Origin of the sequence: Peribacillus sp. YIM B13482 (assembly GCF_042787975.1) — a bacterium.
Classification (GTDB): Bacteria; Bacillota; Bacilli; order Bacillales; family DSM-1321; genus Peribacillus; species Peribacillus simplex_A.
In genome coordinates, this window is the sequence record NZ_JBHZPF010000002.1 from 1 (window position 1) to 115,343 (window position 115,343).

107 protein-coding genes, 2 tRNA genes, 4 pseudogenes, 1 riboswitch and 4 other annotated features (1 of these 118 running past the window's edge) are annotated in these 115,343 nt (G+C 42.3%); of the genes and pseudogenes, 13 read left to right on the forward strand and 100 right to left on the reverse strand.

What is annotated here, in order from left to right; genetic code table 11:
- From safA to ACFX4L_RS01555, 6 genes are all read right to left on the reverse strand, one after another.
- Positions 1-1,919: SafA/ExsA family spore coat assembly protein (gene safA / locus ACFX4L_RS01530; RefSeq protein WP_377403691.1), on the reverse strand; the 1,919-nt coding region annotated here is incomplete at its 3' end.
- A gap of 374 nt (positions 1,920-2,293) precedes the next feature.
- On the reverse strand, positions 2,294-2,650 hold the full coding sequence (locus ACFX4L_RS01535) for a hypothetical protein (protein WP_377381126.1): 357 nt from the start codon (positions 2,648-2,650) through the stop codon (positions 2,294-2,296).
- Positions 2,651-2,789: 139 nt separating this feature from the next.
- A complete protein-coding gene (nadA, locus tag ACFX4L_RS01540) occupies positions 2,790-3,896 on the reverse strand; it encodes a quinolinate synthase NadA (protein ID WP_125160049.1) in 1,107 nt (368 codons plus the stop codon).
- Entirely contained in the window at positions 3,893-4,744 is an 852-nt protein-coding gene (gene nadC, locus ACFX4L_RS01545; protein WP_377403694.1) for a carboxylating nicotinate-nucleotide diphosphorylase, read from the reverse strand. Before nadC ends, nadA begins: the two co-directional genes overlap by 4 nt.
- Positions 4,725-5,243 carry an L-aspartate oxidase gene (locus ACFX4L_RS01550; RefSeq protein ID WP_377403858.1) on the reverse strand — a complete coding sequence of 173 codons (519 nt, stop codon included), beginning with the start codon at positions 5,241-5,243 and terminating at the stop codon, positions 4,725-4,727. Before ACFX4L_RS01550 ends, nadC begins: the two co-directional genes overlap by 20 nt.
- Positions 5,244-5,295: 52 nt before the next feature.
- Complete coding sequence (locus tag ACFX4L_RS01555; RefSeq protein WP_377403697.1) at positions 5,296-6,309, reverse strand: FAD-dependent oxidoreductase; 1,014 nt, start codon at positions 6,307-6,309, stop codon at positions 5,296-5,298.
- A gap of 103 nt (positions 6,310-6,412) precedes the next feature.
- Here ACFX4L_RS01555 and ACFX4L_RS01560 point away from each other — a divergent pair, with 103 nt between their 5' ends.
- Together ACFX4L_RS01560 and ACFX4L_RS01565 are read left to right on the forward strand one after the other, a co-directional pair.
- Positions 6,413-7,540: an IscS subfamily cysteine desulfurase gene (locus ACFX4L_RS01560; protein ID WP_377403700.1), complete on the forward strand. Its 1,128-nt coding sequence runs from the start codon at positions 6,413-6,415 to the stop codon at positions 7,538-7,540.
- A gap of 46 nt (positions 7,541-7,586) precedes the next feature.
- Entirely contained in the window at positions 7,587-8,120 is a 534-nt protein-coding gene (locus ACFX4L_RS01565; protein WP_061466154.1) for a transcription repressor NadR, read from the forward strand.
- A 191-nt stretch (positions 8,121-8,311) separates the two neighbouring features.
- Here ACFX4L_RS01565 and ACFX4L_RS01570 read toward each other — a convergent pair whose 3' ends face one another.
- From ACFX4L_RS01570 to ACFX4L_RS01620, 11 genes are all read right to left on the reverse strand, one after another.
- Positions 8,312-8,461 (reverse strand): DUF6944 family repetitive protein, encoded by a 150-nt coding sequence (locus ACFX4L_RS01570; protein WP_284470107.1) that lies wholly within the window; start codon positions 8,459-8,461, stop codon positions 8,312-8,314.
- A 392-nt stretch (positions 8,462-8,853) separates the two neighbouring features.
- Positions 8,854-9,729, reverse strand: coding sequence for a prephenate dehydratase (gene pheA, locus ACFX4L_RS01575; protein ID WP_089361654.1), 876 nt, complete (start codon positions 9,727-9,729; stop codon positions 8,854-8,856).
- A 132-nt stretch (positions 9,730-9,861) separates the two neighbouring features.
- On the reverse strand, positions 9,862-10,311 hold the full coding sequence (locus ACFX4L_RS01580; RefSeq protein ID WP_061464241.1) for an ACT domain-containing protein: 450 nt from the start codon (positions 10,309-10,311) through the stop codon (positions 9,862-9,864).
- A 40-nt stretch (positions 10,312-10,351) separates the two neighbouring features.
- Positions 10,352-11,641 carry a GTPase ObgE gene (obgE, locus tag ACFX4L_RS01585; protein ID WP_061464242.1) on the reverse strand — a complete coding sequence of 430 codons (1,290 nt, stop codon included), beginning with the start codon at positions 11,639-11,641 and terminating at the stop codon, positions 10,352-10,354.
- Positions 11,642-11,689: 48 nt separating this feature from the next.
- Positions 11,690-12,235 carry a Spo0B C-terminal domain-containing protein gene (locus tag ACFX4L_RS01590; protein ID WP_377403703.1) on the reverse strand — a complete coding sequence of 182 codons (546 nt, stop codon included), beginning with the start codon at positions 12,233-12,235 and terminating at the stop codon, positions 11,690-11,692.
- A 545-nt stretch (positions 12,236-12,780) separates the two neighbouring features.
- Positions 12,781-13,071 (reverse strand): 50S ribosomal protein L27, encoded by a 291-nt coding sequence (gene rpmA, locus ACFX4L_RS01595; protein WP_230154959.1) that lies wholly within the window; start codon positions 13,069-13,071, stop codon positions 12,781-12,783.
- A gap of 12 nt (positions 13,072-13,083) precedes the next feature.
- A complete protein-coding gene (locus tag ACFX4L_RS01600; RefSeq protein WP_061464244.1) occupies positions 13,084-13,416 on the reverse strand; it encodes a ribosomal-processing cysteine protease Prp in 333 nt (110 codons plus the stop codon).
- A gap of 13 nt (positions 13,417-13,429) precedes the next feature.
- Positions 13,430-13,738, reverse strand: coding sequence for a 50S ribosomal protein L21 (gene rplU, locus ACFX4L_RS01605; RefSeq protein WP_034308849.1), 309 nt, complete (start codon positions 13,736-13,738; stop codon positions 13,430-13,432).
- Positions 13,739-13,751: 13 nt separating this feature from the next.
- Positions 13,752-13,835: a sequence feature (ribosomal protein L21 leader region), on the reverse strand.
- A gap of 76 nt (positions 13,836-13,911) precedes the next feature.
- Positions 13,912-15,381 (reverse strand): Rne/Rng family ribonuclease, encoded by a 1,470-nt coding sequence (locus ACFX4L_RS01610; protein ID WP_377381139.1) that lies wholly within the window; start codon positions 15,379-15,381, stop codon positions 13,912-13,914.
- Between the two features lie 41 nt (positions 15,382-15,422).
- Positions 15,423-16,289 carry a M50 family metallopeptidase gene (locus ACFX4L_RS01615; RefSeq protein ID WP_061464246.1) on the reverse strand — a complete coding sequence of 289 codons (867 nt, stop codon included), beginning with the start codon at positions 16,287-16,289 and terminating at the stop codon, positions 15,423-15,425.
- Positions 16,282-17,031: a M23 family metallopeptidase gene (locus ACFX4L_RS01620; protein ID WP_089361657.1), complete on the reverse strand. Its 750-nt coding sequence runs from the start codon at positions 17,029-17,031 to the stop codon at positions 16,282-16,284. Before ACFX4L_RS01620 ends, ACFX4L_RS01615 begins: the two co-directional genes overlap by 8 nt.
- A gap of 284 nt (positions 17,032-17,315) precedes the next feature.
- On the opposite strand from ACFX4L_RS01620, the gene ACFX4L_RS01625 reads away from it, so the two are divergent.
- The gene (locus tag ACFX4L_RS01625; protein ID WP_053347157.1) at positions 17,316-17,759 is read left to right on the forward strand and encodes a S1 domain-containing RNA-binding protein; all 444 of its coding nucleotides are present in this window, start codon (positions 17,316-17,318) and stop codon (positions 17,757-17,759) included.
- A 144-nt stretch (positions 17,760-17,903) separates the two neighbouring features.
- Here the strand turns inward: ACFX4L_RS01625 and minD are convergent, their stop codons facing one another.
- The 9 genes from minD to ACFX4L_RS01670 form a co-directional block, all read right to left on the reverse strand.
- Complete coding sequence (gene minD, locus ACFX4L_RS01630) at positions 17,904-18,707, reverse strand: septum site-determining protein MinD (protein ID WP_317776867.1); 804 nt, start codon at positions 18,705-18,707, stop codon at positions 17,904-17,906.
- 2 nt (positions 18,708-18,709) lie between these two features.
- Positions 18,710-19,393, reverse strand: coding sequence for a septum site-determining protein MinC (gene minC, locus ACFX4L_RS01635; RefSeq protein ID WP_089361660.1), 684 nt, complete (start codon positions 19,391-19,393; stop codon positions 18,710-18,712).
- Between the two features lie 116 nt (positions 19,394-19,509).
- Positions 19,510-20,028 (reverse strand): rod shape-determining protein MreD, encoded by a 519-nt coding sequence (mreD, locus tag ACFX4L_RS01640; RefSeq protein ID WP_377403706.1) that lies wholly within the window; start codon positions 20,026-20,028, stop codon positions 19,510-19,512.
- Positions 20,025-20,897: a rod shape-determining protein MreC gene (gene mreC, locus ACFX4L_RS01645; RefSeq protein ID WP_284470101.1), complete on the reverse strand. Its 873-nt coding sequence runs from the start codon at positions 20,895-20,897 to the stop codon at positions 20,025-20,027. The genes mreD and mreC overlap by 4 nt, the downstream gene beginning before the upstream one ends.
- A gap of 182 nt (positions 20,898-21,079) precedes the next feature.
- Positions 21,080-22,099 carry a rod shape-determining protein gene (locus ACFX4L_RS01650; protein ID WP_061464254.1) on the reverse strand — a complete coding sequence of 340 codons (1,020 nt, stop codon included), beginning with the start codon at positions 22,097-22,099 and terminating at the stop codon, positions 21,080-21,082.
- A gap of 147 nt (positions 22,100-22,246) precedes the next feature.
- The gene (gene radC, locus ACFX4L_RS01655; RefSeq protein ID WP_377381146.1) at positions 22,247-22,921 is read right to left on the reverse strand and encodes a RadC family protein; all 675 of its coding nucleotides are present in this window, start codon (positions 22,919-22,921) and stop codon (positions 22,247-22,249) included.
- 48 nt (positions 22,922-22,969) lie between these two features.
- Positions 22,970-23,539, reverse strand: a complete 570-nt coding sequence (locus ACFX4L_RS01660; RefSeq protein ID WP_377381149.1) for a Maf family protein — start codon at positions 23,537-23,539, stop codon at positions 22,970-22,972.
- Positions 23,540-23,734: 195 nt separating this feature from the next.
- Positions 23,735-24,700, reverse strand: a complete 966-nt coding sequence (locus ACFX4L_RS01665; protein ID WP_377381152.1) for a hypothetical protein — start codon at positions 24,698-24,700, stop codon at positions 23,735-23,737.
- Between the two features lie 307 nt (positions 24,701-25,007).
- Positions 25,008-25,760 (reverse strand): prepilin peptidase, encoded by a 753-nt coding sequence (locus tag ACFX4L_RS01670; protein WP_318681323.1) that lies wholly within the window; start codon positions 25,758-25,760, stop codon positions 25,008-25,010.
- 517 nt (positions 25,761-26,277) lie between these two features.
- Between ACFX4L_RS01670 and ACFX4L_RS01675 the strand changes: the two are divergent.
- A pseudogene (locus ACFX4L_RS01675) lies at positions 26,278-26,590 on the forward strand (transposase); the annotation flags it as partial.
- Between the two features lie 27 nt (positions 26,591-26,617).
- Here the strand turns inward: ACFX4L_RS01675 and ACFX4L_RS01680 are convergent.
- Positions 26,618-27,907, reverse strand: a complete 1,290-nt coding sequence (locus ACFX4L_RS01680; protein WP_377403709.1) for a bifunctional folylpolyglutamate synthase/dihydrofolate synthase — start codon at positions 27,905-27,907, stop codon at positions 26,618-26,620.
- Positions 27,908-28,005: 98 nt separating this feature from the next.
- On the opposite strand from ACFX4L_RS01680, the gene ACFX4L_RS01685 reads away from it, so the two are divergent.
- Both ACFX4L_RS01685 and ACFX4L_RS01690 read left to right on the forward strand, forming a co-directional pair.
- On the forward strand, positions 28,006-28,947 hold the full coding sequence (locus ACFX4L_RS01685) for an ATP-grasp domain-containing protein (RefSeq protein ID WP_377381155.1): 942 nt from the start codon (positions 28,006-28,008) through the stop codon (positions 28,945-28,947).
- Positions 28,916-29,770: an ATP-grasp domain-containing protein gene (locus ACFX4L_RS01690; RefSeq protein ID WP_377381158.1), complete on the forward strand. Its 855-nt coding sequence runs from the start codon at positions 28,916-28,918 to the stop codon at positions 29,768-29,770. Before ACFX4L_RS01685 ends, ACFX4L_RS01690 begins: the two co-directional genes overlap by 32 nt.
- A gap of 71 nt (positions 29,771-29,841) precedes the next feature.
- Here ACFX4L_RS01690 and ACFX4L_RS01695 read toward each other — a convergent pair whose 3' ends face one another.
- Positions 29,842-32,493: a valine--tRNA ligase gene (locus ACFX4L_RS01695; protein WP_377381161.1), complete on the reverse strand. Its 2,652-nt coding sequence runs from the start codon at positions 32,491-32,493 to the stop codon at positions 29,842-29,844.
- A gap of 43 nt (positions 32,494-32,536) precedes the next feature.
- Positions 32,537-32,765: a binding site (T-box leader), on the reverse strand.
- Positions 32,766-33,002: 237 nt separating this feature from the next.
- On the opposite strand from ACFX4L_RS01695, the gene ACFX4L_RS01700 reads away from it, so the two are divergent.
- On the forward strand, positions 33,003-33,194 hold the full coding sequence (locus ACFX4L_RS01700) for a hypothetical protein (RefSeq protein WP_061464264.1): 192 nt from the start codon (positions 33,003-33,005) through the stop codon (positions 33,192-33,194).
- Positions 33,195-33,250: 56 nt separating this feature from the next.
- On the opposite strand, the gene ysxE is transcribed toward ACFX4L_RS01700, so the two are convergent.
- From ysxE to hemA, 8 genes are all read right to left on the reverse strand, one after another.
- Complete coding sequence (gene ysxE, locus ACFX4L_RS01705) at positions 33,251-34,321, reverse strand: spore coat protein YsxE (protein WP_284470094.1); 1,071 nt, start codon at positions 34,319-34,321, stop codon at positions 33,251-33,253.
- 132 nt (positions 34,322-34,453) lie between these two features.
- Positions 34,454-35,875 carry a LysM peptidoglycan-binding domain-containing protein gene (locus ACFX4L_RS01710; RefSeq protein WP_377381166.1) on the reverse strand — a complete coding sequence of 474 codons (1,422 nt, stop codon included), beginning with the start codon at positions 35,873-35,875 and terminating at the stop codon, positions 34,454-34,456.
- A gap of 405 nt (positions 35,876-36,280) precedes the next feature.
- Entirely contained in the window at positions 36,281-37,570 is a 1,290-nt protein-coding gene (gene hemL / locus ACFX4L_RS01715) for a glutamate-1-semialdehyde 2,1-aminomutase (RefSeq protein WP_089361673.1), read from the reverse strand.
- A gap of 39 nt (positions 37,571-37,609) precedes the next feature.
- Positions 37,610-38,605 (reverse strand): porphobilinogen synthase, encoded by a 996-nt coding sequence (hemB, locus tag ACFX4L_RS01720; protein WP_089361674.1) that lies wholly within the window; start codon positions 38,603-38,605, stop codon positions 37,610-37,612.
- 18 nt (positions 38,606-38,623) lie between these two features.
- Positions 38,624-39,400: a uroporphyrinogen-III synthase gene (locus tag ACFX4L_RS01725; protein ID WP_377403712.1), complete on the reverse strand. Its 777-nt coding sequence runs from the start codon at positions 39,398-39,400 to the stop codon at positions 38,624-38,626.
- Positions 39,400-40,332: a hydroxymethylbilane synthase gene (gene hemC, locus ACFX4L_RS01730; RefSeq protein WP_125160074.1), complete on the reverse strand. Its 933-nt coding sequence runs from the start codon at positions 40,330-40,332 to the stop codon at positions 39,400-39,402. The genes ACFX4L_RS01725 and hemC overlap by 1 nt, the downstream gene beginning before the upstream one ends.
- A 9-nt stretch (positions 40,333-40,341) precedes the next feature.
- Positions 40,342-41,172 carry a cytochrome C assembly family protein gene (locus ACFX4L_RS01735; RefSeq protein WP_284470090.1) on the reverse strand — a complete coding sequence of 277 codons (831 nt, stop codon included), beginning with the start codon at positions 41,170-41,172 and terminating at the stop codon, positions 40,342-40,344.
- Positions 41,173-41,182: 10 nt separating this feature from the next.
- Entirely contained in the window at positions 41,183-42,532 is a 1,350-nt protein-coding gene (gene hemA, locus ACFX4L_RS01740) for a glutamyl-tRNA reductase (protein ID WP_284470089.1), read from the reverse strand.
- A gap of 252 nt (positions 42,533-42,784) precedes the next feature.
- On the opposite strand from hemA, the gene ACFX4L_RS01745 reads away from it, so the two are divergent.
- Positions 42,785-43,267 (forward strand): LiaI-LiaF-like domain-containing protein, encoded by a 483-nt coding sequence (locus ACFX4L_RS01745; RefSeq protein ID WP_377403715.1) that lies wholly within the window; start codon positions 42,785-42,787, stop codon positions 43,265-43,267.
- A 75-nt stretch (positions 43,268-43,342) separates the two neighbouring features.
- Here ACFX4L_RS01745 and yihA read toward each other — a convergent pair whose 3' ends face one another.
- The 16 genes from yihA to ACFX4L_RS01825 form a co-directional block, all read right to left on the reverse strand.
- Complete coding sequence (gene yihA / locus ACFX4L_RS01750) at positions 43,343-43,924, reverse strand: ribosome biogenesis GTP-binding protein YihA/YsxC (RefSeq protein WP_061464273.1); 582 nt, start codon at positions 43,922-43,924, stop codon at positions 43,343-43,345.
- Entirely contained in the window at positions 43,921-46,242 is a 2,322-nt protein-coding gene (gene lon, locus ACFX4L_RS01755) for an endopeptidase La (RefSeq protein ID WP_377403718.1), read from the reverse strand. The genes yihA and lon overlap by 4 nt, the downstream gene beginning before the upstream one ends.
- 254 nt (positions 46,243-46,496) lie before the next feature.
- Complete coding sequence (gene lonB, locus ACFX4L_RS01760; RefSeq protein ID WP_089361681.1) at positions 46,497-48,167, reverse strand: ATP-dependent protease LonB; 1,671 nt, start codon at positions 48,165-48,167, stop codon at positions 46,497-46,499.
- Positions 48,168-48,363: 196 nt separating this feature from the next.
- Positions 48,364-49,632 carry an ATP-dependent protease ATP-binding subunit ClpX gene (gene clpX, locus ACFX4L_RS01765; RefSeq protein ID WP_061464276.1) on the reverse strand — a complete coding sequence of 423 codons (1,269 nt, stop codon included), beginning with the start codon at positions 49,630-49,632 and terminating at the stop codon, positions 48,364-48,366.
- A gap of 426 nt (positions 49,633-50,058) precedes the next feature.
- Complete coding sequence (gene tig, locus ACFX4L_RS01770) at positions 50,059-51,351, reverse strand: trigger factor (protein ID WP_377403721.1); 1,293 nt, start codon at positions 51,349-51,351, stop codon at positions 50,059-50,061.
- 184 nt (positions 51,352-51,535) lie between these two features.
- The gene (locus tag ACFX4L_RS01775; RefSeq protein ID WP_377381179.1) at positions 51,536-52,570 is read right to left on the reverse strand and encodes a tetratricopeptide repeat protein; all 1,035 of its coding nucleotides are present in this window, start codon (positions 52,568-52,570) and stop codon (positions 51,536-51,538) included.
- A 167-nt stretch (positions 52,571-52,737) separates the two neighbouring features.
- A complete protein-coding gene (leuD, locus tag ACFX4L_RS01780; RefSeq protein WP_377381182.1) occupies positions 52,738-53,337 on the reverse strand; it encodes a 3-isopropylmalate dehydratase small subunit in 600 nt (199 codons plus the stop codon).
- A gap of 28 nt (positions 53,338-53,365) precedes the next feature.
- On the reverse strand, positions 53,366-54,775 hold the full coding sequence (leuC, locus tag ACFX4L_RS01785) for a 3-isopropylmalate dehydratase large subunit (RefSeq protein WP_377381185.1): 1,410 nt from the start codon (positions 54,773-54,775) through the stop codon (positions 53,366-53,368).
- Positions 54,776-54,844: 69 nt separating this feature from the next.
- Positions 54,845-55,957: a 3-isopropylmalate dehydrogenase gene (leuB, locus tag ACFX4L_RS01790; protein ID WP_284470081.1), complete on the reverse strand. Its 1,113-nt coding sequence runs from the start codon at positions 55,955-55,957 to the stop codon at positions 54,845-54,847.
- A gap of 15 nt (positions 55,958-55,972) precedes the next feature.
- The gene (locus ACFX4L_RS01795; protein WP_284470080.1) at positions 55,973-57,508 is read right to left on the reverse strand and encodes a 2-isopropylmalate synthase; all 1,536 of its coding nucleotides are present in this window, start codon (positions 57,506-57,508) and stop codon (positions 55,973-55,975) included.
- Positions 57,495-58,523: a ketol-acid reductoisomerase gene (gene ilvC / locus ACFX4L_RS01800; protein ID WP_061464283.1), complete on the reverse strand. Its 1,029-nt coding sequence runs from the start codon at positions 58,521-58,523 to the stop codon at positions 57,495-57,497. Before ilvC ends, ACFX4L_RS01795 begins: the two co-directional genes overlap by 14 nt.
- Before the next feature lie 45 nt (positions 58,524-58,568).
- Complete coding sequence (ilvN, locus tag ACFX4L_RS01805) at positions 58,569-59,081, reverse strand: acetolactate synthase small subunit (RefSeq protein ID WP_125160085.1); 513 nt, start codon at positions 59,079-59,081, stop codon at positions 58,569-58,571.
- 3 nt (positions 59,082-59,084) lie between these two features.
- Positions 59,085-60,800 (reverse strand): acetolactate synthase large subunit, encoded by a 1,716-nt coding sequence (ilvB, locus tag ACFX4L_RS01810; protein ID WP_317776880.1) that lies wholly within the window; start codon positions 60,798-60,800, stop codon positions 59,085-59,087.
- Positions 60,801-60,915: 115 nt separating this feature from the next.
- Positions 60,916-61,174: a binding site (T-box leader), on the reverse strand.
- 469 nt (positions 61,175-61,643) lie between these two features.
- Complete coding sequence (locus tag ACFX4L_RS01815; protein ID WP_284470078.1) at positions 61,644-61,769, reverse strand: M15 family metallopeptidase domain-containing protein; 126 nt, start codon at positions 61,767-61,769, stop codon at positions 61,644-61,646.
- Between the two features lie 23 nt (positions 61,770-61,792).
- Positions 61,793-61,987 (reverse strand): M15 family metallopeptidase domain-containing protein, encoded by a 195-nt coding sequence (locus tag ACFX4L_RS01820; RefSeq protein WP_284470077.1) that lies wholly within the window; start codon positions 61,985-61,987, stop codon positions 61,793-61,795.
- Positions 61,988-62,147: 160 nt separating this feature from the next.
- Positions 62,148-62,423, reverse strand: coding sequence for a GNAT family N-acetyltransferase (locus tag ACFX4L_RS01825; protein WP_089361687.1), 276 nt, complete (start codon positions 62,421-62,423; stop codon positions 62,148-62,150).
- Between the two features lie 649 nt (positions 62,424-63,072).
- Here ACFX4L_RS01825 and ACFX4L_RS01830 point away from each other — a divergent pair.
- Positions 63,073-63,483, forward strand: a pseudogene (locus ACFX4L_RS01830) (transposase); the annotation flags it as partial.
- A gap of 136 nt (positions 63,484-63,619) precedes the next feature.
- Here ACFX4L_RS01830 and ACFX4L_RS01835 read toward each other — a convergent pair.
- The 24 genes and pseudogenes from ACFX4L_RS01835 to ACFX4L_RS01950 all read right to left on the reverse strand — a co-directional run bounded on the left by ACFX4L_RS01835 (position 63,620) and on the right by ACFX4L_RS01950 (position 83,091).
- On the reverse strand, positions 63,620-63,979 hold the full coding sequence (locus ACFX4L_RS01835; protein ID WP_377403724.1) for a YidH family protein: 360 nt from the start codon (positions 63,977-63,979) through the stop codon (positions 63,620-63,622).
- 109 nt (positions 63,980-64,088) lie between these two features.
- Positions 64,089-64,262 (reverse strand): hypothetical protein, encoded by a 174-nt coding sequence (locus tag ACFX4L_RS01840; RefSeq protein WP_167555994.1) that lies wholly within the window; start codon positions 64,260-64,262, stop codon positions 64,089-64,091.
- A gap of 181 nt (positions 64,263-64,443) precedes the next feature.
- Positions 64,444-64,690 (reverse strand): annotated as a pseudogene (locus ACFX4L_RS01845) (2TM domain-containing protein).
- 125 nt (positions 64,691-64,815) lie between these two features.
- Positions 64,816-65,172: a GIY-YIG nuclease family protein gene (locus tag ACFX4L_RS01850; protein WP_377403727.1), complete on the reverse strand. Its 357-nt coding sequence runs from the start codon at positions 65,170-65,172 to the stop codon at positions 64,816-64,818.
- A gap of 18 nt (positions 65,173-65,190) precedes the next feature.
- Positions 65,191-65,946 (reverse strand): DUF2087 domain-containing protein, encoded by a 756-nt coding sequence (locus ACFX4L_RS01855; RefSeq protein WP_377403730.1) that lies wholly within the window; start codon positions 65,944-65,946, stop codon positions 65,191-65,193.
- Positions 65,947-67,044: 1,098 nt separating this feature from the next.
- Positions 67,045-67,245 carry a hypothetical protein gene (locus ACFX4L_RS01860; protein WP_061464291.1) on the reverse strand — a complete coding sequence of 67 codons (201 nt, stop codon included), beginning with the start codon at positions 67,243-67,245 and terminating at the stop codon, positions 67,045-67,047.
- Positions 67,246-67,470: 225 nt separating this feature from the next.
- A tRNA-Arg gene (locus ACFX4L_RS01865) sits at positions 67,471-67,544 on the reverse strand.
- 584 nt (positions 67,545-68,128) lie between these two features.
- Positions 68,129-68,437, reverse strand: a complete 309-nt coding sequence (locus ACFX4L_RS01870; RefSeq protein WP_377403733.1) for a hypothetical protein — start codon at positions 68,435-68,437, stop codon at positions 68,129-68,131.
- Positions 68,438-68,502: 65 nt separating this feature from the next.
- On the reverse strand, positions 68,503-69,201 hold the full coding sequence (locus ACFX4L_RS01875; RefSeq protein ID WP_377403736.1) for an endonuclease NucS domain-containing protein: 699 nt from the start codon (positions 69,199-69,201) through the stop codon (positions 68,503-68,505).
- Positions 69,202-69,568: 367 nt separating this feature from the next.
- Positions 69,569-69,667, reverse strand: a pseudogene (locus tag ACFX4L_RS01880) (recombinase family protein); the annotation flags it as partial.
- A gap of 670 nt (positions 69,668-70,337) precedes the next feature.
- Positions 70,338-70,411 (reverse strand) — tRNA-Arg (locus ACFX4L_RS01885).
- Between the two features lie 174 nt (positions 70,412-70,585).
- Positions 70,586-71,098: a metallophosphoesterase family protein gene (locus ACFX4L_RS01890; protein WP_284470072.1), complete on the reverse strand. Its 513-nt coding sequence runs from the start codon at positions 71,096-71,098 to the stop codon at positions 70,586-70,588.
- A gap of 2 nt (positions 71,099-71,100) precedes the next feature.
- Positions 71,101-71,712 carry an XTP/dITP diphosphatase gene (locus ACFX4L_RS01895; RefSeq protein ID WP_061464296.1) on the reverse strand — a complete coding sequence of 204 codons (612 nt, stop codon included), beginning with the start codon at positions 71,710-71,712 and terminating at the stop codon, positions 71,101-71,103.
- Between the two features lie 215 nt (positions 71,713-71,927).
- Positions 71,928-73,049 (reverse strand): Ger(x)C family spore germination protein, encoded by a 1,122-nt coding sequence (locus ACFX4L_RS01900; RefSeq protein WP_377381196.1) that lies wholly within the window; start codon positions 73,047-73,049, stop codon positions 71,928-71,930.
- A complete protein-coding gene (locus ACFX4L_RS01905; RefSeq protein ID WP_377403739.1) occupies positions 73,046-74,521 on the reverse strand; it encodes a spore germination protein in 1,476 nt (491 codons plus the stop codon). Before ACFX4L_RS01905 ends, ACFX4L_RS01900 begins: the two co-directional genes overlap by 4 nt.
- Positions 74,518-75,600, reverse strand: a complete 1,083-nt coding sequence (locus ACFX4L_RS01910; RefSeq protein WP_377403742.1) for a GerAB/ArcD/ProY family transporter — start codon at positions 75,598-75,600, stop codon at positions 74,518-74,520. The genes ACFX4L_RS01905 and ACFX4L_RS01910 overlap by 4 nt, the downstream gene beginning before the upstream one ends.
- Before the next feature lie 199 nt (positions 75,601-75,799).
- Positions 75,800-76,879, reverse strand: a complete 1,080-nt coding sequence (locus ACFX4L_RS01915; protein WP_377381200.1) for a GerMN domain-containing protein — start codon at positions 76,877-76,879, stop codon at positions 75,800-75,802.
- Between the two features lie 345 nt (positions 76,880-77,224).
- The gene (gene racE / locus ACFX4L_RS01920) at positions 77,225-78,028 is read right to left on the reverse strand and encodes a glutamate racemase (protein ID WP_061464301.1); all 804 of its coding nucleotides are present in this window, start codon (positions 78,026-78,028) and stop codon (positions 77,225-77,227) included.
- Between the two features lie 10 nt (positions 78,029-78,038).
- Positions 78,039-78,503 carry a MarR family winged helix-turn-helix transcriptional regulator gene (locus ACFX4L_RS01925; RefSeq protein ID WP_284470067.1) on the reverse strand — a complete coding sequence of 155 codons (465 nt, stop codon included), beginning with the start codon at positions 78,501-78,503 and terminating at the stop codon, positions 78,039-78,041.
- Positions 78,504-78,702: 199 nt separating this feature from the next.
- Entirely contained in the window at positions 78,703-78,927 is a 225-nt protein-coding gene (locus tag ACFX4L_RS01930) for a helix-turn-helix domain-containing protein (protein ID WP_028392149.1), read from the reverse strand.
- Between the two features lie 122 nt (positions 78,928-79,049).
- On the reverse strand, positions 79,050-79,514 hold the full coding sequence (locus tag ACFX4L_RS01935; RefSeq protein ID WP_377381203.1) for an acyl-CoA thioesterase: 465 nt from the start codon (positions 79,512-79,514) through the stop codon (positions 79,050-79,052).
- Positions 79,515-79,869: 355 nt separating this feature from the next.
- Complete coding sequence (sdhB, locus tag ACFX4L_RS01940; RefSeq protein ID WP_061464304.1) at positions 79,870-80,643, reverse strand: succinate dehydrogenase iron-sulfur subunit; 774 nt, start codon at positions 80,641-80,643, stop codon at positions 79,870-79,872.
- A gap of 17 nt (positions 80,644-80,660) precedes the next feature.
- A complete protein-coding gene (gene sdhA / locus ACFX4L_RS01945; protein ID WP_089361698.1) occupies positions 80,661-82,412 on the reverse strand; it encodes a succinate dehydrogenase flavoprotein subunit in 1,752 nt (583 codons plus the stop codon).
- Positions 82,413-82,482: 70 nt separating this feature from the next.
- A complete protein-coding gene (locus ACFX4L_RS01950) occupies positions 82,483-83,091 on the reverse strand; it encodes a succinate dehydrogenase cytochrome b558 subunit (protein ID WP_089361699.1) in 609 nt (202 codons plus the stop codon).
- Between the two features lie 384 nt (positions 83,092-83,475).
- Here ACFX4L_RS01950 and ACFX4L_RS01955 point away from each other — a divergent pair, with 384 nt between their 5' ends.
- Complete coding sequence (locus tag ACFX4L_RS01955) at positions 83,476-83,946, forward strand: YslB family protein (protein WP_061464307.1); 471 nt, start codon at positions 83,476-83,478, stop codon at positions 83,944-83,946.
- A gap of 63 nt (positions 83,947-84,009) precedes the next feature.
- On the opposite strand, the gene ACFX4L_RS01960 is transcribed toward ACFX4L_RS01955, so the two are convergent.
- From ACFX4L_RS01960 to zapA, 14 genes are all read right to left on the reverse strand, one after another.
- Positions 84,010-85,242 carry an aspartate kinase gene (locus tag ACFX4L_RS01960; protein ID WP_061464308.1) on the reverse strand — a complete coding sequence of 411 codons (1,233 nt, stop codon included), beginning with the start codon at positions 85,240-85,242 and terminating at the stop codon, positions 84,010-84,012.
- A gap of 89 nt (positions 85,243-85,331) precedes the next feature.
- Positions 85,332-85,508, reverse strand: a riboswitch (Lysine riboswitch).
- Positions 85,509-85,569: 61 nt separating this feature from the next.
- On the reverse strand, positions 85,570-87,342 hold the full coding sequence (gene uvrC / locus ACFX4L_RS01965; protein WP_284470063.1) for an excinuclease ABC subunit UvrC: 1,773 nt from the start codon (positions 87,340-87,342) through the stop codon (positions 85,570-85,572).
- Between the two features lie 102 nt (positions 87,343-87,444).
- Positions 87,445-87,759 carry a thioredoxin gene (gene trxA, locus ACFX4L_RS01970; protein WP_061464310.1) on the reverse strand — a complete coding sequence of 105 codons (315 nt, stop codon included), beginning with the start codon at positions 87,757-87,759 and terminating at the stop codon, positions 87,445-87,447.
- Positions 87,760-87,965: 206 nt separating this feature from the next.
- Positions 87,966-88,943: an electron transfer flavoprotein subunit alpha/FixB family protein gene (locus ACFX4L_RS01975; RefSeq protein ID WP_377381209.1), complete on the reverse strand. Its 978-nt coding sequence runs from the start codon at positions 88,941-88,943 to the stop codon at positions 87,966-87,968.
- Between the two features lie 70 nt (positions 88,944-89,013).
- Entirely contained in the window at positions 89,014-89,787 is a 774-nt protein-coding gene (locus ACFX4L_RS01980; RefSeq protein ID WP_125160098.1) for an electron transfer flavoprotein subunit beta/FixA family protein, read from the reverse strand.
- A 128-nt stretch (positions 89,788-89,915) separates the two neighbouring features.
- Positions 89,916-90,689, reverse strand: a complete 774-nt coding sequence (locus ACFX4L_RS01985) for an enoyl-CoA hydratase (RefSeq protein ID WP_377381211.1) — start codon at positions 90,687-90,689, stop codon at positions 89,916-89,918.
- 124 nt (positions 90,690-90,813) lie between these two features.
- Positions 90,814-91,401, reverse strand: coding sequence for a fatty acid metabolism transcriptional regulator FadR (locus tag ACFX4L_RS01990; RefSeq protein ID WP_284470060.1), 588 nt, complete (start codon positions 91,399-91,401; stop codon positions 90,814-90,816).
- A 199-nt stretch (positions 91,402-91,600) separates the two neighbouring features.
- Positions 91,601-93,298, reverse strand: coding sequence for a long-chain-fatty-acid--CoA ligase (locus ACFX4L_RS01995; RefSeq protein ID WP_125160101.1), 1,698 nt, complete (start codon positions 93,296-93,298; stop codon positions 91,601-91,603).
- Between the two features lie 194 nt (positions 93,299-93,492).
- Positions 93,493-94,251 (reverse strand): GNAT family N-acetyltransferase, encoded by a 759-nt coding sequence (locus ACFX4L_RS02000; RefSeq protein ID WP_377403746.1) that lies wholly within the window; start codon positions 94,249-94,251, stop codon positions 93,493-93,495.
- A 211-nt stretch (positions 94,252-94,462) separates the two neighbouring features.
- Positions 94,463-94,870 (reverse strand): DUF350 domain-containing protein, encoded by a 408-nt coding sequence (locus ACFX4L_RS02005; RefSeq protein ID WP_061464317.1) that lies wholly within the window; start codon positions 94,868-94,870, stop codon positions 94,463-94,465.
- 64 nt (positions 94,871-94,934) lie between these two features.
- Positions 94,935-97,289 (reverse strand): endonuclease MutS2, encoded by a 2,355-nt coding sequence (locus tag ACFX4L_RS02010; protein WP_377403749.1) that lies wholly within the window; start codon positions 97,287-97,289, stop codon positions 94,935-94,937.
- 35 nt (positions 97,290-97,324) lie between these two features.
- A complete protein-coding gene (gene polX, locus ACFX4L_RS02015) occupies positions 97,325-99,043 on the reverse strand; it encodes a DNA polymerase/3'-5' exonuclease PolX (protein WP_377403752.1) in 1,719 nt (572 codons plus the stop codon).
- Positions 99,044-99,254: 211 nt separating this feature from the next.
- The gene (locus tag ACFX4L_RS02020; protein WP_377403755.1) at positions 99,255-99,800 is read right to left on the reverse strand and encodes a CvpA family protein; all 546 of its coding nucleotides are present in this window, start codon (positions 99,798-99,800) and stop codon (positions 99,255-99,257) included.
- 4 nt (positions 99,801-99,804) lie between these two features.
- Positions 99,805-100,065 (reverse strand): cell division protein ZapA, encoded by a 261-nt coding sequence (zapA, locus tag ACFX4L_RS02025; RefSeq protein WP_048678967.1) that lies wholly within the window; start codon positions 100,063-100,065, stop codon positions 99,805-99,807.
- A gap of 172 nt (positions 100,066-100,237) precedes the next feature.
- On the opposite strand from zapA, the gene rnhC reads away from it, so the two are divergent.
- Complete coding sequence (gene rnhC, locus ACFX4L_RS02030; RefSeq protein WP_284470057.1) at positions 100,238-101,197, forward strand: ribonuclease HIII; 960 nt, start codon at positions 100,238-100,240, stop codon at positions 101,195-101,197.
- 263 nt (positions 101,198-101,460) lie between these two features.
- Here rnhC and pheT read toward each other — a convergent pair whose 3' ends face one another.
- The 3 genes from pheT to ACFX4L_RS02045 form a co-directional block, all read right to left on the reverse strand.
- On the reverse strand, positions 101,461-103,875 hold the full coding sequence (pheT, locus tag ACFX4L_RS02035) for a phenylalanine--tRNA ligase subunit beta (protein ID WP_377403758.1): 2,415 nt from the start codon (positions 103,873-103,875) through the stop codon (positions 101,461-101,463).
- Positions 103,876-103,903: 28 nt separating this feature from the next.
- The gene (gene pheS, locus ACFX4L_RS02040; protein WP_061464323.1) at positions 103,904-104,944 is read right to left on the reverse strand and encodes a phenylalanine--tRNA ligase subunit alpha; all 1,041 of its coding nucleotides are present in this window, start codon (positions 104,942-104,944) and stop codon (positions 103,904-103,906) included.
- 58 nt (positions 104,945-105,002) lie between these two features.
- Positions 105,003-105,242 (reverse strand) — a binding site (T-box leader).
- 43 nt (positions 105,243-105,285) lie between these two features.
- Positions 105,286-106,044: a TrmH family RNA methyltransferase gene (locus ACFX4L_RS02045; RefSeq protein ID WP_377381229.1), complete on the reverse strand. Its 759-nt coding sequence runs from the start codon at positions 106,042-106,044 to the stop codon at positions 105,286-105,288.
- Between the two features lie 122 nt (positions 106,045-106,166).
- Between ACFX4L_RS02045 and sspI the strand changes: the two genes are divergently transcribed.
- Complete coding sequence (gene sspI, locus ACFX4L_RS02050; protein WP_061464325.1) at positions 106,167-106,376, forward strand: small acid-soluble spore protein SspI; 210 nt, start codon at positions 106,167-106,169, stop codon at positions 106,374-106,376.
- A 16-nt stretch (positions 106,377-106,392) separates the two neighbouring features.
- On the opposite strand, the gene ACFX4L_RS02055 is transcribed toward sspI, so the two are convergent.
- The 7 genes from ACFX4L_RS02055 to ACFX4L_RS02085 all read right to left on the reverse strand — a co-directional run bounded on the left by ACFX4L_RS02055 (position 106,393) and on the right by ACFX4L_RS02085 (position 114,962).
- A complete protein-coding gene (locus ACFX4L_RS02055; protein ID WP_089361711.1) occupies positions 106,393-106,776 on the reverse strand; it encodes a general stress protein in 384 nt (127 codons plus the stop codon).
- A 324-nt stretch (positions 106,777-107,100) separates the two neighbouring features.
- Positions 107,101-107,871: a general stress protein gene (locus tag ACFX4L_RS02060; RefSeq protein ID WP_377403761.1), complete on the reverse strand. Its 771-nt coding sequence runs from the start codon at positions 107,869-107,871 to the stop codon at positions 107,101-107,103.
- A gap of 182 nt (positions 107,872-108,053) precedes the next feature.
- The gene (locus tag ACFX4L_RS02065) at positions 108,054-108,983 is read right to left on the reverse strand and encodes a YsnF/AvaK domain-containing protein (protein WP_377403764.1); all 930 of its coding nucleotides are present in this window, start codon (positions 108,981-108,983) and stop codon (positions 108,054-108,056) included.
- 256 nt (positions 108,984-109,239) lie between these two features.
- A complete protein-coding gene (locus tag ACFX4L_RS02070) occupies positions 109,240-110,565 on the reverse strand; it encodes a (Fe-S)-binding protein (RefSeq protein WP_377403767.1) in 1,326 nt (441 codons plus the stop codon).
- On the reverse strand, positions 110,562-111,974 hold the full coding sequence (glcD, locus tag ACFX4L_RS02075; RefSeq protein WP_377403770.1) for a glycolate oxidase subunit GlcD: 1,413 nt from the start codon (positions 111,972-111,974) through the stop codon (positions 110,562-110,564). Before glcD ends, ACFX4L_RS02070 begins: the two co-directional genes overlap by 4 nt.
- A 116-nt stretch (positions 111,975-112,090) precedes the next feature.
- Positions 112,091-113,203 (reverse strand): PucR family transcriptional regulator, encoded by a 1,113-nt coding sequence (locus ACFX4L_RS02080; RefSeq protein ID WP_377403773.1) that lies wholly within the window; start codon positions 113,201-113,203, stop codon positions 112,091-112,093.
- A 67-nt stretch (positions 113,204-113,270) separates the two neighbouring features.
- Positions 113,271-114,962, reverse strand: coding sequence for an L-lactate permease (locus ACFX4L_RS02085; RefSeq protein WP_089361716.1), 1,692 nt, complete (start codon positions 114,960-114,962; stop codon positions 113,271-113,273).
- A 255-nt stretch (positions 114,963-115,217) separates the two neighbouring features.
- Here ACFX4L_RS02085 and ACFX4L_RS02090 point away from each other — a divergent pair, with 255 nt between their 5' ends.
- Positions 115,218-115,343 carry the 5' portion of a FadR/GntR family transcriptional regulator gene (locus ACFX4L_RS02090; RefSeq protein WP_377403776.1) on the forward strand. It continues 606 nt past the right edge of the window, so the window shows 126 of its 732 coding nt (coding positions 1-126); the start codon lies at positions 115,218-115,220; the stop codon falls past the right edge of the window.

Genomic DNA, 115,343 nt, shown 5'->3' on the forward strand with positions numbered 1-115,343 from the left:
CTTCCTTGATGGCCTCCCGTCATCCCTGAATGGCTTCCTTGATGACCTTCCATCATCCCTGGATGGCTTCCTTGATGGCCTCCCGTCATCCCTGAATGGCTTCCTTGATGACCTTCCATCATCCCTGGATGGCTTCCTTGATGACCTTCCATCATGCCTGAATGGCTTCCTTGATGACTTCCCATCATGCCTGAATGGCTTCCTTGATGACTTCCCATCATGCCTGAATGGCTTCCTTGATGACCTTCCATCATGCCTGAATGGCCTCCTTGATGACTTCCCATCATGCCTGAATGGCTTCCTTGATGACCTCCCGTCATGCCTGAGTGGCTTCCTTGATGACTTCCCATCATGCCTGAATGGCCTCCTTGATGACCTTCCATCATGCCTGAGTGGCCTCCTTGATGACCTTCCATCATCCCTGAATGGCTTCCTTGATGACCTTCCATCATCCCTGAATGGCCTCCTTGATGACCTCCCATCATGCCTGAGTGGCTTCCTTGATGACCTCCCATCATCCATGGTTGACCTCCACCTTGGCCACCTATCATCATGCCTGGATGGCTTCCACTTTGACCGCCCATCATCATGCTTGGATCACTTCCACTTTGACCGCCTATCACCATACTTGGATCGCCTCCACTTTGACCGCCCATCATCATACTTGGATCGCCTCCACTTTGACCGCCCATCATCATGCCTGGATCGCTACCACTTTGACCGCCATATTGTTGGACTTGAGCCGATTCTTCTGACTCTGCTTCATATTGATGCTGCATCTCTATTTTTTTGTTTCCTTGATACTGCCCTTTCACATCCGGCCCATAAGTTCCTAGTACCCCCTTATTACAGCCGCAATCTTCTTCACCGACTGTCTGGGTATACTGCTGAGGAAAGTTATGGTGATCATTTGAAGAAGACGATTCCACTGATGGCCCATACTCTTGTTGCATATATGAACCTGCTACTTGAGCTTGTTGATTCATCCCCCCATAAAAATGATGCGGAACCGGTGCTGAGGCTTGATAAGGATAATGTTGCTGGCCTGCTGGATTCATACTTGCCCCTTGAACGAATCCTTGCCCCATCGTTTGCATGTCAGGAGATTCTCCCCAAACATCAGAACTTTCTTCCAACATTTGATAACCTTGTGGGGCCGGCTGGTACCCTTGAGCACCTTGATATGGGGCTTGCATCCCTTGCATCTGCATATACGCCCATGGAGGCGGCTGAATACAATAACCGCTTCCAGGCATGATTGGCGTTACTGGAATACAATCATCCACCGGCTCACAATATTCCTGTTCTGGCTGGACAGCAGGCTTTTTCTTCTTCTTTTTAGTGACTGCCTGCACTTCTTTTTTCTTTGGTAAAGGTGGTGGTGCAGGAGGCTTCTGTACACTCATATTGGTCATGTTGACCATATAATAATTATTGATATCGATTTCCGGAATCACCGGCATCGGTACTGGTACTTCTTTTGGAACGATTATTTGCTTTTCTTTAATGATTGGCTTTGGCTGAACGATCTGCTGCTCCTTCTTAGCTGGCTGTTGAAAGATTTTCTGCTCTTTTACTGGTTTTTGAACGATTGGTTGTTCTTTAACCGGCTGTTGAAATTTCGGCTGTTCTTTTACTGGATGTTTTTGCATAATTTGCTGCTCTTTCATAGGTGCAGGCTGTGCTTGATACGGTTGAATTTGGGATTCTTTCATTCCCTGTTGAATATTCACGTTTGGTTTAACCGTTTCTTTTATTACAGCTCCGGATGTCCCTGGTATTTTAATTTTCATTCCGGGCATCATCATGTCCGGGTTGCTCAATTGCGTGTTAACTTTTTTAAGTTCTTCAAAACTGACGCCATATTTTTTGGCGAGTTTCCAAAGCGTATCGCCTTTTTGGACTATATGAATTTTCACGCTGTTAACCCCTCCTGTGCATATGTCCATATATTCTATGATGCAGTGGGTGAATTGCTATTATTTTTATCATGAAAACTTATGCGTGAAAAAGGACTTTTATGATTGGAACCAATGATTTAGGAATATGAAAGGTACTTTTTTGAAGAAGAAAAAATCGATATGGCATCTCGGAAAAAGGATATTCTTCTCTCTTAGGACCTGCCTTATTAACAGGATCGATAATTAGAAAGGAACCATTGCATTCATCCTAAAAAAAGGATTCGTCAGGAATCCATCATGAAAGAAACGCTTCCTTCAACCTGTCTAAACGAAAGGGAAATCCTGGTATAAGAAAGTAAATGACCTAAAGCTGTGGGTCCAGGTAACTTTTCTTACATTCTGGGAGGAATATTAGTGGAAGAAAGGACAGCTCGAACGTGGAGGACAAAAGGGGTAAAGGTATGGCCGGAATCGGTTTGGCAATCATCTTGTTCGTGATGCTCCTGGCGGTAATCCAAGCGAATTGCTAGGCAGCTTGAATTCCACAGATTTGGATATACTTCTATTTTAAAACCAAAAAGAATGCTGGCAAAAGGAGTTTTATCTAAATGGTAAAACAAATTTGACTGAGATGGAAGATGCGAGACTCCCGGGAAAAGTGCGTCCATGGAAGTCCCCACAGGCGCAAAGAGTGCCCAGGTCGGACCGTCCGCGGAAAGCGAGTGCCCTGCGTTCCAATCAACGTTCAAATTTTACAAACCCCAAAAAAAAAACTGTAGACACACTCAATTATTTATCGAGTTTGTCTACAGTCTGAGGGGGGGCTTCTGCCCTCCCTTTCTTATGTTATGAAAAGTCTTTTTCAATTTTATTATTGAAAGGATTAACTTAAACACGTTCAAGCATTCGGTTCAAAGCTAGTATGGCATTATCCGCAATGCCCTTCTCGACTTTTATCGGATTAATGATAATACCTTCTTCAATTGATTCAAGCGCCCAAAGCAAGTGAGGCAAATCAATCCGGTTCATCGTAAGGCATGGACACATATTCGGATTTAACGAGATGATGTTCTTGTCAGGGTTATTGGCGATAAGCCGTTTGACAAGGTTCATTTCCGTGCCGATTGCCCAAGAACTACCTGGTTCGGCCTTTTCTATCATATTAATGATGTACGATGTCGAACCCGCATAATCCGACAGGGCGACTACCTCACGGCGACATTCGGGATGAACGATGATATTCATTTCCGGCTGCTCCGCTCGAAGCGTTTCAATATTCGCCGTCGTGAAATTTTCATGGACCGAACAATGCCCTTTCCAAAGAAGTACCTTCAGATCTTCGAGTTCCCCTTCATAGATCAATTCGTCCTTATGAGGATCCCAGACAGCCATTTCGTTTAATGGAATGCCAAGGTCAAAGGCTGTATTCCTCCCAAGATGCTGATCGGGAAGAAACAGGATCCGTTCTTTTTGCGAGAGGGCCCACGATACCATCCCTTGTGCATTTGAAGAAGTCACCGTCGCCCCGCCATTTTTCCCTACAAAAGCTTTGATGGCCGCAGTCGAATTAACATAAGTGAGCGGAAGGATCGTATCGCCAAATAATTCCTGAAGCTTTGTCCAGGCCCGTTCGGTTTGTTCAATATCCGCCATATCTGCCATTGAACAGCCTGCACGCATGTCAGGAAGGATGACCGTCTGCCCTTCTTCAGTCAAAATATCGGCAGTTTCAGCCATGAAATGTACGCCACAAAACACGATATAATCCGCTTCGCGATTTTCGGCGGAAAGCTGTGCCAACTGAAGTGAATCTCCCGTTACATCCGAAAATTGAATGACTTCCTCCCGTTGATAATGATGACCTGGGATATAAAGCCGCTTTCCCATTCGGTTCTTAATGTCATGGACCCGATTTTCCATATCTTCCATTGTCATCGTCTTATATTTTTCAGGCAATACATTCCCTGCCGTACTAGCCATCTCCAATATGTTCATTTCAATATCCCCTCACGTTCTTTGACCTTAGCGCTAATATCAAGTGCCCTGACACTGTGAGTCAGACTGCCCAATGAAATATAGTCAACCCCTGTTTCCCGATATGAGGCTAGATTGTCTAAATGAATACCTCCGGAAGCTTCAGTTATGATGTGGGCAGGAACCAATTTGATCAGTTGCTTAATTTCTTCGGGGCTCCGGTTATCGAACATGATGATATCAGCACCGGCTTCCACTGCTTCAAGCACCTGTTCGATTGATTCCGTTTCCACTTCCACTTTAGTGGTATGTCCCAGTTTGGATTTTACCGTTTGAACCGCCTTCGTTATGGACCCAGCGAAAGAAATATGATTATCCTTTATCATGACGGCATCAAACAGGCCATATCGGTGATTGAATGCCCCGCCTGAACGGACCGCATATTTTTCAAGCATCCGCAGGCCAGGTGTAGTTTTCCTCGTATCACAAGCCCTCGTCTTCGTCCCCGCTAATATCTTGGTAGCTTTATGAGCCTGTGTCGCAATGGCGGACATACGCTGTACTAAATTCAAAACCACCCGTTCCCCTTTTAAAAGAGAAGCCATATCGCCGGTCATTCTTGCAAGTTGATGTCCTGGTTCAAAAACTTCGCCATCATGAACAAAAAGGATAACCTCGATTTGCTCATCCAACAATGCAAATCCTGTCTTGATGACGTCACTTCCACTAAAAACTCCGCCTTCTTTTGCAATGAATGTCAAAGTCCCTTGTTCACCTTGATCAAAAATCGTATCACTCGTTACGTCGCATTCACCTATATCTTCCATTAAAAATTGTTGCAGCATCTGCTTAAGCTTCAATATATTCATATAGTCGCCTCCCTTTTACCCGGTTTTTCACATCTGTGCAAGCAAGGATAACCGAATTTTCAAGCCATTGGGAGTCATCTTCGCTTGGATAGTCACTGCGGAAATGACCGCCCCTGCTTTCCGTTCTGGTCAATGCGGATTCGGCAATCAGCCATGCCACGATTGTGGCATTGATATTCGTTATCTCTTTTATCGATAATCCCGTTACTTCCATATGCAGCAATTTTTCGATATTGAATGTCTCAAGATAATCCTTCAGTCGAGTTAAACCTGCTTCATTTCGAACGATTCCTGCTTCGTTCATTAATTTTCCCTGCAATGTCGCGAGATCAGGTAAAATGGTAAAATGGCAGGAACCTTTGGACTGCTCTTTTTCTTCCGGTATCGACCTTGCTGGCATGTTAGCTAGCAATTGACCAAGCGCATTTCCAAAAACCAGCCCTTCGAGTAGGGAGTTGCTGGCCAATCGGTTCGCCCCATGTACACCAGTGCATGCCACTTCACCAACTGCATACAAAGAAGGGACAGAGGTTCTCCCCCATTCGTCGACTTCAATCCCCCCCCATCAGGAAATGGTTTCCAGGCGCTACAGGGATTTTCCCGAATTTAAGGTCCAGCCCGCTTTTTTCACATAATGAGCTCACTGTCGGAAAACGCTTCTTAAAATCCTTAATCATTGAAATATCCAAAAATACCTTTTCTCCGCGCTGTAAATAAGAAAAAATCGTCTGTGCCACAATATGCCTTGGAGCCAGATCTTTCATGGCATGGACATCCTCCATGATCGGTCTTCCCATTTCAGTCACTAACCTTGCACCATCCCCGCGGACCGCTTCTGAAACCAGCCCTTCCGCTTTACCATTTATAAAAAGCAGGGTCGGATGAAACTGTATGAATTCCATGTCACGAACTTTTGCACCGGCCTTGAATGCAAGTGCGATTCCATCTCCTGAAACCGTTTGTGAATTTGAAGTGAAATGGTATAGGGAACCACAGCCGCCAGTTGCCAACACTGTTCGTTCCGCGTGGTACGTTACAAGTTTCCCAGCCTTATCAAGAGTTTTGACGCCTATGCAAGAATCATCTTTTCCGATAATCAACTCCACTGCTGCCGCATTCTCGACCACAGTAATCAAAGAGTTTTTCAAACACCCTATTAGATGTTCCATGATGTACTTTCCTGTAGAATCCCCATGACTATGAAGGATTCTCCTTTCACTGTGGGCACCCTCCATGCCAAGCATGAGGGTACCATCATGATCATGGTCAAATTGCATGCCGGAACGAATAAGTTCAGCTATCACCGAAGGGGCCTCTTCGACGAGTATTTCCACTGCCTTTTCCTTGTTATAACGCTGACCAGCCTCCAGCGTATCTTTTTTATGATAGGATACTCTGTCACGATCAGATATTGCAGCTGCAATCCCGCCCTGTGCTAAATAGGAATTACTATGGCGGATCTTTGATTTTGTGATGAGTATCACATGCTTATGTTTACTTGCTTCCAATGCCGTTTTCAAGGCAGCAATCCCGCTACCTATAACGATGATTCCCGCTTTTACCATTATTTCATTCCTCCTGTTTATGACAGGTGTCTTGACAACTATATTTACATATTATTAAACTATTATCAAGAGTTTTTTAAGATTACAAGATAGAGGTGATTTCTTGATTTATTTGGATTATGCAGCCACAACGCCGATTGATGATGAGGCACTCGACGTATTCAGCCAAGCATCCCGGAAGTTTTTCGGGAATGCGAGCAGTTTGCATGATATTGGCTCTGAAGCGGCACGTTTATTGGATATGTCACGGCAGCAACTAGCAGAAATGCTGAACATAAAAAAGGAAGGAATCATCTTTACGAGCGGCGGGTCAGAAAGCAACATGCTTGCCATTGATACATTCATCGCATCAAAACCATCCTGGCAGAACCACTTGATTGTAAGCCGAACTGAACATGCATCAATTGCCAATTTTGTCGCAAAGCTTGAACATGAAGGCTTCGAGGTTACGTATTTACGGCATTTGGAAGATGGCCGAGTTGATATTGAACATCTACAGGAATGTTTGTCGGAGAAAACTTGCTTGGTCATCGTCCAACATGTGAATTCAGAAATCGGGGTCATTCAACCCATTGAGCAAATAAGTAAAATCGTTCGAAGACACCATGCTTTCTTGCATGTGGATTGTGTCCAATCATTTGCTAAATTGCCGCTTGGGAAGTTATCTGCCTTATGTGATGGATTATCAGTTTCCAGTCATAAAGTTTATGGTCCAAAAGGGACTGGAGCCGCCATTTTCCCGGCCATCCATCGGTTGAAGGCTTCAGTACCTAATATCACTCATGAATATGGTTTCCGGCCAGGGACAGTGGACGTCCCCGGTATAGCTTCCTTCGTAACGGCTGCAAAGAAATTAGGGGATATCATGGAAGATGAACGGAAACGGATTTCCATGCTTAGGGTGCAATTGATCGAGCGGCTTACGGAAAAGAAAGTCGATTTTCAAATCATCGATGCGAAGGACAAGCAATTGCCCCACATTCTGGCACTGACCTTTGCTGGATTCCAAGGACAATACATCATGCTGGAATTAAACCAGAAGGGATTTGCTGTATCGACGGGAAGCGCCTGTCAAATCGGTAAACAGGATCCTTCAAAAACAATGATGGCCATTGGGAAAAGCGAAGATGAAGCACATCAATTCGTCCGTTTTTCATTTGGTAAAAATACAACGGCCGACGACATTCACAAGTTGGCAGACTGTCTCGAAGGAATAGCTTCCATTCGATAAACCCCTCCATTCTATGGTAGAATGTTTGTTAATAAAGAGGTGAATGATTATGGAAAGAAAGAAATTACTCGGGGAAGAAAGACGGACGAAACTCTTACATTTATTGCAAACAAGCGATCAGCCAGTAACAGGCAGCGAGCTTTCGCAAATCACGAATGTAAGCCGGCAGGTTATCGTTGGTGACATAACGCTCCTGAAAGCACGGAATGAACCTATCATTGCCACGAGCCAGGGCTATATGTACTTACAAACGGGGAGCACCCAAAAGCCGGAAAGGATAATTGCTTGCCAGCATGATCCTTCACGGGCCCAAGAAGAGTTATTTTTACTCGTGGATATCGGCATCACGGTGAAAGATGTCAAAATCGAGCACCCCGTATACGGCGACCTGACCGCTTCCATCATGGTCAGCAGCCGTAAAGAAGTCCAGCAATTCCTCTCTAAGGTGACGGCAACGAACGCATCTTTTTTATCGGAACTAACGAGCGGCATCCATCTCCATACACTGAGTGCATCATCAGAAGAACTACTTGATGAAGCGGAAGGTGCATTGAGGGATGCCGGCATTTTGGTCGATTGAAAAAATGAAAATCCTCAAAAGCCACATCTTTTGAGGATTTTTTATTGGCTCCGCACTCTCCATCCTAGATTCTCAATTGCCCTAAAAGACTAATGATGGAGCCTACCGCCTGTACCCAGCCTCCTATCCCTTGTATTAATTCACCATTCGATGGCTTCTCTTCCAAATGGGATATTGATATTTCTGCATTTTCAGATGCGCTGAAGTTCATTACCAATCAAATCTAAGTTTTTTGCGAAATTCTTCGTCCAAGGTAATGAATGGTGGACCTTAACAGTAGAAATGACGGTTCCAATCGCTTGAGTCCAAGAACCGAACGTTTCTTCGAATTGCCTATCCATCTCTGCTTACCATCATCCTATCATGCATGTTTGGATATTTTTCCAGTATTAAAAATAGGTGCATCCACTGAGGATTAGTCACAAGTTATGTAATCATGTTCCATACAGGTAATCCTCAAATTCCTCTAAAGAATCATCTCCAAAGTGAAAAATAATGAATTCCTTCATCGCTCTCCATTATATATATATTCTATAAAATGACAGGCAGCCATTTTAAGAACTTATACACAAGAAAAAGCCCCGGAAATAATCCCGGGGCACCTTTCTTGTATAAAGCACAGCTGAGGGTTGTACCATTTATCACTTAGGAAATCGATGATGCAAACTTCCAGCCTTGTGTACCCAGGAAAAATCGTTTACCGTCGCTTTAAGCGTTCAATTTTCCTGGGAAATCATCGTTGCGGTACACCATTTTGGACTCTAAAGCATGAATAGCTTCCCATGATCGAAACCGTACATCCAAGGGCCTCGAGCTCAGAGATCGCTCCTGGAATGAGAACATCGTCAAGGGCCATTTCAATGTCGATGATGAAAAAGTAATTGCCTAATCCTGTTTTCATGGGTCTTGATTCAATCTTGGAAAGATTAAGCTTCCTCCAGGAAAAAGCGGATAGGACTTGGTGAAGCTGCCCTGAGTGGTCGGCAGGCAGCTGAATCATCAGGGTCGTTTTCTTGTTCCCTTCAACGGTCAAATGCCCTTCATAGTCGACTTCACTGTTGGATACAACAATAAACTTGGTGTGATTATGTTCGTAATCGTGAATGTTTTCTTCCACAATCGTCAAACCATACTCCGCTGCAGCCATATCATTTGCAATCGCAGCAATATTGATATCGGGATTCTCCATCACCATTTTTGCAGCGGCTGCAGTGGATGTGACATACTCATATGGAATGCCCCTTAGTTCTTTATGGAGGAATTTGCGGCATTGAGCGATGGCATGGGAATGCGAATAAACCATGTCCGGTTTGAAACCAGGATATGCATGATCCGGATGCACCATATAATGCTGTTGAATTGGGATCGTCACTTCCCCTTTCATCGGTAATGTGACTTCATGGACTAAGTAATCCATCGTAATATTTACCGATCCCTCCAAAGCATTCTCGATCGGTACGAGCGCGTGATTCACTTCCCCGTCCCGGACAGCATCAAGGCAGTCTGGAATCGTGTTCATCGGCATTTTTATATCATTAGGAAATAGTCGCGAAACAGCTAAATCCGTGAACGTTGCTTTTGGTCCAAGAAATGCAATTTTTGATGTCATATTATAAACTCCTTTTCACGGAAAATCTATTGTTTATGTTATGCCATTTTCTGATTTTTTACAATAGTTAATCGATAAATCATCCTCTTACAAATAAAAACAGCCTGTACATTTGAAATGTACAGGCTGTTTTCATGCGCCGTTCCCAATAATTTCGACTTTTTCGACGAACTCCATTTTACGCAATTTAGTAAGCAGTTCATCAATATCCATAGTCATCCCACCCGTGTTCAGAGATAGGGTAACATTGGCACGACCCTGCAAAGGAATCGTTTGGTGGATAGTCATGATGTTGCAACCGGATGAGGCGACGAGCCGTAAGAGCTCCGATAGAGTACCAGAACGATCCTCGAGGTAGAAGAACAGTGTAATCAGCTTTTCTTTAACAACAGTATGAAACGGAAATACCGTGTCACGGTATTTGTAAAAAGCACTCCTGCTTAGGTCCACTCGCTGTACCGCTTCCCAAACTGATTCTGCTTTTCCCCGTTCAATCATTTCTTTTGCATCCAGCGTTTTTTTCATCGCTTCGGGAAGGACATCCTCCCGAACGAGGAAAAATTTCTGATCGGCCTTATTCAAACTCCGCACGCCTCCTTTTGCCTGCCATCATGGTCTTCAATCAATCAACAAATTCAAATTCATATTCAAGGATACGGACGATATCGCCATTTGTTGCACCTTTTTGACGAAGGCCTTCGTCGACTCCGAATGAACGAAGCTGTCTAGCGAAACGACGTATGGACTCATCACGGGTAAAGTCAGTCATTTTGAATAGACGTTCGATCTTGAATCCTGATACGGCAAAGCTGCCATCGGATTCGCGTTCAATGTTAAATTCATCCGACTGTGAAGTATGTTTATAAAGAACCCGGTGGATTCCAGTATTCTCTTCTTCATGATCAAGAGGGAACTCAGGCGTTTCTTCGATTTTATCAGCAATTGCATAAAGAAGCTCACGGATTCCTTCACGCGTTACGGCAGAAATCGGGAAAACAGGATAGTCTTCTTCCAGCTTTTCTTTGAATGCTGCTAAATTATCTGCTGAGTCCGGCATATCCATTTTACTTGCTACAATGATTTGCGGACGTTCAGTCAAGCGCAGGTTATACTCTTCCAACTCTTTATTGATTGTTTGGTAGTCTTCATATGGATCCCTGCCTTCAAGACCCGACATATCGATTACATGAACGATTACTCTCGTTCTTTCAATATGGCGCAGGAATTGATGTCCAAGGCCCACTCCTTCTGAAGCGCCTTCGATCAAACCCGGTAAATCGGCCATGACGAAGCTGCGGTGATCTTCCGTTTCCACCATTCCGAGGTTAGGAACGATCGTTGTGAAATGATATTCGGCAATTTTAGGTCTTGCTGCGGATACGACAGAAAGCAAAGTGGATTTCCCTACACTTGGGAAACCAACCAAACCGACATCAGCCAACAGTTTCAATTCCATGATTATATCGCGCTCTTGGCCCGGTTCACCGTTCTCCGCGATTTCAGGTGCAGGATTGGCAGGTGTAGCAAAACGGGAATTTCCCCGGCCTCCACGGCCACCCTTTGCGATAATGGCGCGCTGCCCGTGCTCAACTAAATCAGCAATGACTTCCTTCGTTTTTTCATCAATGACAACCGTGCCTGGTGGAACTTTGATGACCATATCCTTTGCGGCCGCACCATGCATGTTTTTGGACATGCCATGTTCCCCGCGGGGTGCCTTAAAGTGACGTTGATAACGGAAATCCATTAACGTACGCAAGCCCTCTTCCACTTCAAAAACGACATTTGCCCCATTACCGCCATCTCCGCCGGCAGGTCCGCCTTTTGGTATGAATTTCTCACGACGATAAGCAACTATTCCGTTACCACCGTCTCCGCCTTTTATATAGACTTTCGTTTGATCGACAAACATGCTATCACTTCCTTGTTTTCTGCAAGTCATTTCTTGCTGTATACTTCTCTAAAAGTTAATATCCATCTTAAAAAATATTTCATCCTCATTACATTCGAGAATTTCAATTGATTGCTCGGCCGTTAATGAACTTTCCAAAAACTCCCTCACTGCGGATTGATCAATGAACCTGCCTTGCATTTGAAATGCACAGCGCATATCGCTCACTTCTTTTTCTTTTTTACTCATAGAAACAGCTAGTATATTTTCAAAAAACGGGTCCAGATTCTTATCCAGAATTTTAAAGAAATCGTTCGTCCAGCGATACATCAGCTCGTCCATTTCAGCAGAGCCTTCAAAAATATCAATGATTTCATATTCGCAATAAAATGATCCATTATTCCAATTCGACGTCAACAACATCTCGGTGAACTTAGGTAAATTCAAACTGGAGAGGCGTGCTTCATTCTGGGTTTCAACAATGATTTCATCAATGATGCCCTTGACACGATCAATTCTGTTCAGCTCCAGATCCCCTTTGATGATTTGAATTTTATTCAGCCAGTCATGCCTGGTTTGACGAAGAGTTTCAATAGTCGTCCAATTTTTTTCCATTATAAACACCTTCAATTATGATAAAGAAACTTTTTTCAGCTCTATCATGTTGAATACTTCCATTTGTACAGTATATCAAAAAAACGACAAACAGGAAATGAAGCTCGATTCACATGCCTTCACATGAAAGCCCCCGTCCAAAAAATACAGCCGCACACCCTGAGTTCTTTGGACGATGGTAGAGCCGTTTGAACTAAAAAAGAGAATGGGCCTTATTTATGCACCAATTGGAGATATTATAGTTGAATTGGACTGTCTATTCGGTTTAATCAAATGGGAAGGATGAGTGACCTTGGATTTTCCCCCCTGAAAGTTTAAGAAAGCCCGCCGATTGGCGAGCCTTTTGTAAGTCAGAGGTTGTTTTCCTTATACTAATGACTAAAGTCTCCTGCAAAATGCTGGTTATTAATCGTTCCTATAGTATAAATAAAGGGCCAGACCCCTTCTTCACTATATAGCATACCATTATTAAAAATGACGCGGTATATAGTGTCTCGTAGAAGGAATCAGACCCTTTTGAGTCAGCCTCTGTTCAAAGATGCCAATTATGCTTCTTGTGCAACTGGATATACGCTTACTTTTTTACGGTCACGTCCGAAACGTTCGAATTTAACAACACCGTCTACTTTAGCGAATAGAGTATCGTCTCCACCACGGCCTACGTTCTCACCAGGATAGATTTTTGTTCCGCGTTGACGGTAAAGGATAGAACCACCAGATACGAATTGACCATCTGCACGCTTAGCGCCAAGACGCTTAGATTGAGAGTCACGTCCGTTCTTTGTAGAACCTACTCCTTTTTTCGAAGCGAAGAACTGAAGATTTAATCTTAACATTTGTTCCACCTCCTATTGGTTGAGGATAATTTTCATGTATTTACCATAATCACGTTCGATGGTTTGCAGCGATATGAGCATACTGTTCAAAAGCAGCTGAACCTTCTCTTCCGATTCCGGCGAAAGATTCCCCGGAATGACGCAGCGAAGATAGCCGCCTTCCCTACCTTGCTCAATCTCAGGCTCTACGTCCGTTAAGGACATGATCGCATTGACTGCCCCAAAGGAAACAGCCGATACACCTGCACAAACGATATCAGAACCTTTTTTAGCAAAATTAGCATGTCCGCTTAAGGTGAACGAAGTAATCCGTTCCTGCGGAGCATCAAAGACAACTTTAATCATCTAGAATCAGCCCTTACGCGTTGATTGCTTCGATAACAACTTTTGTGTATGGTTGACGATGACCTTGTTTTTTACGATTGTTTTTCTTCGCTTTGTATTTGAAAACAGTGATTTTCTTTTGCTTACCTTGTTTTTCGACAGTACCTGTTACAGTAGCGCCTTCAACTAGTGGAGCACCGACTTTCACGTCTTCGCCACCTACGAATAAAACTTTGTCAAATGTAACAGTTTCGCCTGCTTCTGCGTTTAATTTTTCAATGTAAACCGCTTCGCCAGCTGCTACTTTAATTTGTTTACCGCCAGTTTCGATAATTGCGTACATACTTGCACCTCCTTAAATGTCTCAGACTCGCCAATCACAGGCGTTTTACCAGAAAGGCAAAAGCTTAGGACCTGTTGTTGAGCGGTTGTAGCACGGGTGCTACAAACATAACATTAAAATCCTAACATGAAACCGGAATGGCTGTCAATATATTTGTGAGATTTACCCTTTCTTCATTCGAAAGCCCGCCCGATTTCCTGTATACTCCCGAAGCGCTTGATGGAATAGGCATTCCTGGGACCTGGGATAAAAGATAGGAATAACTTTTTAGCGATCAATTCCTCCAGTGTCTGCCGGTATGATTCCTTTTCACCAAGCAGCACGTCCGCCACCGTTTTACTGACCTCCACCCAAACCGCTTCATCATCCGTCTTCCGATGTTCAAGCAATTCACGTTCCAAGCGGAAGGCCACCGTTTCCGGGCTCTCGATTTTACCGATACCACTGCACACGGGGCAAGGCACCGTCATCATTTCAGTTAAAGATGGGGATGTTCGCTTTCTCGTCATTTGTAAAATGCCCAGTTCCGTAAAGCCGATGACCTGGACCCGCTTCTCATCCCTCGCCGCTTCCTTTTTGACGATGTCGATGATTTCTTGCGCATGTCGTGATTGGTCCATATTGATGAAATCTATCAAAATGATTCCGCTGATATTCCTCAATCTCAGTTGACGGGCGACCTCTTTCGCCGCAGCCTGATTCACCGCAAACAATGTTGCTTCCTTCGCCACCTTACCGGTGAACTTACCTGAATTGACATCGATTACGGTGAAAGCTTCCGTTTCTTCAAAAATTAAATATCCGCCATTATCAAGCCAGACGATTTTCTTGGCCATTTTCTCGACTTGCGCTTCCACATTCCATTCAGAAAAAATATTCTTGCCAGATACATGGGATATTTCCCACTCCTTACGGTTTTCCTGTACCCATTTTTTCAATTCCTGATAGGCCTCGAAATCATCGATGGCAAGTTCTCCGGCAGCCGTTCCCGACATTTCAGAAATGATCATATCAAGGTATGTGTCCCTCTCATATAGAAGGGACGGGGCCTTGAGGGACGCAGCTTTAATTTCAAGTCCTTTATAGAGCTCCCGCAATATAGTTAACCTATCCAGGAAGACCGTTTCACTTTCGTTCTCCATCGAGGTGCGGACAATCAATCCCTCATCTGGCTTTTTATATTGTAAGGCCGTTTCCCGCCACTGCTTATGCAAATCATCATTTTTGAATTTCTTTGAAACGCCAGCATAATCTATTCCATGTATGTATACGAGGGAATCCGTTGAAAACTCGATCAGCCCTGTCAATTTAGCACCTTTCGTACCCGTTTCATCCCGGGCCACCTGAACTAGCAGCTTTTCTCCTTGACGGACATATTGACCGATTGATGCTTTCCCATCGCTTTTTTTTGTCAGCTGGTAAGAGGGAATCTCGTCACGGTGTAAAAAGCCATTCTTCTCTGCACCGTAATCAATGAAGACGGCATCCATACCCGGTAACACCTTCGTCACTTTCCCAAGATAAATATTACCGACCGTACTGCGCTTTTGAGGCGGCATGATTTCAAGTTTACGTAAAACACCATTCTCAAGTACGGCCACTCTTTTTTCGCGTGAAGCTAGGTTCGCGATCATCTTTTTCATCAAAAAAATCCTCTCCTCAATTTGAAGAAAGGATAACATATTTAATAAGAATATAATAGGTCGCCGATTTTCCCGTTTGTCATTTTCTCGGAAAAATAGGCATGAAGGATTTCCGTTTCATCCAACGAACCGCTTTCTTTCCCGTTTTTCATGATGATGACGGGGTGTTTACATCCGCGTTGGAACAGTTCCAGCACTTTATAAATCGGTTCTTGTGAATCCACCGAAATCGGCTTCAGTTTCGCCAAATCATTCGTATGCCCGTAATGGCGCTGCAAAAGAAAGCGGATAAACGCATAATACCGCTGCCGCCATTCCATGACGAGCGACAGACTTATGAAAAAGATGATGAGCCAGATGTTCAAATTGAGCGGATCAAGAATGAGCCAGGTCAAAAAAGCCAGGACAGCGAATGCTGCAGAAAAATGAAGTGTATGTTTCTGCGCTTCAAGAAAGGTACAGTATAGGGAAACACCGATGAAGAGCAGCCGTCCCCCGTCCAATGGCCAGATTGGCAGCAAATTAAAAACCAGCAGCATAAGATTCATATACAAAAAGGGCTGATACAGTTCATAGGAAATAATAGAAAAGAAATAGAGCAAAAAGGCTGCACCAATGAGCCAAACATGTTGAAGCGGACCGGCGAGCACCACCGCCAAATCCTCCTTCAAACTCTTATTTCCATACTCCTCAGTCTCGACAGCCCCACCAAAAGGAAGCAGCTGGATTGACTTTATCCGCCATTTGAAGTGCTGGGCACAGACGGCATGCCCCATCTCATGAATGAAGACAATGAGCAGCAGCATCATCACTTCAACGAAATGAGCAGTGAGGATGGCGATGCCAATGACAAACCACAATGTCGGATGCACCCTGATTTTAAACAGTAATTTCCCATATTCACTCAAATCGAATCACCTTTTTAGGATTGACGAAAGCGTCATTTTCTTTTATCGCTAAATAAAACCTGCCCTTGGATCCATCTTCACTTACTGTAACCTGTCCGACTTCATTGCCCTTTTTAACGAACTCGTACAACTTCACATCAATACCTTCCAGCTGCCCATACCAAGATTCACTTTTATTGGCATGCTGAATGACGACCGTCTTTCCAATCCCCTCCTTTTCACCGGCAAAAATGACTACCCCTTCATTAACGGCCTCAACCTTTGAGCCTTTGCTCGTTTCCAATATGATTCCCTCACCGTTCGTCTCGAAGGTTTGGGTAATCTTCGCAGAAGCTGGCATTGCATATTCTTCATTCGAATCAACAGTTTCCTTACCTGCTTCATTCGGTAAAAAAGCAATTGGTTTACCAAACGCACTTTCGTACCAATTGGAGATTGAAGCGAACTGAAATTCCTTGCTCATGTTCTCCGTGACAAAACTTCTGGCAGGGTCAAGCCGCACAGAAGGGTGTTTGAACATCACCGCGATAATCAGGAACAGGCATACACTGGCAAGGACTTTAAAGAAAAAATATTCTTTCTTGAAGAGCGGATGATCTTTCTCGGAATACCCGTTAAATGAATCAACCCCATATGGTTCCTCATTATTGATCTCCGTCCAACTACTGCTTCCTGCCGGTTTATCATTAAACTTACGTCTCTTGGCGATACGATTGCGGATATCTTTCCTCCGATCATCCATTCCAGATTCTCCCCCCTGTTCATGTCAAAGCGCTATATTACAACGTATGAGCAACTTGTCCTGACTATGACGGAGAAAAGTTTTTCTTTCCGGACATGCCCAGGATTTATAAAGCGAAAAAAAATTTTTGAAGGAAAAATCCACCGGAAACTAATGAATTCCTCAGGCAATTTGGGCATCGATTCAGATAATCGAATAATTGAGGAAAAAATCCAATTGATATTGTTCCCATTAATTTGTTATAATAAAGTGGTTTTAACATTATTGAGGGGGAACGTTTTTTTATGTCAATCGAAATAGGCAGCAAAGTACAAGGTAAAGTAACAGGTATCACTAATTTTGGAGCATTCGTAGAATTACCAGGAGGCTCAACAGGTCTTGTGCATATCAGTGAGGTAGCAGATAGCTATGTAAAAGACGTAAATGACCATCTTAAAGTAGGCGACCAAATTGAAGTAAAAGTGATTAGTGAGAAAGACGGAAAAACTGCCTTGTCCATCAAAAAGGCTATAGATAAACCCGAAGGGCAAACCTCTTCTTATACCAAACGCCCACCACGCCAAGGGGATAGCCGTTCTAAAGATTTTCGTTCAAAAGGTAATTTCCAACCAAAGGAAAATTTCGAAGATAAAATGGTTCGCTTTTTAAAGACTAGTGAAGAAAATTTATCGACTCTTAAACGCAGCACCGAATCAAAACGCGGCGGCAGAGGCGGAAGACGCGGATAACCCGCACATTCCAGCATATAGATAAGGCAAGCCAGGATATGGCTTGCCTTTTTTATTTATTATGATGGGAATACCCAATAGTTCCATGCAGCAAAAGAAGCGAATGCATAAAATGCTCCCGCTTCTTAATATGGAATATAGAATTTACCGCACGCTAAAGAATTTTTTCAATTTGGACATGAAGCCTTTCGGTTCTGCGCCAATTGGAGTCAAGGGTACAGATTCGCCAAGGATCCTTCTGGCAATGTTCCGATAGGCAAGTGAGACTCTATTGTCCGGGTTATAGGCAATGGGTTCCTTTTTATTCGCTGCCACAATGACTTGGTCATCATCAGGAATGACGCCGATCAAATCAATTTTAAGAAAATCGGCAACTCCATCGATATCCATTTCTTCATCCTCATGAAGTAAATGGCCGCGTATCCGGTTGATGATCAATTGAGGCGGTTCAATATGCTCTTCTTTTTCAAGCAGGCCAATAATACGGTCTGCATCCCTGACAGCCGGTCTCTCTGCAGTCGTAACGATGATCGCCTTGTCCGCCCCAGCGATGGCATTCCTGAAGCCCTGTTCAATGCCTGCAGGGCAATCAATGATGACATAATCATAATCAGGCTTCATATCGCTTATGAGTTTCCTCATCTGCTCTTCATTCACCGCTGATTTATCACTATTTTGTGGAGCTGGAAGCAAATACAGCAGATCCTCGAAATGTTTATCTTTAATAAGCGCTTGGTGTACCTTACAGCGCCCCTCTACAACATCGACCAAATCATAGATGATGCGATTTTCCAATCCCATGATCACATCCAGGTTCCGAAGACCAATATCCGTATCAATCAAGCAAACCTTTTTGCCTAGAAGAGCTAAAGATGTTCCTAAATTGGCGGAGGTGGTCGTTTTCCCGACACCACCCTTACCGGATGTTATAACTATTGCCTCTCCCACGATTAGAGACCCCCTTCTAATCTATTTAAATTAGGTCTATATTTCTTTAAAACTTGCAGTTTTTCTATAATGATATTTTCTTCTTCATCCATGAAGGCACATTCCAAGTCATGTCCCCATTTCGTATATTGGTCAGGAGATAAATTCACTTGTCCAGCAATGCGCAGCTGGGCAGGCTTCATGACAGAGGCAGCTATTATGGCCTCATTATTCCCTTTATATCCGGCATGGGCTATTCCCTTTAGCTGACCCATGATATATATGTTGCCGCCCGCACGAACCGTTCCGTCGGGGTTGACATCGCCAATTAGAAGTAAATCACCAGGGACTTCAAAAACCTGTCCCGACCTGATCACCTTGGTCACGGTCGTCACTTGGTTTTCATCTTTCCAGCGTCTCGCTTCTTCCTTCGTCAGGACATTCGAAATCATCTCATCAACGAAAAGCTTCTTCTTTTTATGGATGACCTCTTTAATCTTTTCTTCTTGTTTTTCATCAAGATAGCGGTTCCCTGTATGTACTTTTACGGAAATGGACGGGTCATTTTCTTGAAACTGATAGTTTGCCGAAAGCTTCACTTCTAACTCTTTCAATAACTCGGAAAATGAGCAAGAATCATCGAGATGAAGCATAAACCCGTCTTTTGTTCCCTTAATCATGACATTTTGCTGAATTCTTTTATTCATGACGTTAGTTTCACCTCAATGAAATATAATTCGACATAGGAAAACAAATTTCCTTTTTCTACGTACACGGAAAAGAGAAAATACATTCTCGACCTGCTTTGTAAGACACAGGAACGTTAATCCGTTTCTCCTTGCAAATCAAGCTTTTCAAACATTCTTTTTAAAGGATAGCAGCTGATAATAATGAATGCGAGGTTCAATAATAATGTCGGCAGCAATCTGCGTTCCGCAAATTCACCGAATCCCATATCTGCAAAAGAAAGGATGACATTCATCTGAAAGATGACAACCTCTAACACTGCCGTGAACAAAAGCGCCGTCAGGCAGGAAACCAATAAACTATTTTGCAGGATTTTCATGCATTTCGATATCAGATATGCAAGAAAAGGCAGCAGGAACATGTAAATCCCCAGGATTTCCGTATACACGACATCATAAGTCAACCCAAGAATCGCTCCATAAAGCATACCCATTTTCCTGGATCCGTACATGGTCAGGAAAAAGACGAAAATCATCATGAAATGGGGAACGAGGATTTTATCGGACCCGAATGCATCACCAGCGAATATCTGGGCGAAGATGCTTTCAAAAACGAAAAAAAACAAGGCTATAAAAGAAAGGATGAAATATCTCACTTAGCTTCATCCTCCCCATCACTTTCTTTCAGTACACCGCCCACTTCACGCTGAACGACCATTACATTATTAATATCATAAAAATCCGTCGAAGGTTCAATATATGCGGTTTGGTTCAATCCATATTGATCCACTTTGACATCGACAACCTTCCCGATCAGCAAACCTTTCGGAAAGATCCCTCCATAACCTGAAGTGATGACCAATGAATTTTTCTTGATTTTTTTATCATAAGGTATCCGTTTCATCAGTAAAAGGTTCTTCTTATCATCGAAGCCTTCAATCAAGCCATATGCTTTATCATCACCTTGAACGATGGCAGAGACACGGTTGGCTTTATCTATCGAACTTAAGAGTTGAACCGAAGCCGTGAAATCCGTCGCTGTTTTCACCTTACCGACTAACCCTTTGGAGGTGATGACAGCCATATTTTTTTCTACCCCATTACGCTTCCCTTTATTAATCGTCAGCATTTCATGCCAGCGGTCAGGATTACGTCCAATGACCGTCGCCTGAGTGGGTGAATACTTCCGCAGGTCATCTTCTTTTTTGAGGTTATCGCGAAGGTCTTCATTTTCTTGTTTTAAATCTTGGACTTGGGTTTTCAATAATACATATTCATCCAAGCGGGCTTTCAATTTTTTGTTTTCATCGTATGTATTTTGAAGGTCTTTTAAGCCCCCTACAAAACCTGTTATACCCGATACTGGCTTATTAAACACATTTCCGACCCAGCCTGTCGTATCTTTCAGGAATTGCTCCGGCCATGTCAACTCTTCTCTCTCTCTTAATGAAAAACCGATCAATGCCACGAGAACGATAATACTAACGAGCAAGAGAAGGAGCTTTTTATTAAAAAACTGTGGCATGATAATTGCACCTCTATATCTAAAATATATAAAATCTAAAATCATCTAAAATTTACACAATCGTCTTGTTCATACAGACCAAAAAAACAGCTATAAATGATTATAATTAAACAGATAAACATAAGAAAAACCGGCTCAAAATTGCACCTTTTGTTGAGCCGGCCCTATTTGAGAAGTAATGCTTATCGCGAATCTCTTGATTTAGTCTTGAACAAATGAATGTGGTCCAATGCTTTACCCGTTCCGATTGCAACACAATCCAGCGGATTTTCAGCGATGATCACCGGCATTTGCGTTTCTTCACTGATGACTTTATCCAAATTGCGCAGCAAAGCACCCCCGCCTGTCAGCACAATGCCTCTGTCCATGATGTCAGCTGCTAATTCAGGTGGTGTTTTCTCTAGAGTGTTTTTCACGGAATCCACAATTGCAGAAACTGTGTCGCTTAATGCCTTGGATATTTCCTCAGCTGTAATTTCGATCGTTTTCGGTAGTCCAGTCAATAGGTCACGGCCGCGAATTTCCATGTTATCTACGCCTTCCGTGTCTCCAGCAGAACCAATTTCCATTTTGATGGCCTCAGCAGTACGCTCACCGATCATCAAATTGTAGTTCTTACGGATGTAAACGATAATGGCATCATCCATTTCATCACCGGCAATACGGATGGATTGGCTTGTTACGATTCCGCCAAGGGAAATGATCGCCACCTCCGTTGTTCCACCGCCAATATCAACGACCATGCTGCCTGTAGGCTCCCAAACAGGAAGGTCAGCCCCGATCGCTGCTGCAAACGGTTCTTCGATAGGATATGCATCACGGGCTCCAGCTTGTCTAGCTGCATCGATGACTGCGCGCTGCTCAACTGCCGTAATTCCGGAAGGCACACAAATCATGACATATGGCTTATTACCGAATACGCCCTTCTTTTGAGCTTCCTTCATATAGTACTTCATCATGGTAGCCGTCGTTTCATAATCGGCAATCACTCCATCCTTCATAGGACGAAGGGCAACCACGTTACCAGGTGTACGGCCGATCATGTTTTTCGCATCGTTTCCGACTGCAACGATTTGCTTTGTATCTGTTTGCACAGCTACAACCGATGGTTCACGTACTGCGATTCCTCTTCCTTTCACATATACAAGCGTATTCGCCGTTCCTAAATCAATCCCTATATCTCTAGCGCCAATTCCAAACATTATGGTATCTCCCTTTCGTAAACAAAAATGCCTTTTATAAGTTCAAATAATAATTTGTCGTTTTTTGACAATAAGAGTTTTGAAAAAGTTTCCTCTTTTAAAAATCATAAACAATATTATATCGTATCGTCAAAAATTTTGATAGTGTCATAAATAACCTTTTTCCTTCAAACTAACATATTTATGTTCCCCGATAATGATATGGTCCAATACTTCAATCCCGATTATTTTACCACATTCGACTAATCTTTTCGTCACTTCAATATCTTCTCTGCTGGGAGAGGGGTCTCCGGAGGGGTGGTTATGAAGACAGATGATAGAGGCAGCGGACCTTCTGAAAGCTTCTTTAAAAACCTCACGCGGATGAACGATTGAGGCATTGAGGCTGCCGATGAAGACCGTAGTTTTTTGAAGCACTTGATTTTTCGTATTTAAATAGAGACAGACAAAATGTTCCTGTGACAAAAACCGCATTTCTTCCATGCAATAATTGGCTCCATCTTCAGGAGATCGAATCACATAACGGTCTTGATCATTCAATTTGTTAATCCTCCTGCCAAGTTCGACAGAGGCCAGTATTTGAATCGCTTTCGCTTCACCAATCCCTTTAATCACCGTCAGTTCTTCCACTGAGGCTTCTTTTAGCAGACGCAGGCCCTTGAAGGAATTGATGAGCCTGCCCGATAGTTGCAGAACGGATTCTTCCTTTGATCCCGTCCTCAATAACAGAGCAAGCAATTCTTGATTGGATAGACTTTGCGGTCCGTCCTGCAGAAACCTTTCGCGCGGCCTCTCTTCTTTCGGGTAATCCCGCATCAACATTTTTGATCCACCCTTTCTTGGAAAAGGGAGATGCCAGAGGGAAATCGTTTATGCTAAGTCTGCCTGCATCGCTTTAAGTTCACGGGCCAGTCTTGAGACCGGAAGCCCGACGACAGAGAAATAGTCCCCTTTGATTTGTTTGACGAGAAGAGATCCATATCCTTGAATCCCATAGCCGCCAGCTTTGTCAAAAGGTTCCCCGCTATCCAGATAACGTTCGATTTCAGCTTCTGGCAGCTCCCAAAATGTCACTTCCGTCTTTTCTGCGAATACTCTGCGATGCTTTCCGAATAGGATGGCGACACCTGTGTATACTTCGTGTGTCCGTCCTGATAACATCTCCAGCATTCTTTTTCCATCTGCCCGGCTTGCCGGCTTCCCCAATATCTCACCATCAAGGACAACAACGGTATCCGAGCCGATTACCCAGTTTTCCTGAAATTTCGCCGCGATGGCTTCCGCTTTACGGGAGGCCAGGTCTTTCACCGCAGCATCCGGACACATGTTTTCATCAATACTTTCATCGACATTGGAATTCATGCTTTCAAAGGGGATTTGAAGAAATTGTAGAAGTTCTTTACGACGTGGTGATGAAGAAGCTAAAATCAATGGCTGCATAATTAAAAAGTCACCTTTCTTTACTAGGGAGATACATATCTATCCTATCAAATAATGGTCCAATCCACAATTATTGTTTACTAGGAATCGACAAATGCCCGAAAGTATTTCCCGGAAAATAAAAAAAGGTGTCAGCAGATAGTTTCATATTGGGAGCCTGTCCCATTAGGTAGCTCCCCTTTTCTTTACTTAACTTTATATATTTTGGTAATTCAATAAAAAATCAAGAAGACTTTCTTGAGCCTGAAATAGCTTTTCTTCGTTTAGGGAAGTCTCATATTCGTTAATCGACTTTGCCGCAGCCGTCAGGTCATCGTTCATTTTTGAAAACTTCGGTGATAATTGCCCTCCCTTCAGTTCATCCAGGTTTTTTTTCAGGGTTTCTTCGTTTACCGTCCCCTCCTTTCCGCGAAGCTTTGTTGCAGATATTTCTGCCAATGATGTATATACTGCCTTCATCTTGTCAAGGGTTTTCTCTTCTTCCTGGCTTGTCCCAGCCGCTTCAAAATTGATTTCCTTCCAATATACGTCTACATCATAAGACTTTAAGAATAAGGCCAGCTCCTTACTTGCAGTGAGACTCTCTGCCGATCCCAGGAATAAATAATAGCTGTCTTCCAATTTGAAAATTTCAGCTGGAACCTGCTTTTCCATGATTTTCTTTTGGATTTGCCTTGCCGCATCCTCGCTGCTGAATACACCACCCTGTACAAGAAACGTCTTTAGCTGGGTTCCTGGTTCATTTGCTGCCACTTTTTTATCTTCAACAGTGGCTCCCTTTGGAATCGAGGTCCCGACCGAAGAAACTGCGGCTTTTTCCTTTGTAATCGTTTTAACGGCGATCAAGCCAAGAATCGATCCAAAAAACACTGCACACATGACAGCGATCATGAATGCCTTGATCGGTCTATTATCCGGGCTTTTCAGCGAACTAGTCCCAAAACCGATTAGCTTCGGCATTTTCTTCTTTGGCGGTGAGGGAATCAATACAATCTTGTTTTCATTTGAATCCTCAGGGAGTATCCATTCGAAACTCTCATCTGGCTGTTCCAGCTCCTCACTCGCCGCCTCTTGGCTTTCCATCTTATTTTTATCCGCAAATACTTTTTCTTCCCCATTTATTTTAATCGTGACGCCTTTGCTTTTTTCCGTCTTGCCCAATTTTTTTCCTCCCCTCCAGATCATTTTTTTCATCCTAACATAGAGGCAAAAAAAAATAACAAGACTTTTGTCGTCTTGTCATTAATAGGTTTCGTCAAATTTCCCTATTCATATCGAGTTAAACAAAAAGGAACTTCAAGGCACTGGTGCTTCTGGTCCATGAACCGTTTAATAACGCCATACACCAATTACATATATACCTCTTCCATGTCATCTTCACTTGAAGCCAAATGGGGATAGTTCCCTACTCCTCATTGTTCAGGTGTTTTTTGACAAATTACTCTTGAACTGGGATGGTCCTTTAAGCTCATCTTAGAAAAGTTACATACCAATGTAAAAGGGAATCGCCCCAAAAATAAGCAGTCAAAGTCCCCAAAACGATATATGGCCCGAAAGGAATCAGTGTTTTCTTTTTTAGAACCCCGGTTAGCAACCCGATGATTCCAAGGAATGCACCATAAAAGCACGCAAAAAGAAACGATAGCAGGACCATCTTCATTCCCAGTACAAAGCCAATCACTGCAAATAGTTTGATATCACCGCCCCCCATGCCCCCCTTACTCACCACAGCGATTAATAGCAGCAGGCTAAAGCCAATCGCTGCCCCGACAATTGAATCCCACCATGGTGACAGCGGAAATGAAACTCTTAGAACCGTAAAAATCGCCATAAAGAAAAGCAGTATTTTATCGGGAATGAGCATATAGGCTACATCAGACACGAAGATGATCATAAATAATGAAATCAATGTCCAGCCAACCCAGAGTTCGTCCGACCAGCCAAGAAATATGGGAGCTGAGGCAAACAAAACACCGGTCAGCATTTCCACTGACGGATAGAGGGGGGAAATCCTTGCTTTACAGCCCAGGCATTTTCCGTATTGCATCATATAAGAAATAACCGGTATCAACTCGAAGAATGTCAATGTACGCCCACAAGAAGGGCAAGCAGAGCGCCGATTCGCAAATGAATTACCCGCTGGAACACTTAAACCGACGACGTTAAAGAATGAGCCTAAAATTAAGCCCAAGACGAAGAGATAGATATGGATAGCCATCATTTATACAAAGTGCACGAGGATTCGATTGCTTTTCTTTGAAACCCTAATATAAAAGTCCCTTCCGCTATATAATAATCACTTGGTTTCTTCATGATTTTTCATTCCTCCCGTCATTTTAATAAGTATTCATCCTACTATTCATCAGTCATATAGATTCAATATATAAACATATTTTAACAAAAATACTTGGTGAATTGTTATCAATCACTCTATTAGAGTTTTTTCTTTTCAAGAGACTCTGTTAACAAGAGAAAAGGACCTTTGAAAAGATCCTTTTCCAGACTGTAGACAAACTCTCGATGAAAATAGAGCTTGTCTACCAGTTTTTTAGGGGTTTGTGCAATTGGAACGTAGGGCACTCCCTTTGCGCCTGCGGGGTCTCCCATGGACTCGCTTTTCTAAGCAGGAGTCTCGTACACCCGCTCCAATCAACTTTGTTTTAACTTATAGATAGAGCCCTTTTGCCTAAAGTCTTTAATGTTCTAAAATAGACTTAATAAAACTTGAGGTGATGAGGATGCTTTCTAAATATGATCCTATTAAGCGTGACCAACTTGAAATGATTACTTTAAATCAACTGGTGCCTGCGAACCATTTGGTTCGTAAAATTGAGGCTGCCATTGACTTCACTTTCATTTATGATTTGTTGAAAGTTTTGTATTCAGAGATAGGACGCCCAAGTATTGATCTAGACTTTCATTCAATATAACTTCGGTATTCGTTCAATGCGTAAAACAATTGAAGAAGTTGAAACAAATATGGCTTACCGTTGGTTCTTAGGCTTTGGTTTCCATGATAAAGTGCCTCATTTCTCAACATTCGGGAAAAATAATTAGTCCGGTAAAGGCACATCCCTTTTAGGCATCTTCTCTGATTAGGAATTCCCTCACAAGTGAAAGGAAATGAAGGGAACCTGTGATGACAAGGGCCTCTTTTCCCCCTGTTTTCCGTCTGCCTTCCCTTATCGCCGCCTGCCAATCCTTGTTTATACTTTTATTTTCATGACTGCATTTTTCATAAAGCGTGTGCGCACCCGCCGCCCGTTCGTGGAAGAATTCAGTAATGATGATTTCCATCGCTTCCGTTTCCAGTCCACGAAGCATCTGGGAATAATTTTTATCTTTAAATGAGCTGAATATGAACCGGTACTTATATTCAGGGTAATGCACTTTTAGCGTTTCCATCAATACGTCGATGCCGGCAGGATTATGTGCACCATCAATGATCACCAACGGCTCATCCGATATTTTTTCAAAACGTCCATCCCATTTCGCTTCCCCTATTCCTTTAAGGATGCTTTTTTCATCGATATTTTCCATTCCTAATAGGACAGCAGCAATGGCCAGCGCCGCATTTTCCATTTGATGACGGCCTAACATCTGCATTTCCACATTTTCGATGGACCTGTCTCCAAGCGAAAAGGAGAAACTTTGCCCACATTCACTTTGCTTTACATTGCCTACATGAAAGTCTTTACCTAATTGGTAATAAGGCACGCCTACTGAAGACGCTTTTTCTTCGATTACTTTTGCTGGTTCCCAAGCGGTGACTCCGCTGATGATCGGCGCCCCGCTTTTAATAATGCCCGCCTTCTCTGAAGCAATTTCCCCAAGTGTGTTACCCAGGATATTCGTATGTTCCAAAGAAATCGAGGTAATGATCGAAAGAAACGGCTGAATGACATTCGTTGTATCGAGCCTGCCTCCCAGTCCGGTTTCCATTAAAACCAAATCCACTTCCTTTTTGCTGAAATAAGAAAATGACATTGCAGTCAATATTTCAAACTGAGTAGGTCCATTCCCCTTACTGTCCATCTCTTGGATGAACGGCTGCAGCTCCCGGAATGTGGCGATAAAATCCTTATCACTGATTTCGTCCGCATTTATCTTCAGCTGTTCATTCAACCGTATTAAATAAGGTGAAGTGAAGGAAGCGACACGTACCCCTTCAGCTAGAAGGATTTCTTTCATATATTGCAAGGTAGATCCTTTCCCGTTTGATCCTGCAATGTGAATATACTTAAGCGCCTTATGTGGGTCACCTAAGTTAGTTAATAATGTTTCCATCCTTGATAAGCCAAAATTCATACCCAATTGAACTTGGCGCCGTTCAAAAAAATGATTGATTTCCTTCATGGTTGTTACCATTATCGTTGAGCCTCCTCTTTCTTTATACCGCTCTTATGCGTTAATATTATTTTATCAATATATGAACGATTAACCTAGATGAAAGGTAGTGTTTTAAAATGAAACCTTCAGATCTTCACTGTTGGATCGTCGTTAACGGCTATTTACAGCATGATAAGTTTTCCAATTTAGCTTTGTTCATTAAGGAGGCGGCTGAAAGGAAAGAAATCATGGCAACCCTTATCCGTAATTCAGATCTGATACCCATAATTGAAAAAGGAGTGCCTCTAATTAAAGGAGCCTTTGATAAGCTGCCTGATTTTGTTCTGTTCATGGATAAAGACATTCATTTGGCACGCCATTTGGAATTGCTCGGCATCCCAGTATATAACGGCAGTACAGCGATCGATATTTGTGACAGTAAAGCAAAAACACATCAAGCATTGGCCGGGCATGGCATACCGATGCCGAAAACCTTGTTTCCCCCCTTTACGTACGAAGGGATCGAAAGGGTCAATATGGATGCCTTTAAACTAATCGGCATTGAACTTGGGTATCCACTTATCGTTAAGGAAGCATACGGTTCTTTTGGGGAACAAGTATATTTGATCCAAACAGAGGATGAGTTATTTAAGACGATCCGTAATCTTGGCCACAAGCCATTTATCATTCAGGAATTCATTGAACACAGTAAAGGGCGGGATATTCGTGTTAATGTCGTCGGCAATCGAGTCATAGCAGCGATGCAACGCCATTCCGAGCAAGACTTCCGAGCTAATATGACTGCTGGGGGGCAGGCTGCCCCCTATACACCCACCACGGAAGAAGCACAACTTGCCATCCGATGTGCGGAGATTCTAGGTGCCGACTTCGCCGGCGTCGATTTGCTGTTCGGTGAAGAGGGACCGCTTTTATGCGAAGTGAATTCGAATTCTCATTTACTGAATATTTATGAATGTACAGGCATCAACATCGCTGATAGCATGTTCGATTATATCCTGAACAAATTAGGAAAAGGAAGTGCCTCTGATGAAAAAGCAAGCGGGTTGGTTGATTTATAACCGTGAGGATGCCATAAATAATAAAGGATACATAGATTGGATGCTTGGCGAAGCCAGTCAGCTTGATCTTGATTTACACTTTCTCCATCGGGAGGACATTAGGATCGGCCACCGTTTCAACGAATTGTACGTGGAACATGAGATGAAGCCAATTTCATTGCCTGACTTTGCGATCGTCCGGACCATCGATCCTTTTTTTACTAGGCAATTGGAGCAACTGGGGATTGCCTGCTTTAACTCCTCAACCGTATCCGAAATCGCGAATGACAAAGCAAAGACGCATCAATATTTGTCCTCGATGGGGATACCAATGGCCGATACCGTTTATTGCAACGGAAGTCCGAATGCCGAGGATATGGAGTTCCCTTTCATCGCTAAAGAAACAGGTGGCCGCGGAGGGAAACAAGTTTATTTAATCGAGGATGCCGATGATTTGGCCGAACTGAATGACGGAAATTGGATTGTCCAAAAACCTGGTTTATTCGGCAGGGATATCCGTGTCTTTGTAGTTGGTAAAAAAGTGAAGGCTGCTGTCCTTAGGGAATCCGCTTCAAGTTTCAAGGCAAATTACACGCTAGGGGGATCGGCTTCGTTATATGAGCTGACCGCATCCGATTTAACCCTTGTAGAAAGAGTAATCGAGGCATTTGATTTTGGCCTGGTCGGAATCGATTTCATATTTGCCGAAGATGGCAGCCTCATGCTCAACGAAATCGAGGATGTCGTCGGCAGCCGGACATTAAGTGCACTAAGCGACATGAATATCGTACGGGATTACCTCATATTCATAAAAGAAAGAATATCCTCCCAACGGAACATTTGATTTTGGGAATGGCATCAATTGCGTTAAATACAAAAGGATGAACCGGCATATAGCTGGTTCATCCTTTTGTTTTACAGTTGTTGCAGTTCGCTGATCCTGTGGATCACAGAGTCGCGTTTTTCGCTATAGTCTTTTTCTTTGGCACGTTCTTCTTCAATGACGCTTGCCGGCGCCTTTTTAACGAAGCCCTCGTTGCCTAATTTTTTCTGTACGCGTTCAACTTCTTTATTAAGTTTGTCGAGTTCTTTTTCAAGACGTTTCACTTCTTCGTCGATATTGATCAGTCCTGTAAGCGGAAGGATCAGTTCTACACCAGTTACGACAGCTGTCATGGCTTGAGCAGGTTCTTCGACCTCGATTCCGATCGTCAATTGTTCAGGATTACAGAAACGCTCGATATAGCTGCTGTTTTTCTGTAACGTTTCTAAGATGGACTCATCTTTAGCTTTTAAAATCAAATTGATTTTTTTGCTTAATGGTGTATTCACCTCAGCACGGATGTTACGGACGGAGCGGATGATTTCAACAAGCAGCTTCATTTCCTCGGCTGCAGCTGTATCTGTCAATCCTTCATTCACTTCCGGCCAAGCGGCAACAGTGATCGACTCACCTTGGTGAGGAAGGTTCTGCCAGATTTCTTCGGTAATGAATGGCATGAACGGGTGTAATAATCTCATCGTGTTATCCAGTACATAAGCCAAGATCGAGCGGGTCGTTATCTTCGCTGCTTCATTTTCGCCATATAACGGAAGCTTCGCCATTTCAATATACCAGTCACAGAAGTCATCCCAAATAAAGTTATAAAGCACACGGCCCACTTCACCGAACTCATAACGGTCCGCAAGTCTCGTCACGTTTGAAATCGTTTCATTCAAGCGCGTCAAAATCCATTTATCGGCTACAGACTTCTCACCGCTTAAATCGATTTCGTCATAAGTCATGCCATTCATGTTCATCAAAGCAAAACGGGATGCGTTCCAAATCTTATTCGAGAAGTTCCAAACCGCTTCCACTTTTTCCGTACTATAACGAAGGTCCTGCCCTGGTGAGCTGCCTGTAGATAAGAAGTAACGCAGGGAATCGGCACCGTATTGATCGATGACATCCATCGGATCCACACCATTGCCAAGCGATTTACTCATCTTGCGACCCTGTTCGTCACGAACCAGACCGTGGATCAGTACATTTTCAAATGGACGCTCACCTGTGAACTCAAGTGCTTGGAAAATCATCCGCGATACCCAGAAGAAAATGATATCATAGCCTGTTACAAGTGCTCCGTTTGGATAGTATCGTTTGAAATCGATACTGTCCTTATCAGGCCAGCCCATAGTCGAGAATGGCCATAATGCCGAGCTGAACCATGTATCCAGAACATCTGTATCCTGTTCCCAGTTTTCAGCATCCGCAGGTTCTTCGTGGCCAACATACACTTCACCTGTTTCTTTATGGTACCACGCTGGAATGCGGTGACCCCACCAAAGCTGACGGGAAATGCACCAGTCTCGGATATTTTCCATCCAGTGGAGGTACGTTTTTTCAAAACGATCTGGTACGAAATGAACCTTTTCCTCATCGGACCCTTTTTGAAGTTCAACGGATGCATCAGCCAGTGGCTGCATTTTTACGAACCATTGAGTCGAAAGATATGGTTCAACAACAGCACCGCTTCTCTCTGAATGGCCGACTGAGTGAAGGTGATCTTCGATTTTGAAGAGCACTCCTTCTTCCTGAAGGTCTTTGACGATTTGCTTACGGCATTCGAAGCGATCCATACCTTCGTACTTACCAGCCTTTTCATTCATCGAACCGTCTTCATGCATGACAAGGATGCGCTCCAAATTGTGACGGTTCCCAATTTCGAAGTCATTCGGGTCATGGGCCGGAGTAATTTTAACCGCGCCTGAACCGAATTCCATATCGACATAATCATCACCGACAATTGGGATTTCCCGGCCTGTAATTGGCAAACGAACCATCTTGCCGATCAGGTGTTTATAACGATCATCTTCAGGGTGTACAGCAACCGCAGTATCGCCTAGCATCGTTTCTGGACGTGTTGTGGCTATTTCAATTTCACCTGACCCGTCAACCAACGGATATTTCATATGGTAAAATGCACCCTGCACATCTTTATAAATAACCTCGATATCTGATAACGCCGTTTTCGTTGATGGATCCCAGTTGATGATGTATTCGCCTCGGTAAATCAAGTCCTTTTTATAAAGAGAGACGAAAACTTCGCGTACTGCTTTTGAAAGCCCCTCATCAAGAGTGAAGCGTTCACGGGTATAATCAAGCCCAAGACCCAACTTTGACCATTGTTCACGGATATGGCTCGCATATTCCTCTTTCCATTTCCATGTCTCTTCAACGAACTTTTCACGTCCAAGGTCATAACGGCTTACGCCTTCCGAGCGAAGCTTTTGTTCAACCTTTGCTTGAGTGGCGATACCGGCATGGTCCATGCCAGGCAACCATAATACATCATAGCCTTGCATCCTTTTCATGCGTGTCAATATATCTTGAAGTGTCGTATCCCAAGCATGACCAAGATGCAGCTTACCTGTTACATTAGGGGGCGGGATGACAATCGTATATGGTTCCTTTTTATCGTCACCCGTCGCTTCGAAAAACTTCCCATTAAGCCACCATTTATAGCGGCCTTTCTCTATCGTCTGCGGATCATATTTAGTTGGCATCGAAATTTGGTTCTCTTCCATATCATTTCCTCCTTTTTGGGCATAAAAAAAACTTCCATCATCACAAAAGGACGAAGGAAGTTGTTCGCGGTGCCACCTTTTTTCCGAAAAATAAAAAAATCTCTTTCGGCTCTCAAATCGGATAACGGCTCTTCACCGGCCTTCGCTACTAAGATCTTTCACGAAAACTGCTCGCGGACGACTTCGGATGCTGCTGCCTGGAAACCTCCCACCAATTGGTTTCCTCTCTGAAAAGTGCATTTCATCTTACTATTTCCGGTCTTTGCATTGAATTATATTCATATGTAAAATCATTGAATGCATATAGTATATAGTACAAAAAATATGGGGCTCCAGTCAATCATCTTTTCGCTTACTTTCCCAGGAAGCGTCTCATTTCACGCATTCACTCCCGCTGTCCGGCCATTTTCTTTATTTTATACTCCAGGAACAGTTAATGTGACGGCTTTTTCACCTTTCCCACTACCCACCCATATAATAAAAGAAGTCCTAAAAAGGAAGGTAATAATATGAAGCGAAGATATACTCCCTATACTTTACCGCCTTGGATGAAAAAATTCCGCGGTGTTTGCCAGCAGTTCATCATTCCCTTTATCGTATTCCAAGGATTACGTACGCTGATTTTCCCTACTTTCTTCGATATGCTCCTGTTAGTCGCCTTTATTTTCTTGGCCTTGTCTTTATATTTCGAATGGATTTAATTATTCCCTCACAGCAAAAAAATATACATGACTGGAGATGATCCAATCATGTATATTTAGCTTGAGGGTGATTGCTCTTCTTTGGCAGCCTCTGCGGCCGCCTTTTTCTTCTGTTCGATTTCTTCGATTTTCATCACCATATATTCTACATTCTTCAGGAGCCAAAATTGCCTCTGCAGTTGAGTAACATTATCAAGCTCTGAACGATGGCTCCTGCCATCGGAATAACCCTTCACTAATTCCAAAGCTGATCCAGGGAAAGCCATATAACTTTGCATGAGCAGCAATTCTTCTTCTTTCAAAGGAAAATAACGAAAATAGTTATATAGCCAGTCGACGCAGTCATCGCATTGGACAGGATAGGTCCTGGCCGATTTAACGAGAAATGGCAGTAAATCGAAATGAGGCGGTGCCGTATTCGAATTCTCAAAATTGATGAAGTAGCCATACCCCCGTTCATCACTAACGAAATGCTTCAAAGAGACCTTTCCGTGCGTGATCACGGTTCGAACCTTTTCACTTTCCTTCGTTTTTTCATACCAAGTTTCAAATTTCTTGATCGAGTACTTCAGTGCCTGTGAAATATCAGTGAAGAATGAACAAACCGTCATTTCAAATGGAGACATATACCACTTCTTTTCGCAGCTGACAATATACTCATCCATAAAGTCCTTCTCGTTATTCCAGGCATCAAGCGTCCGCTCATAATGAGCTTCCCGTTCTTCTATATCCACCTGGATTTCCTTTACGGACAGCGTATGCATCCGAGCAAGCTCCCTGAACATTTGCTTATGCTTTTCATCACGCTCCCCGTCCCCTTCATTATTAAGCCAGGGCATCAGGTAATACAAACGTCCATTATGAAGAACGGCGTAACGCTGATCCATCGTTTGATAAATGGGAACGATCCGGTTATAGCCTCGATGGTACAGTTTTTGAACATTCCTGATAAAATCAATGCCTTTATGCGGTACAATGGATTTCAAGGCAAATGTACCTCGATCACTGTATACTTTTTTCACCCGCCCGAAGTCCTCAATATATTGTACATACATGGCGTATTCCTTCAAGACGGTCTCCGTGTCACGATCCCGATTAATAGGCTGCTGATTCTCGTTTTCCCTCACGAGACTCACTCACTTTCTCTATAAACACTCAACAATCCGATTATTCGATTCCTCTAGCCACCAAAAGGTGTAATTAAATCCGGGCTGCTCTAAAAAACAGGAGCAGACCATATGCTCTGCTCTCTGTCCTGGTCAATTCTTATACGCAACCGCCTTCGGTATATAGATGACTTGCCCTTCATGGACGTTCTGGTTCGACTCCAACTCATTACTGAAAAGTATGGATTGAACCGTAACATCATAACGTTGAGCCAAGTCATCAAGCGTTTCCCCTTGCTGGACAATACAAACCTTCATCCTTACCAGCTCTTCTTCTTGTTTCCGACCGAATAAGTCCATGATGGAAAGCTGCTTTTCATCATGTTCAGCGGTTTCCTTATCATCACGTTCCACGGCTTGTTTCCTGCCTTTGAAATTTTTAACTTCCTTAGCTGGCGGCGCTGGTCTTTCCTTCTTTTTGAATAGATCGCTTATGGACGACGAATTTGCTTCCCCTTCATGTTCCATCTTCGCATGTTCATTAAGGATAGGACCCGCTGCAGCCTCAGCTTCTTCCTGCCGGATGACATCCTCGTTTTCGGGATTTGAAACAGGGCTATTCTCAACTGGGACACTTATATGATTGATTATATGATTTGGCTCTTCCACTGCTTCCTCTTCCATCAAAGTCTTTCTAGGAGTCTCGACTTTCTCCATAGTTTCCTGCCTGCTTACATTTTCCTCCTGCTTCTCCTCTTCCTTGGATGACATAGATACCTCTGCTGAATCAGGCTGATCACTTATAGAAAAATTCACTTCTTCCTGTCTGTGCACTTCCGTTTCCCACTCCTCCTCTTCAGGATATGGTGAAACGGGAATCTCAAAAACTGGGACATCATGCTGATCGCTTAAATAGATCGGTTCCTCTTCCTCTTCCTCGTTTGCTTCAGATACCCGTTTTGCCTCTGCAGAAAAAGGCGTGTATAACTCTTCCTCCTGCTCATCTCGGAAAACAGGCTGAAAATCTGGGATTGGCGGCACTGCAGCCGCATATGGAATATATGACTCGTTTTCACCGTCCGTTTCTTCTTGTTCCTCTGTTTCCCCAACTTCCTGATCCGTATCGAACCGTTCTTCCACATATGAATCATTATAAATTCCGGTTATCAACAAATCCGCCTGCAACTTCAAACAGTTATGTTCAGGCATGGCATAATCAAAGCTTTGAATCGAGACATCGATCTCCTCTAATGAGGCAATTCGATTATTCGGAATTGTTATATCAACCGGAAAACGGTGTGTGAACTCAGTAAGTCCATCAGGATGCCTCTCGACCTTTTGAACGGCTTTTGGCAAAAAGGTCTGCGAAAACTCCTCTTCCTCACCATTTTGCGAGTCTTTGTATTCACCGCATAAATCTAACGAGCCTCGTATAAAAACATATTGATCACTTTCTTGAATCGTCACATTTGGATCCAGAGAAATGGAAAATAACTCAGCCACTTCCTGTCCCTTCTGGAACCAAACGGATTCCTCTAAAGAAAATCGTAAATACGATTCATTTTCTTGCGACAAGACAACTCCTCCTTTCAGCTTCAGGAAACGGTACCTATACCAATATCAATCTATGAAGAAAGCAAGCTGATTATTCCTTCATTTCATTTGCAGCCATCCAAACCTTATTTTTACTGAACCATGATAAGGAGTAGAACTTTACTTTTTCAGGCTAAAATCCATGTCGATTGGATCAATCAGACTTAAACCATTTTAATTCGGCCTACTGCCAATTAATTTGTCCTTCAACCCTTTAATTCGGCCTTCAACCATTTAATTTCTCCTTCAACCATTTAATTCCTCCTTCAACCATTTTTTCGGCCTTCTTCCACTTACTGATTGAATCAAAAAAAAACAGGCTACCATTCTCCAAAGGTTTTTGGAAAAATGGTAGCCTGTTAATAATTTTAATAGTGTCATGAAGCCTCATTTTTTTAATTTTGCAAAGGCCTGTTCTGCCGCTGTGATGGTCTTTTCGATATCTTCATCACTATGTGCAGTGGAAAGGAATAAACCTTCAAACTGGGACGGCGGCAAGTAGATGCCTTGATTCGCCATTTCCCTATAGTAAGAAGCAAAGAACTCTAAATCTGATGTTTTTGCTGTATCATAATTGATTACTTCTTCATCCGTAAAGAATAGTCCAATCATGGAACCGGCACGGTTGAATGTATGGGGAACTCCGTACTTTTTCGCTGCTTCTCCGATGCCTTTTTCAAGCATATCACCTTTTCGGGTGAACTCTTCATAAGATTCTGGAGTCAATTGGCTCAGCGTTTCAAGACCAGCCGTCATGGCCAGAGGGTTACCTGACAATGTTCCTGCTTGATAGATTGTCCCGCTCGGGGCAATTCGTTCCATGAATTCGCGCTTGCCTCCGAAAGCTCCGACCGGTAAGCCGCCGCCAATTACTTTCCCAAGGCAAGTCAGGTCCGGTACGATGCCAAAATAGCCTTGTGCACAGTTATAACCGACACGGAAACCTGTCATAACTTCGTCAAAGATCAATAGAGCCCCGTATTGGGTCGTCACTTCACGTAAGCCTTCGAGGAAACCTGGTTGCGGCGGAACTACGCCCATGTTCCCTGCAACAGGTTCTACGATGATACACGCGATGTCTTCGCCAAATTGTTCAAACGCATATTTGGTTGCTGCAAGATCATTATATGGTACGGTAATCGTATTTTTCGCAATGCCTTCCGGTACTCCCGGACTATCCGGCAAACCTAATGTGGCAACGCCGGAACCTGCTTTGATTAGCAATGAATCGCCATGTCCATGATATGAACCTTCGAATTTAAGGATTTTATCCCGACCTGTAAAGCCTCTCGCCAACCTTAGCGCACTCATCGTCGCTTCGGTTCCTGAAGACACCATCCGGATCATCTCAATCGAAGGCACCCGGTCAATGACCAACTTAGCCAGTTCATTCTCAATCAGCGTAGAGGTTCCGAAGCTTGTACCTGATTCCGCTACCTTTTTCAATGCTTCAACGACATGGTCATTCGTGTGACCCAGGATAAGCGGTCCCCATGAAAGAACATAGTCTATATATTCATTGCCATCGATATCATACATTTTTGAGCCTTTTCCACGCTCCATGAAAATGGGATCCATGTCCACGGATTTGAAGGCACGTACAGGGCTGTTCACGCCGCCTGGCATCAATTTTTTTGCTTCGGCAAACGCTTGTTTCGATTTTTCATATGACCGCATGATTCAATCCCCTTTTCCATTACAGGTTTTATTTGTTAATCATCTTTGATTATCTTCGTTTATCCAGCGTGCTACTTCTTTTGAGAAATACGTAATGATCAAGTCGGAACCTGCGCGTTTCAATCCTGTCAGCATTTCCATCACTATCGCTTTTTCATCAATCCAGCCATTTTGGGCAGCAGCTTTGACCATTGAATATTCACCGCTCACATTGTAGGAAACAACGGGAAGATTAAAGTTATTCTTAACGTCCCTGATAATGTCCATGTAGGAAAGGGCTGGTTTCACGATTAAGAAATCCGCACCTTCAGCAACATCGGATTCAGCTTCACGGAATGCTTCAAGGCGATTGGCAGGATCCATTTGGTAAGTTTTCCTGTCGCCAAATTGCGGCGCGCCATTCGCTGCATCACGGAATGGGCCGTAAAAAGCCGAAGCATATTTCACTGCATAGGACATGATCGGAATATCTTCATAGCCAGCTTCATCCAAGCCTGCACGGATGGCCGCAACGAAACCGTCCATCATATTGGAAGGGGCAATGATATCGGCACCGGCCTCAGCCTGGCTGATCGCCGTTTTGGCAAGAAGGTCAAGGGAAGCGTCATTCAGGATCTTTTCCCCTTCAACGACCCCGCAATGGCCATGGCTTGTATACTCACAAAGACATGTATCAGCAATGACAATGACTTCAGGATATTGTTTTTTGATATAGCGGGTTGCCTCTTGCACAAGTCCGTTATGGTGAAATGCTCCTGTGCCTTGTTCGTCTTTATCATGAGCAAAAGGGACACCGAATAAAATGACTGACTTAATGCCCAGACTTACGACTTCATCCATTTCAGCCCCAAGGTTATCCATGGATAACTGATATATACCCGGCATCGAGTTGATTTCATTTTTTACATTTTCACCGTCAATGACGAAGATCGGATAGATCAAATCCTCTTTATGCAATTGTGTTTCACGGACTAAAGCCCTCATACCAGCACTTGCACGCAAGCGACGGTGGCGATTGAATGGAATGTTTTTCATTTTGAAGTTCCTCCCTTATTATTTCTTTTTACTTATGAAGCGTATTAAATCCGCAACCATGGCATCCGTCGTATAAACATCTGGACAAACATCAACGTGTAGCCCATTTTTTTCAGCCGTTCTAGCGGCAATCGGCCCGATGCATGCGATGATGATCCGGTCTATGTATGTATCCAAATCATGGCGTTCCATGATACGTAAAAAATGATTGACCGTCGAAGAGCTCGTAAAGGTTATGATGTCAATTTCATGATTCGTTATAAGTTTCACGAGTCTTTCTTCACTGCTTCCGGGAAGCACGGTATGATAAATTATCACTTCATCACAGGATGCACCAGTTTCATTGATTGCCTCCGCAATAACCGCCCTCGCGAGATTCCCTTTTGCCAGCAATACACGCGAACCGGAATCAAGCAGGGTAATGAACTCCGAAACAAACCCTTCGGCAACAAACTGAGCTGGAACGAAATCCGCCCTATATCCATGTCGTTTCAGGGCCGCTTCTGTTTTAGAGCCGATAACGGCTATTTTCGGAAGCATTAAAGGCTGTTCACCAATAAGTTTAAAGAAGAAATCCACTCCATTTTGACTGGTGAGAATTATCCAGTCATAGGTATGCAGCTCATCTAACCGCTCTTGAACAACTTCCATATGATCAGGAAGAGTGAACTCAAGCAATGGCACAAGAAGCGGCGTTCCGCCATTTTTATCGATCGAATCTTTTAAACCATCTGCCTGCCCTTTCCCTCTGGTGATTAATACCCGATAATCCTTAAGAGGTTGAAAGGGATTCATTACTGATCAAGCTCCTCTTTTACGCGATCAATCAATTCTTTACCGCCCATTTCACTTATCTGTTTGGCAGCATCATGCCCAACCGTCTCGGGATCAGCCCCCTCAACCATTTCTTTATAAATCACTTTTCCATCCGGAGAAGCGACCAAAGCCGTCAAGGAAACGAATCCATTATCTTTCGCTACCGCAAATCCGGCAATCGGCACCTGGCATCCGCCTTCCATTTTATCCAAAAAGGCACGTTCCGCTTCAACCGTTCTTTTCGTTTTTTCACAGGTTAATTTCTCAAGTTCAGCCAGCAGTTCTTTGTCGTCTTCGCGGCATTCAATGGAAAGTGCCCCTTGTCCAACTGCAGGAATGCAAATATCTTCATCTAAAAATTCCGATACGATGTCCTGCTCCCATCCCATTCTTGATAGTCCGGCTGCTGCTAAAATGATGGCATCATAATCTTCCGTGTTCAGCTTATTGAGACGGGTATCGATATTCCCGCGAATCCATTTAATTTCAAGATCCGGCCTTCTAGCCAAAATTTGAGCGCCGCGGCGCAAGCTGCTTGTACCTATAATGGAACCGGGCTTCAGTTCAGAAAGGGTTTCATGGTTCTTTGAAATCAAGGCATCCCGATGGTCCTCCCTCGGTGGTATGCAGCCGATCGTCAAGCCTGGAGGCAGCACCGCCGGCATATCTTTCATACTATGTACAGCCATATCTATTTCTTTATCCAGCATCGCTTGTTCGATTTCTTTAACGAATAAGCCTTTTCCGCCTACCTTGGAAAGCGTTACATCAAGGATTTGGTCACCCTTTGTGACAATTTCCTTCACCTCGAACTCGTATGGAACCCCAAGCTCTTTAAGTTGATCGATTACCCAGTTCGTTTGGGTGATCGCTAATTTACTACGTCTAGAACCAACAATTATTTTTCTCATAGTTTCCTCCTATGTATTCCAAAAGTGGAATGTTGAAAGGCTTCCGAAAAGGAAAAAGTTAATTAACACAATCATGAAAGATCCAATATTCAGAAAGGCTAGGGTCCTTCCATACATTTGTTTCCGAATTTTCAAGTATAAAAACATACTGTAAGCGATGAGCAAAATGAATGAACCGATGATCTTCATATCCAGCCAGGATACCCCAGGCACTTTTATATAAGCCCATTGAATCCCCAAGATAAGGGAGACCACTAATAATGGAACACCTATTACTGCGAGGACATAAGACATTTGCTCGAGCTTCGTTAAATCGCCGAGTCGAAGCAGCCGTTTCCCCCACTTCTTCCGTTTAAGTAAATCATATTGAATTAAGTAGAGAAGGGAAAAAACGAAAGAAAGCGTGAATGCCCCATAAGATAGGATGGCAAAAGTGATATGTATGAGCAATAGCTCTGAAACCAGACGCTGTGCAAGCACTTGAGATTCTATCTGAACAGGTGCAAAGGTATGGATGGCCATAACCATAAAACCTAATACGTTCGTAAAAAAGACCGTAAAATCGACTCTTAGCAATCGGTTAATGATTAAAGATAACGATATGAGGACCCATGCATAAAAATATAAGCCTTCAAAAATCGTCAATACCGGGAACCTTCCCGTTTTCAATACATACAGAAATAAAAAAATTGTTTGCAGTACCCAAACAATAGAAAGCAACCAGAAGGCGACCTTATTCGCCTTCTGGTTATTATTAAGGAAGTCAATAAAGTATAAAAGCATACTGATGGCATACAACAATACAGTGGCTTCATGCAATCTTGTCATTAGTAATTCCATATTTACCTCATTACTGGACAGGAACTGGATTCAATAGGGATGCCTTGGAGCTGTTCATTTCTTTTTCATCATCCGCTACCAGCTGGTCTTCAATCAAGTCCTCTAAATGAAAGATTTTCACGAAATTATTTAATTGCTCTTTTGCATTCGGCTCATCCGCAAGCTCTTTTGCATAAAGAATCGGATCTTTTAGCATTTGGTTGATGATGCTCTTCGTATGCTTGTTCAGAACCTTTTTGTCCCGTTCGCTTAAATGAGGAAGCTTTCTTTCGATGCTTTCCATCGTTTCCTGTTGTATTGATAGGGATTTTTCCCGTAAAGAAGAAATGACAGGAACCACACCAAGCAAATTAATCCATTGATTGAAGTCCACAATTTCAGATTCGATCATCAATTCTATTTTCTCGGCAGCTTTTTTGCGCTCTTCGATATTCGCTTGCACGATCCCTTCAAGATCGTCAATATCATACAAGAAGATATTTTCAAGCTCCGCCAATGTTGGATCAAGGTCACGCGGCACTGCGATATCCACCATAAAAATAGGACGGCCTTTACGAAGCTTATTCACGTATGTCATCATTTCTTTTGTTACTAGAAGATCCTTTGAACCAGTGGAGGTAATCAGGATATCCGCTTCCACTAAAGCGCATTGCAGCTCTTGAAGCTGTTTCGCTGTACCATTGAATCTCTCCGCCAATTCGACCGCTTTCTGAAAGGTGCGGTTAATGACTGTGATGCTGTCAGCGCCATTACTATGCAGATTCTGAATGGCTAACTCACCCATCTTACCGGCCCCAAGAATCAAGACGTTCTTGCCGTTCAGGCCTCCAAAGATTTTTTTTGCAAGCTCGACTGCTGCATAGCTGACAGAAACGGCATTCGTATTGATATCCGTTTCTGAATGAGCCTTTTTAGCTAATGTAATGGCTTGCTTGAAGAGATGGTTAAAAACGGTGCCGATCGTATCATCCTTCTGTCCTAACATATAGCTTGTACGCACTTGTCCCAAAATCTGGGTTTCCCCCAGTATCATGGAATTCAAGCCGCAGATAACTGAAAATAAATGCTCGACTGCCCCATCGCCTTCATAGATGAACAGGTATTTAGAAAATTCTTCTTTATCGATGTTAAACCATTCCGAAAGAAATTCCTTTATATAATACCGGCTCGTATGAAGCTGGTCACCGACCGCATATATTTCTGTTCTGTTGCATGTTGAAATAATAATGTTTTCCAAGATGCTTTTTTTATTTTTAAGAGCTTTCATTGCCTCGGCAAGTTCGGCTTCGTTAAACGATAGTTTTTCCCGAATTTCAACAGGGGCAGTTTTGTAATTAATACCAACCGCTAGAATATGCATCCTTTTGTTTTGCACCCCCAAAATTTTTCATGTAAATTTATTATACCATGTACTAAAATGGAAACACGCAAATAATATGAACAGTTTATGAAAACGTATGCTACCATGAAAAGACGCCAAAACGCCTGAATTGCTCCAAAAGGTGTCTAAGCGGGATTTGTAAGTTACATACATATTTCGACATTGTGTACAAAAGTACCATATCAAAAATGGCAAAGAACTTCAAGTAATCGAATTGAATAGGAGGATAAAATGAAAACGCAACGTATTTTCCCCGGAACCGTTTTAATCGGTTTCGGACTCTATTTTTTTCTTGAACATTCCCAAATGGAAATCTTTCCAGGCTTTTATAGCTGGCCCACTTTATTATGCATAGTCGGTGCCGCCTTCTTGGTTCAGGCCTATAGCGGTAATGATTATGAATCCATCCTGCCAGGCGTCATCCTACTGGGGTTCGGGGCTCACTTCCATATCGTAGCAAACCTTGATATTTGGCCGGATAATATAGGTATCTTTATTTTAATCATCTCACTGGGATTTATTCTCCGGGCACGTAAAACAAATTCTGGAATGTTTCACGGGATGGTATTATTCATCATCTCGATCCTTTTCTTGTTCTATGATAAAATCACAACGTCTTTCGGGATTGTTGAAACAAATACGGCGAACATCGAAAGGTTTTGGCCATTTGCCTTGATGGCAATCGGCATCTACTTTTTGGTTCGAAAAAAGTAAAACTTCAGCCGAGTCGCATTTCATGCGAATTTCATAATGAAAAAGGGTATTCCAAATGCGGAATACCCTTTTCTTTTACATATATTTCTTAAGGACGCCCCAGGCTTGTTCCTTACCTTCGCCTGTTTCACCCGAGAAAAGAAGCAATTCATCTTCTCTTTCCATATTTAACGTTTGGCGTGTTATTTTCAAGTGCTTCTGCCATTTGCCTTTTGGAATTTTATCCGCTTTTGTTGCAATTACGATCCTGGGCAGGTCATAATGCTTCAGGAATTCATACATTGCGATATCATCCTTTGTAGGCGGATGACGCAAATCGACGATCAGAAGCGCAGCGCGGAGCTGATCACGGGAAGTGAAGTACGTTTCGATCATCCTTCCCCAAGCATCACGCTCCGTTTTTGAAACCTTTGCATAGCCATAACCCGGTACATCAACAAAATGGATTGCTTCATTTATGATGTAAAAATTCAAGGTCTGCGTTTTACCCGGTTTAGAGGATGTGCGCGCCAAGTTTTTTCGATTGATCATTTTGTTGATGAAACTGGATTTCCCAACATTGGAACGGCCCGCCAAGGCAAATTCCGGTATTGGAGTATTGGGATATTGTTCAGGCTTTACAGCGCTGATGACAATATCTGAACTTGTCACTTTCATTCGTTCACACCTACCAATGCATGCTCAAGGACTTCATCGACGTGTGAAACTGGAACAAATGTTAATGCTTTACGGACACTTTCCGGGATATCATCAATATCCTTTTCGTTATTTTGCGGGATGATGATTTTCGTAAGTCCTGCGCGATGGGCCGCTAAAGATTTTTCTTTAAGCCCGCCGATCGGAAGAACCCGTCCGCGTAATGTAATTTCGCCTGTCATGCCTACCTCTTTTCTGATCGGCCTATTAGTAAGGGCCGATATTAACGCTGTTGCAATCGTGATGCCTGCAGAAGGACCATCTTTAGGGACGGCACCTTCGGGGACATGAATATGAATATCATATTTTTCATGGAAGTTCGTATCAATATGAAGTTTTTCGGTTTTCGAACGGACATAACTGAAAGCAGCCTGGGCTGACTCTTTCATTACATCGCCAAGCTTTCCTGTCAGGATAAGCTTGCCTTTACCCGGTGACAAGGAAACCTCGATTTGCAGCGTATCGCCACCAACCGATGTGTAAGCTAAACCATTAGCTACTCCTACTTGGTTTTCGACTTCCGCCTGTCCATAATGGAACATGGTTTTCCCTAAAAACTCCTCGACATTCTTTTCAGAAATGACGACCCGCTTTTTATCTCCGGACACGATGATTTTTGCAGTCTTACGACAGATGCTTGCAAGCTGTCGCTCCAGACTCCGAACACCGGCTTCCCGGGTATAATAACGGATGATTTTGGTAAGTGCTTCCTCACGGATTTGCAATTGTGTCTTCATTAAACCATGGTTTTCCAACTGTCTTGGCAGTAAGTGATCCTTGGCTATATGAAGTTTCTCTATCTCAGTATAACCTGCAATCGAAATGATTTCCATACGATCACGAAGCGGGCCTGGAATAGATCCCAAATTATTCGCAGTCGCTATGAACATGACTTTGGAAAGATTATACGTTTCTTCAATATAATGATCACTGAAATTATGATTTTGCTCCGGATCGAGCACCTCCAGCATCGCTGCAGATGGATCTCCCCTAAAGTCATTGGACATCTTATCCACTTCGTCCAGTAAAAAGACAGGATTGATCGTTCCAGCTTTTTTCATGCCTTGGATGATCCTTCCCGGCATCGCCCCTACATATGTGCGGCGATGTCCGCGGATTTCTGATTCATCACGCACCCCGCCTAAAGATATACGGACGAAATTCCTATTCAGGGATGAGGCAATCGATTTAGCCAGACTTGTTTTCCCGACGCCGGGTGGTCCCACTAAGCAAAGGATCGGTCCCTTCAATGAATTGGTCAATTGCTGGACGGCTAAATACTCAAGCACCCGTTCTTTCACCTTTTCCAATCCATGGTGGTCCCTGTTCAGGATCTTTTCAGCTTTGTGAATATTCAAGTCATCTTTAGTCGCTTTGGACCAAGGAAGCGAGATCAACCATTCGATATAATTACGGATGACAGAACTCTCGGCAGAGCTTGACGGAACCTTTTCATAACGGTCCAATTCCTTTAATGCCGTTTCTTTAATATGCTCAGGCATATCCGCTTCTTCTATCTTTTCGTTGAGGACCTCAATTTCCCCTGTTTTTCCTTCTTTATCGCCCAATTCCTTTTGGATCGCTTTCATTTGTTCACGTAGGTAATATTCCTTTTGGGTCCGTTCCATCGAACGCTTAACACGCTGGCCAATTTTTTTCTCGAGAAAAAGGACTTCTTTCTCGTTATTGATGATTTCGATCACCCGGCTTAAACGCTTTTTCATATCAATGGTCTCAAGCACTTCTTGCTTCTCCTTCAATTTCAAAGGCAAATGGGAAGCGATTATATCCGCTAATCTCCCCGGCTCTTCAATATCGGAAGTGGACGAAAACGTTTCACCGGTTATTTTCTTGGACATTTTTATGTATTGTTCAAAATAATCCAGTAGGGTGCGCATTAATGCTTGATGTTCAGCATCCTTTTCATCACTGTCTTCATATATTTTAATCTTGGCACCATAATGTGACTCATAATCGTAAAATTCAATGACCTCTGCCCGGTTCAATCCTTCCACTAACACCCGGATTGTACCATTCGGAAGCTTCAGCATCTGTTTTACCTTTGTTAAAGTTCCCATAGTAAATAAATCTTCTTCACCTGGTTCGTCCAACGAAACATCTTGTTGTGTCGTCAAAAATATAAGATGGTCTTCCACCATTGCTTTCTCAAGGGCTTGTACCGATTTATCTCGGCCTACATCTAAATGAAGTACCATCGTTGGATATACAAGCAGTCCTCTAAGCGGCAGGAGGGGGACGATGATTTCTTGATCAGTCATTTCCTGACACCTCCATCTAATTAGTATCGTCGTTGTAAACTATTTACCCATGTTCTCAACCTTTTAACAATTCTATCCTATTTATATAGAAGTGTCTATTCGTTTACCTTAACACGTTTCGACTGCTATTATTATCTCCAATATTAGATAAAAAAGCACGTCTTAACAGTGTTTATTTTTTTGTTAGGTTTATGGAGGACACCCATTATGGTCCTTAAAATGCCCCGGTTCTGTTTTAATCCGGGGCATTTCCTTTATACGCTTTCTTTTTTCGATAGGTCTAAGGATGTGAGAATTTGTTCCGACATCAGTTCCTTTTTCAGTGCCTGATCCAGCACTTCTTTCACATTCGAAACTGTAATGATTTCTATATCCTTGATCTCAGATAGCAGCGGCTGCATGTTATCGGCAGGGATGATTACTTTCTTTGCCCCGGCAAGTTTTGCTGCCTTGATTTTCGGAATGACTCCGCCGATCGGTTTAACACCGCCATGAATGCTAATTTCTCCAGTCATCGCTAATGTGTGATCTACAGGGATTTTATAAATGGCCGAGTAAATGCCTGTTGCCATTGCAATTCCAGCAGAAGGACCATCTACAGGACTTCCGCCCGGAAAGTTGACATGGATATCGAATTGATCGGCAGGCACCCCCATCGATCGTAAAACCGTAATCACATTTTCAATCGAACCTTTTGCCATGCTTTTGCGGCGAATCGACTTGCCATTCCCACCGCCAATACTCTCTTCTTCGACAATGCCGGTAATATTAATCGAACCTTTTTCATCAGGGGCGGCCATGACCATGACCTCGATTTCCAGCAATGCCCCGCTGTTGGGACCGTAGACTGCAAGACCGTTGACAAGGCCTATTTTAGAATTTGATTCTATTTTCCTGTCCATCCTTTGGGTAAGTTGGCTGCTATGTGCCATCCAATCAATATCTTCTTCTCTGATAAAAGTCCTGTTTTCATTAATTGATATTCCTGCAAGAGTCTGAATCATGTTGACAGCTTCCCTGCCATTTCGGGCATAATCCGAAATCGACTGCAAGCCTTTTTCACTGATGGTAATTCCAACTTTATCGGAGGCATTCTTAGCCACAGTGATTATTTCTTCCCTGTCAAGTTCACGAAAAAACACTTCTATGCATCTCGAGCGTATCGCAGGTGCGATTTCATTTGGCGTTCTTGTTGTGGCCCCAATCAATCGAAAGTCAGCCGGAAGTCCATTTTTAAAAATATCATGGATGTGAGTGGGAATACTTTGATTTTCCTCTTGGTAATAGGCACTTTCCAGAAAGACCTTGCGATCCTCCAATACCTTCAACAGTTTATTCATCTGTATTGGATGAAGCTCCCCTATTTCATCTATGAACAGTACGCCCCCATGAGCATTGCTTACTGCACCTTGCTTTGGCTGCGGAATGCCAGCCTGTCCCATCGCCCCGGCCCCTTGATAGATTGGATCATGCACAGAACCAATCAGCGGATCGGCAATCCCCCGTTCATCGAACCTGGCGGTGGTGGCATCCAGTTCAACAAACACTGCCGAATTCTTAAAAGGGGACTTACCATTTTTCTTAGCCTCTTCCAAAACAAGCCTGGCCGCTGCTGTTTTCCCCACCCCAGGAGGACCATAAACTATCACATGCTGGGGATTTGGTCCACATAAGGCAGCCTTTAAAGATTTAATGCCATCTTCCTGACCGATGATTTCATTAAATGTGCTTGGTCTAACCTTCTCCGCCAATGGCTCTGTTAACGAAATCGATCTCATCTTCCGTAATTGGTCCATTTCCTTACGTGAATCACGGTCAATGGAAACTTTTTGTGTCCGCTGGCCTTTCAATAAGTTCAAAAAATACAATCCAATAATGATCCCAAAAAACAGCTGGATAAACAACGCCAATCCTGTCCAATTCATCGTATTCCCTCCTGCACTCTCCAAGTTTGTCATTTCTGTTAGTATCTCCTTTGGAAGGGCGAAATTATCCAAAAATTTCGTGTTGTAAATTTTGGGGTTTTCATCTCAAAGAACAGTATTTTCTCAATAAACATAAAAAAAGACAAAAGAAAAAAAGACTGCCAGGATGAACTGGCAGTCTTACTTTTCCTATAAATTAAGCAGATGTTTTCTTTCCTTGTCCTTTGATGGTTGTACCGTCTTTAAGGACGAGCTTTGGAGATTCATTTTTCGAAATCGTGCTGCCTGTGATTACACATTTTGCAACATCATCACGTGAAGGCAGATCGAACATCACTTCAAGAATGATACCTTCAATGATGGAACGCAGACCACGTGCACCAGTTTTACGTTCAATTGCCTTTTTAGCAATTTCACTTAGCGCTTCCTGTTCGAATTCCAATTCAACATCGTCAAGCTCAAGCAATTTTTGATATTGCTTAACAAGGGCATTTTTCGGCTTTGTCAGGATTTCAATCAAAGCAGCTTCATCCAATTGCTCAAGAGTCGCAATTACCGGAAGACGCCCGATGAATTCCGGAATTAAACCGAAACGAAGCAAGTCTTCAGGAAGAACTTTTGAAAGCAATTCTTTTTCTGCAATATCATCCTTTTTCACGTCAGAGCCAAAACCAATGACTTTTTGACCAAGACGGCGTTTGATGATCGGTTCGATGCCATCAAATGCACCGCCACAGATGAACAAGATATTGGTCGTATCGATTTGGATGAATTCTTGATGTGGGTGTTTACGTCCACCTTGAGGCGGTACGCTTGCAACCGTTCCTTCAAGAATTTTCAATAAAGCTTGTTGCACACCTTCACCGGACACGTCACGTGTAATGGAAGGATTCTCTGATTTACGGGCAACTTTATCGATTTCATCAATATAAATGATGCCTTTTTCCGCTTTTTCCACATCATAATCAGCTGCTTGGATCAATTTTAGAAGGATGTTTTCGACATCTTCCCCAACATATCCAGCTTCTGTCAATGAAGTCGCATCAGCAATTGCAAAAGGAACATTCAGTAATCGCGCCAATGTTTGCGCAAGAAGGGTTTTCCCGCTTCCAGTCGGTCCGATCAAGGCGATGTTACTTTTAGAAAGCTCAACATCGTCGACTTTGCTATTGGAATTGATACGTTTATAATGATTGTAAACAGCGACAGCCAAAGACTTCTTCGCCTGTTCTTGTCCAATCACATATTCGTCAAGAATTTCACGGATTTCCATAGGTTTAGGCACATCTCTGAATTCTACTTCTTCATCAGTCCCCAACTCTTCTTCGACGATCTCCGTACAAAGCTCGATACACTCGTCACAAATATATACACCTGGACCAGCAACCAGTTTACGGACTTGTTCTTGTGTTTTACCGCAAAAAGAACATTTTAACTGTCCTTTTTCATCATTAAATTTAAACATGTACGTTCACCCCTTCAAATACTCTTCCAACTCTATTACATAGCGGTACCCGATTGTAAAAAAAAACCGGGCACACACCTACTTAAGCATTCCAAAATCCCTAGCATGTTTTGCATTTTATCATGTTCTAGGAAGTTTAGTAACAAAAATGCTCACGCGTCCGAGTTGTAAATATGTACAATAATCAATCAATATGTATTTGCCCTTTACCAGTATGCCCAAAACTTTTGATTTTTAAAATCAGGATTTGCTGTATAAATATGTATATGCGGTATTAGAACTAATCTACACTGAAATTCAAAAAAAATCAATCAGGAACTTACCGATATTTGAAATTTCCACTAATTCTCAATATGTATAAAACAAGGCACGATTACTCGCGCCTTGTTTTTTAAGGAAATATTTAAATCTACTTATTTATAAAAATTATTTTGCGTCAACTGTTTTGCTGTTTTCTACCAAGAAGTCAATAGCTTTCTTAATTTTAAGATCGCCTTTGATTCCTTCTAGGTTTCCAAGAGCTTGTTTGATCGCTTCAATTTCCATATTGTACATTGTAGCCATTTGTCCAAGTTCAGCTTCTACATCTTCGTCAGTCGCTTCAAGTTGTTCAACTTCAGCGATTGCTTCAAGAGTCAGGCTCGTACGAACTTGTCCTTCAGCTTCTTCTTTCATTTGTGCTTTTAAAGCTTCTTCGTCTTGACCTGAGAATTGGTAGTAAAGTTCCAAATTAAGTCCTTGAGATTGAATGCGTTGAGAGAACTCATTCATCATGCGGTCCACTTCGTTTGAAATCATTGCTTCAGGAACGTCCATTTCTGCGCCTTCAACAGCTTTACCAATTACAGTGTTTTGTATGAAGTTTTCTTCTTCGTGTTTTTTGTCATGCTCTAATTTATGTTTTGTTTTTTCTTTAAGTTCAGCCAAAGTTTCCACTTCGTCGTCGACATCTTTCGCGAACTCATCATCCAACTCAGGAAGTTGTTTAGTTTTGATTTCATGAATTTTCACTTTGAATACAGCTGGTTTACCTGCAAGTTCAGCAGCATGATATTCTTCAGGGAAAGTAACTTCGATATCTTTTTCAGCGCCAGTTTCAAGACCAACAAGCTGCTCTTCAAATCCTGGAATGAAAGAGTTTGAACCGATTTCCAATGAATGGTTTTCTGAAGCTCCGCCTTCGAATGCTTCACCATCAACGAATCCTTCAAAGTCAAGAACGACCGTATCGCCGTCAGCAGCTTGTCCTTCTTCTTTAACAACAAGCTCAGCTTGCTTCTCTTGCAAAGTTTTCAATTCGTTTTCAACATCTTCGTCAGTTACTTCAGTATTGAATTTTTCAACTTCAACACCTTTGTAATCTCCCAATTTAACTTCAGGCTTAACTGTTACAGTTGCAGTGAAGATCAGGTTTTCGCCTTTTTCCATTTTCTCGATGTCGATTTCTGGACGATCTACAGGCTGGATTCCAGCTTCTTCGACAGCATTTGCATAAGCATCTGGAAGAATGATATCAAGCGCATCTTGGTATAGTGATTCTACGCCGAATTTTTTTTCGAACATTTGACGTGGCATTTTCCCTTTACGGAAGCCAGGTACATTTACTTGTTTCACTACTTTTTTGAAAGCTGCGTCTAAACCTTCGTTTACTTTTGCAGAGTCAACTTCAATTGTTAGTACGCCTTGATTACCTTCTTGTTTTTCCCATTTTACAGACATGTGTTTCCCTCCAAAAAATCTATATACTTCAATAATAAGCATTGGATGAATATGCTTTGCAAGTGTAACAAGTCATCCCTCAAATATACCCAAAAAAAATATTGGGAAATCGTCCAAACCTGACGATTATACATTACAACCACTACATTATACCACAGGTTTAATCTGTTACAACAGCAATAGCTTAAATAATGGGATAAGAAATTTCCTCAATTTCTTTTAAATAGGATAGGATATCCGCAACGGTTTCTTCATCAGCCAGATAAAGGTCAGCCAAGTCACTCCCAAAAACTTCCCCAGTCATGTATTCTTCCGCTAAGGCATGATAGGCTGCTGCCCACGCCGCAAATCTTTCAGGTCCAGGTTCAAAGGGATACAATATAAAGGAATGACGGTCAATCAAACTATGGACCATTTCAAATAAGCTCGGATTTTCCTGACTGATTTCCTCTTCAGTCAGGCCGGTGACCTTCTTATAGAAGTCCGTCTCCTTCACACTTTTCAATTCCCTTGGTATGACCGACTTCGTTTGATTGAATTTCCTTAGTGTCACTTCCTCGTTATATTCCTGGTCAATAAGAATGTTAAGGAGCATCGTTTTAAAGAAAGGGTGTCCCTCATCATTTTGTAGAAATTGTACGATTTCCGGGATAAATGGTCGAATATTGATATTCGTTAGTTTTGAAATGACCATGAACATTTCATTATCCATTTTCCCTTCAAAAAGATCATTCTCCTGCAATTCCTCTGCAAGCTGCTGATTTTGCCTTTCCTTTTCTTCTTTTTTATCCTCAAGGGCCCTTTTACTGAACTGAAGCATCTTTTCGAAATGTTCCTCTTTATCAAAGGGAATTTGGCTCTCTTCAAATAGCAGCTCGATTGTCGTGACCATTTCCTGATGCTCGCCTAATTGCAGCAGTACCATCAAATAGATATTGATAAGTTGAAAATAGTCGCCTATGCCTTTATTCAGCATCTCTATACACAACTCTTTTGACTCCTCATAATACTCAAGTTCTACTAGTGAGACTACAAGCCCCATGCAAACTTCATCATTTTCGGGCTCATACTCCCTGGCTTGGCTGAAAAGCTGTGCAGCCGCTATAAAGTTTCTGTTCCCAAGCTCGTCAAGCCCTTTTGCAATCAGCCTTTCACCGAGATTTGGAAAGGCGATAATCTTGGTTTCTCCGGCCTTCTTTTGGTTGTTCTCATTATCCATCCTATTTTCCGCCTCACCGTTCGCTTTTTGAAAAACAGTTTAGCATGTAATAGCAGGAAACACAAAATTATATGGACGGATGAACGCCATTCCGTCTTAACCAGCTTCCTCAAAAAAAACCCGCATCCTTTCAAATGAAAGGATGACGGGAAAATGACATTCTTCAATTAAATACTCGATACAACCTTTTCTTGCGATTCATAGGCAGAAATCTTTTGATCATATTGCAGGGTTATCGAAATTTCATCCCAGCCCTTAATAAGCATTTCCTTCCAATATGGATGGATGTCAAAGCTTGTTTCAAACCCTTGACCATCTTTCAATGTCTGATTGGGAAGGTCGATAGTCAACTCATAATCAGTTGCCGACACCCTCTCCATTAAATACTTTACTTCAGCCTGGGTTAAAGCGATGGGGACCATGCCATTTTTCATGCAATTACTTTTAAAGATATCAGCATAAGACGGTGCGATGATGATATCGAATCCATAGTCTTTCAATGACCACGGAGCATGCTCACGAGAAGAACCGCAGCCAAAATTTTCACCTGCTATTAAAATGGACGCGTTTTTATTATGGGGCTGATTCAATTCAAAATCAGGACTTTCTTTTCCATTCTCATCAAAACGCCAGTTATAGAATAAAAATTCTCCAAATCCGCTTCGCTCAATCCGTTTTAAAAATTGCTTTGGAATGATTTGGTCCGTATCCACGTTTTTACGGTCAAGTGCCGCCGCTCTTCCTTTGTAAATAGTAATGGGTTCCATTCTCTGCACCTCCGGTTAATTCTTATTCTTAATGGACCTGTTCAGTTCTTTCCGAATTCCTGATATCGACAAATTTCCCATGAATGGCCGCCGCGGCAGCCATTGCCGGACTAACTAGGTGTGTCCTTGCACCAGCTCCTTGCCTGCCTTCAAAGTTCCGATTACTGGTGGAGGCACAATGCTCTCCGGCTGGAACCACATCAGGGTTCATGCTCAAGCACATGCTGCAACCTGATTCACGCCATTCAAAGCCCGCAGATTTGAAGATCTCATCCAATCCTTCATCTTCCGCTTGCCTTTTAACACTCTGTGAACCGGGAACGACCATCGCCCGAACTCCTTTTTGCACAGTCTTGCCATCGATCATTTCTGCGGCCTGCCGCAAGTCTTCAATGCGTGAGTTCGTACAAGATCCTATGAATACATGCTGAACGGGGATATCCGTGATTGGCATGCCTTCCTCAAGACCCATGTACTCAAGTGCCCGATTCAGCTCCTTAGAATCCATGATACCTTCCGCGAAGGTAGGTACCTTTCCGTCCACTCCACTAGCCATTCCAGGATTTGTACCCCAGCTGACCATAGGTGAAATCAGGCTGCCATCAAGAATGATTTCTTGGTCATATACAGCATCCTCATCACTTGAAAGTGACTTCCACTCCTGAACACATTGCTCGAACTCTTCTCCTTTCGGCAAATATTTACGACCTTTCAAATATGAGAAGGTTGTTTCATCAGGAGCAACCAGCCCCGCCCTTGCCCCGCCTTCAATCGACATATTGCAAACCGTCATTCTCTCTTCCATCGACATATCCCGGAAAACTTCCCCGCAATACTCAATGATGTGCCCAGTGCCGAAATCGACGCCAAATTTAGAAATCACATATAAAATGACATCTTTCGCCATCACACCGTGTCCAAGTTTGCCATTAACCTCAAGCTTTAATGTTTTCGGTTTTGTTTGCCAAAGGGTTTGTGTGGCCAAAACATGCTCAACTTCACTCGTACCGATTCCAAACGCAATCGATCCAAACGCACCATGTGTGGAAGTATGACTGTCACCGCATACAATCGTCATCCCTGGCTGTGTAAGCCCTAATTCCGGCCCGATAACGTGAACGATCCCTTGTTCCGGGCTGTCCAAATCAGCCAGGCGGATACCGAACTCCTTACAGTTTTGGTCTAGTGCCTCTAATTGCTTTCTAGCAATATCATCCTCGATGAAATAGCGATTAACGGTTGGTACATTATGATCCATTGTCGCAAAAGTACGGTCTGGTCTCCTGACTGTGCGTCCTTTTAATCTCAATCCTTCAAATGCTTGCGGAGATGTCACTTCATGAATATATTGAAGGTCTATATAAATCAAATCCGGTTTATTTTCCTCTTCATTCACAATATGACGATCCCATATTTTCTCTATTATCGACTTTCCCATCTTATCCCACCTCGATCAATCTTATATTTTTTTAAAAAACACGGCCTAATATTAGGCCGTGAAAGAAGTTTATGCGTAAGCTCCCATGATATTGGAAATGGCTTCCTGGTCTAAAAGATTGGCTTTTATTTCTGCAATCATCTCTGAAGTAGACGTAATAATTGGTTGGCCATTTGCGATATCGCCTGTTCTCAAACCATAATCAAGGACCGTTTCCACTGCCTGCTCAACGGCATGTGCCTCATCTTCCAAGCCAAAGGACAAACGCAGCATGGACGCCGCTGATAAAATGGTCCCAATTGGATTAGCTAAGTTTTTTCCCGCAATATCAGGAGCAGAGCCATGAATCGGTTCATATAGATTAGGCCCTTCCGTTGATATGGAGGCGGAAGGAAGCATTCCAAGCGAGCCAGTCAATACAGACGCTTCATCGCTTAAAATATCACCGAACATATTCTCCGTCACGATAATATCAAATTGTTTCGGGTTTTTAATCAGTTGCATGGCTGCATTATCCACAAGCATGTGTTCAAGGATTACATCCGGATAGCCCTTGGCGATTTCTTCAGCCGTTTCACGCCACATCCTGCTAGATTCAAGAACATTCGCTTTATCCACGGATGTTACTTTTTTCTTGCGTTCCGATGCTAATTCAAAAGCAAGTTCAATGATGCGCTTCATTTCGCTTTTCTGATAGAAAAGGGTATCGACGACAGCTTCTTTCCCTTCTCTTTCAACGCGCTCACTTGGCTTACCGAAATACAGGCCGCCAGTTAGTTCCCTAACAATCACGAAATCAACATCTTCAATGAATTCCTTTTTAAGAGGAGAAGATTCCGACAAGCTGGAATAGTAGCTGATTGGACGGATGTTAGCATAAAGATTCAAATCTTTTCGGATTTTCAACAAACCACGTTCCGGTCTTAGGTGTGCAGGCTGGTCATCCCACTTAGGTCCTCCAACGGCACCCAATAATACCGCATCGCTGTTTTTACAAATCTCCACTGTTTCATCCGGCAAGGGGGAGCCTGTGTTATCGATGGCCCCGCCTCCAATCTCACCATATTGAAATTCAAAATCGTGTCCATATCTTTGGGCAACGGCTTCGAGGATTTCTACAGCGCCTCTTGTTACTTCTTTCCCGATGCCATCTCCTTGAAGCACCGCAATATTCCTTTTCATCGAAATCTCCCCTTCCTATTGTAATACTGCTTTTTCTTCCAGTTCCTTCATGATGATCACACGGTTCACAGCGTTCAAATACGCTTTGGCAGATGCTTCCAAGACGTCCTGATCAAGACCGCGGCCGCTCGTTTCCACACCGTTATAATCAATTTTCACAAAAACCTGAGCAAGGGCATCCATACCGCCACCCACCGATTGAATTCGATAGTCCAGTAAGTTGATTTCACTGCCCAAACATCTTTCAAGCGTGTTATAGAGGGCTTCAACACTTCCTGCCCCTGTAGCCGCTTCCTGAATCTCTTCATTATCGCCTTTTTTCAGTGTAACCGTCGCTGTGGCAACTTGATGTGTACCGTGGGAAATCTGGAAAGAAATCAGGTCATAGAAACTGATATCCGTCGCTTTCTCTTCAAGCACCAGTGCCACGATATCTTCATCAGTCATGGTCTTTTTATTATCGGCTAATTCCTTGAATTGAACGAATAATGAGTTCATTTCCTCATCCGTTACCGTAAAATTCAACTCTTGTAACCTTTCTTTAAAAGCATGCCGTCCTGAATGCTTCCCTAAAACAAGTGAATTGGACGAAACTCCGACGAGTTCAGGTGATATGATTTCGTATGTCGTTTTTTCTTTTAACATGCCATCCTGATGAATGCCAGATTCATGTGCGTAAGCATTGGCGCCTATTATGGCTTTATTAGCAGGAACTTGCATTCCCGTAAGGCGGCTGACCAGGTCACTGGTCCTTTTAATTTCATTTAATACAAGGCCCGTTCCCGCTTGATAGAAATCTTTACGGATGTAGAGTGCCATAGCCACCTCTTCAAGTGCCACATTTCCAGCACGTTCACCAATGCCGTTGATTGTGCCTTCGACTTGTGTAGCCCCGCCTTCGATGGCAGCCAATGAATTGGCCGTTGCCATTCCAAGATCGTCATGGCAGTGTGCAGATAAGCTAACCTTATCAATAGAAGGAACATGTTCACGAAGGTATCTGAAAATGTTTCCGTATTCGATTGGAGCTGCATACCCTACAGTATCCGGGATATTAATGACCTTAGCACCAGCTTGAATGACCGCTTCAACGATTTCAGCCAAATAGTCAAGTTCCGTACGGCTTGCATCTTCTGCAGACCATTGCACGATCGGAAAACGCGCTGCTCCGTACTTAACCATTTCAACCGACTTTTCAATCACTTGCTGCTTCGACATTTTTAACTTATATTCACGATGAATGGGCGAAGTGGCGATGAACGTATGCAATCTCGGTTCCGCCCCGTCCCTTAATGAATCCCAAGCTGCATCAATATCTCCTTTTACAGCACGCGCCAGCCCCGTAACAGAGCTGTTTTTAATTTTGCGCGCGATTTCCTGTACGGAGTTGAAATCCCCTTTGGATGCTGCCGGAAAACCGGCTTCGATAATATCAACACCCAATCTTTCAAGCTGATAAGCAATTTCAAGCTTTTCGGTAAAATTCAAATTCACACCGGCTGATTGCTCCCCATCTCGAAGCGTAGTTTCAAATATATTAATTTTTCGCAACGGCTACCACTTCTTTCTCTTTTTGTTGAGGTTTTACGAATGGCATCATTTTTCTTAATTCACGGCCAACCACTTCGATTTGATGTTGGTTTTCACGATTATTGATAGCATTGAAGACTGGACGGTTCGCTTGGTTTTCCAAGATCCATCCTTTAGCGAACTCACCGTCTTGGATGTCTTTCAAGATAGCTTTCATGGCCTCTTTCGTAGTTTCCGTCACAACGCGTGGTCCAGAAACGAAATCTCCCCATTGAGCTGTGTCAGAAATGGAATAGCGCATGTTTTCCATTCCGCCCTCATACATAAGGTCGATGATTAATTTAAGTTCATGTAAACACTCGAAATATGCCACTTCCGGCTGGTATCCAGCTTCTGTCAAGGTTTCGAAACCAGCTTTCACAAGGGAAGTCAATCCGCCGCAAAGTACGGCCTGTTCTCCAAATAGATCCGTTTCCGTTTCTTCCTGGAAAGTAGTTTCCAAACCGCCAGCTCTTAAAGAACCGATTCCCCGAGCGTACGCAAGTGCCAATTCTCTTGCTTCACCCGTAACATTTTGATAGATGGCGAACAATGCCGGCACCCCTGCACCTTGTTCATATGTACGGCGAACAAGATGTCCCGGACCTTTTGGAGCGACTAATAATACATCCACATCTGCCGGAGGAACGATTTGATTGAAATGGACGTTGAATCCGTGTGCGAACATTAACGCTTGACCTGCGCGCAATACCGGTTTGATTTCTTCTTGGTATACTTTCGGCTGAGTTTCATCAGGTAAAAGGTTCATGATTACGTCTGCCTGTTCAGCGGCTTCTTTAACTGTGTAAACATTGAACCCGTCTTCCACCGCTTTATCGAAGGATTTACCTTTCCTGATTCCGATGATTACTTCTACACCACTGTCACGTAGGTTTTGTGCGTGTGCGTGTCCTTGTGAACCATATCCGATGACCGCTACCTTTTTATTGTTGAAAAAATTCTCGTTTGCTTCTGCGTTATAATATACTTTTGCCATAATAATTACATCTCCCTTTTCTTTTCATTATTGTTTTTGTTTTTTTTATACAATTGTTGCGCTCTTGGCGTGTGCTATTTGCATTCCACGCGGGATGGCGGCTGTCCCTGTCCTTGCCAATTCCTTGATGCCATATGGCTTGATCAGTTCGATGAAGGCTTCGATTTTATCCGATTCCCCAGTGATTTGGACGGTCAAGCTATCTTTACTGACATCAATTACTGATGCACGGAAGGGTTCGATGACTGAATAAATCTCAGCTCGGGTATGTGTTGTCACCAATATTTTGATGAGTGCAAGTTCCCTCGCCACAATGGATTGATTCGTAATATCATATACTTTCAATACTTCGATCTGCTTGTTTAATTGCTTGGTGATCTGTTCAACGACTGTTTCGTCATCAACATCGACCACGAAGGTCATCCTTGAAATGCCTTCCTGCTCGGATGGGCCGACAGCCATGCTTTCAATGTTATAATTTCTTTTCGTGAACAGATTCGTAATCCGATTCAGGACGCCTGGCCGGTTGTTCACGGTGAGGCTTAGAATTCCTTTCATTGATTAAACTCCTTCCATTTCATCAAGCCCTTTTCCTTGTGCTACCATCGGAAAGACATTTTCTTTTTGCTTTACACGGAAATCGATTAATACCGGACCATCTGTCGCTAACGCTACATCCAGGCAGTTGCTGGCTTCTTCCTCCGTCGTCACCTTGTAACCCGGAATTCCATAAGCATCGGCTAATTTCACAAAGTCCGGATGCGATTGAAAAATACTGTGTGAGAAACGGTTATCATGAAAGAGTTCCTGCCACTGCCTTACCATCCCGAGTGCCCCGTTATTGACAATGATGATTTTGATCGGCAGATTCATTTCGGCAATGACCGATAGTTCTTGCAGGCACATCTGGAAACCGCCATCTCCCGATATGGAAAGCACCGTCGCTTTCGGATTCGCCAGTTGTGCTCCGAGAGCCGAAGGTAAGCCAAAGCCCATCGTTCCGAGTCCACCGGAAGTGACCCATGAATTCGGTTTGTTAAACGGATAGTATTGCGCTGCCCACATTTGATGCTGTCCAACATCCGTCGTAACAATGGCCTCCCCTTTCGTTTTTTCATGAAGCATCTGGATGACCCGCTGTGGTTTCAGCACACCTTCTTCATGTGTATAACGCAATGGGAACTCTTCATTCCATGCAGTCAGCTGTGTGGTCCATTTTTCAATTTCCGGCTTCTTGCCATTTTGTGCGATTAACTCCGTCAGTGCTTCCTTAGCACTTCCGACAACTGGAATTTTCGTCGGTACATTTTTACCGATTTCCGCTGGATCAATATCGATATGGGCCACCGTTGCATGCTGTGCGAACTTCGCTAGATTTCCAGTCAATCGATCATCGAACCTGGCACCGATATTGATTAATAGGTCACATTTCGATAACGCCATGTTTGCTGCAAAACAGCCATGCATACCACCCATTCCGATAAAGAGGGGGTGTTCCGCCGGAAAACCTCCAAGACCCAATAAAGTGTGGACGACGGGAATGCCTTGCTGCTCGACATAGTCCTTTAATAGGTGAGATGCCTTCGCATGCAGGACGCCTGCCCCTGCAAGAATGACCGGTCTTTTCGCTCCACTTACGGCTTCAACAAGCTTTCTGATCTGTAAGTAATTCGGCTTGGTCGTCGGCTGATAACCAGGGAGATCCATTTCTGGCTCCTCATCCGTGTATGCACCTTCTAAAATGGCCATATCTTTAGGTATATCAATTAATACTGGGCCAGGCCTGCCGCTTGAAGCGATATAAAAAGCTTCTTTTATAATGCGCGGGAGGTCTTCCGGCTTTCTTACCTGGTAATTATGTTTTGTAATCGGTGTAGTGATCCCCAGTACATCCGCTTCCTGGAATGCATCTGAACCAATTACACTGGTAGCGACCTGACCCGAAATAACCACAAGCGGCAATGAGTCGATCATTGCATCAGCCAAACCAGTGACAATGTTCGTCGCCCCTGGACCGGATGTGACTATGACCACCCCCGGCTTGCCGGTTATCCTGGCGTATCCTTCCGCTGCATGGATCGCACCTTGTTCGTGTCTTGTCAAAATATGAAAAAGCTCTGAACTGTAAAGCTTGTCATAAATCGGCAATACGGAACCACCCGGATATCCAAAGATGACTTCAACATTTTCCTTTTTCAATGCATTCAGCAGAAATTCGGCACCACTATAATGTGTCTTTCCACCGTTCCGATCAGCGACCACTGATTTTTGTGTCATTTCGTTAATACCCCCTTCACTTTCCTATAAAATAATTTCCCAAGATTCAGAATTTTCAGCTTTTAAGGCATACAAAAAAGCCTTTTCACCCCAAATGTACTTGCACTCGGCAAGTTAAAGGGGTGAAAAGGCTTGATGAGCCACTCCACGGTACCACCCTTTTTCGCATGAAACTCCATGCGCACTTTGAATAGTCTACACTATTCTCTGTTTTGGTAACGGGTACTGGTACGCACCCGTTCAGCCCTACTAGTCTGACGTTCAAGCTGAAACTCCAAGGTGAGTTCATCTTTTGGGACAATACCGGCTCTCAGCTACCCGGCTCTCTGTGACTGCCTTTTTAAAAGACTACTTATCCTCTTCAATGTTTTTCGCATTATTCATATTTTTCGAAACGCTTATGTTTGATGTCTTGTATTTGTGATTATCTTACGTGTATTTCATGTAGTAGTCAACAGGTTTTTGAGAATTTTTTGATAATTCTAAATTGCGAGTTTTGTTGTATACGCTTACATACCTATCATGACCACATTCTATAAATAAGTTATTTCAATTATTAATTTTTAAAAATGTTAGATTTCAGAGTTAGAATTTTAAATTTATAAAAAACTTATTCATCAGAAACTCCAATTACGCATCCATGTATTTCCATTACCCACTCATATGCGGAATCACCCATTATTCCTTTTGGCTTCATTTCTAACTGTCAATCTCCTTTATGAAAAGGGGCGTTAACGCAACTCTTGATAAATACTTGGCCTAAATCCCTTTTGAAGATCTCTCGTAGATAAACCGCCCGACATCCCAAGATGCGGAAAATCCCGGAACGATTCAAAATCCCCCCTAAACAAATACCAGGGATTTTGCCATGGCTGGTACTCTTGTCCACTTTTCTTCCTCTGTCCACAATGCCCGCTCGCCGTCATCACTAACAATGATAAAATCTACAGCAAGTCCATAGTTATGCAAGGGTTGGCCCGCTCTGGCATATGTCACGATCGGCTTTGATTTATTCGTTCTGCCTTATTCATAAAGAAACATCGGTAACCAGCCGTGATTTGAACAAATATCCCCGCTTCATAAGCTAATTTAACCACTTCAAGTATCGACTCGTTCACGACCGGGTCCATTTTACTTCCCGTGTTCCCCTTTGCGCGATTCAACAAGGTTTGTAATTTGATAGCCATTCTGGCGCCTCCCCTATATTTAATGCGCCTTGCCGCAGACGGCAAGGCGCATTATCTAAATATATGACCAGAAGAAATGGAAGGGGTGCTGGATTTCCCATCATGCAAAAGGGCTGAACACAGGAGGATATAATCCAACCCAAGTGTCCAGCCCCCTGGTTCATTTAGCCAAAACATCCTCGTATTCTGCATTTTTTTCAAACTGTTTTTGAACGAACGAACATACTGGAACAATTCTAAGTTTTTCCTCACGGGCGAATCCTATTACCTTTTCGACAAGGGCATTTCCTACCTTTTGCCCGCGAAGCTTGTCAGAAACTACGGTATGATCAACTGTGATTTCATCATCACCTGATTTAAAAAATGTGATTTCTGCCAGTTTCTCGCCAGATTCTTCGACAAAAAAAGAACTTTCACCTTTTTTGATATCCACCATCTCGATGACCTCCTTTTAATTCCTTTTTATCATATCTCACAAAATGGAAATTAACCAAATATTTAAAGCTTACTCAAATTATTGCTATGTGAAGTTTACTTACAAATAAAAGAGGGATGATAAAAAATGATCCAAGGTAGGTAAATGACATGACTTGGAAATCATGATTGATTTTCCAGCTAACTCCGAGACGATTTTCCGAAGATATATTTCCCGTAAAGCCTAGAATTCACTGAAACTGAGGTGTTCGTACTGCATGAAATCTTTTAACAAGGTTTTTCTTACTCTTGCACAACCATAATGTAATTCAAAGTTTTTCAAGCTTCTGTTTTTTTATCGCAACTAATAAATGGAAGGAATCTTTCCATGATGGTGTTAGAATAAGTAAATAGCAGAAACTAAAAAACTGCCCTTTATAGGATAGGGCAGACAGACTGTAGACAAACTCGATGAAAATCGAGTTTGTCTACAGTTTTTTTTGAGGGTTTTAAAAATTCGAACGTTGATTAGAACGTAGGGCACTCGCTTTCCGCGGGCGGTCCGGGGAGCCTCCTCGGCGCCTTTGCGCCTGTGGGGTCTCCCTTGGACGCGCTTTTCCCGCAGGAGTCTCGTCCCTTCCGTTCCAATCAACTTTGTTTTAACAATTAGATATAACCCTTTTGCCTGCAGTCTTTTTTGTTTTAAAATTTTAAAGTACTCAACAACAAATAAAGAGGGATATCGTGAGTACAAATCTCCCAAACACATTTGTAAGACATGTTCATTTTTATCACAGTGTACAGAAAGCAAAGACCATCAAAAAGTGGTGACGCGCCATATCTGGCAAGAAAATATGGAAGAAGCAGATCACCTACGTCATCATCAAGATGTAAAACCTATCTATGCGAAACGCAAGGAAACGATTGAGCGTGTATTCGCAGATGCAAAAGAAAAGCATGGGATGCGTTGGACTGCTTTAAGGGGACTTAAAAAATTGTCGATGCAGGCGATGCTTACTTTCGCTGCCATGAATGTAAAGAAGATGGCCAATTGGACATGGCAAGGTCCAAAAATGGCCTAACATAGTGGGCTCGTAGAGACCTAAGCTCTTAATCTTGAGAAAAATTCCAAGAAATATCAAAAGGGGTTCGGAATTAATACATTCCGAACCCCTTTTGTCGACAAACCGACTGCCCTATATAGGATAGGGCAGAGCGTTATACTTTTATGGACAGAAAATATAAAATAATGATCGATAACAATATGACCATAAAAACAGCGATGAGAATTACGTGCGCACTCGAGGGCCGAAACGTCCCTTCATTGATTTGCCGCTTCTTCTGCAGATAACCGAACGTCGCCAGCACCGTAATCACAAGGCCCAATGCACATGCAAGCATCCCCAGTATGATACTGATCAAGTCTATTCGGGCATCCCGATGCACACCAATCGTAAAATGCAGGCTCGTCGTGAGAAAGCCAACCCCCACTATCGCAATCACCGTTCTTATCCACGCCAAAAAGGTGCGTTCATTAGCCAGATGCTGCTGAGCATATTTCAATTGATTTTTCTCCATGTCATCACCTTAATTGAACATTTTTGAATCAATTCTTATGTAACTGATGTGAAAGACTCGTAACACATCTTAATCCGCCGCCTTCAGGACTCGGGCCTCTCATTATCAGTCATCTCTTAAGGAACGACATGGCCCTGAACATAGACCCGACAAACATTAGGCCTGCGCCGCCAAGCAATAAATATATACATTGTGTTTTATCAATAACATCCAAAGGATAAAGCAAGGCACCCAGTGCAATGATTGTCCCTATCCCCGTTATGGTCCATCCTATTTTTTTCATTCGCAACTCCTAAAAATGATGTATTTAGAGAAGGTCCTTCAAGGGTTCCCCCTAAGTTTTACAAACAGGACCCCTCACTAATAGCTTAAACCATTTAAAAACCAACAACAAGTGAGATATCATAATTATCTTCCCACGAAAAAAAGAGCCATAATGACTCCCTATTTTGAATATCCCATTTTCAGCTGTCCTTTTTATCCTTTTCCATGTATTCTTTTATCTTTCTATCTTCCCACTAAAGACGTAAAGCTCCCATGTGCAAAGATTGCTATGCCATGCACCAGAACTCCAATCCTCCACCCTCCAAATGGATAAAGGAACCCCCAATAACCAGGATCCGACAATAGGTGACACCGTTAAATGAATGAAAATGCCTTAAGGTTTTCCACCCTTTTTTTTGCTCTTAAATATCCATCTCCATTCTCCATCCCAGCACCACCTAATCGTAAACACCAAATATCACCATCAGCTATAATACGTAATTCATCTAATTTAAATTATGAGACGAGATGTGTTAACGCTAAATCGAGAACCAGGAATTCGGAGAGATAAGTCAGTTGGATTTCGCTTTATTGTATCCCCGTTCCTCATATGGCTGTATTTTTTCCATCCACTCTTCTTCAAGTTTTTTCAATTCCCGTTTAGCATCGAAAAATCCTGTTTCTTTCGGTTTCAATACCTCCAGTATCTCAAAAGAAAAAGCTTCTTTCCCATATTGATTCCATTCACCTTGCAGCACTTTATTGGTGTTCGTTCCCATTTCCAATTCAAATTGTTTACCCTTCAAGGTCTTTAAATTTCTGGTGCTGCCGATAAAGATTTTATTATTTACCGTATTTCTTATTTGGTATACACCCGCTTCAACCTTCGTTTCTTTATATAATTGCTTCAATTCTTTTTTACGATCCATCTTCCTTGCCTCCAGTCATCATTTTTTCAGCCAATACTGGCTTCCATCAGGCTTCCTATCCAAGAATCCATATTCTATTAAATATCTTCTCAATAAAACATGATCATGATAAACGGCACCCAATATTTGATTGATTTCTTTTTCTTCGTATTTTCGCTCATTTTCAAAACGCTTCGTAATTTCCAGGAGAATGATTAGCCTTTGTTTTTCTTTTGGCGGGAAAGACTTTAATCCACCCTGACTGCCTTTAGGGAAATACTTTTTCAGCACAGTAATCTTTTCATCCTCGGTAACGTTATAACGATCATCGACCATCCTTGCTTTTTGATGAAGGGGGATGAACGCCGGCGCATATTCATCTTTATCTTTCAAAAGTTCCATCATGGCTAAAAACAACTTAGCCTGCCGCTCTTTCTCTTTCAACACAAAGCGATGGTTACGAATTGTGGAAGAACTTCCAATCCCCATTTCCTCCTGAACCTCAGCATCATTCTTCCCCTGGTAAAAAAGGCGAAGAAGGCGATTTTGGTGGACCGTAAGACCTGTAAGTTTTTTATCCAGATCAATCAAGTATTCAAAAACGGAACGATGTGCACGCTCAATATGAATCCGCATATACCTCTCAGCTTCATAAAGAACCCCATCTTCCGGATATACTATTCCCTTTTCAATTGCAAGTCCGCACAGTAAACAAATATACTGGCTCCCTTCTTCGATATACCCTTGTTTAAGCTCATCTTGGGATGCGCTCCAAAACATTTCAGCGTCCTTCATAAAACCAAACACTTCCTCATAAAGTTTATAATATACTAAACATAATATTAATTTGTTTGAATTATGTCAATGTTTTTACGGTTTTTTTTATAATTGCACCAAAGGATATACGGATTATACCAGCATTCTTGAAAGTCGGAAGGGATTCATAAAACGAGGGTGGCAGGGTAGTGAACAAAATTTCAGGGAGCCGGGAGATGGACCTTTCACCATTCAATCAAGTTAATGATCCCCCTGGTACTATTCCGCTATAATGCAATTAATAATGGTGGAGCGTAAATGTCGAAATATAGCCTTCATCTATCTTATCTAAAGGCTGTTTTCACATACTTTGTTGCTATTTACCAGGTAGTGAGTTGTGGTTGATTCCCCTCCAGATGCTCGCTTTCCGCGGGGCGGGCGGTGAGCCTCCTCGGCGTAAACGCCTGTGGGGTCTCACCTGTCCCGCTGCTCCCGCAGGAGTCTCGCACTTCCGCTCCAATCAACCTTAAATAGTTTCGTTTTAAAAACAACAATCTTTACGAAAAGAGCCTATCTAAATAATATGCTGTATAAGAGCGATAAAGCTTTTAGAGGAGGATATATCATTGAAAGATGAACACGAACAGATTGTTTCTTCAAACCAAACCATAACGATTTGGCATTTCATCATTTATCGGAACAATTCAAGGCATCACTGCCAGAATTACGTTATACGATTATGAAATACTTTTACAAACCCAATCAAGTACAAATCAACTAAGTGAAGAAGATGATAAAAGCTCCAAACCTTAAATAGAACTTGATAAATATAAAAAAAAAGCATCATGCTTCAGTTTGTAGACACAAGGGGCCTTCTTTGGAACGGGTGTGCGAGACTTCTGCTTAGAAAAGCGCGCTCAGGGGAGACCCCGCAGGCACAAAGGCGCCAAGGGCGGACCGCCCGCGGAAAGCGAGTGCCTTGAGGTAACGTTCAAATTGTACAAACCCAAAAAAACTGCAGACAAACTCAATTTTCATCGAGTTTGTCTGCAGTTTGAAGCATCCATGATTGGATCCTTTTTTCTATGGGGCATATGAAATTCGTAGTATAAGTCCTTTGTTAAAGCTTATTAAGTATTAGCTTGGCACAAACTTAAGTATTCCTTCCAGATAAACACCTTGTTCTTTTCGCGAGCATTCCCTCAACTTGATTCTTCCCTCTTTTTCTAGCTCCTTGGCTAATTGGACTACCTTAGTTCCATCTTCGGATATTTCGACTGAAAAGAAATTGCCCCGAGTGGAAGTTTGAATGAACTTGAATAATCTATCTTTATTCATTTAAACATCTCCTTATTCATAACAAGTTCGACATAAAAGATCATCCACCTGCGATAAATACGAAATAAAAAACTTCTTTTCTGCATACAACCAATATTAATTCAATGGATGCAAAAGGAAATGCATTCTTTCTACGTTCATTTCATATTCCCTCGGTAACCTAAAACAGCTCAGAAAAAGTAAAAAAACCAAAACCTTTAGAAGGTTTTGGCTTTTTTCTGTTAGTGTCCCAGGAGAGATTCGAACTCCCGACCGACGCCTTAGAAGGGCGTTGCTCTATCCAGCTGAGCTACTGAGACGTATCGCTGTTTTTCTTCAGTTCAGTATAACGGTCACTTTTCGAACTTAGACCGTAATCGTGATTTTTATTATAACTTAGTATAATACTCATTGCAATACTAGTAATATTATATTTTGAGGTGGGTTAGAATTACGACTAACAAATACTCAAACCATTTGGCAAGCATTCCTATGAAACACCTATATAGGCTCAATGACATCATTGTTAGCTTGGCTAGTATATTACATCATTCAAGTATTAATCCAATACAATGACACTCGCACTCCTACTTTAGAAACAACTTTCTCTATTGATACAATAAAAAAACATCCACTATTTAGATGGATGCCTTCTTACAATTATTTAGCTTGTTCTGTAGCAATTCTTTTAAAATATCAATAGCATTTTCTTCACTTGGGTCATTTGTTCCAAGTTCTCCTTGGAAAGCTTTAGACAAAATAGATTGTTCAAGAAGTTCTAACTTTGATGTTATCTTAACAAATCCACTGCACGGGACAAAAAAGGTGAAGAACGTGTCTCTCGTGATGACTTAACATTTGAGCCATCAAATAAACAGTTAAATTTCACCAACTACCATTTATTTCAAGAATGACGAACTTTGGCTTTTAAGAACTGTTGATACTTCACAAAAGTGTTTGTATACTGACTGACACATTCATCAAAGGACTGATGCTCAAAGAAGTTTAACTTAGCAACTAACTTATAAAGATCTGTGTTTCTTGAGCCTCTAATTAATTCCACTTCGCATCCTAATAACACTCTTAATTCTTCAAGGTGATTAGAAGCAATGGATCGAATTAAGTCTGTTCCCTCTTTTTTATAAGACTCAATAAATACGGAGGCTGTTCGGTCTTTCTTATAAACAAAAACAAACTTCCACGGAATGTTCAAAAACTGATGTCCGACAAAGTAATCTCTTTTGCCACCATAGCGAGCCGTATATTCCGTTTTCGTATTTACGAAGTTTGAAATTCCTTCAAAAAGGTTGATACATCTTGATCTATGCTAATTTTTCGTTCTTTAGCTGTAGTCTTCTTATTAATATAATAGTCCTCAAGCTTATATGGTGGAATAATTTGATTTGTGTCTAAGATGATCTGATCCTCCAACTTATAAGGTTTAATCGTTACACATTTTATATCAATGCTATTCTCATACAACCATGTGCAAACGGAAAGAATTCTCTTATCAATATCTTTTCCAACTATGATAATCCGTTGGCTGTTGTTAAGGATATTGTTTAATTCCTCTTCGATCTCCACTTCTAAAAATTCCATCAGTTCATCCTTAGCATTAGTTACTGCAGAATTCACCTTTACATATTCTTCGTAAGTCTCCAGAATATCATTTGGACTTAGTCTTGCACAATATGAAGCATATTTCAGAGCTTGGAAGTCGGCATTGCTACCCGTTGCGTCTCTTTTCACTTCAATGATCACTAAATTACCTTCTTTATCGATCGCTAGAAGGTCTAGCCGTTCATTCACTTCAAATTTATCGTATTCATGGGCAATTATCAGTAGGTCTTCACCTAATACATCTGGGCTTTTACGTATCCACTCTTCGATGTGTTGCCGCTCTTTCAAATCATTTTCGGTGAAAGTAGTTTCTTGGATTTCTTCTAATCTATTATTGACTGCATCTAATCTATACACTCCTGTTTTCCTCCTATTGCTTAGTTATCATTGATTGTATTATGTATCAATTAGATCACCAAATTCTCGATGTAGTAGAATTGCCTGAGACATACCCAATGATTCCATGACCTGCCCCGCTGTATCTCTTTTACTTTACTGCTCGTAATACTTCTCCCAGTCCTTCGCATGCTAAGGCTGGACGACTCTTTCTTCTTTGCTACTGCGCTGCCCTCGGCTTGTCTTTTCTTGATTTCATCTCTTTCCTTCACGACAAATGAAGTAAGCAATGATTACCGACAGTCAGTATTTCCTTAACCTTGGCTCTTTGCTTCTTGTTCATATTCTCTACGAATAAGTGTTCATTTCTTATTCCCGTCATCTCACGTTGCTTCGCAAGTACTTTACCTTCCTGTGTGCGTTCTATTATGAGATTCCTTTCCATCTTTGCAACAGCAAGCACAGTCTGCAGGAAGAACCGAGCAAGTTGGTCTAGCTTTGTCGCCACCATAGCCACATTAGGTGTAACTTTTGAAAAAATCTTTAATTGTTAAATGTTGTAAAATACGACCATGTGTTAACAATGAACTTTCATTAAAATTAAATATGCAGAAAAAAACAGTCATTAGTTAATGACTGTTTTTTCCTTTCTTCAACCCTGCATCAAACAATACTAATGCAATAGCATATTGTAATTTTGGTTTGATTGCTAACATTCATACTGTCCAACCATTGATAAATGCTGTTAGCTGTAATCTCACCTACATATTGTACATTTGTTACACTTTGAAAATGCTTTACATGGAGAACATAATCGCTAATTGTGCGACTTCTATTGCCACTTACCTTCATTTGCCTTGTAATGACCTCTAGAGCCTGTGAAATGGAAAAAGAATCATTATGATTCGCAGGATATCCAACTGTTGGTTTAGGTCTTAATTCGGGGTTGAAGTAGAAACAGGTAAATCCACCAATAAATTTTTTAGATCAACATTTACATCTAACATACCTTTTCTTTTGGTCATACGAAAAAACCTCCTATATCGTTAGTAATGTAAGTCGATATACGGTGTAATTTCTTACATAACCGTTATACTGACCGTTTCACTAAACGATATAGAAGGTTGTCGTAGCGGGCTTTATAACCGCTTAGTTAGTGTCCCAGGAGAGATTCGAACTCCCGACCGACGCCTTAGAAGGGCGTTGCTCTATCCAGCTGAGCTACTGAGACGTTTATGATATAAGTTGCGGTAAAACTTATGTATTACCTTAACTGTTCCCTTAGGACACTTCTTATTATAGTAGGATACCAAAAGGAAGTCAACGGTTTTTCAAAAAAAAGTTTTTTTCTTTTTTTAAGAACCAGGAAGCGGGGAAAAACGCTTCCTGTTCATTATACATGAAGTCATTCCATTTGATAAGCATTTCTTAGATCCTCAACGATTTTTCCTTCAAGGTCATAATAGATGATTTCAAGTTGGTCATTTCCAATCTCCAAAATGGCATAGGTCTTCTCTTTTCGTCCCCGCGGCTGGCGTATGCTTCCCGGGTTGATGAAGAGCTTGCCGTCAATCAATTCGGAACCTGCAGCGTGGGAATGACCAAAACAAATAATATCCGCTTCAGCCTCTTCACTTTTATACGCTAAATTCATCAAGGTCATATTTATGTTATAGAGGTGTCCATGCGTTACGAAGAAACGCTTGCCTGAGATATTCTCCACAATATCATCCGGATATGCCGAATCATAGTCGCAATTCCCGCCAACGGCCAAAAACTCCGACATGTGAGGGTCATTTCTCTCCAACTCTGAATCACCGCAATGGATCATGGCGGCGACCTCTTGTTTATGACGGTCGGCAATCATGCTGATTTCATGAGTTAAGCCATGACTGTCACTCATTATTAGCACTTTCATCGTCACATTCCTTCTTCCCTTTTTAGAAATAGATCAAGTTTTTCATCTAGGGCCCTCAATGCGTTGGCACGGTGGCTGATTTGGTTTTTTTCCTCTTTTGTCAATTCAGCGTTTGTTTTGCCCTGTTCCTCTACAAAAAAGATGGGATCATAACCAAATCCATTCGTTCCTGAGGGCTGTTCCGTGATCAAGCCTTCCATCGTTCCCGATACCGTAATCGTTTCCTGGTTGGGCGACGCTAGTGCCAAGGCGCAATAGAACCTCGCCGTCCTAGCCTCTTTTGGCACGCCTTCCAGTTCGCGGAGGACTTTTTCCGTGTTTGCTTCATCACGCTTGGCCTCTCCAGCATAGCGCGCAGAATATACGCCTGGACGGCCCTCCAATGCATCTACAATCAATCCGGAATCATCAGCGATGACAAAGTGGCCTAGCTGATGGGCAATGGCCTCTGCCTTCAGGATCGCATTTTCTTCAAAGGTCGTGCCTGTTTCCTCCACATCCGGGGCATCCGGTACATCGAGAAGTGTTTTGACTTCATAACCTTTAGCGGAAAATAAGCTTTCGAACTCCTTGGCTTTCCCTTTATTTTTCGTTGCAATGATTACTGTCTTCATTTTTCATTTCACCCTTTTTCATTTTATCGGCACGGGAGCTCTTTTGGGGCAGAGAAAGAATTTGCTGTCATTCTTCATATGTAAAAGACGCTTCTTCTCCAGTGCCAACGGACGGATTCAGCGCTGCCTATCATGATCAACAACAGCCGCTGAATTTTCCAGATAAGTTAAGTCTAACACAACTCCCTCATCTGCAATAACCTGAAACTTATAAACTAACGTTTGTAATTTTCACTATGTTCAAGATGGATATTAACTTTTATGTTATTTATTGAAGTCTTATCAAAGGAATTAATAATTTTATTATCCCACTTATTGACATGGTATCTGTATGCCTTTTCACTTATGTTAAAAAGGTCTGTATTGATTTCCCCCCCCGTCTCCAATGTCTTCAAAATATCTTGCTTGATTTTTATTTCTACCTTTTTTTCGATTTTTTCCATATCCAAGTTGTCCAGATTTTGTTTCAATATTCCATTTGCTTTAACTTCTAAATCATATAAGGGTTCCTTTTGTTGTTCCAATACTTTGATGTTTGTTTTGGGGTCCATGATTTCAACGCTTACCTTTTGTTTATTCAGGGAAAAAAACATGACTGTCGCCTTATTTTCAACCCATTTTAAACCGATCAAATCTTGTTTACTTACGAACCCTTTATATTGTTGTTTTGATAAAACATAGCCGCCATTCAACGTTGGTATCTTCTTTTCCTTCCCGCCCTCTGAGTAATGATGCTCATTTATTACTAAAGAGGGAATTAAAATGGAACCAACCGGTTGATAAAATTTCGAAACCAGTTCACTGAATTTTAACGGGGAAATGAAATAGTTTTCATTAATAACGGTCTCTGGCCTTTGAATGATCGTGAATAAGTTAGGAAGATTAAAGAAACTATCACTGTCAAACACCTTTTTAATATCCTCGTTTGTAACAAACAGCCATGAATTGTATCGCAATAAGGGCTCTTTCCCTACATATTCAATGAAATCCTTCATTTTCTTATTGATTACATCCTCACTTAAAATGAAGGAGTTAACATGCCCGATATAAAGTGGCAATGCTGCATTTTGTTCTAATTCAGTAAATGCTTCTTCGATACTTTCCCCTTTACCTTTCCCAATGACAACACCAGTTTTTTCTTGTAAGGCTGTGGCCCCCTCTTGTTTTGCTATATCCGCAAAATTCAATGCTTGAAAGTATAAGATGAATTCACCCTCTTTATAATCGATCCCTAGAGCGGATCCATATGTTTGAGCTTGAATTTCCTTCATTCCCCAACAGCCTGTCGTCAATAAAAGTTGACAGCCAATTACCATGACTGCAATTAGCTTTCTCATTTGTCCGACTCCTTTTGCGGTTCATTATCACTGGATTGTAGAGCTTGATTCCGCTGCCTTAACATCCCATACGGAAGCTTGAATAAGACTTTTAACATGTCCGATTTATTTGGTTTGGAAAATGGATTCACAAAAGGCTGTCCGAAACTTTCCAAGGAAACCACAACAATCAAGATAAGAAATATTCCCATGAAGAATCCAAACAAGCCTAGGAATGCTGAACATGCAAATATGAATAACCTTATAAGAACGATATTCCCAGCGATATTCTGATTGATTATGGTATAGCTTGAGAGAACTGTAACAGCTATTACAACTAGCATGGAGGGTGAAGTGAGCCCTGCCCGAATCGCTGCATCCCCTATAATCAATCCACCCAATACAGAAACGGTCGGACCTACAGCTTTCGGCAGGCGCAGACCAGCTTCCTTAAATAGTTCGAACAATATGATCATCATGAATGCCTCCAAAGAAGCAGGTATGGGTAAGCCCTGTCTCGTGATTGAAATCGTCGCAAGAAGCGAAAAGGGAATTTGATCGAATTGATAGGAAACCAAAGCTATAAAAAATCCCGGTAACGTAACCGTTACAAATAAGGCAACTACACGAATGATGCGAATAAAACTAATGTAAAAAAAGCTTGCATGTGCGTCATCAGCAGAATAAAGTAACTGATTAATACTGGTTGGTCCGATCAAGCCTGTGGGATTCCCGTCTACGAGGATGGCAAAGCGCCCTTGATTCAAGGATTCAACAACATAGTCCGGTCGACCGATATACTCCATTAAGGGGAAGATGGAAAATTGATTATCATATAAGAGTTCTTCAACTTGGTAACTGCTGACTATGATATCAGCCTTTAATGAATCCAATCGTTTTTTAATATCCAAAAGAATCGAGGGATTGATAATGTCATCAATATATAGCAGCAACATTTTAGTTTTACTTCTTTTCCCGATTGTATATTCTATACATTTAAGTGATGCCGTTTTTAACCTTTGGCGAATTAAAGACATGTTATCCGATATATTCTCAACAAATCCATCCCTAGGTCCCCGAATGGAAGATTCTATATTGGATTCTTCCGGACTGCGCTTAGGGGAATTGGCTAATGGGGTATGGTAAATTTCATTGGAATATTCATTAATAATGATCAGGTCTCCTGAAAAAAGAATGCTTTCTACACCCTCTTTTAAATCGGAGCCCTTTTTAAGCGTATTGATCTCCATGATATTGCTTAATTGATCAATTGTTAATTCGCCGTTTTCTTGAACCGCTTTAGATATTGTAGGCAGAATCACTTCATTGATGAATGGCATATCCACTAAGTTTGGCGCATATAAAAATCCCAACAAATAACGACCTTCATTATCAAAAGTTTTTGTTCTTAAAACAACATCAGAGGAATGTTCGAACCATTTTTGGATTTGGTCAATGTAAGAAGGAGTTCCATTCAATTTTCCCTTCTTCATAATGTTTCACCTTTTCCTTTCCCCTTTTTAAAAACAAGAAATAACAGTATAATTGCCGCACTTAAAAGAAATAGACTGCCTATTGGAAAGAAATATTTGTATATAAAATAAAAAAACGAAGTAGCATCCCAATGGATTAGCGTTCCAATAACAATTAATGAATATAGGGAAAGCAGTATCCACTTCTGATGTTTTGAATTTGAGATTAATTTATATCCTATAAATAAACATAAACTTATTCGAATCATGGCACCTGAAAGCCATTGGAAAATGGACAGGAAATCGAGTCGAGTAATATAATAGCCAAACCTTAATAACTTCCACTGTTCATAAGCTGGATTCCTCATTTTCACTGCTTCCACAGAACCAAATTCTGCAATCGCTCCCATGAGGGGTCCTAACGTAAGCATGATTAAAATTACACTAACTAATAAAAGCCACTTGGCTTTTAGCTTATCTTTCAGGTAAGGAGTCAAAAATAAAAAAACGATAATTTCTAAATATCCTGTACTCGTATACAAAATACCATTTAGAGTATTGCGATACCCGCTTTCAAATATCGGGAACAATAATTCGTAATTCTTATTACTCATATTCCCCAGCCCCACAAATATCCCAAAAAAAGTGACGAACGGTAGAAACAGGAGAGCCAAAGTGCTTATGGTGCGTATTCCTTTATAAGTTGCAAAAATACAAATAAAAGTGAATAGGCTAACGACTACGATGTTTGGTATGTCATGAGTATAATTAGCTTTTGCCCAAATCACTGTAAATTTGACGGTAATGAAGGCGTTAAATATAAAGTACAACCCCAATGCTATAGTGAAAATATAGGTAACAAAAGGGGTAGACCATTTTTTTAGAAAAGCGATTATATCTTCTTTATCTAGTTTTTTATAAATATAAAAAATAAATAGGGTCCAAACGATACAAGGAACAACACTTATTATGACACTTATCCATGCATCGCGTTGAGAGGCGGTCAAGATACTGGGAAGGAGCAGTACATGTACCATGAATCCTGTATTCATAATGATTAAAACATAGATGTGTACAGCCTGAATGACCTTTTGATCCATACTATCCTCCCATTGATTGCATCATTAAAAGTAATTTCCCCTTTTTAAAATTTATTTATGTAAAAACTTTCTCACGATACGAGAAATTGCCTGGCAGGGGTATTAGTTTTCACTCTCTAACAGCGTGGTCATTCAATGGCGGAGGCAAAAAAATAAGAGGCAGCTGCAAGCTGCCTCATTGTTTTATTTCTACATATATTTAAAAGCTACCTGTGTTGACTTTCTCTGGACGGACCACTGGTTCAGATAGTTTCTTACCTTCCTCATTAAGAATATCGGCGCTGCCCTGCACTTGTACTTCAACGCTTTCAATTCCTTTCTGTTCAGTTAAAGAAAGGACCAAGGCATCAAGGACTTCTTGTGACACCTTTTTCTCTTTAAAACTTCCAAGGATATTTTCATTGAAGTTTAGGCTGACCTTACCTTCTGCCACTTTAGGTTTGTCAAGTAAAGCTACATCACTCATGAACCCCGTTTGCAAGTTAGAACCCGAAGGACTCTTCGTTAACTCTTGGACGGCAGCTGTTACATTATCAGACACCGTTTCGCTGATCCGGCGTGTTACCGGAACATAATAGGAGTACTCCTCGTCACCGCCTACATAATAAACGGTCAGTGCTTTGGAATTCGAAATGTCGACCACGTCACTCGTATCGATATTGATTCCTGAAGATCTTGAGATATTCTCATCTATCGGTGTGCCATTGACCGGCATTTCGGAAATATCTTCCCCATTTATTCTCATTTGGATTTTATCGACCGAGTCGAATTGCGTCAGGGTCCATGTAATGGCTTGAAGGATTTTAAGTTCATCCTCTTTTTGATAGTTTTTGAACTCCGGCGAAAAGTCCGCTACAGCTACTCCATCTTTAATGTTTACGCTTATTTGGGTATCGGCAGGAATGACGGCCCTGAACCCATTCGGAAGTTTATCCGTGACTGGACCGTTATCGACAAGGTAATCAAGCGCCTGTTTGGCGACGGCTTCCGATTTAGGAAGTTCCAATGTCTGTGGAACCACATACCCACTTTTATCAATTAAATATAACTCTGTCTTCACTGTTTTCGATTCAACAGCACCAGCGCCTTTTTCTCCATCTGTTGTAGGCTTTTCTTCATCATTCTTTTCTTTTAATGAAGATTCATCATCGACTAATGAAATATCCTTTGGTGGATCAATTTCCTTTTTCTCTTCACCGCCAAATAATCCGCATCCTGAAAGCCAAAAAGAAGATGCCAGAATGGTCACAGCCATTGTTACTTTTGATTTATTGGACATAAAATCACTCCTAGGACAGTTTGTACTCCTATTTATACGAGCCCTAAGGGAAAATAGACCAATTATTTTCCTCTCTGATAATCGAGCTGGGCAATTTGCCCGTACTGCTGCATGTTCGTAAGCCTTCTACGGGATTTCGGGCCTTCTGCCAGTGGATGAATCTGTTAATATGCCTTATTTCCCATAATCATCGTATCCATTGTCCGCTTCCCCTTCTGTCTCTTCAATCCTACTTATGCTTCATTCTTTTCTGGCGTTATATCCATCAAGGTTTGTAGCTATATACAAAACGGTATGCTTTTTCATTTTTCCGCTTCACGAAAAAAAGACTTCCAAATGGAAGCCTTATAGGTGATCAATTTTAATTGTTTCGATTGTATCGGTATGAATACCGAGCCAGCTCGATGCGATAGAACCAAACATATCTCTTGAACCGGTAGTATAAAAGCGATGAACCGGACGGAGCTTGCTTTTATTGATTAATTTATAATAATCCAAAATGACACTTGCCTCACGGGCCGTCTCTTCCCCAGAGGAAATGACTTGTACTTCATCCCCCATATAGGAAGAGATTACAGGCCCCAGCAGTGGATAATGGGTACAGCCAAGAATCAATGTGTCGATCTTTGTTTTCTTCAGCGGGTTCAAGGTTTGTGCCACGACCCTATTGACGATACCCCCTTGAAACTCCCCGCTTTCCACGATTGGGACAAATTTCGGGCATGCTAAACTATCTACTTTCACATCGGAATTGATGGAAGCAAGTGCGTCGTCATAAGCTTTGCTTTTTACCGTGCCCTCCGTACCAATAACGCCAATATGCAAGGAATCAGAAACTTTCAATGCCGCCCTTGCCCCAGGATGGATGACACCCAATACAGGAATCGGAAGTATTGCCCTGATTTCATCCAGTACAGCTGCAGTCGCCGTATTGCAAGCGATGATCAGCATTTTTATATCCTTCTTCATCAGGAACCTCGTCATTTGCCATGTGAAGGTTTGGACATCTTTTTTGGTCCTCGGCCCATAAGGGCATCTTGCTGTATCACCTAAGTAAATTATATTTTCATTTGGAAGCTGACGCATGACTTCTTTAGCTACTGTCAAGCCGCCTACCCCTGAATCAATGATGCCTATCGGTTGTTTCAAAAAACTCGCCTCATTTTTCTTTCATTTCTTGATGTAGTTTTGCTAGAATCCCTCGGAGGGACACGATGTCAGATTCGTTGAAATTGACTAACACGCCACTCAAGTACTGCTGCCGTTTATTAATCACTTCTTCGATAATCCGTTCCCCTTCGTCAAGAAGGTGAATACGAACCACACGCCGGTCCTTTTCATCTTTGACACGCTTAACAAGCTGATGTTTCTCCATGCGGTCAATCAGATCCGTCGTTGTGCTGAAGGCGAGAAACATCTTCGTGGACAATTCGCCAATCGTCATGTCGCCTGCTTCAAAAAGCCATTGCAAAGCCAGGAATTGAGGAATGGTAATTTTATAATCATTGAGAATTTCCCGTCCCCTTTGCTTAATCCATGACGATACATAGCGCAATTCCCTCTCAATATCGGCTACATAAGCAACCTGCTTCTCTTCATCCATACACACAGCTCCCCACTTCATGAAACTTATCATACTACCATTTTGGATGAAAGTGAAATGATTTTCAAGATTGATTGTCCGGAATCCATAATGAAACCCCCTTCATAAAAATAAGCAGCATCCAAAGAAGTCAAAACAACCAAATTGTTTTGGCCTTCCTTATATGCTGCCAACTAGACGGGAGAGAAATATTTATAAGTCTTTATTAAGAGTCAACACATTAAAGCTTAAGTTCCCCCATACGAAGGAGTTCTATGACTGCCTGCGAACGTCCTTTGACTCCAAGCTTCTGCATCGCATTCGAAATATGGTTTCGAACTGTTTTTTCGCTAATAAACAATTCACCTGCGATTTCTTTTGTTGTTTTGTCTTGTACTAGTAACTCAAATACTTCTTTTTCTCTTTTGGTGAGTAGTGGCTTATGAGTGAATTCGTTCTCCTTCAAGTAATGTTACCCTCCTTGCCTTCACCAGCATAAAACCCGGAGTGGGTGTCTATTTAGTCAAGATATAGTATGCTGGCCGGGGCAAGGGAGTGACTCTTTTACTTGTCTAAATCGAAATATTTTTAGGTATGTTCAAGCTCTGTATGCAACAACGACCGCTTCATCTCTTCTGTCCAAGGTATCGGCTTTCCGGTGGCTTTGGAGACCTGGACAATCGTTCCCCTGCCCGTGAAACAAATTGAACCATCGTGTTTGCTTCCCATATAATGTATATCTACAGAAGATTTTCCGATATGGTCAGCTTTCACATGAATTGTCAATTGATCATTGAAAAACACCTGCTTCAGGTAATCACATTGTAGATCTGCAACAACCGGTATCTCATCACCTTCAGCCGAGGTCCAATCCTTCATAAAGCCCATGCTCTGGAAATACTCAATCCGCGCTTCTTCAAAATAAGTAAAAGGAATCGTGTTATTCAAGTGCCTAAACATATCCGTTTCCGAAAAGCGAACCTTAATCTCATGTTTAAAGGAAAAATCATTGATCCACTCGGTTATATTATCGATATATGATATTCTGTTCAACTTGTGCACTCCCTTTCGAATATGAATGACTATTCACTCATTTTATAAGAAAACAACGATAATGAAAAGGGTTTTCTATTGAAAGCTGTTTATTTTGATTATTGCTCACGTCACTAATCATAACGAGTATCCTTTGCAGGAGGCCGATGTCAATGGGTGTGGCCGATTTCCTCCTCCAATTCCACAAATCCATTCACACTTCGATCTTAGCTTTTTCAGAGCGCTTGCAAAGCTATCATCTTTTATGGATTTGGCTTCCGGTCCCTATCGTTCAAGTATTGAATTCACCCAAATGTAAAAACAAAGAGAAAAAAAGAACCCATATCCATAGATACAGGTTCTTTCATTTTCATTATTAAACTTCGTCGCTTCCAAAGAAGTTACGGAATTGTTGAATGGCAGTATCACGGTTCAATGCTGCAATCGAAGTCGTTAATGGAATGCCTTTAGGGCAAGACTGCACACAGTTTTGTGAGTTACCGCAGTTTGCAAGTCCTCCATCGGACATGATTGTATTTAAACGTTCCGCTTTATTCATTGCACCAGTTGGATGTGCATTGAATAAACGAACTTGTGATAATGGTTGTGGTCCCATGAAGTCTGAATTGCTGTTTACGTTCGGACAAGCTTCCAAACAAACACCGCAAGTCATGCATTTAGACAATTCATATGCCCATTGACGTTTCTTTTCTGGCATACGCGGTCCTGGTCCAAGATTGTACGTTCCATCGATTGGAATCCATGCTTTTACCTTTTTCAATGAGTCGAACATACGGCTGCGATCGACTTGAAGGTCACGAACAACAGGGAAGGTACGCATTGGAGCAAGACGAACCGGCTGTTCCAATTGATCGATAAGAGCTGTACATGATTGTCTTGGTTTACCATTGATAACCATTGAACAAGCACCACATACTTCTTCAAGACAGTTCATATCCCATGCGATTGCTGTAGTGTGCTTGCCTTGTACAGTTACCGGATTACGACGAATTTCCATAAGAGCGGAAATTACATTCATATTCGGACGGTACGCTAATTCAAATTCCTCATCATAAGGAGCTGAATCCGGTGTATCTTGACGAGTGATTATAAAACGGACTGTTTTAGTCTCAGATTTAGTTTCAACCATTTTTTTGCTCCCCCTCTTTAATGTTTCGTAGTGTAATCACGTTTACGCGGTGCGATCAGTGATACATCAATATCTTCATAATGGAATTCAGGTGCTTGATCTAAGCCTTTGAATGTTGCCATTGTCGTTTTCATGAATTCATCATCATTACGTTCTGGGAAATCAGGTTTGTAATGTGCTCCGCGGCTTTCATCACGGTTTAACGCACCAATTGTGATTACACGAGCCAATTGCATCATGTTTTGCAGCTGTCTAGTGAATGCAGCTCCTTGGTTACTCCATTTTGCCGTGTCATTGATGTTAATTTTCTTGTAACGTTCCATCAACTCAAGAATCTTGTTATCCGTTTCTTTCAGCTTGTCATTGTAACGAACTACAGTAACATGCTGTGTCATCCACTCACCAAGTTCTTTGTGCAGGACGTATGCATTTTCGTTACCATCAAGAGACATGACATCATTCCATTTTTCCTGTTGTTGTTTTTCGTAGCCTTCAAACAATGAAGCAGGAATGGATTCTGAAGTTTTATCAAGGCCTTCAATATATTTAACGGCATTCGGTCCAGCGACTGAACCACCAAAAATTGCAGAAAGAAGTGAGTTCGCACCAAGACGGTTACCGCCATGTTGAGAGTAGTCACACTCACCTGCAGCGAATAAACCTTTAATGTTAGTCATTTGGTCATAATCAACCCAAAGTCCGCCCATAGAATAGTGAACGGCAGGGAAAATTTTCATTGGAACTTTACGAGGGTCTTCACCCATGAATTTCTCGTAGATTTCAATGATTCCGCCAAGTTTAATATCAAGTAATTTAGGATCTTTATGAGATAGATCCAGGTAAACCATGTTTTCTCCATTAATACCAAGCTTCATGTTCATACATACGTCGAAAATTTCACGAGTCGCGATATCACGAGGTACTAGATTACCGTAAGCAGGGTATTTTTCTTCAAGGAAATACCAAGGTTTTCCGTCTTTATATGTCCAGATACGTCCACCTTCACCACGAGCGGATTCACTCATTAGACGAAGTTTGTCATCTCCAGGGATTGCTGTTGGGTGAATTTGAATGAACTCACCATTTGCATAATTTACACCTTGTTGATAAACGATGGAGGCTGCTGAGCCTGTATTGATCATTGAGTTAGTCGATTTACCGAAAATGATTCCAGGGCCGCCGCTCGCCATGATGACTGCGTCGCCAGGGAATGATTTGATTTCCATTGAAGTCAGGTTTTGAGCTACGATACCGCGTGCCGTTTGATCATCATCGATAACGGCTCCAAGGAATTCCCAGCCTTCATATTTCGTTACGAGGCCTTCAACTTCATAACGGCGAACCTGCTCGTCCAATGCGTAAAGTAATTGCTGACCAGTCGTTGCACCAGCGAATGCTGTACGGCTATGTTGAGTACCACCGAAACGACGGAAATCAAGAAGACCTTCAGGAGTACGGTTGAACATAACGCCCATACGGTCAAACATATGGATGATTGACGGTGCTGCATCGCACATCGCTTTAACCGGCGGTTGGTTAGCCAAGAAGTCTCCGCCATAAACTGTATCGTCAAAGTGGATAAATGGAGAATCCCCTTCACCTTTTGTATTTACTGCCCCATTGATTCCGCCTTGGGCACAAACTGAGTGAGAGCGTTTAACAGGTACTAAAGAAAATAAATCAACCTGTTGTCCCAGCTCTGCTGCTTTGATCGTAGCCATTAACCCAGCTAGACCTCCACCTACGATAATAATTTTACCTTTACCCAATTCTGTCACTCCCTTATTTCCATTAGCAAAGCTATGTTTTTCCTAACAATTATAAATGAACCCCATCTTCTTATACGAAAGCGAAAATTGCACTTACTCCAACATAAGAAAGAAGAACGAAAATGATCAAAGTAACGTAAGTCATGATTTTTTGTGATTTAGGTGAAATTGTCAGACCCCAGCTCACTGCAAATGACCATAATCCATTTGAGAAGTGGAAAATTGTCGAAATGACCCCAACTAAATAAAATGCAATCATAAATGGATTAGAGAAAATCTCTGCCATCATGTCAAAGTCAACCTCTGTACCCATAGCTACTTGGATCCTAGTTGACCATACATGCCAAACAAGGAAAATCAACGTAATGATTCCGCTTAGACGTTGTAAAAAGAACATCCAATTTCGGAAAAACCCAAATCTACCTAAATTATTTTTAGCCGTGAACGCGATATAAATCCCGTAAACAGCATGATAAATCAAAGGTAAGAAAATGATGAAGATTTCCAGGAAATAACGAAACGGTATGCTTTCTAAGAAATGTGCTGCTGAATTAAATGATTCCGGTCCCTTTGTTGCCATATAGTTGGTAACTAAATGCTCCAACAAGAACAGCCCGATCGGAATAACTCCAAGTAGTGAATGAAGTCTACGATTCCCAAACTCACGATTTTTTGCCACTAAGTGCCCCCCCTTAATTTGTGAAAAATCATGCAAAGATAAACTGGTGGCTACCTTTTATCTCCGCGTGAAAATAAAGTATAGAGTCAGAAAACTCCCCTATACTTCCGTTTACAATTATGTGACATGTCCATTTTACTCCTGACTTCTATGTGCGTCAAGAAAACGGATACAAGAATTCTCTTTTTCAGAATAGATTTTATTGGATTAAATTGTCTATTTTTTATTCATCAAGAAGATATTTTGGAGAAATTACTAATTAAACTATTAATATCTCGGTATAATTTATCATTTTTTCCCAATTGTTATTTAAATAAATAAAAAACAGTATAATTTGCAAAAGAAAAACGTTTATAATAGATTAACAGAAAGAGGCGATAAACTATGAAAAAAAATATTGCTGCTGCGATAGAAGAAGAGATTCCAGCTGAGGAAATTCAAACTGAAGAATTCCAAGTTCCAGCTTTCGGATACGAATTAATCAGAGAAGTTCTATTGAACGATATTCTCGGAAAAGACTCTAATCAAATCCTCTATTGGGCAGGTAAACAGTTAGCACGTAAATTCCCATTAAATGGCGATCAAGAAGTTATTGAATTTTTCCAGAGCGCGGGATGGGGCACCCTGGAAATCATGAAGTATACGAAAAACCAGATGGAATTATCACTGACGGGTGAAATAATCAGCCGCCGTATGGATTTACATCCTGACTGTCACTTCCAACTTGAAGCCGGTTTCCTTGCCGAGCAGTTTACACTGCAAAAAAAGTTCCTAAGCGAATCAACGGAAGAAATCAAACGCCGCGCAAAAAAAGTGATATTCACCATTCAATGGGATCCCAGAGATCAAATCTAATGAGCCCTTAAAACAGACTTACCCTTTTTACCGGAAGTCTGTTTTTTATTGGACTCCTTACTCTCAAGCTAGCACATTTGCATGCTGCCCAAGTTTAAATGCTTCATGAAGAGATTCGACCGCCTTCACCATTTCCTTTTCATTGACGACAGTCGAGACTTTAATTTCAGATGTGCTGACCATTTTCACTTGGATGCCTGTATTGGCCATCACTTCAAACATCTCGGCAGCCACTCCTGGATTGGAAACCATACCAGATCCGACGATGGACACCTTGGCCAATCCGCCCTCCGTTTCGACTCGGTCGAATGACAATTGTTCCTTATTGTTTTCCAGTACGATCAAGGCCGCTTGCGTATCTTCACTTTTTGTGGAAAATGATAGATTGGTCGTATCCTCGGCTGTCATGCTTTGAATGATGATGTCCACATTAATCCGGTTTTTCGCAAGTGTCGTGAAAATTGTGGATAATGCACCAAGTGATTGGGGCAATCCATATATTGTGACCCTTGTAATACTGTCTTCAAAAGCAATGCCGCGTACAATTAAGTTTTCTTCCATAGTTGCTTCCTCCTCAATGATCGTTCCTGATTCTCTCTCCATGCTCGAACGGACTACAAGCGGAATTTGATAATTTTTTGCATATTCTACAGCCCTTGGATGAAGGACGCCCGCCCCTAGGTTGGCAAGTTCCAGCATCTCATCATAAGAAATGGATTGGAGTTTACGCGCGGCTTTTATGTAGCGTGGATCCGTAGTGAAAACACCCGTTACATCCGTATAAATATCGCATCTATCCGCATTCAGCGCTGCAGCGATGGCAACTGCCGTCGTATCGGAACCGCCTCGTCCTAAGGTCGTGATTTCCCCATTTGCATCGTTCCCCTGGAAACCGGCAACGACCACAATTTTCTTCTCCTGGAGCTGAGCTTGAATCCTCGTGGCATCGATGTTTAAAATCCGGGCATTCCCATGAACGGATTCCGTTTGCATGCCAGCCTGCCAGCCAGTGTACGAAATGGCTTCATGTCCCTCTTCAATCAATGCCATCGTTAACAGGGATATCGTGACCTGTTCCCCCGTAGTCAATAGCATATCCATTTCCCTCTTGCTCGGTGTTCCGGAAATATCCCGGGCCATGGAAACCAATTGATCCGTGGTTTTCCCCATAGCTGAAACAACGACGACTACCTCATTTCCATTCTTCACTTCCTCGATTACCCGATTGGCAACATTTTTAATTTTTTCTACGCTTCCGACGGATGTCCCGCCGAACTTTTGAACGATTAATGCCATCCTAATGCACCCTCTCTACCTTTTTAGGCAATAAAAAAAGCAATGAGAAATATCTCATTGCTGTGATCACATATCCAATACTGTAAACACAGTGAGATAGCTCTCCAGGGCATAAACCCTGACAATCCGCCATTTATTAAATGTCAGACCAGAAAAACAAGGTATGAGTCTTGTCTTCCTTCGGCGTCATCCCCTTTCAAAACCTTTCATGGAAGCTCATACTTCTCCAGGTTTTTACTCTTGAATTCCGCACCTCTATCAGCACTTTTAAGTTGTCTAGTTAAAAATTCCTTCTTATCATAGCATAGAGAATTGCCTGCAGCAAGATTATTCTTGTAATTTTCTAACGATTCCCTCTGCTACCCCTTTTGGCATGCCAGCTTCCATGATTTCCTCGGCCGTGGCCTCTTTGATTTTCTTCAATGACCCAAAATGCCTTAATAATTGCTTCCTCCGCTTTTCCCCGACTCCCGGAATATCATCAAGCTGGGAGTGAACCGCGTTTTTCCCGCGTAGCTGGCGATGAAACGTAATCGCGAACCGATGCACTTCATCCTGAATTCTTTGCAATAGATAAAATTCCTGGCTCCGTGAATCAAGAGGTACGAGTTCAAGCGGATTTCCAATCATTAATTGTGAAGTCCTATGCTTTTCATCCTTAATGAGACCTGAAAGTGGTATATCAAGGCCTAATTCATTCTCCAAAATATCCCTTACAGCTTCCACATGTCCCTTTCCTCCATCAATGATGATTAAGTCCGGAAGCGGCAGCCCTTCTTTCAATACTCGTGAATACCTTCTTCTGACCACTTCACGCATCGATTCATAATCATCAGGTCCCTGGACCGTTTTGATCTTATATTTACGGTACTCCCTTTTTTCCGGTTTCCCATCAATGAACACGACTAATGCGGAAACAGGGTCACTTCCCTGGATATTCGAGTTGTCGAAAGCTTCAATTCGATGCGGGGTGTAGATCCCTAATTGGTTCCCGAGGTTTTCCACCGCATTGATCGTTCTTTCTTCATCCCGTTCAATCAATGAAAATTTTTCCTGAAGGGCGATGGAGGCATTTTCATTCGCCAATTTAAGCATGTCTTTTTTCGATCCCCGTTTCGGGTGAATCGTTTTGACACCTAGCAGACCTTCGGCCATTTCAGCATCCACTGACTCAGGCAGCAGGATTTCCTTTGGTTTAAAGTGGTTGGTAATCTCGTAAAACTGACCGAGGAATGTAAGAAGTTCCTGTTCCGGTTCATCATAGACAGGAAAAAGTGAAACATCCCTTTCGATCAATTTACCCTGTCGGACAAAAAATACCTGAACGCACATCCAGCCTTTATCATAGGCAAACCCAAATACATCCCTGTCGATGAAATCGGTCGTCATCATTTTCTGCTTCTCCATCGTAATATCAATGTGGGCAATTTTGTCACGATACTCCTTGGCCCTCTCGAAATCGAGCTCCTCTGATGCCTCTAGCATTTTTTCAGTCAGTTCTTTTTTTATCTCAGTATGTCCGCCATTCAAGAACCGGTTGATATCATCCACCATTTTTTTATATTCCTGTTCCTCAACATCATATACACATGGGGCCAGGCACTGGCCAAGGTGATAATAAAGACACACGCGATCCGGTAAGGTATTGCATTTTCTAAGGGGATAGATGCGATCGAGCAATTTTTTCGTTTCGTTGGCTGCAAAAGCATTCGGATATGGACCGAAATATTTCCCTTTATCTTTTTTGACTTTACGCGTAATAATTAGACGTGGATGCCGTTCCGCCGTCAGCTTGATGAAAGGATACGTCTTATCATCCTTAAGCATGACATTATATTTTGGATCATGTTTTTTGATTAAGTTCAACTCTAAAATGAGAGCCTCGATATTGGAAGAGGTTACGATGTATTCGAAATCCTCTATCTCACTCACCAGCCGCAAGGTTTTTCCATCATGAGATCCCGTGAAATAAGAACGGACACGATTTTTCAACACTTTCGCTTTGCCTACATATATGATTGTTCCCTGACGATCTTTCATTAAATAACAACCAGGTTGATCGGGAAGAAGGGCAAGTTTATTCTTTATTTGTTGGTTCATGCATTCAGCCTCCTGTTCTCCCATTTTACAATTATTATATATCAAGATAGCGAAAAAAGCTTCAAGTCCGTAGACTTGAAGCTTTTTTTAGCTATCTTGCTATTACGCGTGTTTTGCAATAAGTTCAGCAAGTGCTTCTTTAGGTTGGAAACCAACCACTTTATCCACCACTTCACCGTCTTTAAGGACGATTAGTGTCGGGATGCTCATCACACCGAATTTCCCAGCTGTTTCTTGGTTTTCATCTACATCCACTTTTACGATTTTCGCTGTATCGCCAATTTCAGTATCAAGCTCTTGAAGAACAGGAGCAATCATTTTACAAGGTCCGCACCATGGAGCCCAAAAATCGACAAGAACTACACCTTCGTTAGTATCTGTAGTGAAAGTTTGGTCAGTTGCATTTACAATAGCCATATATATTTCCTCCTCAAATTTACTCAAATAACTAAAGACAGTATACCATCGTTGCTAGAATCGACGCCAATATTTTGCTTCAGTGGTAGGATGTCCAAAAAAAGAGTAAATATGCAGGCTCAAGCCTTGCCGAATAACACCAAAAAATGAAGGGGCCAGACATGTATCGGCTTTTGCCAAATGTCTTGCCCCTTCATTTTTTTCTATTAAGCGTTAACTTTTAGTTTTTTGAATTCTTCAGTCAGTAATGGGACGACTTCGAAAAGGTCCCCGACAATTCCATAATCAGCTATATTGAATATATTGGCTTCCGGGTCTTTGTTGATGGCAACGATAACCTTGGAGTTGGACATCCCAGCTAAATGCTGGATCGCTCCAGAAATCCCGCAGGCGATATAAAGGTCAGGTGTAACGACCTTACCCGTTTGCCCGATTTGCAAAGAGTAATCGCAATAGTCCGCATCACATGCACCGCGGGAAGCACCTACCGCTCCGCCAAGAACTTGTGCCAGTTCTTTTAATGGTTCAAAACCATCTTCACTTTTCACGCCACGGCCGCCTGCGATGATTACTTTTGCTTCTGAAAGGTCGACCCCTTCACTAGCTTTTCTAACAACATCTTTAATGATTGTCCGTAAATCCTTAATATCCACACTTAATGTAGTTACCTCACCAGAGCGTGACTCATCTTTCGCTAATGGTTCAATATTGTTCGGACGGATTGTCGCGAATATCACGCCATCTGTAACAATTTTCCTTTCAAATGCTTTACCAGAATATATCGGGCGAGTGAAAACGATATTTCCGCCTTCTTCTTCAATGGATGTAACATCGGAGATCAATCCTGATTCAAGTTTTCCAGCCAATTTAGGTGCAAGGTCTTTTCCTAAGGCCGTATGCCCAAAGAAAATCCCTTCTGGCTTTTCCTGCTCGATGACTGCAAGCAAGCCTTGAGCATAACCATCTGAAGTATATTGTTTCAATTGATCATTTTCTACAGCAATAACCCGGTCCGCACCATACTGGATCAATTCATCACCGAAATTTTTAACACTGTCACCAACTAAAACACCTACGACTTCCCCGCCATCTGCAGCAAGTTTAGCCGCACCGATAGCTTCAAATGATACATTTCTTAGTGAACCGTCGCGAACTTCGCCCAATACAAGAAACTTTCTAGCCATTTATAAAAACCTCCTGTGCTCTATTTTATCTATTTGTCGTGTGTTGTTGTTTTGAAAAGGACCGTTTCGATTAAATCACTTTTGCTTCGCTGCGTAATAATTGAGCAAGTTCGCTAACTTGATCTCCGATTTCGCCGTTCAATACTTTACCAGCTTCTTTTTTAGCAGGAAGATAGATTTCAATCGTTTTTGTTTTTGCTTCAACATCTTCTTCTTCCAAATCCAAGTCATCCAATTCCAATTCTTCAAGCGGCTTCTTCTTCGCTTTCATGATTCCTGGCAAAGAAGGATAACGTGGCTCATTTAGACCTTGCTGAGCTGTCACTAACAATGGAAGGGACGCTTCGATCGTTTCAGAGTCCCCTTCAACATCACGGATAACGCTTACATTTCCATTTGCGATATCAAGCTTAGTGATTGTTGTAATATAAGGAATTTCCAATATCTCGGCAACACGCGGCCCCACCTGACCGGAACCGCCATCGATTGCAACGTTCCCCGCAATGATTAAATCGGCATTTTTACCTTTTAAGTATTCGCCTATAATTTTGGCAGTCGTGAATTGGTCGCCATTTTCTATGTCGTCTTCTATATTTATCAATACGGCTTTGTCAGCCCCCATTGCAAGCGCTGTGCGTAATTGCTTTTCAGCCTCTTCGGTTCCGACAGAAATAACCGTTACTTCGCCGCCCTGTGCATCACGCACTTGAATTGCTTCTTCAACAGCATACTCATCGTATGGATTAATGATGAATTCTGCTCCATCCTCATTAATTTTCCCATTGGATAGTGTAATTTTTTCTTCTGTATCAAATGTTCTTTTCAGCAGCACATAAATGTTCAAGATAATACCTCCCGAATGATTTGAGTTTTGAAGATTATGAATTTTATTGATATATATTATTGTATTCTTCAGGTTTCACCAAAATCCTGCATAATATTTAAAAATAGTTATTTATCTGACCGGAAACATCATTTCCCTTTGAATACAGCTTCCCTTTTTTCAATAAAAGCGCCAATTCCTTCTTGTGCATCAGCCGTATCGAAAGCTTGGCAAAAGAGGACTGCCTCCCTCTCCACACCTTTATAGTAGGAATCGTGTTTGGAATAATTTAATAATTCTATAGCCGCCTTTAAAGCCAGTGGGCTTTTCCTCGCAATTTTATTGGCTAGTTCCTTCGCTTTTGGAATCAGTTCTTCATCCGTGAAGGAATGATTTGCCAATCCGCATTGCACAGCTTGGATACCTGTAATCGGTTCACTTGTAAACAGCATTTCCGCGGCCTTTGCCATACCGACATATCGAGGAAGGCGTTGGGAGCCGGCAAACCCGGGGATTAAGCCCAACTGGAGCTCAGGCAAACCTAGTTTTGCCCTTTCGGTTACCAAACGGATGTGACAGGACATAGCCAGCTCCAATCCTCCGCCAAGCGCCGCTCCATGAATGGCTGCAATGACCGGTTTTGGAAAAGATTCAATTTTCTCAAATGCAGCTTGACCATTCTTGGTCAATTTCTCGAAAGCTTTACCATTTTTCACTTCTGTAAACTCTTTAATGTCTGCTCCTGCAGAGAAAAACCTTCCTTCACCATGAAGAACGACAACCCGTACGGATTCGTCCTGCTCCATTTGATCGAAGGCCTGTGAAAGCTCCCCGATGATTGCCGATGAAAGAGCATTTGCGGGTGCATGATCAATCGTTATAAATGCCACATGATTTTCGACAGAAAGCTTAAGGTATTCCATATCTATCCCTCCAGGCATGTAGTCAAACTTTTTTGATAATTCAATATGTATCACTTCCCGATAAAGCTGGAAGCAGAATTAACCGATTCTTTCGAGGATGGCTAGCCACCCTCTATTTAAATCGTTAACTTTTCAAGCCACAGCCGCCAATTAGAAGGCGGTGAACGTCTGTTGCAAGGTCTGGGAGCGAATACTTTTGCTCATTCATGACCCAAGTCGTCACTGTTTCGTCGATCGTTCCAAAAATCATCTGCCTTGCAAGTAAATTATTTAAATCAGGCAGAAATTCGCCGTTCTCTTTTCCTTCTATAATGATCTGATCGATTAAATGTAAATACCCTCTTAACACATCATTAATTCTTAGGCGTAATTCTTTATTAGACTGTCTTAATTCCAACTGAGTGACAATTGCTAAATTCACGTCTTCTGAAAGGTTTTGAAAATGTTTTTGGATGAGCACTTGCAGTTTTTCCGAAGCTGTGGACTTTCCTTTTAGTTCTTCTTCGATCTGTTCCACAAAATAGCCCATCTTTTCATGGAATAATGATATTAGGATATCTTCTTTATTTTTAAAATAAAGATAAATGGTGCCATCCGCTACGCCTGCCTGCTTGGCGATTTTGGATACTTGGGCTTGATAATAACCGTTTTGGGCAATGACGATAACGGCCGCATCAATAATTTGATTATACTTTGGTCTGTTGCGTTTCACTGGATGTCCCCTTTCAGAAAATGAATGAATCATCATTCATATTTCCATCATAAAATGACGACCCTTTACTGTCAAGGAAAAACTTCTAATAGTCCTGACATTCCACATGCTCATTGTACAGCCCCCACCCATAGGTTGTCCAGCCGTTCCGAAAACACGGAGCTTCACTCCCCTGCTCCGTCTAAAGGTGGATGCTTGTTTAAGCTTCTTTTCTATCCTCGGATATTTTTTTCTTCTCTTCTTCGATAAGGACTCTTCTCAATATCTTTCCTATCGTCGTTTTAGGAAGTTCTTCCCTGAATTCATAGCTGCGCGGCACCTTATAGGAAGCCAGGTTCTTTCTTGCAAAATCATTCAGTTCTTCTTCAGTGGCCTTGGCATTTTTTTTCAGTACGACATAGGCTTTGACGGTTTCACCGCGATATGGGTCAGGGATACCAGCCACGACTACCTCCTGTATGGCCTCATGCTCGTATAGAACCTCTTCCACTTCACGTGGATATATATTGAAGCCGCCTGCAATGATTGTATCTTTTTTCCTCTCGACTACATAAAAGAACCCCTGCTCATCCATGTAACCCAAATCGCCCGTTAGCAGCCAGCCATTTTTAAAAGTGCTTTCCGTTTCATCCGGGCGGTTCCAGTAACCTTGCATTACCTGTGGTCCTTTTATGGCAATCTCACCAATTTCATTCGGAGGAAGCTCTTCACCGGTTTCCAGGGATAGAATCACCGAGTCGGTATCTGGCCATGGCAATCCAATGCTTCCTTTTACACGCGGCTGATCCCAGATGAAATTAGCATGGGTCACCGGGGAGGTTTCAGACAGTCCAAAACCTTCAACCAGCTTCCCGCCGGTAATTTTCTCAAACTGCTCTTGGACCTCTAATGGCAATGGTGCAGAACCGCTTATACAGGCATTGATGGAAGAAAGGTCATATTTAGCGATATCCGGATGGTTCAATAGGCCAATATACATCGTTGGCGCTCCTGGAAACATAGTCGGTTTCTGTTTTTGGATGGTTTTAAGCGTTGCTTCAACGTCAAACTTTGGCATGATGATCATGGTGTTCCCCTCCATGACGGAAAGAACCAAGACTGTCGTCATACCGTACACATGGAAGAATGGCAGAATCGCAAGGACCCTTTCCTCACCGCGCTTATTTTTATAAAGCCAGGCATTGCACATTTTCGTATTTGACAGCAAGTTCTTATGGGTAAGCATGACACCTTTAGGAAAGCCTGTTGTCCCCCCTGTATATTGCAAAAGGGCAAGGTCATTATTCACATCGATAGGCTCGGTGACATCTTCGGGGATCTTTCGTTTCATGATTTCGGAAAATAAATGATGATTGCCCGAATGCTCCACATTGACGACGATGCCGTATTGCTTTTTTTGAATAAAAGGATAGATAAGATTTTTCGGGAAAGGCAAATATTCTTTGATAGCGGTTACAATTATATCTTCTATATCCGTTCTTGAAGCGACGGCAGCGACACGGGGAAATAAAATATCCATCGCTAAAATTATTTTCGCTCCGGAATCTTTCATTTGATACTCTAGTTCACGTTCGGTATAGGTTGGATTCGTTTGAACCACGACTCCGCCGGCCATCAATATTCCAAAAAAGCTTATGACACCCTGAGGGCAATTAGGAAGCATGACGGCAACGCGATCTCCTTTTTGAAGACCGATACTTCTTAAATAGGCTGCGAACTTTAACGCAGATTCATACACTTCTTGGAAAGTTAATTCTTTTCCCTGGAAATGAATCGATACTTTATCAGGGAATTCTTCGGCTGATTCCTTCAAAAAAGAATAAAGAGGTTTATCTTCGTACGACAAAACAGCTGGTATCTGTTCCGGATAAATAGCTTGCCATGGCTTATTGCTCATTTGCCCCCTCCTTCTGAATATTCCCAATACTCTTTATCATTATAATACAACCGGGATTTTCTTACAATTGCTGAAATTCAGAAAAATAAGCATAAAAGCTGTTAATGAGTGGTGGAGCAGTCATTATGACTTGTACCTGCCAAGAGGGAATATTGGATAAAACACTAAAAATGAGAAACAAAAAAAGGAGTGTTTTACTCCTTAGTTTTAATTCTATACCAATATTTATATTTCTCTTCAAATCCCAATTTTCCGTACAAGCAAGAAGCAGGCGCATTTGTTTCTACTACCTGAAGATAGGCATTTTTTGCCCCATTTTCTTTACCCCAATGCAATAGATTACGAATGAGTTTTGCACCATAGCCTTGGTTTCGAAAGTTTTCATGGGTAATGATATTGTACAGGCCTATGTAATCGTCTTCCAAAACACCCATTCCACTTGCTGACACGGTTCCACTCTCATCAGTCAACAACATAAAGCATGTTTTTGGAATGATATTCCTTAACATCTTTTTTAGGGTGGTTTGATCATGATCATTAACATTACTTAGCAGGCAGAAATGGTGAAACCAGTCATCGTGTAAATGCTCATACTTCATGACATTGGTTTCATTCGGTGATCCTGTTTCTACCAAATTCAATACCTGGACACTTGTTGTACCTTCAAGGACATACCCGGACTCTTCCAGTACACTATCCAAGATGATAGGCTTAGCCTGTGGAGTGATTTTGTACACGGCCTTATCATTTCTTGCAAAATACAATTGTTCACAATTCAATATTTTCTTTTTCACATTTTCATTCGATAAATAGATGGGATTGATAGAATTCGCCCGTTTCGTATATCCATCCGCAAATCGGATAACCCAGCCATCATAGATTTGCGTTTGCAGGGCCGGTAAAGCGTTCATCGATAGTTCTTCAATCTTTTGCATCAATTTGGAGCGATTCATGTTCTTCCTCCTCTTCCGAAAAGTCTATTTGACCATTATCATTATACACGCCCCCCTTTTTTTTAATAGAATTCAAATAAAAGAAGCGGCACAATGGCCGCTTCAATTGAAGAATATCATATAAATGATTCCTAACAGAAAAAAGATTCCGCAACAAACAATTAAGACTTTTGCAAGCTTCTCCACAGTTTTCTCCCTCTCATGAAGGGCATTAAGAAATTCCGGCGCCGATGACAAAAGATAATGCGATTGAAATGATCATCGATAGGAATCCAACTGCCCGATTATCTTTTTGTATCTCTTCATCTATTTTAAATCGAGGAGTCATAAATTCAAAAATGAAATAACCGATCAACAGAAGGACAAATCCGTATACGCCCCAGCCAATCATGGTAAGAAGCGAATTCTGATGGAGGATGGACTGTTGGAATACATAGGCGATCCCAAATATTTTACCGCCAGTTGCCATCGCGACAGAAAGGTTTCCCTGTTTGATTTCCTCCCAGTTCTTGTACTTTGTGACAAGTTCAAAAATGGCTAAAAAAACAATCATGCACAGAATAACGACACTGTATCGAGCAGCTATATATACATATTCATTTTCCCACATGTTCTCCATGGTCCAACTCCCGAATGGTAACTAGCCACCCGGCTTTTGCAGTAGCCGGAATGGCCACTTTCCTTTATTTAAATTCCACCACCGTAACACCTGTTCCGCCTTCACCGGCTTCACCGAAGCGAATCCTTTTGACGGAGCGGTGATTTTTCAAGTATTCCTGAACACCGGACCGGAGAGCCCCCGTTCCTTTACCATGAATGATGGAGACACTCGAATAACCGGCCAAAAGAGCATCATCAACGTACTTTTCCACTCTTGATATTGCATTTTCAAAGCGTTCGCCACGCAGGTCAAGTTCCACGCTAACGTGATAATCCCGTCCTTTTATCGTGGTAAGCGGTTTTATTTCTTTTACTTTCGTTGCCTTGATGAATTCTAGGTCAGACTCCTTCACCTTCATCTTCATGATACCGATCTGAACCTGCCATTCATTACTTGAGACCTTCTCGATCAAGTGACCTTTTTGACCAAAGCTTACGACCTTCACTTCATCTCCAGGCTTCAAGCTTTTATCCAGCGGCCTCGCCGCTTTATTTGATGTTTTTTTCAATTTTGGCGTCGCGTTTTCAAGCCGTTTTTTTGCATCGATCAGTTCATGCTCTTTAACATCGGCATGCTTTTCCAGACGCAGTTTACGCAAATCGGCAATAATCGCTTCCGCTTCTTTTTGCGCATTTTCAACGATTGCCGCTGCCTCTTTTGCAGCCTTTTCGACCATGGCATCCCGTTCTTCATGATATTCACCAATTTGCTTTTGAAGGTCTTTATGAAGAACTTCAGCCTGTTTCAGGTGATCCGCTGCTTCCCGTTCCTCTTCTTCAGCCTTCTTGCGGCTGTCTTCAAGGGAGGCTATCATATTCTCAACTTTATTCGTATCCTCACCAATATGGCTGCGGGCGCTGCTTATCACGCTTTCTTCCAAACCAAGGCGCTTGGAAATTTCAAATGCATTACTCCGTCCCGGTACACCGATCAAAAGTTTATAGGTAGGACTTAAGGTTTCCACATTAAATTCTACGCTTGCATTAATGACGCCTTCCCGATCATATCCGTACGCTTTTAATTCTGGGTAATGTGTCGTTGCAATCACACGTGCTCCGCGCTTATACACTTCATCCAAAATGGAAATGGCTAAAGCGGCACCTTCCTGAGGGTCGGTTCCCGCACCAAGCTCATCGAATAAAACAAGGCTGTCATAATCGACATTCTTTAGGATATCGACAATATTGACCATATGCGAAGAGAATGTACTTAAGCTTTGTTCAATCGACTGTTCGTCGCCAATATCGGCATAAACAGAGGAAAACACAGCCGTTTCGGAACCATCCAGCGCAGGGATTTGCAGACCGGACTGGGCCATTAAGGTACAGAGGCCAATTGTTTTCAGTGTAACCGTTTTACCTCCTGTATTGGGTCCAGTGATGACGATTGTCGTAAATTCATCACCAAGGAAAATGTCATTGGCCACGACAACATCACTCGGAATGAGCGGATGTTTCGCTTTGAATAATTTCACGCGTCCCTCATTATTCAGAATCGGTTTGGATCCTTTTATCGCTTTTGCATACTTTGCCTTGGCGACAAGGAAATCGATTTGTGCAAGCACTTTGACATTATGAAGCAATTCTGGGGTGAACGCACCGACTTTTTCCGATAATTCGACCAATATCCGTTCTATTTCCTGTGTTTCCTTCACTCGGGTTTCCTGCAGGACATTATTCAGTTGAACGATAGCTTGCGGTTCAATGAACAGCGTCTGCCCAGATGAGGATTGATCATGAATGATCCCTCCATACACACTGCGGTATTCCTGTTTTACCGGGATCACAAAACGGTCATTCCTGATGGTGATGATGGCATCCGATAACATTTTTGATGAGTTGGAAGAACGGATCATGCTTTCTAGTTTTTCCCTGACACGGCTTTCGTTCGTCCGAATCTGGTTTCTTAGGGTACGAAGCTTATCGCTGGCAGAATCCATCACTTCGCCATGTTCACTTACTGCATACGTAATTTCCTGTTGCAAATCAATCAATGGATGAAGAGAATCGATATATTCCGCTAAAAGCGGAACATCAATTTCCTGCTCTGCGAGTTCATCGAAGAAACGGCTGAGGATCCTGCCGGCACGAATCGTACTTGCAAGTTCCATCAATTCCATCGGCGAGAGCATTCCGCCAATCTGTGCCCTTTTTGCATGTGGACGGATATCAAAAATCCCGCCCAACGGCAAGTTACCTTTCAGCCGGACGATCTTGGCTGACTCATCTGTTTCTTCCTGCCATCTCGACACCTCTTCAAAATCAGTGGAAGGCATCAATTGCTGTGCCTTCTCTTTTCCTATGGAAGAGGATGCGTGTGAGATTAATTGTTCTTTTATTTTATGAAATTCCAATGTCTTTAAAGCTTTATTATGCATGGAGTTAAAGCTCCTCCTTATTTATGGGCAAATAGTTAATCATTTCTCTTTAAAAACGCCAATAATCCATCCGTATCCCTTGCATTAAGAACCGTTGATTCTTTAATCCAGCCTTTTTTGGCTGATGAGACCCCAACAGGCATATGTTCAAGCATGTCGATGCTGTGGGCATCCGTATTGATCACGATCGGAACGCCTGCTTCCTGTGCCTTGCGCAGATGGGGAGGCGCCAAATCCAATCGGTTCGGATTCGCATTCAATTCCAATGCGGTATTCGTCTCGCGTGCCAGTTCGATCAGCATCTCTATATCAACATCATATCCGGTGCGTCTGCCGATAATCCTTCCCGTTGGGTGGGCGATGATATCGACATGCGGATTATTCAGAGCCGTTTTTAAGCGCTCCATGATCGTTTCCCTAGGCTGTGAAAAGCTTGAGTGAATCGATGCGATCACCAAATCCAGCTCCGCAAGCAGTTCATCGTCATAATCAAGTGTCCCATCAGGGAGTATATCCATTTCAATCCCTGAAAGAACGGTAAAGTCATCATATTTTTCATTCAGTTCATGGATGATTCGTTTTTGTTCACGTAAACGCTCCACGGTCAAGCCATTCGCCACTTTCAAATATTGCGAATGATCGGTGATGGCCATATAGCGATAACCTTTTGCACGGCATGCTTCAATCATTTCTTCAATCGTATGAGCCCCATCACTCCATGTGGTATGCATGTGCAGGTCACCTTTGATGGCCTCTATAGATATGAGAGATTCCTTAGCATCATATTGCTCCACTTCCGTTCCGTCTTCACGCAGCTCTGGGGGAATGAATGGAAGGCCAAAATGATTATAAAATTGTTCTTCCGTTTCAAACGTCAATACATCACCGGTTTCAACCACCTCCACACCATATTCGCTGATTTTCTCTCCGCGATCTTTAGCCAGCTGGCGCATCCGCACATTGTGATCTTTCGAACCGGTAAAATGATGGAGCGTCGTGATGAATTCCTTATCCTTCACAATTCGGAAATCGACAGAAATATCATATTCATAATCAAGCACGACCGATACTTTTGTATCACCGGCTGCAATCACTTGTTTTATGCCCGTTAAAGCAAGCAGTTGATTCTTGACTTCATCGGGATGATCTGTCGAGATGATGAAATCGAGGTCCTTGATCGTTTCCCTCATACGCCGGATGCTGCCGGCTCTGGATGATCGTATGATGCCTTCCATGTTCGCTAGGGCCGTTTCAATAACATCCGCAATCGGCCTCATGAAGGCAAGGGGCAGCCGTTCAGGCCTTGAACCTGCCTCGGCAATTGCAGACAGGATCTTCTCTTCCGTTTTTTTGCCGAAACCGGCAAGCGCCGCGACCCTGCCCTCTTCACAGGCGATTTTAAGATCATTCACATCATTGACATGCAGCTCTTTATGAAGTTTGGCAATTTTCTTCCCGCCCAAACCCTGAAGCTGCAAGAGCGGAATCAACCCTTTCGGCACCTGCTCCTGCAGCTCTTCAAGTACGGTCGATTTCCCCTCATTTATATACTCTTCGATGACAGATGCCGTTCCTTTCCCGATTCCATTTAAAGCGGTAAAGTCTTCGATAGCAGTAAGGCTCCGATCATCCGTTTCCAAGGCGCCTGCTGCCTTTCGGAAAGCTGAAACCTTGAACGGGTTCTCTCCTTTTAATTCCATATATATTGCGATTTTTTCTAATAATTTAATGATATCTTTTTTATTAATTGTCATTTAATTCACCGCCGAAAAAATTAGTAGGGTGTCCCATGTTTACTTTCTTAAAGATACCTTTCTTGGAGGTAAAGTACAAGCAGTCCGATTCTTAACTTTCGAACCAAATTGGAGGGAGATAACATTCAACTACATAAAAAGGGGCCTCCCCCGTTCAAAGTATAGGAATCTAGGACTTTGAGAAAGGGAGGCAGGCCCTCGTATATTGACATTAAGATTGTTTTAATTCATTAAACCAAAGGTCTTTCACTTGCTCGGACAGGAACGGCGTATGTTTCACGATCGTTTCTGCCAGAAAAGATTCCGTTAATGGTTTCTGGATGGAATCCATTGGCAGCATGGCAGCTATATATAATATAATAAACATGATAAGATAGACTTCGAGAAAACCCAATATCCCTCCACCCCAGCGATTCACCTGTTTTAAAATCGGAAGATGGGTAATGAAATTGAGCATAGATCCTATCATTTGCCAAAGAATCTTGGCAGCAAAGAAAATGATCGCAAAGGCAATCGCATTGTAATACGCCGTTTCAAGCCCGACTGTATCGAAAAACATATTAAGGGTCGAGGAATCACTCATCGTTGGAAACGGGATCCACAATTTCAAATTGGGAGCAAGATCTCCGTAAAATACATATGCGACGATGAAGGCTACTATAAACCCTGTCATATGAACCATTTGTAAAATGAAGCCACGCTTTAAACCGATTAATAAACCGATTAAAAGAATGGCCAGAATTGCTAAATCAAGCATGTACTCAGTCCTTCTCTCTCTTTAATTCCAGTTGAAGCTGGTCTAGTTCATCTTTTAATTTAATATATTCGTGGATGGTATTCACGGCCGTTAGTACCGCTAGCTTACTTGTATCCAAATATGGATTTTTCATCCTGATCTCTCTCATTTTTTCGTCAACCATCGAAGCGACCAGGCGCATATGACTTGCGCTTTCTGTACCGACGATTGTGTATGGTTGACCGTATATATCAACTGTTGTTTTATTTCGTTTATCGTCTGACAAAATGATGCCCCCAATCTAAACAATCCTAATTCTATCATATCATGAAGTTTTTCGTCACGAAAGATAGTACAGCGTCATTTCTCGCATAAAAACTGCAATAATTTGTCAGATGAAAACGACTCTAGGATGAAAATTACCTGAAAAATAAAATGATGTTAGGAGTTTACCCATTATGTCCCATGTTGTTTTACTTATCAGCCCTGAACAAATAAAGGTGATGAAATCCCATTATTCTTCATCCTTAGCCGCCAAACTGCCGCCAGGGAGCATCTTTTCCGCCAAACCGCCGTTATGTACGGTGACCGCCTATAAATCCGGCAAAGTACTCTTTCAAGGTAAGAATGCCGAAATAGAAGCGGTAAAATGGCAACAAGGTACCACCGCTGCGGCTCCAAAGAAAAAATCGGCATCATCCTCATCAGTCAACGTTCATCGATATTCACCACCTGCAAATATCGGAACCATGTCAGTGATTGGTTCCGATGAAGTAGGAACAGGAGATTATTTCGGCCCGATCACCGTTGTAGCCGTATATGCAAAAAAGGAGCAACTCGCCCTATTGAAGGAACTTGGTGTCCAGGATTCCAAAAACCTGAAAGATCCACAGATTATCGAAATTGCCAAACAGATTAAGGATGTTGTGCCATTCAGTCTGCTCACATGCGACAACCCGAAATATAATACGCTGCAGGCAAAGGGAATGTCACAAGGAAAAATGAAGGCCCTCCTCCATAACCAAGCAATCAAGCATCTCATGCAAAAAATGCACCCGGAACAAGCGGAAGCGGTCCTTATTGATCAATTCGCTCAACCAGATGTATTTTTCAATTACCTAAAAGGCCAAGAACTATTTCAAGCTAATGCCACCTATTTATGCACAAAAGCGGAAGGCATACACCTAGGAGTGGCAGCCGCTTCCATCCTGGCCCGATATGCATTCGTCAAACGCTTTGATTTGCTGAGTGAAAAAGCCGGATTCAAAATCCCTAAAGGTGCCGGCTTTGCAGTCGATGAAGCAGCTGCAAGATTGATTCATGAAAAGGGAATCGATTCATTGAACGAATTCACGAAAATCCACTTCGCCAATACAGAAAAAGCGAAGCGATTATATCAACAAAAATACCATAAGTAAGGGAACAGCCGCTTTTTTATTGATGAAAAACACGTTTTACTCGTGAATTCACACGCTTTACTCGTGAATTCACACGCTTTACTCGTGAGTTCACACACTTTACTCGTGAATTTACACGCTTTACTCGTGAATTTACACGCTTTACTCGTGAATTTACACCATTTACTCGTGAGTTCACACACTTTACTCGTGAATTTACACGCTTTACTCGTGAGTTCATAAAAAGACAGCTTCCCAAGATTCAGGGAGCTGTCTTTTTGGTTTTATCCTCTAAGTTCTGCGCCAGCTTTTTCTTTAACGGCTTCAAGCACTTTTTCATGTGCTTTTGTAATATCTTCGTCCGTTAGCGTCCGTTCCGGGTCGAAGTATTTCAGTGAGTAGGCAATGGATTTCTTGCCTTCCTCCATTCTTTCACCTTCGTATAAGTCGAAGATGCTTACTTCTTTCAGCAGTTTGCCACCGGCTTCTTCAATAATATTCTGAATGTCCCCGGCTTTCGTAGCTTGATCCACAACGAGCGCGATATCGCGTGTAGTTGATGGATAGCGCGGAATGGTTTGGTATGCAATCGGCGCGACTTCGGCTTCGGCCAATGCTTTTAAGGAAAGTTCGAAAATGTATGTTTCTTTAATATCCAAGTCTTTTTGGACAGTTGGGTGCACTTGGCCGATAAAGCCAATCACATCACCATTCAACAGTACTTCTGCTGTCCGTCCTGGATGCATGTCGTTAATTTCCGCTTGGCGATAACTGATTTGATCAGCTAATCCCAGTGTATCGAATAATGCTTCGATCACGCCTTTGGCTACAAAGAAATCCACTGGTTTTTTTTCACCTTGCCATAGATGCGACTCCCATAGGCCAGTGATGGCTCCAGCAATATGTTCTTTTTCTTCAGGCAGTTCTTGTTCGTCCTGCTTAAAGAATACCGAACCGATTTCATACAGTGCCAGTGAATCAATTTGGCGGGCATTGTTATATTTCACGACTTCCAGCAATTGAGGTACGATGCTCAAACGCAATTGGCTTCGTTCTTCACTCATCGGCATTGCTAAACGAATGGATTCTCTTGCTACCAATGCGAATTGGGACGCTTTTTCTTGGCTTGTAAGTGAATAGGTCACCGCTTGATAAAGGCCTGCTCCTTCAAGGGTACGACGTGCTTTCCGCCGTTTAATTTGATAGTCAGTCAATTGGCCTGGAGTAGCAGAACCGATCGGCAGCGTAGCTGGAATGTTATCATATCCGTATAAACGTGCAGCCTCTTCAACTAAATCAGCTTCAATCGTAATATCGCCACGGCGCGTAGGGACAGTGATTGTGAACGTTTCATTGTCAAGTTCCACGCCGAATTGCAGGCGTTTGAAGATCGACTCCACTTCAGTTACGCTCATGCTTGTTCCAAGAAGTGTGTTGATTTTTTCCAGTGTGATGCTAATGACCGCTGGTTCCATTGTCAATTCGTCAACTTCAGCCGTTCCTTGTAAGACTGTTCCGCCAGCATATTGTGCAATCAACTGTGCGGCACGTTCTCCAGCTTCACGAACACGGGCCGGATCGACGCCTTTTTCAAAACGGGCACTTGCTTCACTGCGCAAGCCGTGGTCTTTTGAAGCTTTACGAACTACTGTACCTGCAAAATATGCACTTTCAATAATGATGTTCGTTGTATCATTTTTCACTTCGGAATCCGCTCCGCCCATCACACCAGCAATCGCAACAGGCTCGCTGCCATTTGTGATCACTAAATGGTCAGGCGTCAAAGTCCGTTCCGCTTCATCCAATGTTACGATTTTTTCAGCATCCTTCGCTCTGCGGATGACGATTTCCTTTGAACCAAAGCGGTCATAATCAAAGGCATGTAGCGGTTGACCATATTCAAGTAAAATGTAGTTCGTGATATCGACCACATTATTATGAGGTCGGATACCTGCAGACATTAACCGAGTCTGCATCCAAAGCGGTGAGGGGCCGACCTTAACATCTTTGATGATTTTAGCAATGTATATCGGGTTATCTTCTTTCGCTTCCACTTTGACACTGATATTATCAGATGCTTTTTCAGCTGCCTCTTCTTTCTCGACAACCGGCCATTTCACTTCCCGGCCTAGGATGGCACCCACTTCGTATGCAACACCAAGCATACTCAATGCGTCAGAACGATTTGGAGTCAGCCCAAGTTCCAGCACTTCATCACTTAAACTAAGTTCTTCCAATGCATCTTTCCCTACTTCCACATCATTAGGGAAGACGAAGATACCTGTTGCATAGTCCTTTGACACAAGCTTGGATTCGAAGCCCAATTCTTGAAGCGAGCAAATCATCCCGTGCGATTCTTCTCCGCGAAGTTTCGCTTTTTTGATTTTGAAATTACCTGGAAGGACTGCGCCAACGGTAGCGACTGCGACTTTTTGGCCTTTATCGACATTCGGTGCTCCACAGATGATCTGAACGGGATTTTCGGCACCGATATCAACTTGGCATTTATTCAATTTATCCGCATTTGGATGCTGTTCACGTTCAATGACATGCCCGATGACGACTCCTTTAAGCCCTTCACTCTTCTTTTCTACCCCTTCAACCTCAATGCCGCTTTTCGTGATTTTGTCAGCTAGTTCCGTCGCATTGATGCCTGAAAGGTCAACATAATCTTGTAACCATTTATATGACACAAACATGGTAGGTCCTCCTTTTTAAAATAAAAATTTATGCTTCGTGATGGTTGAATTGTTTTAAGAATCGGACATCATTCGTATAGAAGTGACGGATATCATCCACACCGTATTTCAACATGGCAATCCGTTCCACGCCAATTCCAAATGCGAATCCCGAGTATTTCTTGGAATCGAAGCCAGCCATTTCAAGGACGTTCGGATGAACGATCCCGCCGCCAAGCACTTCGATCCAGCCTGTTTGTTTACAAACGCTGCAGCCTTTACCACCACAGATTTTACAAGAAATATCCACTTCGACAGAAGGCTCCGTAAATGGGAAGAAACTTGGACGAAGTCGGATTTCACGGTCTTGCCCAAATACTTTTTTCGCAAATACATCAAGCGTCCCTTTCAGGTCGCTCATGCTGATGTTCTCATCGATGACCAAGCCCTCAATTTGCTGGAATTGATGGGAGTGTGTCGCATCATCGTTATCACGGCGATATACTTTTCCTGGGCAGATGATTTTAACAGGACCTTGACCTTTATGTTTTTCCATCGTTCTAGCTTGAACAGGTGAAGTGTGCGTACGCATCAGGATTTCATCCGTGATATAGAATGAGTCCTGCATATCACGTGCCGGATGGCTTTTTGGCAAGTTAAGTGCCTCGAAGTTGTAGTAGTCGCTTTCAACTTCGGGACCTTCTGCAACGGTATAACCCATTCCGATGAATAAGTCTTCGATTTCTTCCACGACACGTGTTAATGGGTGAAGATTCCCCTTGTTAACCGGACGTCCTGGGAGTGTGACGTCAATCGTTTCAGTTGCCAGCTTTGCATTGATTGCCGCAGTTTCAAGTGCTTTTTGTTTCTCCTCGATCTTTGTTGCAATCGCTTCCCGAACATCATTGGCTAGTGCCCCAATCTTCGGACGTTCTTCGGCTGATAATTTACCCATGCCGCGCAATACCTCAGTGATTGGCCCTTTTTTCCCTAAATAAGCAACACGGACTTCATTCAGTTCTTTTAATTCGGAAGCGGCGGCAACTTTTTGCAACGCTTCTTCCTGCAGTTCTAGTAAACGTTCCTGCATCATGTCTTCCTCCTTTATTTTCCTGTTGTAAAAATGAACACAAAAAAAACCCAATCCCTAAAGGGACGAGGTCTATGTATCGCGGTACCACCCTTATTAGTGCACGAACAAATAAACTTCTGCACTCACTTCATTAAAAATAACGGCTCTTCACCGGAACATTTTTCGGACAATCTGTCTTCCCAATGCCAACTCGAAAGGTGAATTCCCTTAAGGTGCCATAAAAATGCTTTCAGTCAAGGCATTTTTTCCCTGGATATGGATAACTTAAGCTACTACTCTTTGTCATCGTTGTTTCAATATAAAATTCTGTTTTATTATATTATAATTCCACGGCCGTTTCAAATCGATTTTCGTAAATGGTACATTAAAATCCCGGCAGCGATCCCCACATTCAGTGATTCGCTTTTTCCGTAGATGGGGATATAAAGGTTTTTAGTCGTTTTATTTAGTAATTCCTTAGACACTCCTTGACCTTCATTGCCGACCAGCAGGGCAAAACGAGAAGACTTTTCCACTTCTTCAAATGGGGATGCGCCTTCCAATGCCGTGCCATAAACAGGTGTGCCGATTTGCTTCAGCTCATCGATGATCTCTGAAAGGTTCCCTTTAATGACAGGCATATGGAATAGGCTCCCTTGCGTCGAACGGACCACTTTGGGATTATACAAGTCGGCACATCCTTCTCCAAGAATGACCGCATCGATTCCTGCCGCATCCGCTGTCCTGATCATCGTTCCAATATTCCCCGGATCTTGTACGGCATCGATCAACAATAGTTTATCCGGATTAATGGACGTCATGTTCGTTAATTTCTGTTCACAAACCGCTGCAATTCCCTGTGGGGCTTCGGTATCGCAAATCGCTTTCATAATATCACTTTTCACATAAATGACTTCTGTTCCTTCCAGCTTAAAATGGCCAGGCATTTCAGTTTCTTCATTTACGATCACTTCCAGGACGATTTCTTCTTTTAAGGCTTCTTCAACTAGGTGAAAACCCTCGACTAAATATTTGCCTGTTTTATCGCGTTCTTTTTTCGTCAATAGCTTTTTCCATTGCTTCACTTGCGGGTTTTTTATGGATTCAATATATTTCAAGGGTAAACGCTCCTTTAACTTCACACTGATTTTCCTATTATAACGCAATTCACATACATATTGCATGCCAGTTTGTGAAATGCTATTAATGTCAGTCATTATGTGTTAGAGGAGGAATAATTGTGAATTTAAACCTACGTAATGCGATCATCCAAAATGTATCTGGAAATTCGCAAGATCAGCTAGAAGACACGATTGTCGATGCAATACAGAATGGTGAGGAAAAAATGCTTCCTGGATTGGGAGTATTATTCGAGGTCATCTGGCAAAATTCATCTGAACAGGAAAAACAGGAAATGATCACTGCCCTTGAAGCAGGATTAAAAAAATAACAGCCTTCAAAGGCTGTTATTTTTTTGATTTCGCTTTGCCGGCTTTCAGTTCTTCGATGGAGACTTCCTCATCAAGCAGCAAGATGAACTTTTTTCCGCTCACTTCTTCAAGCATCGTTTTTGTCTCAGCAAAAGAGTAGCCGTATTTCGTGAAAAAGCTGCGTAAATCTCCAGATCCTTCATCTGTGAAGTAGTGGAAGATTCTCAAAAAAAAAGTGTCCTCCTTATCCTGATTGGCGATGATCAGTATATCCGTATGTTCATTTCCAAGCTGCACATCGTTTTTTATATCAGCTGCTACTGTCATTTGGTTGCCAGTCACGCCTTTAGCTTTTAAGTCCTGAATTGCAGCAAGTAGTTCCGGATTAGAGTCAAAAACACCATATACGTTTTTTTCCATGTTTCTCCCCCTCCTGTTACTCTACTTAAAATAAAATTCCTATGTCATTATACCTTGCGGCTTTATCAATAAACAAGCAAATAGTCCATTGGGGATTCCTAACTAATGAACGAGGAAACCCCTTGCCTAAAGGGTTTTTTCGCAATCCTAAAAAATTGCAGCCTTGTGAAGGCTGTAAACAATTTGAACGTTGCCTCCAGGCACTCGCTTTTCCCGCAGGAGTCTCACACACCCGTTCCAATCAACTTTGTTTTGAAATTTAGATAGAACCCCTTTTGTCTTCAAACTGAAATAACAGCCTTGCGCAGGCTGTTATTTCGGGTCTTACAGATTATCTGTGTTAATTCGATTTTTGATGTATTCATCCATCAAGCCTTTCTCCTGCTGCCCGGTCCGATCCAGTGCTCCTTGAGCATCCAAAGCTTTTTTACCGTCTGCATTGGGGTCGCTTGCTAATTTCCCTAAATGATCCCCTGGCTTTTGCTCCTTATATTTTCCGATGGAGTTCCCACTGATTTCCCTTTCTTGGGCTTGCTTCATATCAAACTCTTCCTTTACAAAGATGTTAGCAGAATTGCCGTGGAGTTCCTCGCTTCTTCCTGGCTGTGCTTCTACTTCCCTTGTTTGATAGGCATTCGCTGTTGTTTCAGGAAAAAGGTTCGGGTCCGGATTGTTCACCACCCCTGTTTTAAGCGGATTCACTTCAGATAATCCGTCCGCATCCTTCATGCCTTTTAAAGTTACGCCATCTCGTTGTGATACGGTTTTCGATTCATCTAAAAGAATCAGGAATTTTCCGGCCTCCACTTCATTTATATAAGCGGTGGCTTCACTATCGGAAAGCCCTAAGTCACCTAATCGGTTCCTTATATCTTCTGAACCCTCGTTCAGGAAAAAGTGCTTCATCTTATCAATGAAGGAATCCTCATTAGAGTTCGTAACGACATCCACATCCGCATTGAAAAAATCCAAATCTTCTTTCTTATCAGCCATTACAGTTATTTCACTTTCATGAACCCCTTTTTCCTGGAGGGATTGTATAGCCTGGATTACTTCTTTTTCCGTATTAAAAACACCATATAATGTTTTTTCCATGCATCTTCCTCCTCTGATCATTCCGATCTTCCTTCTTATTTGTATTTATACCCTGATGGGCGTTATTTAAACAAAAAATGGCTCATTCAAAGGTTTGCCTCCCCCAAGTTCGAACCTTTAGCCAGGCTTTAAAATCAAAAAGAAACCTGCAGTTTAAAAACTGCAGGCCCTTTCCTTAACTCTTAGAAGCGGTCGATTTTTCGTTCAGTTGCCTTTTTTTCATTTACGATCGATTCATCTGTACTATCAAGCTGGATATCTTCCTTTTTAAGGGTATCCTGAACTTGTTCCGTTTCTTGTACGGCATGTTTCTTGATGACGATTTCATCTGTGACAACCGGTTTTTTCGAAACTTCCAGTTTTTCTTCAACAACGGGGATACGTAATGTTTCCCCATCTCCAATGCTTCCAGTTTCCTGATTCGCTTCACGTCCTGAAACTGATCTATGCTCGACTGTCAATTCTTCGTGTTCAACAGGGACATTAAACGTTTTATGCTGTTCATTGATTTCTTTATTAATGACCACTTCGCCTGTCTGAACTCTTTCTTTGTCAATGTTCAGCTGTTCTTCCCTGAGTCGAAGCGTCCTTTCATCTTCAGGCAATTCACGGCCTTGCCCGTTCACTCCATATACATCTTCTTTATTTAATGCATCGGCTTTTTCGGTACCGTTGTAAAGAGGGTTGGCAGAGTTTGTATCCAGCCTTGTACGGGCAGTGTCCGTTGTTCCAGTCGTGAATTTATCCCTTGCCGTTCCAAGGTGGCCTTCACTTTCATCGACAAGAACCAGGACTTTTCCGTTTTCTACATCAAAGACATGTTCAGCCGCTTCACTATTCGAAAGACCTGCGTTAGCCAATCTTGTTGAAAGGTCTGCCGTATCTTCCGGCATGAAGAAGCGTGCCACCTTGTCCATAAATGATTCGTCGTTAGGAACATTCGTCATTGTATGAAAATCAGTTTCGCGTTGATGGTTCGTAAAATCCAATGTTTCTGCCTTGTCTGCGACGACCGTAATATCGTCACCTTCAAACCCCTTGGCCTTTAGTACATTGATTGCTTGGATCACTTCTGCATTTGATTCATATACTCCATATACTGTTTTATTCATTTAATATTCCTCCTTAGGTTTTGTTGACTGGTTTAGTGGATGCTATATATAAACTCTACCCGCCATATACCTAAGTAAACGAGAAATCAATATTTCATTTATGTTATATCATTTACATTTTGTTCTCAGCACAGAACATTTTTCCAAATGAAATCCAGGTTTTACAAGGGGTTCCCCATTTTTTAAAATGTAATGTTTAACCAAATTCTGCCATGTCACTATTTTCATATACCACTTTGAAAGCTTTTTTCTTCTATTATAGATCAACTGCCTCCATAAGCAGGTCCACAATATGGACCGCTTTCGTACATGCCCCCAAATTTTCCCTCTCGATCCCCAATTGCATTTGTAACAGACAGCCAGGGTTTGCCGTGACAACAATATCGGCTTTTGTCGATTTAGCGTGCACCATTTTAGAGTCGAGAATATTCATGGACATCTCTGATTCAACAATATTATAAATCCCTGCCGAGCCGCAGCAGCGATCCGCATCCTTCATTTCCCTGAAATCGATTCCTTCTATCGATTGAAGGAGAATTCGCGGAGCCAAAGAGGTATTCATCACATTCCGTAAGTGACAGGAATCCTGAAAAGTTACTGATTGATCTGGCAGTCTCAGTCGAACTTTTTCCTGAAAACGCAAATCAACAAGGATCTCGCTGATATCTTTCAGCTTATTTTTAAATGCGATTGCCCGGTCATGCCATTCCGGTTCATCTTGGAGCAAATGATCATAATCTATGAGAAAAGCTCCACAGCCGCCGGCATTCGTAATAACATAATCCACTTCGTCCGTTTCAAAAGCTTCAATATTACGCTTGGCCAGTTGCTTTGCCCCTTCTTTTTCACCACTGTGCCCATGCAGCGCCCCGCAACAGGCCTGTGATTTCGGAATCACGATTTCACAGCCAGCCAGCTGAAGAAGCTTTAGTGTGGCCTTGTTCGTTTCCAAAAACATCGTATCCATCAAACAGCCGGAAAAGAAAGCCACCTTTTTGAGTGCAGTTCCGATTGCAGGCAGCTCAGTTGGCCTATTTTTCATCGCTGATTTTTTCGGGACTTTTGGCAGCACCTTTTCCATGGTTGCCAAATTATCTGGGAGCATATTTAGGACCCCCATTTTACGAGCCAGGTATTGCAGGCCTGATCTCTGATAGAAGCCAAGCAATCCCGTCATGGCTTGCATTCGCTCCTGATGCGGGAATAATCCACTAAAAACGGCCTTGCGAATCGTTTTTACAGGGAGACTGTGTTTTTTATTCTGATGGATGATATCCCTTGCTTCTTCAAGAAGATGTCCATATTTCACACCAGATGGACAGACAGGCTCACAAGCCCTGCAGCCGAGGCAAAGACTCAAAGAACGCTCTACATCCCTATCCGGCCCAATCACACCATCCGCCACCGCTTTCATAATTGCAATCCTGCCCCTTGGTGAATGGGATTCCTTCAACCCCGATTCAATGTATGTCGGACAATGGGGTAAGCAAAAGCCGCAGCGCATGCAATTCAACAATTCATCTTCATCCATTTTTTCCGCGAATTGAATGGCAATGGTCTCCCTTTCCTGAGCCGTCGTCATGAAGATACCACCACCCTTTTCCTGCTTTCCTTGGCAAATACTTTACCGGGATTCATGATGTTATTGGGATCGAAAGCTTGTTTAATCACTCTCATGGCGGCAATCCCTTCTTTCTTCAGCTTCCATTCCAGATAAGGTGCCTTCATCGCTCCCACACCATGTTCACCGGTGATCGTCCCGCCAAGGTCGATAGCCACGGCAAAAATGTCGGCAAAAGCTTGCTCCACTCTCTCCATTTCATCATGATCACGAGCGTCGGTAATGCACGTTGGATGCAGGTTCCCATCCCCAGCATGACCGAAAGTGCAAATGTTCACGTTATGCTTGCTGGCAATTTCATTAATTGCTCTAACCATTTTGGCAATTTCCGACCGGGGAACGGTAGCATCTTCCAAAATGGTCGTCGGCTTGAGGCGTGCCAGTGCGGAAAGGGCTGTCCGTCTTGCGGTCTTCAAGGCAACAGCGTCAGATTCCGTTTCGGCAATTTCCACGGAAACCGCCTTTTCCTCTAGACAGATATCGGCCATCCTTTTCATATCACGTTCCACCACTTCAGGCGGACCATCCTGTTCAATCAGCAGGACGGCTTCCACATTGGTGGGCAAACCGATTTTCGCGAAGTCTTCAACCACGATCAAAGTCGGCCGATCAAGAAATTCCAATGTAACAGGAATGATTTTATTGGAAATGATCTTGGCCACTGACTCGGCTGCAGCATCCAGATCTTGATATAAGGCAAGCATGGTCTTTGTCGTTTCCGGCATTGGGATCAGCTTTAAGATCGCTTCCGTAACGATGCCCAAGGTCCCCTCTGAGCCAACAAAAAGCTTCGTTAAATCATATCCAGCTACATCTTTGGCAAGCTTGCCCCCTGTTCGAATGATGTCCCCATTCGGAAGGACCACTTCAAGCCCGATGACATAATCACGGGTGACTCCGTACTTTAACCCTCGCAGTCCACCAGAGTTCTCATTAATGTTGCCGCCAATCGTGGAGATTTTCATCGAGCTTGGATCGGGCGGATAAAACAAGCCCCTCTCTTCAACTGCAGAAATCAAGTCCAATGTGATGAGCCCAGGTTGTACGGTTGCCGTTAGGTTTTCTCCATCTATTTCAAGTAATGAATTCATCCGATTGAACAATAGGACAAGCCCCCCCTCTGTCGGGCAGGTGCCTCCGCTCAAATTCGTCCCAGATCCGCGTGGGATGATTGGAACACTGTATTCGTTGCAAACTTTGACGATGGCTGCGACTTCAGCTGTGCAGCCCGGTTTAATGACAGCATCCGGCATCGCTTGAAACCCTGGCGTTGCATCATATGAATAGACAAGGCATTCCACTTTCGAGTCATCGTAATTTTCCTGGCCAACGATGTCAAGAAGTAGATGCTTAACCTGCTTTGTTAACATGTATATCCCCCTCATAAATAAAATGGAATTCAATATTTTTATATGATTTAAGTATAAGAAAAAAAACATTCAACCTTCTATGTATGAACATATAGAATTTACAGATTTACATAGAATTAATTTGGATGTTTATCCAATACTCTTAAGGATAGATACATAATGACTAAATCGGCTAGCTTCCTAGGATTGAGTTGGGTCAAATCCTCTATGCGTTTGAGCCTGTAATGGAGGGTATTGATATGGATATGTAGGGCTGCAGCGGTTTCTTTCAAAGATAGATCACATGCAAAATACATGGAAAGGGTTTTAAGCAGCTCCTCATTAGGAAGCAAATCCTGTATCGTCCGTGATAAATATTCCTGTCTTGTTTCAGTCGTAACTTCATCAAGCAGGATCTCAAGCTTCAAGTCCTCGTCAAATATAATTCCCGATGAAGGAAACGCAATTTTCAAGGAACGTTCCGCTTTAAAAAATGCTTGTCTGAATGCGGATCCCGGTGTACGCGAACTAACCCCTGCACACACTTTATAACCCGAACTCTCTTCCAGTTTTCTTTGCAGTTTACTTAATTTCTTTAATTGTTGGATTTTTGAACCGATAAAATCGGCTATTGAAAGAATGACGAATTGATTCCTCCCCCAACGGACAACGATGTCCTTGGGATGCTGCTGACCTATGTATATCTGAAGCGTTTTCCACACTTGGGGTTCGATGATTTTTTCAGTCTTAAATTCACCTAGGGTGATGATTCGGTCTGCATGAACATCGACCCCAAGCAACTTAGCCTTCTGAAGGAATGGCTCATTGAACAGCTGCAGCTGATGCCATTCAAATACAAAGAATTCCATCAGCCGTGATTGGGATTCTACTTGTTCGATGTGATAGCTTTCCTGAATGAACATCTCCGTCATCTTTTTTAAAAGTTCTGCATAGGGGGAAACATGTTTGGGGTCTCCCGTAATTCCAATTACACAAACGGCTTCCTGGTTGAAGAAAATGGGTAGATTTATTCCTGCTTTCACCCCTTTCCAACTTCGTTCATCCTGTTTATTGATGATCAATTTTTCACGATTGCTGAAAGCGTGGATGGCTCCTTCATGGTAAGATCCAATACGGCTGCTATCGGTGCTTGCGATAATCGTGCCAGCATGATCAATAATGATGATTTCCTCATCAATCAGCTTCCGGACCTCATGAACCAATTTTTCTGCCACTGCTGCCAATTGCATTAGATTTCCTCCTTTTTTTGAATGAGCTTGGAAAATATTTCGAGGCTCCCAAAAGGGAGCCTCATACTTATGGAATCATCCAGGAAAGGACGCCATTTTGCAAGAAGGTGATCACACAAATAAGCAGTAATAAGAATAAACTATGCTTGAGCGTGAATCTCAATAATTCAGATTCCCTGCCCGCCAATCCAACGGCAGCACAAGCAATCGCTATCGATTGGGGTGAAATCATCTTTCCGGTGACCCCTCCGGATGAGTTTGCCGCAAGCGCCAGGACCGGTTCCATCCCCACTTTAAGAGCGGTGACTTTCTGAAGACTGCCAAATAAGAGATTGGCTGATGTATCCGACCCGGTAATGAACACACCCAGCCAGCCTAGAACCGGGGCAAAGAACGGAAACAAATCCCCCGATTTTGCCAGGGTCATCCCGAGTGTAGTCGACATGCCTGAAGCATTCGTTACGTAGGCAAAAGCCACAACGGAAGAAATCATCAAAATCGGTTTCGCCAACTCATTCATCGCTTCGGCAAAGGTGCTCGAAAAATCTTTTGCTGACATTTGTGCTATGAACTTCGTAACGATGGCAGCCAGCAAAATGGCGGTCCCGGCTGCTCCAAGCAGTTCTATTTTATAAAAAGCGGCGATTGGCAGTCCATTGTTTCCTATTATTTCATTATGCAGACCTGGCACTTCGATTTGGAAGGTTAATAGTTTCCCGATTTCATTGATTCCGCCAAGCAACACATTGGTGCCTTCATAATGCCCTGAGAGCGCCGGCTTAATTGGGTTCATCCCCCAAATCGTGATGAAAGCCGTTAACAGAAGGAACGGTGACCAAGCATGGAATATCTGCCATTTCGTGTACTTTGTTTCCGCTTCGGCTGTGTCGTCCAATTGTTCGACAGCTGCTGCCGTTTCCTCGGATGCAAAGCGAAAGATCGTTTTAGGTTTCCAGAATTTAAGGAAGATCGCTAATGCAAATAGTGACACTAACGCAGAAAGGATGTCCGGTAATTCAGGCCCAAGGAAATTTGAACTTAAGTACTGGGTGATGGCAAAGGAAAATCCGGAAACCAAAATGGCTGGCAAGACTTCGAGCGACCTTTTCCACCCTGTCATTATCAAAATGAGATAAAGCGGGATGAAAGCCGAAAGGAATGGCAATTGACGGCCGACCATTTTTGAAATTTCCATGGCAGCTATGCCAGTTGGGCCTTCCATGGCGATGATCGGTATGCCAACCGCCCCGAATGCTACCGGAGCGGTGTTCGCAATTAAACAAAGCCCGGCTGCATATAGCGGGTTAAAACCGAGACCAACCAAAAGCGCGGCTGAAATGGCGACAGGTGCTCCAAACCCTGCGGCACCTTCCAAAAAGGCCCCGAAAGAAAATGCCACCAATAAAGCCTGAAGGCGGCGGTCTTCGGTAAGCGAAAGCACCGAAGAGCGAATAATATTGAATTGTCCGCTTCTAACAGTCATTTTGTACAAAAATACTGAAGTGATGATTATCCATCCGATTGGGAGCAGCCCATATACCGCTCCTTGTGAAGCAGACATCACTGCTTTTCCTGCAGGCATTCCATATATCAATACTGCCACTGCAAGAGCTACAAGCAACGTCGTTATACCAGCAAAGTAGCCTTTCATCCGTTTGATGGTAAGTGCCCAGAAAAAGTAAAGAATTGGGATGAGTGCGGCAATAGATGATAAAACTAAATTATCGGTGATCGGCGTAAAGTTTTGTGTCCATGTCATTCATTTCGACTCCATTCTCTATAGATTTTTTAAAATTTTCAGAAATCAACCGCGAGTTGAAACCCCTTACATATGCGAATATTCAAAGTCATCTGATGACTTGATGAGTATTCATTAAAATTAAATGATTAAAAATATAAAATCAAGATTTTTTTTATTTTTTGCTAATTTTTAACCTTCTGGAAATGTGTGCAAGATCATTTGTGTTATATAATATTAACCAGAGAAACTCATAGAAAATAGAGGTGCTACTACTTGGTGTATAAAAAAATAAAGCCGAAAAAAATTTATGAAGAAGTCAGCGATGAACTTTATGAAATGATTCGGTCTGGTAATCTGAAACCAGGTGAACAATTGGATTCCATTCAGCAGCTTGCGGAA

Bases quoted from the DNA above. Each gene is read 5' to 3' on its own strand.
- nadA (WP_125160049.1), bottom strand. From the start codon at position 3,896: ATGAACATATTGGAGATGGCTAGTACGGCAGGGAATGTATTGCCTGAA.
- nadC (WP_377403694.1), bottom strand. From the start codon at position 4,744: ATGAATATATTGAAGCTTAAGCAGATGCTGCAACAATTTTTAATGGAA.
- ACFX4L_RS01555 (WP_377403697.1), bottom strand. From the start codon at position 6,309: ATGGTAAAAGCGGGAATCATCGTTATAGGTAGCGGGATTGCTGCCTTG.
- ACFX4L_RS01570 (WP_284470107.1), bottom strand. From the start codon at position 8,461: ATGGATAGGCAATTCGAAGAAACGTTCGGTTCTTGGACTCAAGCGATT.
- pheA (WP_089361654.1), bottom strand. From the start codon at position 9,729: ATGACATCAAAAATTGCATTTCTTGGACCAAAAGCAACGTTCACGGAT.
- obgE (WP_061464242.1), bottom strand. From the start codon at position 11,641: ATGTTTGTCGATCAAACGAAAGTCTATATAAAAGGCGGAGACGGTGGT.
- ACFX4L_RS01590 (WP_377403703.1), bottom strand. From the start codon at position 12,235: ATGGAAAAAAATTGGACGACTATTGAAACTCTTCGTCAAACCAGGCAT.
- rpmA (WP_230154959.1), bottom strand. From the start codon at position 13,071: ATGTTAAGATTAAATCTTCAGTTCTTCGCTTCGAAAAAAGGAGTAGGT.
- ACFX4L_RS01600 (WP_061464244.1), bottom strand. From the start codon at position 13,416: ATGATTAAAGTTGTCTTTGATGCTCCGCAGGAACGGATTACTTCGTTC.
- rplU (WP_034308849.1), bottom strand. From the start codon at position 13,738: ATGTACGCAATTATCGAAACTGGCGGTAAACAAATTAAAGTAGCAGCT.
- ACFX4L_RS01610 (WP_377381139.1), bottom strand. From the start codon at position 15,381: ATGAAAAAGATGATCGCGAACCTAGCTTCACGCGAAAAAAGAGTGGCC.
- ACFX4L_RS01620 (WP_089361657.1), bottom strand. From the start codon at position 17,031: ATGGATGATCGGAGGAAAGATATCCGCAATCGTATCGCCAAGAGACGT.
- ACFX4L_RS01625 (WP_053347157.1), top strand. From the start codon at position 17,316: ATGTCAATCGAAATAGGCAGCAAAGTACAAGGTAAAGTAACAGGTATC.
- minC (WP_089361660.1), bottom strand. From the start codon at position 19,393: ATGAATAAAAGAATTCAGCAAAATGTCATGATTAAGGGAACAAAAGAC.
- mreC (WP_284470101.1), bottom strand. From the start codon at position 20,897: ATGCCACAGTTTTTTAATAAAAAGCTCCTTCTCTTGCTCGTTAGTATT.
- ACFX4L_RS01650 (WP_061464254.1), bottom strand. From the start codon at position 22,099: ATGTTTGGAATTGGCGCTAGAGATATAGGGATTGATTTAGGAACGGCG.
- radC (WP_377381146.1), bottom strand. From the start codon at position 22,921: ATGTTGATGCGGGATTACCCGAAAGAAGAGAGGCCGCGCGAAAGGTTT.
- ACFX4L_RS01660 (WP_377381149.1), bottom strand. From the start codon at position 23,539: ATGCAGCCATTGATTTTAGCTTCTTCATCACCACGTCGTAAAGAACTT.
- ACFX4L_RS01670 (WP_318681323.1), bottom strand. From the start codon at position 25,760: ATGATGGCTATCCATATCTATCTCTTCGTCTTGGGCTTAATTTTAGGC.
- ACFX4L_RS01680 (WP_377403709.1), bottom strand. From the start codon at position 27,907: ATGGTAACAACCATGAAGGAAATCAATCATTTTTTTGAACGGCGCCAA.
- ACFX4L_RS01685 (WP_377381155.1), top strand. From the start codon at position 28,006: ATGAAACCTTCAGATCTTCACTGTTGGATCGTCGTTAACGGCTATTTA.
- ACFX4L_RS01690 (WP_377381158.1), top strand. From the start codon at position 28,916: ATGAAAAAGCAAGCGGGTTGGTTGATTTATAACCGTGAGGATGCCATA.
- ACFX4L_RS01695 (WP_377381161.1), bottom strand. From the start codon at position 32,493: ATGGAAGAGAACCAAATTTCGATGCCAACTAAATATGATCCGCAGACG.
- ACFX4L_RS01700 (WP_061464264.1), top strand. From the start codon at position 33,003: ATGAAGCGAAGATATACTCCCTATACTTTACCGCCTTGGATGAAAAAA.
- hemL (WP_089361673.1), bottom strand. From the start codon at position 37,570: ATGCGGTCATATGAAAAATCGAAACAAGCGTTTGCCGAAGCAAAAAAA.
- hemB (WP_089361674.1), bottom strand. From the start codon at position 38,605: ATGAAAAACATTCCATTCAATCGCCACCGTCGCTTGCGTGCAAGTGCT.
- ACFX4L_RS01725 (WP_377403712.1), bottom strand. From the start codon at position 39,400: ATGAATCCCTTTCAACCTCTTAAGGATTATCGGGTATTAATCACCAGA.
- hemC (WP_125160074.1), bottom strand. From the start codon at position 40,332: ATGAGAAAAATAATTGTTGGTTCTAGACGTAGTAAATTAGCGATCACC.
- ACFX4L_RS01735 (WP_284470090.1), bottom strand. From the start codon at position 41,172: ATGGAATTACTAATGACAAGATTGCATGAAGCCACTGTATTGTTGTAT.
- hemA (WP_284470089.1), bottom strand. From the start codon at position 42,532: ATGCATATTCTAGCGGTTGGTATTAATTACAAAACTGCCCCTGTTGAA.
- ACFX4L_RS01745 (WP_377403715.1), top strand. From the start codon at position 42,785: ATGAAAACGCAACGTATTTTCCCCGGAACCGTTTTAATCGGTTTCGGA.
- yihA (WP_061464273.1), bottom strand. From the start codon at position 43,924: ATGAAAGTGACAAGTTCAGATATTGTCATCAGCGCTGTAAAGCCTGAA.
- lon (WP_377403718.1), bottom strand. From the start codon at position 46,242: ATGACTGATCAAGAAATCATCGTCCCCCTCCTGCCGCTTAGAGGACTG.
- lonB (WP_089361681.1), bottom strand. From the start codon at position 48,167: ATGAATTGGACAGGATTGGCGTTGTTTATCCAGCTGTTTTTTGGGATC.
- clpX (WP_061464276.1), bottom strand. From the start codon at position 49,632: ATGTTTAAATTTAATGATGAAAAAGGACAGTTAAAATGTTCTTTTTGC.
- tig (WP_377403721.1), bottom strand. From the start codon at position 51,351: ATGTCTGTAAAATGGGAAAAACAAGAAGGTAATCAAGGCGTACTAACA.
- ACFX4L_RS01775 (WP_377381179.1), bottom strand. From the start codon at position 52,570: ATGGATAATGAGAACAACCAAAAGAAGGCCGGAGAAACCAAGATTATC.
- leuD (WP_377381182.1), bottom strand. From the start codon at position 53,337: ATGGAACCCATTACTATTTACAAAGGAAGAGCGGCGGCACTTGACCGT.
- leuC (WP_377381185.1), bottom strand. From the start codon at position 54,775: ATGGGAAAGTCGATAATAGAGAAAATATGGGATCGTCATATTGTGAAT.
- leuB (WP_284470081.1), bottom strand. From the start codon at position 55,957: ATGAAAAGGAATATTGCGGTGCTTCAAGGAGATGGCATCGGGAAAGAA.
- ilvC (WP_061464283.1), bottom strand. From the start codon at position 58,523: ATGGCAAAAGTATATTATAACGCAGAAGCAAACGAGAATTTTTTCAAC.
- ilvN (WP_125160085.1), bottom strand. From the start codon at position 59,081: ATGAAAGGAATTCTAAGCCTCACCGTGAACAACCGGCCAGGCGTCCTG.
- ilvB (WP_317776880.1), bottom strand. From the start codon at position 60,800: ATGACACAAAAATCAGTGGTCGCTGATCGGAACGGTGGAAAGACACAT.
- ACFX4L_RS01820 (WP_284470077.1), bottom strand. From the start codon at position 61,987: ATGGCTATCAAATTACAAACCTTGTTGAATCGCGCAAAGGGGAACACG.
- ACFX4L_RS01825 (WP_089361687.1), bottom strand. From the start codon at position 62,423: ATGGTGGATATCAAAAAAGGTGAAAGTTCTTTTTTTGTCGAAGAATCT.
- ACFX4L_RS01835 (WP_377403724.1), bottom strand. From the start codon at position 63,979: ATGGAGAAAAATCAATTGAAATATGCTCAGCAGCATCTGGCTAATGAA.
- ACFX4L_RS01840 (WP_167555994.1), bottom strand. From the start codon at position 64,262: ATGAAAAAAATAGGATGGACCATAACGGGGATAGGGACAATCATTGCA.
- ACFX4L_RS01850 (WP_377403727.1), bottom strand. From the start codon at position 65,172: ATGGATCGTAAAAAAGAATTGAAGCAATTATATAAAGAAACGAAGGTT.
- ACFX4L_RS01855 (WP_377403730.1), bottom strand. From the start codon at position 65,946: ATGAAGGACGCTGAAATGTTTTGGAGCGCATCCCAAGATGAGCTTAAA.
- ACFX4L_RS01860 (WP_061464291.1), bottom strand. From the start codon at position 67,245: ATGAATAAAGATAGATTATTCAAGTTCATTCAAACTTCCACTCGGGGC.
- ACFX4L_RS01890 (WP_284470072.1), bottom strand. From the start codon at position 71,098: ATGAAAGTGCTAATAATGAGTGACAGTCATGGCTTAACTCATGAAATC.
- ACFX4L_RS01895 (WP_061464296.1), bottom strand. From the start codon at position 71,712: ATGAAGACAGTAATCATTGCAACGAAAAATAAAGGGAAAGCCAAGGAG.
- ACFX4L_RS01900 (WP_377381196.1), bottom strand. From the start codon at position 73,049: ATGAGAAAGCTAATTGCAGTCATGGTAATTGGCTGTCAACTTTTATTG.
- ACFX4L_RS01905 (WP_377403739.1), bottom strand. From the start codon at position 74,521: ATGAAGAAGGGAAAATTGAATGGAACTCCTTCTTACATTGACCAAATC.
- ACFX4L_RS01910 (WP_377403742.1), bottom strand. From the start codon at position 75,600: ATGGATCAAAAGGTCATTCAGGCTGTACACATCTATGTTTTAATCATT.
- ACFX4L_RS01915 (WP_377381200.1), bottom strand. From the start codon at position 76,879: ATGTCCAATAAATCAAAAGTAACAATGGCTGTGACCATTCTGGCATCT.
- ACFX4L_RS01925 (WP_284470067.1), bottom strand. From the start codon at position 78,503: ATGAAGTGGGGAGCTGTGTGTATGGATGAAGAGAAGCAGGTTGCTTAT.
- sdhB (WP_061464304.1), bottom strand. From the start codon at position 80,643: ATGGTTGAAACTAAATCTGAGACTAAAACAGTCCGTTTTATAATCACT.
- ACFX4L_RS01955 (WP_061464307.1), top strand. From the start codon at position 83,476: ATGAAAAAAAATATTGCTGCTGCGATAGAAGAAGAGATTCCAGCTGAG.
- ACFX4L_RS01960 (WP_061464308.1), bottom strand. From the start codon at position 85,242: ATGGCATTAATCGTTCAAAAGTTCGGCGGGACATCCGTCGGAAGCGTA.
- uvrC (WP_284470063.1), bottom strand. From the start codon at position 87,342: ATGAACCAACAAATAAAGAATAAACTTGCCCTTCTTCCCGATCAACCT.
- trxA (WP_061464310.1), bottom strand. From the start codon at position 87,759: ATGGCTATTGTAAATGCAACTGACCAAACTTTCACTACAGATACTAAC.
- ACFX4L_RS01975 (WP_377381209.1), bottom strand. From the start codon at position 88,943: ATGGCTAGAAAGTTTCTTGTATTGGGCGAAGTTCGCGACGGTTCACTA.
- ACFX4L_RS01985 (WP_377381211.1), bottom strand. From the start codon at position 90,689: ATGGAATACCTTAAGCTTTCTGTCGAAAATCATGTGGCATTTATAACG.
- ACFX4L_RS01995 (WP_125160101.1), bottom strand. From the start codon at position 93,298: ATGAGCAATAAGCCATGGCAAGCTATTTATCCGGAACAGATACCAGCT.
- ACFX4L_RS02000 (WP_377403746.1), bottom strand. From the start codon at position 94,251: ATGAATCGCTCCAAATTGATGCAAAAGATTGAAGAACTATCGATGAAC.
- ACFX4L_RS02005 (WP_061464317.1), bottom strand. From the start codon at position 94,870: ATGGAGAACATGTGGGAAAATGAATATGTATATATAGCTGCTCGATAC.
- ACFX4L_RS02010 (WP_377403749.1), bottom strand. From the start codon at position 97,289: ATGCATAATAAAGCTTTAAAGACATTGGAATTTCATAAAATAAAAGAA.
- polX (WP_377403752.1), bottom strand. From the start codon at position 99,043: ATGACAATTAATAAAAAAGATATCATTAAATTATTAGAAAAAATCGCA.
- ACFX4L_RS02020 (WP_377403755.1), bottom strand. From the start codon at position 99,800: ATGCTTGATTTAGCAATTCTGGCCATTCTTTTAATCGGTTTATTAATC.
- rnhC (WP_284470057.1), top strand. From the start codon at position 100,238: ATGTCCCATGTTGTTTTACTTATCAGCCCTGAACAAATAAAGGTGATG.
- pheT (WP_377403758.1), bottom strand. From the start codon at position 103,875: ATGTTTGTGTCATATAAATGGTTACAAGATTATGTTGACCTTTCAGGC.
- pheS (WP_061464323.1), bottom strand. From the start codon at position 104,944: ATGCAGGAACGTTTACTAGAACTGCAGGAAGAAGCGTTGCAAAAAGTT.
- ACFX4L_RS02055 (WP_089361711.1), bottom strand. From the start codon at position 106,776: ATGGAAAAAAACGTATATGGTGTTTTTGACTCTAATCCGGAACTACTT.
- ACFX4L_RS02060 (WP_377403761.1), bottom strand. From the start codon at position 107,871: ATGGAAAAAACATTATATGGTGTTTTTAATACGGAAAAAGAAGTAATC.
- ACFX4L_RS02065 (WP_377403764.1), bottom strand. From the start codon at position 108,983: ATGAATAAAACAGTATATGGAGTATATGAATCAAATGCAGAAGTGATC.
- ACFX4L_RS02070 (WP_377403767.1), bottom strand. From the start codon at position 110,565: ATGACGACGGCTCAGGAAAGGGAGACCATTGCCATTCAATTCGCGGAA.
- glcD (WP_377403770.1), bottom strand. From the start codon at position 111,974: ATGTTAACAAAGCAGGTTAAGCATCTACTTCTTGACATCGTTGGCCAG.
- ACFX4L_RS02080 (WP_377403773.1), bottom strand. From the start codon at position 113,203: ATGCAATTGGCAGCAGTGGCAGAAAAATTGGTTCATGAGGTCCGGAAG.
- ACFX4L_RS02085 (WP_089361716.1), bottom strand. From the start codon at position 114,962: ATGACATGGACACAAAACTTTACGCCGATCACCGATAATTTAGTTTTA.